This window comes from Paenibacillus pabuli (genome assembly GCF_039831995.1).
Taxonomy (GTDB): domain Bacteria; phylum Bacillota; class Bacilli; order Paenibacillales; family Paenibacillaceae; genus Paenibacillus; species Paenibacillus pabuli_C.
In genome coordinates, this window is the sequence record NZ_JBDOIO010000001.1 from 1 (window position 1) to 115,343 (window position 115,343).

148 protein-coding genes, 5 tRNA genes and 1 pseudogene are annotated in these 115,343 nt (G+C 37.9%); 153 read left to right on the plus strand and 1 reads right to left on the minus strand.

What is annotated here, in order from left to right:
• The 93 genes from ABGV42_RS00005 to mutM all read left to right on the plus strand — a co-directional run.
• A partial coding sequence (locus ABGV42_RS00005) for a hypothetical protein (protein WP_347379765.1) occupies positions 1-1,162 on the plus strand: 1,162 nt, incomplete at its 5' end.
• Between the two features lie 29 nt (positions 1,163-1,191).
• Positions 1,192-1,413: a hypothetical protein gene (locus tag ABGV42_RS00010; RefSeq protein ID WP_347379766.1), complete on the plus strand. Its 222-nt coding sequence runs from the start codon at positions 1,192-1,194 to the stop codon at positions 1,411-1,413.
• Between the two features lie 30 nt (positions 1,414-1,443).
• Positions 1,444-1,731, plus strand: a complete 288-nt coding sequence (locus ABGV42_RS00015; RefSeq protein ID WP_347379767.1) for a hypothetical protein — start codon at positions 1,444-1,446, stop codon at positions 1,729-1,731.
• A gap of 430 nt (positions 1,732-2,161) precedes the next feature.
• Positions 2,162-2,698 (plus strand): hypothetical protein, encoded by a 537-nt coding sequence (locus ABGV42_RS00020; RefSeq protein ID WP_347379768.1) that lies wholly within the window; start codon positions 2,162-2,164, stop codon positions 2,696-2,698.
• Positions 2,699-2,716: 18 nt separating this feature from the next.
• Positions 2,717-3,088, plus strand: coding sequence for a hypothetical protein (locus tag ABGV42_RS00025; RefSeq protein WP_347379769.1), 372 nt, complete (start codon positions 2,717-2,719; stop codon positions 3,086-3,088).
• 310 nt (positions 3,089-3,398) lie between these two features.
• Positions 3,399-3,737 carry a hypothetical protein gene (locus tag ABGV42_RS00030; protein ID WP_347379770.1) on the plus strand — a complete coding sequence of 113 codons (339 nt, stop codon included), beginning with the start codon at positions 3,399-3,401 and terminating at the stop codon, positions 3,735-3,737.
• A 285-nt stretch (positions 3,738-4,022) separates the two neighbouring features.
• Positions 4,023-4,484 carry a hypothetical protein gene (locus ABGV42_RS00035; RefSeq protein ID WP_347379771.1) on the plus strand — a complete coding sequence of 154 codons (462 nt, stop codon included), beginning with the start codon at positions 4,023-4,025 and terminating at the stop codon, positions 4,482-4,484.
• A 134-nt stretch (positions 4,485-4,618) separates the two neighbouring features.
• Entirely contained in the window at positions 4,619-5,929 is a 1,311-nt protein-coding gene (locus ABGV42_RS00040; RefSeq protein ID WP_347379772.1) for a hypothetical protein, read from the plus strand.
• Between the two features lie 528 nt (positions 5,930-6,457).
• Positions 6,458-7,000, plus strand: a complete 543-nt coding sequence (locus ABGV42_RS00045; protein WP_347379773.1) for a type IV toxin-antitoxin system AbiEi family antitoxin domain-containing protein — start codon at positions 6,458-6,460, stop codon at positions 6,998-7,000.
• An 11-nt stretch (positions 7,001-7,011) separates the two neighbouring features.
• On the plus strand, positions 7,012-7,932 hold the full coding sequence (locus ABGV42_RS00050; RefSeq protein WP_347379774.1) for a nucleotidyl transferase AbiEii/AbiGii toxin family protein: 921 nt from the start codon (positions 7,012-7,014) through the stop codon (positions 7,930-7,932).
• A gap of 32 nt (positions 7,933-7,964) precedes the next feature.
• Positions 7,965-8,372: a hypothetical protein gene (locus ABGV42_RS00055; RefSeq protein WP_347379775.1), complete on the plus strand. Its 408-nt coding sequence runs from the start codon at positions 7,965-7,967 to the stop codon at positions 8,370-8,372.
• Positions 8,373-8,538: 166 nt separating this feature from the next.
• On the plus strand, positions 8,539-9,783 hold the full coding sequence (locus tag ABGV42_RS00060; protein ID WP_347379776.1) for a DNA-methyltransferase: 1,245 nt from the start codon (positions 8,539-8,541) through the stop codon (positions 9,781-9,783).
• 128 nt (positions 9,784-9,911) lie between these two features.
• Positions 9,912-10,277 (plus strand): Asp23/Gls24 family envelope stress response protein, encoded by a 366-nt coding sequence (locus ABGV42_RS00065; protein WP_347379777.1) that lies wholly within the window; start codon positions 9,912-9,914, stop codon positions 10,275-10,277.
• A gap of 10 nt (positions 10,278-10,287) precedes the next feature.
• Complete coding sequence (locus tag ABGV42_RS00070; protein ID WP_347379778.1) at positions 10,288-10,752, plus strand: hypothetical protein; 465 nt, start codon at positions 10,288-10,290, stop codon at positions 10,750-10,752.
• Between the two features lies 1 nt (position 10,753).
• Positions 10,754-11,209: an Appr-1-p processing protein gene (locus tag ABGV42_RS00075; RefSeq protein WP_347379779.1), complete on the plus strand. Its 456-nt coding sequence runs from the start codon at positions 10,754-10,756 to the stop codon at positions 11,207-11,209.
• Between the two features lie 136 nt (positions 11,210-11,345).
• Positions 11,346-11,741: a hypothetical protein gene (locus ABGV42_RS00080; protein ID WP_347379780.1), complete on the plus strand. Its 396-nt coding sequence runs from the start codon at positions 11,346-11,348 to the stop codon at positions 11,739-11,741.
• A 15-nt stretch (positions 11,742-11,756) separates the two neighbouring features.
• Positions 11,757-11,978: a hypothetical protein gene (locus tag ABGV42_RS00085; RefSeq protein WP_347379781.1), complete on the plus strand. Its 222-nt coding sequence runs from the start codon at positions 11,757-11,759 to the stop codon at positions 11,976-11,978.
• A 27-nt stretch (positions 11,979-12,005) separates the two neighbouring features.
• Complete coding sequence (locus ABGV42_RS00090; RefSeq protein WP_347379782.1) at positions 12,006-12,638, plus strand: DNA-processing protein DprA; 633 nt, start codon at positions 12,006-12,008, stop codon at positions 12,636-12,638.
• Between the two features lie 462 nt (positions 12,639-13,100).
• The gene (locus tag ABGV42_RS00095) at positions 13,101-13,610 is read left to right on the plus strand and encodes a DUF4326 domain-containing protein (protein WP_347379783.1); all 510 of its coding nucleotides are present in this window, start codon (positions 13,101-13,103) and stop codon (positions 13,608-13,610) included.
• 159 nt (positions 13,611-13,769) lie between these two features.
• Complete coding sequence (locus ABGV42_RS00100) at positions 13,770-16,232, plus strand: S-layer homology domain-containing protein (protein WP_347379784.1); 2,463 nt, start codon at positions 13,770-13,772, stop codon at positions 16,230-16,232.
• A 197-nt stretch (positions 16,233-16,429) separates the two neighbouring features.
• Positions 16,430-23,212, plus strand: coding sequence for a hypothetical protein (locus ABGV42_RS00105; RefSeq protein ID WP_347379785.1), 6,783 nt, complete (start codon positions 16,430-16,432; stop codon positions 23,210-23,212).
• Positions 23,213-23,351: 139 nt separating this feature from the next.
• Positions 23,352-24,551: a hypothetical protein gene (locus ABGV42_RS00110; protein WP_347379786.1), complete on the plus strand. Its 1,200-nt coding sequence runs from the start codon at positions 23,352-23,354 to the stop codon at positions 24,549-24,551.
• On the plus strand, positions 24,552-25,559 hold the full coding sequence (locus ABGV42_RS00115) for a hypothetical protein (protein WP_347379787.1): 1,008 nt from the start codon (positions 24,552-24,554) through the stop codon (positions 25,557-25,559).
• Entirely contained in the window at positions 25,556-26,818 is a 1,263-nt protein-coding gene (locus tag ABGV42_RS00120; protein ID WP_347379788.1) for an S-layer homology domain-containing protein, read from the plus strand. Before ABGV42_RS00115 ends, ABGV42_RS00120 begins: the two co-directional genes overlap by 4 nt.
• Before the next feature lie 9 nt (positions 26,819-26,827).
• Positions 26,828-29,806 (plus strand): hypothetical protein, encoded by a 2,979-nt coding sequence (locus ABGV42_RS00125; RefSeq protein ID WP_347379789.1) that lies wholly within the window; start codon positions 26,828-26,830, stop codon positions 29,804-29,806.
• A 116-nt stretch (positions 29,807-29,922) separates the two neighbouring features.
• Positions 29,923-30,141, plus strand: coding sequence for a hypothetical protein (locus tag ABGV42_RS00130; RefSeq protein WP_347379790.1), 219 nt, complete (start codon positions 29,923-29,925; stop codon positions 30,139-30,141).
• A gap of 39 nt (positions 30,142-30,180) precedes the next feature.
• Positions 30,181-30,381 (plus strand): hypothetical protein, encoded by a 201-nt coding sequence (locus ABGV42_RS00135; protein WP_347379791.1) that lies wholly within the window; start codon positions 30,181-30,183, stop codon positions 30,379-30,381.
• A 245-nt stretch (positions 30,382-30,626) separates the two neighbouring features.
• Positions 30,627-31,532 (plus strand): hypothetical protein, encoded by a 906-nt coding sequence (locus ABGV42_RS00140; protein WP_347379792.1) that lies wholly within the window; start codon positions 30,627-30,629, stop codon positions 31,530-31,532.
• 55 nt (positions 31,533-31,587) lie between these two features.
• A complete protein-coding gene (locus tag ABGV42_RS00145) occupies positions 31,588-32,496 on the plus strand; it encodes a hypothetical protein (protein ID WP_347379793.1) in 909 nt (302 codons plus the stop codon).
• A 13-nt stretch (positions 32,497-32,509) separates the two neighbouring features.
• The gene (locus ABGV42_RS00150) at positions 32,510-32,773 is read left to right on the plus strand and encodes a hypothetical protein (protein ID WP_347379794.1); all 264 of its coding nucleotides are present in this window, start codon (positions 32,510-32,512) and stop codon (positions 32,771-32,773) included.
• A gap of 25 nt (positions 32,774-32,798) precedes the next feature.
• A complete protein-coding gene (locus ABGV42_RS00155; protein ID WP_347379795.1) occupies positions 32,799-33,533 on the plus strand; it encodes a hypothetical protein in 735 nt (244 codons plus the stop codon).
• Positions 33,534-33,544: 11 nt separating this feature from the next.
• On the plus strand, positions 33,545-35,194 hold the full coding sequence (locus tag ABGV42_RS00160) for an ATPase, T2SS/T4P/T4SS family (protein WP_347379796.1): 1,650 nt from the start codon (positions 33,545-33,547) through the stop codon (positions 35,192-35,194).
• On the plus strand, positions 35,194-36,156 hold the full coding sequence (locus tag ABGV42_RS00165) for a hypothetical protein (RefSeq protein WP_347379797.1): 963 nt from the start codon (positions 35,194-35,196) through the stop codon (positions 36,154-36,156). Before ABGV42_RS00160 ends, ABGV42_RS00165 begins: the two co-directional genes overlap by 1 nt.
• A gap of 33 nt (positions 36,157-36,189) precedes the next feature.
• Positions 36,190-37,248: a hypothetical protein gene (locus ABGV42_RS00170; protein ID WP_347379798.1), complete on the plus strand. Its 1,059-nt coding sequence runs from the start codon at positions 36,190-36,192 to the stop codon at positions 37,246-37,248.
• Between the two features lie 16 nt (positions 37,249-37,264).
• Entirely contained in the window at positions 37,265-37,687 is a 423-nt protein-coding gene (locus ABGV42_RS00175; protein ID WP_347379799.1) for a hypothetical protein, read from the plus strand.
• Between the two features lie 24 nt (positions 37,688-37,711).
• Positions 37,712-38,182, plus strand: coding sequence for a hypothetical protein (locus ABGV42_RS00180; RefSeq protein ID WP_347379800.1), 471 nt, complete (start codon positions 37,712-37,714; stop codon positions 38,180-38,182).
• Between the two features lie 81 nt (positions 38,183-38,263).
• Positions 38,264-39,046, plus strand: a complete 783-nt coding sequence (locus tag ABGV42_RS00185) for a hypothetical protein (protein ID WP_347379801.1) — start codon at positions 38,264-38,266, stop codon at positions 39,044-39,046.
• Between the two features lie 196 nt (positions 39,047-39,242).
• Positions 39,243-39,701 carry a hypothetical protein gene (locus ABGV42_RS00190; protein ID WP_347379802.1) on the plus strand — a complete coding sequence of 153 codons (459 nt, stop codon included), beginning with the start codon at positions 39,243-39,245 and terminating at the stop codon, positions 39,699-39,701.
• Positions 39,661-40,089 carry an RDD family protein gene (locus ABGV42_RS31830; protein ID WP_431523590.1) on the plus strand — a complete coding sequence of 143 codons (429 nt, stop codon included), beginning with the start codon at positions 39,661-39,663 and terminating at the stop codon, positions 40,087-40,089. Before ABGV42_RS00190 ends, ABGV42_RS31830 begins: the two co-directional genes overlap by 41 nt.
• A gap of 26 nt (positions 40,090-40,115) precedes the next feature.
• Positions 40,116-40,418 (plus strand): hypothetical protein, encoded by a 303-nt coding sequence (locus ABGV42_RS00195; RefSeq protein WP_347379803.1) that lies wholly within the window; start codon positions 40,116-40,118, stop codon positions 40,416-40,418.
• Positions 40,408-40,914, plus strand: coding sequence for a signal peptidase I (lepB, locus tag ABGV42_RS00200; RefSeq protein WP_347380170.1), 507 nt, complete (start codon positions 40,408-40,410; stop codon positions 40,912-40,914). Before ABGV42_RS00195 ends, lepB begins: the two co-directional genes overlap by 11 nt.
• 38 nt (positions 40,915-40,952) lie before the next feature.
• On the plus strand, positions 40,953-41,384 hold the full coding sequence (locus tag ABGV42_RS00205; protein WP_347379804.1) for a GNAT family N-acetyltransferase: 432 nt from the start codon (positions 40,953-40,955) through the stop codon (positions 41,382-41,384).
• 23 nt (positions 41,385-41,407) lie between these two features.
• Positions 41,408-41,725 carry a hypothetical protein gene (locus ABGV42_RS00210; protein ID WP_347379805.1) on the plus strand — a complete coding sequence of 106 codons (318 nt, stop codon included), beginning with the start codon at positions 41,408-41,410 and terminating at the stop codon, positions 41,723-41,725.
• Positions 41,726-41,789: 64 nt separating this feature from the next.
• Complete coding sequence (locus tag ABGV42_RS00215) at positions 41,790-42,398, plus strand: thymidine kinase (protein ID WP_347379806.1); 609 nt, start codon at positions 41,790-41,792, stop codon at positions 42,396-42,398.
• 435 nt (positions 42,399-42,833) lie between these two features.
• Positions 42,834-43,100, plus strand: a complete 267-nt coding sequence (locus tag ABGV42_RS00220; RefSeq protein ID WP_347379807.1) for a hypothetical protein — start codon at positions 42,834-42,836, stop codon at positions 43,098-43,100.
• 15 nt (positions 43,101-43,115) lie between these two features.
• Positions 43,116-43,415, plus strand: coding sequence for a hypothetical protein (locus ABGV42_RS00225; RefSeq protein ID WP_347379808.1), 300 nt, complete (start codon positions 43,116-43,118; stop codon positions 43,413-43,415).
• A gap of 104 nt (positions 43,416-43,519) precedes the next feature.
• The gene (locus ABGV42_RS00230) at positions 43,520-43,789 is read left to right on the plus strand and encodes a hypothetical protein (protein ID WP_347379809.1); all 270 of its coding nucleotides are present in this window, start codon (positions 43,520-43,522) and stop codon (positions 43,787-43,789) included.
• A gap of 111 nt (positions 43,790-43,900) precedes the next feature.
• Positions 43,901-44,506 (plus strand): hypothetical protein, encoded by a 606-nt coding sequence (locus ABGV42_RS00235; protein ID WP_347379810.1) that lies wholly within the window; start codon positions 43,901-43,903, stop codon positions 44,504-44,506.
• A gap of 4 nt (positions 44,507-44,510) precedes the next feature.
• Positions 44,511-44,822: a hypothetical protein gene (locus ABGV42_RS00240; RefSeq protein WP_347379811.1), complete on the plus strand. Its 312-nt coding sequence runs from the start codon at positions 44,511-44,513 to the stop codon at positions 44,820-44,822.
• Positions 44,823-44,946: 124 nt separating this feature from the next.
• Positions 44,947-48,150 carry a DNA polymerase gene (locus ABGV42_RS00245; RefSeq protein ID WP_347379812.1) on the plus strand — a complete coding sequence of 1,068 codons (3,204 nt, stop codon included), beginning with the start codon at positions 44,947-44,949 and terminating at the stop codon, positions 48,148-48,150.
• A 131-nt stretch (positions 48,151-48,281) separates the two neighbouring features.
• Entirely contained in the window at positions 48,282-48,686 is a 405-nt protein-coding gene (locus ABGV42_RS00250; protein ID WP_347379813.1) for a biofilm formation regulator BssR, read from the plus strand.
• A gap of 181 nt (positions 48,687-48,867) precedes the next feature.
• Positions 48,868-49,257 carry a hypothetical protein gene (locus tag ABGV42_RS00255; RefSeq protein WP_347379814.1) on the plus strand — a complete coding sequence of 130 codons (390 nt, stop codon included), beginning with the start codon at positions 48,868-48,870 and terminating at the stop codon, positions 49,255-49,257.
• A 50-nt stretch (positions 49,258-49,307) separates the two neighbouring features.
• Positions 49,308-49,529 carry a hypothetical protein gene (locus ABGV42_RS00260; protein WP_347379815.1) on the plus strand — a complete coding sequence of 74 codons (222 nt, stop codon included), beginning with the start codon at positions 49,308-49,310 and terminating at the stop codon, positions 49,527-49,529.
• A gap of 160 nt (positions 49,530-49,689) precedes the next feature.
• Entirely contained in the window at positions 49,690-50,547 is an 858-nt protein-coding gene (locus tag ABGV42_RS00265) for a copper amine oxidase N-terminal domain-containing protein (RefSeq protein WP_347379816.1), read from the plus strand.
• 100 nt (positions 50,548-50,647) lie between these two features.
• Complete coding sequence (locus tag ABGV42_RS00270; protein WP_347379817.1) at positions 50,648-51,619, plus strand: hypothetical protein; 972 nt, start codon at positions 50,648-50,650, stop codon at positions 51,617-51,619.
• Positions 51,620-51,638: 19 nt separating this feature from the next.
• Complete coding sequence (locus tag ABGV42_RS00275) at positions 51,639-51,995, plus strand: hypothetical protein (RefSeq protein ID WP_347379818.1); 357 nt, start codon at positions 51,639-51,641, stop codon at positions 51,993-51,995.
• A gap of 14 nt (positions 51,996-52,009) precedes the next feature.
• Positions 52,010-52,369 carry a hypothetical protein gene (locus tag ABGV42_RS00280; RefSeq protein ID WP_347379819.1) on the plus strand — a complete coding sequence of 120 codons (360 nt, stop codon included), beginning with the start codon at positions 52,010-52,012 and terminating at the stop codon, positions 52,367-52,369.
• Between the two features lie 21 nt (positions 52,370-52,390).
• On the plus strand, positions 52,391-52,987 hold the full coding sequence (locus ABGV42_RS00285) for a hypothetical protein (RefSeq protein WP_347379820.1): 597 nt from the start codon (positions 52,391-52,393) through the stop codon (positions 52,985-52,987).
• Positions 52,988-53,011: 24 nt separating this feature from the next.
• Positions 53,012-53,482 (plus strand): hypothetical protein, encoded by a 471-nt coding sequence (locus tag ABGV42_RS00290; RefSeq protein ID WP_347379821.1) that lies wholly within the window; start codon positions 53,012-53,014, stop codon positions 53,480-53,482.
• Between the two features lie 42 nt (positions 53,483-53,524).
• Complete coding sequence (locus tag ABGV42_RS00295; RefSeq protein WP_347379822.1) at positions 53,525-54,763, plus strand: AAA family ATPase; 1,239 nt, start codon at positions 53,525-53,527, stop codon at positions 54,761-54,763.
• Positions 54,764-54,779: 16 nt separating this feature from the next.
• Positions 54,780-55,448, plus strand: coding sequence for a hypothetical protein (locus tag ABGV42_RS00300; protein WP_347379823.1), 669 nt, complete (start codon positions 54,780-54,782; stop codon positions 55,446-55,448).
• A 19-nt stretch (positions 55,449-55,467) separates the two neighbouring features.
• Positions 55,468-56,193 carry a toprim domain-containing protein gene (locus ABGV42_RS00305; RefSeq protein ID WP_347379824.1) on the plus strand — a complete coding sequence of 242 codons (726 nt, stop codon included), beginning with the start codon at positions 55,468-55,470 and terminating at the stop codon, positions 56,191-56,193.
• Between the two features lie 94 nt (positions 56,194-56,287).
• Positions 56,288-56,851, plus strand: a complete 564-nt coding sequence (locus tag ABGV42_RS00310; protein ID WP_347379825.1) for a hypothetical protein — start codon at positions 56,288-56,290, stop codon at positions 56,849-56,851.
• Positions 56,852-57,386: 535 nt separating this feature from the next.
• Positions 57,387-57,926, plus strand: a complete 540-nt coding sequence (locus ABGV42_RS00315) for a hypothetical protein (protein ID WP_347379826.1) — start codon at positions 57,387-57,389, stop codon at positions 57,924-57,926.
• Positions 57,927-58,142 (plus strand): hypothetical protein, encoded by a 216-nt coding sequence (locus tag ABGV42_RS00320; protein ID WP_347379827.1) that lies wholly within the window; start codon positions 57,927-57,929, stop codon positions 58,140-58,142. It begins immediately after the preceding gene.
• A gap of 59 nt (positions 58,143-58,201) precedes the next feature.
• Complete coding sequence (locus ABGV42_RS00325; protein ID WP_347379828.1) at positions 58,202-58,684, plus strand: HNH endonuclease; 483 nt, start codon at positions 58,202-58,204, stop codon at positions 58,682-58,684.
• Between the two features lie 580 nt (positions 58,685-59,264).
• A complete protein-coding gene (locus ABGV42_RS00330; RefSeq protein ID WP_347379829.1) occupies positions 59,265-59,594 on the plus strand; it encodes a hypothetical protein in 330 nt (109 codons plus the stop codon).
• A 10-nt stretch (positions 59,595-59,604) separates the two neighbouring features.
• On the plus strand, positions 59,605-59,964 hold the full coding sequence (locus tag ABGV42_RS00335) for a hypothetical protein (protein ID WP_347379830.1): 360 nt from the start codon (positions 59,605-59,607) through the stop codon (positions 59,962-59,964).
• A 460-nt stretch (positions 59,965-60,424) separates the two neighbouring features.
• Positions 60,425-61,165, plus strand: a complete 741-nt coding sequence (locus ABGV42_RS00340; protein WP_347379831.1) for an ADP-ribose pyrophosphatase — start codon at positions 60,425-60,427, stop codon at positions 61,163-61,165.
• 18 nt (positions 61,166-61,183) lie between these two features.
• Positions 61,184-61,375: a hypothetical protein gene (locus ABGV42_RS00345; protein WP_347379832.1), complete on the plus strand. Its 192-nt coding sequence runs from the start codon at positions 61,184-61,186 to the stop codon at positions 61,373-61,375.
• Between the two features lie 11 nt (positions 61,376-61,386).
• Positions 61,387-62,088 carry a metallophosphoesterase gene (locus ABGV42_RS00350; RefSeq protein ID WP_347379833.1) on the plus strand — a complete coding sequence of 234 codons (702 nt, stop codon included), beginning with the start codon at positions 61,387-61,389 and terminating at the stop codon, positions 62,086-62,088.
• A 23-nt stretch (positions 62,089-62,111) separates the two neighbouring features.
• Positions 62,112-62,489: a hypothetical protein gene (locus ABGV42_RS00355; RefSeq protein WP_347379834.1), complete on the plus strand. Its 378-nt coding sequence runs from the start codon at positions 62,112-62,114 to the stop codon at positions 62,487-62,489.
• Positions 62,490-62,509: 20 nt separating this feature from the next.
• Entirely contained in the window at positions 62,510-62,950 is a 441-nt protein-coding gene (locus ABGV42_RS00360; protein ID WP_347379835.1) for a hypothetical protein, read from the plus strand.
• A gap of 79 nt (positions 62,951-63,029) precedes the next feature.
• On the plus strand, positions 63,030-63,494 hold the full coding sequence (locus ABGV42_RS00365) for a hypothetical protein (RefSeq protein WP_347379836.1): 465 nt from the start codon (positions 63,030-63,032) through the stop codon (positions 63,492-63,494).
• A gap of 177 nt (positions 63,495-63,671) precedes the next feature.
• Positions 63,672-64,256: a hypothetical protein gene (locus ABGV42_RS00370; RefSeq protein ID WP_347379837.1), complete on the plus strand. Its 585-nt coding sequence runs from the start codon at positions 63,672-63,674 to the stop codon at positions 64,254-64,256.
• Positions 64,257-64,279: 23 nt separating this feature from the next.
• A complete protein-coding gene (locus ABGV42_RS00375; protein ID WP_347379838.1) occupies positions 64,280-64,585 on the plus strand; it encodes a hypothetical protein in 306 nt (101 codons plus the stop codon).
• Positions 64,563-65,027 (plus strand): hypothetical protein, encoded by a 465-nt coding sequence (locus ABGV42_RS00380; protein WP_347379839.1) that lies wholly within the window; start codon positions 64,563-64,565, stop codon positions 65,025-65,027. Before ABGV42_RS00375 ends, ABGV42_RS00380 begins: the two co-directional genes overlap by 23 nt.
• A gap of 10 nt (positions 65,028-65,037) precedes the next feature.
• Positions 65,038-65,388, plus strand: a complete 351-nt coding sequence (locus tag ABGV42_RS00385) for a hypothetical protein (RefSeq protein ID WP_347379840.1) — start codon at positions 65,038-65,040, stop codon at positions 65,386-65,388.
• 2 nt (positions 65,389-65,390) lie between these two features.
• Positions 65,391-65,762 (plus strand): hypothetical protein, encoded by a 372-nt coding sequence (locus ABGV42_RS00390; protein WP_347379841.1) that lies wholly within the window; start codon positions 65,391-65,393, stop codon positions 65,760-65,762.
• Positions 65,763-65,810: 48 nt separating this feature from the next.
• Entirely contained in the window at positions 65,811-66,251 is a 441-nt protein-coding gene (locus tag ABGV42_RS00395) for a DUF7659 family protein (RefSeq protein ID WP_347379842.1), read from the plus strand.
• Between the two features lies 1 nt (position 66,252).
• The gene (locus ABGV42_RS00400; RefSeq protein ID WP_347379843.1) at positions 66,253-66,519 is read left to right on the plus strand and encodes a hypothetical protein; all 267 of its coding nucleotides are present in this window, start codon (positions 66,253-66,255) and stop codon (positions 66,517-66,519) included.
• Positions 66,520-66,532: 13 nt separating this feature from the next.
• Complete coding sequence (locus tag ABGV42_RS00405) at positions 66,533-66,922, plus strand: hypothetical protein (RefSeq protein ID WP_347379844.1); 390 nt, start codon at positions 66,533-66,535, stop codon at positions 66,920-66,922.
• A 19-nt stretch (positions 66,923-66,941) separates the two neighbouring features.
• Positions 66,942-67,133: a hypothetical protein gene (locus ABGV42_RS00410; RefSeq protein ID WP_347379845.1), complete on the plus strand. Its 192-nt coding sequence runs from the start codon at positions 66,942-66,944 to the stop codon at positions 67,131-67,133.
• A gap of 28 nt (positions 67,134-67,161) precedes the next feature.
• The gene (locus ABGV42_RS00415) at positions 67,162-67,503 is read left to right on the plus strand and encodes a hypothetical protein (protein ID WP_347379846.1); all 342 of its coding nucleotides are present in this window, start codon (positions 67,162-67,164) and stop codon (positions 67,501-67,503) included.
• Between the two features lie 12 nt (positions 67,504-67,515).
• The gene (locus ABGV42_RS00420; RefSeq protein WP_347379847.1) at positions 67,516-67,983 is read left to right on the plus strand and encodes a hypothetical protein; all 468 of its coding nucleotides are present in this window, start codon (positions 67,516-67,518) and stop codon (positions 67,981-67,983) included.
• Positions 67,980-68,165, plus strand: coding sequence for a hypothetical protein (locus ABGV42_RS00425; RefSeq protein ID WP_347379848.1), 186 nt, complete (start codon positions 67,980-67,982; stop codon positions 68,163-68,165). The genes ABGV42_RS00420 and ABGV42_RS00425 overlap by 4 nt, the downstream gene beginning before the upstream one ends.
• 501 nt (positions 68,166-68,666) lie before the next feature.
• Positions 68,667-68,978: a hypothetical protein gene (locus ABGV42_RS00430; RefSeq protein ID WP_347379849.1), complete on the plus strand. Its 312-nt coding sequence runs from the start codon at positions 68,667-68,669 to the stop codon at positions 68,976-68,978.
• The gene (locus ABGV42_RS00435) at positions 68,953-69,174 is read left to right on the plus strand and encodes a hypothetical protein (RefSeq protein ID WP_347379850.1); all 222 of its coding nucleotides are present in this window, start codon (positions 68,953-68,955) and stop codon (positions 69,172-69,174) included. The genes ABGV42_RS00430 and ABGV42_RS00435 overlap by 26 nt, the downstream gene beginning before the upstream one ends.
• A gap of 33 nt (positions 69,175-69,207) precedes the next feature.
• Complete coding sequence (locus ABGV42_RS00440; RefSeq protein ID WP_347379851.1) at positions 69,208-70,416, plus strand: hypothetical protein; 1,209 nt, start codon at positions 69,208-69,210, stop codon at positions 70,414-70,416.
• A gap of 1,021 nt (positions 70,417-71,437) precedes the next feature.
• A complete protein-coding gene (locus ABGV42_RS00445) occupies positions 71,438-71,950 on the plus strand; it encodes a hypothetical protein (RefSeq protein WP_347379852.1) in 513 nt (170 codons plus the stop codon).
• A gap of 70 nt (positions 71,951-72,020) precedes the next feature.
• A complete protein-coding gene (locus tag ABGV42_RS00450; protein ID WP_347379853.1) occupies positions 72,021-72,494 on the plus strand; it encodes a hypothetical protein in 474 nt (157 codons plus the stop codon).
• Between the two features lie 90 nt (positions 72,495-72,584).
• Positions 72,585-73,361 (plus strand): hypothetical protein, encoded by a 777-nt coding sequence (locus ABGV42_RS00455; RefSeq protein WP_347379854.1) that lies wholly within the window; start codon positions 72,585-72,587, stop codon positions 73,359-73,361.
• A gap of 326 nt (positions 73,362-73,687) precedes the next feature.
• On the plus strand, positions 73,688-74,578 hold the full coding sequence (mutM, locus tag ABGV42_RS00460) for a bifunctional DNA-formamidopyrimidine glycosylase/DNA-(apurinic or apyrimidinic site) lyase (protein ID WP_347379855.1): 891 nt from the start codon (positions 73,688-73,690) through the stop codon (positions 74,576-74,578).
• 394 nt (positions 74,579-74,972) lie between these two features.
• Here the strand turns inward: mutM and ABGV42_RS00465 are convergent, their stop codons facing one another.
• Complete coding sequence (locus ABGV42_RS00465; protein WP_347379856.1) at positions 74,973-75,194, minus strand: alpha/beta-type small acid-soluble spore protein; 222 nt, start codon at positions 75,192-75,194, stop codon at positions 74,973-74,975.
• Positions 75,195-75,618: 424 nt separating this feature from the next.
• Here ABGV42_RS00465 and ABGV42_RS00470 point away from each other — a divergent pair, with 424 nt between their 5' ends.
• From ABGV42_RS00470 to ABGV42_RS00760, 60 genes and pseudogenes are all read left to right on the plus strand, one after another.
• Positions 75,619-76,719, plus strand: coding sequence for a hypothetical protein (locus ABGV42_RS00470; RefSeq protein ID WP_347379857.1), 1,101 nt, complete (start codon positions 75,619-75,621; stop codon positions 76,717-76,719).
• 275 nt (positions 76,720-76,994) lie between these two features.
• Positions 76,995-78,179 (plus strand): hypothetical protein, encoded by a 1,185-nt coding sequence (locus ABGV42_RS00475; RefSeq protein ID WP_347379858.1) that lies wholly within the window; start codon positions 76,995-76,997, stop codon positions 78,177-78,179.
• A gap of 13 nt (positions 78,180-78,192) precedes the next feature.
• Positions 78,193-79,170, plus strand: coding sequence for a metallophosphoesterase (locus ABGV42_RS00480; protein WP_347379859.1), 978 nt, complete (start codon positions 78,193-78,195; stop codon positions 79,168-79,170).
• 69 nt (positions 79,171-79,239) lie between these two features.
• Positions 79,240-79,506 (plus strand): hypothetical protein, encoded by a 267-nt coding sequence (locus ABGV42_RS00485; protein ID WP_347379860.1) that lies wholly within the window; start codon positions 79,240-79,242, stop codon positions 79,504-79,506.
• A 61-nt stretch (positions 79,507-79,567) separates the two neighbouring features.
• The gene (locus tag ABGV42_RS00490) at positions 79,568-80,665 is read left to right on the plus strand and encodes a hypothetical protein (protein WP_347379861.1); all 1,098 of its coding nucleotides are present in this window, start codon (positions 79,568-79,570) and stop codon (positions 80,663-80,665) included.
• A gap of 1 nt (position 80,666) precedes the next feature.
• Complete coding sequence (locus ABGV42_RS00495; protein WP_347379862.1) at positions 80,667-81,380, plus strand: hypothetical protein; 714 nt, start codon at positions 80,667-80,669, stop codon at positions 81,378-81,380.
• 277 nt (positions 81,381-81,657) lie between these two features.
• Positions 81,658-82,314 (plus strand): hypothetical protein, encoded by a 657-nt coding sequence (locus ABGV42_RS00500; protein ID WP_347379863.1) that lies wholly within the window; start codon positions 81,658-81,660, stop codon positions 82,312-82,314.
• Between the two features lie 12 nt (positions 82,315-82,326).
• Positions 82,327-83,454, plus strand: coding sequence for a GGDEF domain-containing protein (locus tag ABGV42_RS00505; RefSeq protein WP_347379864.1), 1,128 nt, complete (start codon positions 82,327-82,329; stop codon positions 83,452-83,454).
• 58 nt (positions 83,455-83,512) lie between these two features.
• A complete protein-coding gene (locus ABGV42_RS00510) occupies positions 83,513-83,890 on the plus strand; it encodes a hypothetical protein (RefSeq protein WP_347379865.1) in 378 nt (125 codons plus the stop codon).
• A gap of 12 nt (positions 83,891-83,902) precedes the next feature.
• Complete coding sequence (locus tag ABGV42_RS00515; RefSeq protein WP_347379866.1) at positions 83,903-84,265, plus strand: hypothetical protein; 363 nt, start codon at positions 83,903-83,905, stop codon at positions 84,263-84,265.
• 196 nt (positions 84,266-84,461) lie between these two features.
• Entirely contained in the window at positions 84,462-85,079 is a 618-nt protein-coding gene (locus ABGV42_RS00520) for a hypothetical protein (protein ID WP_347379867.1), read from the plus strand.
• A gap of 23 nt (positions 85,080-85,102) precedes the next feature.
• On the plus strand, positions 85,103-85,402 hold the full coding sequence (locus tag ABGV42_RS00525; RefSeq protein WP_347379868.1) for a hypothetical protein: 300 nt from the start codon (positions 85,103-85,105) through the stop codon (positions 85,400-85,402).
• A gap of 119 nt (positions 85,403-85,521) precedes the next feature.
• Positions 85,522-85,971, plus strand: coding sequence for a hypothetical protein (locus ABGV42_RS00530; RefSeq protein WP_347379869.1), 450 nt, complete (start codon positions 85,522-85,524; stop codon positions 85,969-85,971).
• Between the two features lie 85 nt (positions 85,972-86,056).
• Complete coding sequence (locus tag ABGV42_RS00535) at positions 86,057-86,446, plus strand: NUDIX hydrolase (RefSeq protein ID WP_347379870.1); 390 nt, start codon at positions 86,057-86,059, stop codon at positions 86,444-86,446.
• 270 nt (positions 86,447-86,716) lie between these two features.
• The gene (locus ABGV42_RS00540; protein ID WP_347379871.1) at positions 86,717-87,037 is read left to right on the plus strand and encodes a hypothetical protein; all 321 of its coding nucleotides are present in this window, start codon (positions 86,717-86,719) and stop codon (positions 87,035-87,037) included.
• Positions 87,038-87,130: 93 nt separating this feature from the next.
• On the plus strand, positions 87,131-87,634 hold the full coding sequence (locus ABGV42_RS00545; protein WP_347379872.1) for a hypothetical protein: 504 nt from the start codon (positions 87,131-87,133) through the stop codon (positions 87,632-87,634).
• Positions 87,635-87,650: 16 nt separating this feature from the next.
• Positions 87,651-88,145 carry an NADAR family protein gene (locus ABGV42_RS00550; RefSeq protein WP_347379873.1) on the plus strand — a complete coding sequence of 165 codons (495 nt, stop codon included), beginning with the start codon at positions 87,651-87,653 and terminating at the stop codon, positions 88,143-88,145.
• 110 nt (positions 88,146-88,255) lie between these two features.
• Positions 88,256-88,573 carry a hypothetical protein gene (locus ABGV42_RS00555; protein ID WP_347379874.1) on the plus strand — a complete coding sequence of 106 codons (318 nt, stop codon included), beginning with the start codon at positions 88,256-88,258 and terminating at the stop codon, positions 88,571-88,573.
• A gap of 249 nt (positions 88,574-88,822) precedes the next feature.
• Positions 88,823-90,625 carry a methyl-accepting chemotaxis protein gene (locus tag ABGV42_RS00560; RefSeq protein ID WP_347379875.1) on the plus strand — a complete coding sequence of 601 codons (1,803 nt, stop codon included), beginning with the start codon at positions 88,823-88,825 and terminating at the stop codon, positions 90,623-90,625.
• Between the two features lie 383 nt (positions 90,626-91,008).
• A complete protein-coding gene (locus tag ABGV42_RS00565; RefSeq protein WP_347379876.1) occupies positions 91,009-91,797 on the plus strand; it encodes a nucleotidyltransferase family protein in 789 nt (262 codons plus the stop codon).
• 117 nt (positions 91,798-91,914) lie between these two features.
• Complete coding sequence (locus ABGV42_RS00570) at positions 91,915-92,778, plus strand: hypothetical protein (protein ID WP_347379877.1); 864 nt, start codon at positions 91,915-91,917, stop codon at positions 92,776-92,778.
• Positions 92,779-92,830: 52 nt separating this feature from the next.
• The gene (locus ABGV42_RS00575) at positions 92,831-93,682 is read left to right on the plus strand and encodes a hypothetical protein (RefSeq protein ID WP_347379878.1); all 852 of its coding nucleotides are present in this window, start codon (positions 92,831-92,833) and stop codon (positions 93,680-93,682) included.
• A gap of 43 nt (positions 93,683-93,725) precedes the next feature.
• Positions 93,726-94,031 carry a hypothetical protein gene (locus ABGV42_RS00580; RefSeq protein ID WP_347379879.1) on the plus strand — a complete coding sequence of 102 codons (306 nt, stop codon included), beginning with the start codon at positions 93,726-93,728 and terminating at the stop codon, positions 94,029-94,031.
• Between the two features lie 91 nt (positions 94,032-94,122).
• Positions 94,123-94,731 (plus strand): hypothetical protein, encoded by a 609-nt coding sequence (locus ABGV42_RS00585; protein ID WP_347379880.1) that lies wholly within the window; start codon positions 94,123-94,125, stop codon positions 94,729-94,731.
• A gap of 104 nt (positions 94,732-94,835) precedes the next feature.
• Positions 94,836-95,384, plus strand: a complete 549-nt coding sequence (locus tag ABGV42_RS31835; RefSeq protein ID WP_431523592.1) for a 5' nucleotidase, NT5C type — start codon at positions 94,836-94,838, stop codon at positions 95,382-95,384.
• A gap of 36 nt (positions 95,385-95,420) precedes the next feature.
• Positions 95,421-95,801: a hypothetical protein gene (locus ABGV42_RS00590; RefSeq protein WP_347379881.1), complete on the plus strand. Its 381-nt coding sequence runs from the start codon at positions 95,421-95,423 to the stop codon at positions 95,799-95,801.
• 335 nt (positions 95,802-96,136) lie between these two features.
• Positions 96,137-96,946, plus strand: a complete 810-nt coding sequence (locus ABGV42_RS00595) for an alpha/beta fold hydrolase (protein WP_347379882.1) — start codon at positions 96,137-96,139, stop codon at positions 96,944-96,946.
• Between the two features lie 115 nt (positions 96,947-97,061).
• Positions 97,062-97,424 carry a nucleotidyltransferase domain-containing protein gene (locus ABGV42_RS00600; protein ID WP_347379883.1) on the plus strand — a complete coding sequence of 121 codons (363 nt, stop codon included), beginning with the start codon at positions 97,062-97,064 and terminating at the stop codon, positions 97,422-97,424.
• 77 nt (positions 97,425-97,501) lie between these two features.
• The gene (locus ABGV42_RS00605; protein WP_347379884.1) at positions 97,502-97,975 is read left to right on the plus strand and encodes a hypothetical protein; all 474 of its coding nucleotides are present in this window, start codon (positions 97,502-97,504) and stop codon (positions 97,973-97,975) included.
• A gap of 24 nt (positions 97,976-97,999) precedes the next feature.
• Positions 98,000-98,073 (plus strand) — tRNA-Met (locus tag ABGV42_RS00610).
• Between the two features lie 374 nt (positions 98,074-98,447).
• Positions 98,448-98,672 (plus strand): hypothetical protein, encoded by a 225-nt coding sequence (locus ABGV42_RS00615; RefSeq protein ID WP_347379885.1) that lies wholly within the window; start codon positions 98,448-98,450, stop codon positions 98,670-98,672.
• Between the two features lie 11 nt (positions 98,673-98,683).
• On the plus strand, positions 98,684-98,887 hold the full coding sequence (locus ABGV42_RS00620; protein WP_347379886.1) for a hypothetical protein: 204 nt from the start codon (positions 98,684-98,686) through the stop codon (positions 98,885-98,887).
• Between the two features lie 115 nt (positions 98,888-99,002).
• Entirely contained in the window at positions 99,003-99,308 is a 306-nt protein-coding gene (locus tag ABGV42_RS00625; protein WP_347379887.1) for a hypothetical protein, read from the plus strand.
• Between the two features lie 58 nt (positions 99,309-99,366).
• Positions 99,367-99,513: a hypothetical protein gene (locus tag ABGV42_RS00630; RefSeq protein WP_347379888.1), complete on the plus strand. Its 147-nt coding sequence runs from the start codon at positions 99,367-99,369 to the stop codon at positions 99,511-99,513.
• Positions 99,514-99,540: 27 nt separating this feature from the next.
• Positions 99,541-100,602, plus strand: a complete 1,062-nt coding sequence (locus ABGV42_RS00635; RefSeq protein ID WP_347379889.1) for a phosphodiester glycosidase family protein — start codon at positions 99,541-99,543, stop codon at positions 100,600-100,602.
• 65 nt (positions 100,603-100,667) lie between these two features.
• Positions 100,668-101,123 carry a hypothetical protein gene (locus ABGV42_RS00640; protein WP_347379890.1) on the plus strand — a complete coding sequence of 152 codons (456 nt, stop codon included), beginning with the start codon at positions 100,668-100,670 and terminating at the stop codon, positions 101,121-101,123.
• A gap of 584 nt (positions 101,124-101,707) precedes the next feature.
• A pseudogene (locus ABGV42_RS00645) lies at positions 101,708-103,639 on the plus strand (adenosylcobalamin-dependent ribonucleoside-diphosphate reductase); the annotation flags it as partial.
• A gap of 327 nt (positions 103,640-103,966) precedes the next feature.
• Positions 103,967-104,557: a hypothetical protein gene (locus ABGV42_RS00650; protein WP_347379891.1), complete on the plus strand. Its 591-nt coding sequence runs from the start codon at positions 103,967-103,969 to the stop codon at positions 104,555-104,557.
• Between the two features lie 19 nt (positions 104,558-104,576).
• The gene (locus ABGV42_RS00655; RefSeq protein WP_347379892.1) at positions 104,577-105,161 is read left to right on the plus strand and encodes a hypothetical protein; all 585 of its coding nucleotides are present in this window, start codon (positions 104,577-104,579) and stop codon (positions 105,159-105,161) included.
• Between the two features lie 131 nt (positions 105,162-105,292).
• Positions 105,293-106,054, plus strand: a complete 762-nt coding sequence (locus ABGV42_RS00660) for a sigma-70 family RNA polymerase sigma factor (RefSeq protein ID WP_347379893.1) — start codon at positions 105,293-105,295, stop codon at positions 106,052-106,054.
• Positions 106,055-106,098: 44 nt separating this feature from the next.
• Positions 106,099-106,779 (plus strand): hypothetical protein, encoded by a 681-nt coding sequence (locus ABGV42_RS00665; protein WP_347379894.1) that lies wholly within the window; start codon positions 106,099-106,101, stop codon positions 106,777-106,779.
• Positions 106,780-106,889: 110 nt separating this feature from the next.
• Positions 106,890-107,105, plus strand: coding sequence for a hypothetical protein (locus tag ABGV42_RS00670; protein ID WP_347379895.1), 216 nt, complete (start codon positions 106,890-106,892; stop codon positions 107,103-107,105).
• A 544-nt stretch (positions 107,106-107,649) separates the two neighbouring features.
• A complete protein-coding gene (locus tag ABGV42_RS00675) occupies positions 107,650-107,940 on the plus strand; it encodes a hypothetical protein (protein WP_347379896.1) in 291 nt (96 codons plus the stop codon).
• Between the two features lie 62 nt (positions 107,941-108,002).
• A complete protein-coding gene (locus ABGV42_RS00680; RefSeq protein WP_347379897.1) occupies positions 108,003-108,212 on the plus strand; it encodes a hypothetical protein in 210 nt (69 codons plus the stop codon).
• A 41-nt stretch (positions 108,213-108,253) separates the two neighbouring features.
• Positions 108,254-108,466: a hypothetical protein gene (locus ABGV42_RS00685; RefSeq protein WP_347379898.1), complete on the plus strand. Its 213-nt coding sequence runs from the start codon at positions 108,254-108,256 to the stop codon at positions 108,464-108,466.
• 47 nt (positions 108,467-108,513) lie between these two features.
• The gene (locus ABGV42_RS00690) at positions 108,514-108,867 is read left to right on the plus strand and encodes a hypothetical protein (protein ID WP_347379899.1); all 354 of its coding nucleotides are present in this window, start codon (positions 108,514-108,516) and stop codon (positions 108,865-108,867) included.
• Between the two features lie 582 nt (positions 108,868-109,449).
• Positions 109,450-109,836 carry a hypothetical protein gene (locus ABGV42_RS00695; protein WP_347379900.1) on the plus strand — a complete coding sequence of 129 codons (387 nt, stop codon included), beginning with the start codon at positions 109,450-109,452 and terminating at the stop codon, positions 109,834-109,836.
• Positions 109,837-109,901: 65 nt separating this feature from the next.
• Positions 109,902-110,153, plus strand: coding sequence for a hypothetical protein (locus ABGV42_RS00700; protein ID WP_347379901.1), 252 nt, complete (start codon positions 109,902-109,904; stop codon positions 110,151-110,153).
• Positions 110,154-110,268: 115 nt separating this feature from the next.
• Complete coding sequence (locus ABGV42_RS00705) at positions 110,269-110,760, plus strand: hypothetical protein (protein WP_347379902.1); 492 nt, start codon at positions 110,269-110,271, stop codon at positions 110,758-110,760.
• Positions 110,761-111,133: 373 nt separating this feature from the next.
• Positions 111,134-111,484, plus strand: a complete 351-nt coding sequence (locus ABGV42_RS00710; RefSeq protein WP_347379903.1) for a hypothetical protein — start codon at positions 111,134-111,136, stop codon at positions 111,482-111,484.
• Between the two features lie 67 nt (positions 111,485-111,551).
• Positions 111,552-111,623 (plus strand) — tRNA-Glu (locus ABGV42_RS00715).
• A 3-nt stretch (positions 111,624-111,626) separates the two neighbouring features.
• Positions 111,627-111,698, plus strand: a tRNA-Glu gene (locus ABGV42_RS00720).
• A 7-nt stretch (positions 111,699-111,705) separates the two neighbouring features.
• Positions 111,706-111,778: transfer RNA gene (locus tag ABGV42_RS00725), tRNA-Glu, on the plus strand.
• 27 nt (positions 111,779-111,805) lie between these two features.
• Entirely contained in the window at positions 111,806-112,204 is a 399-nt protein-coding gene (locus ABGV42_RS00730) for a hypothetical protein (protein ID WP_347379904.1), read from the plus strand.
• A gap of 34 nt (positions 112,205-112,238) precedes the next feature.
• Positions 112,239-112,547 (plus strand): hypothetical protein, encoded by a 309-nt coding sequence (locus ABGV42_RS00735; protein ID WP_347379905.1) that lies wholly within the window; start codon positions 112,239-112,241, stop codon positions 112,545-112,547.
• A 96-nt stretch (positions 112,548-112,643) separates the two neighbouring features.
• Positions 112,644-112,716, plus strand: a tRNA-Pro gene (locus tag ABGV42_RS00740).
• Between the two features lie 153 nt (positions 112,717-112,869).
• A complete protein-coding gene (locus ABGV42_RS00745; RefSeq protein ID WP_347379906.1) occupies positions 112,870-113,307 on the plus strand; it encodes a hypothetical protein in 438 nt (145 codons plus the stop codon).
• Between the two features lie 77 nt (positions 113,308-113,384).
• Positions 113,385-114,281 (plus strand): hypothetical protein, encoded by an 897-nt coding sequence (locus ABGV42_RS00750; protein WP_347379907.1) that lies wholly within the window; start codon positions 113,385-113,387, stop codon positions 114,279-114,281.
• A 33-nt stretch (positions 114,282-114,314) separates the two neighbouring features.
• Positions 114,315-114,644 carry a hypothetical protein gene (locus ABGV42_RS00755; protein WP_347379908.1) on the plus strand — a complete coding sequence of 110 codons (330 nt, stop codon included), beginning with the start codon at positions 114,315-114,317 and terminating at the stop codon, positions 114,642-114,644.
• Between the two features lie 200 nt (positions 114,645-114,844).
• Positions 114,845-115,048, plus strand: a complete 204-nt coding sequence (locus tag ABGV42_RS00760) for a hypothetical protein (protein WP_347379909.1) — start codon at positions 114,845-114,847, stop codon at positions 115,046-115,048.
• The last annotated feature ends 295 nt before the right edge of the window (positions 115,049-115,343 follow it).

The following is a 115,343-nucleotide window of genomic DNA, read 5'->3' on the forward strand; positions in this document are numbered from 1 at the left end:
GAATTATACTAGTATATCCTCTTTTATCGACAGCTTACTGGCGGGAAAAATTGAAGGTGCTGATGTAATTTATGTCAGTGAGGATACTTTCGATGCTACTGACGATTTAGCGGAACAGTTCGAGAAGTTACAGGATGCTTTAAATCTATCTTCAACACAGTCTGAAATACTGTTACATTATACAACTGAAGATTTTGATAGTATGTTGGTATTTGCATCTGTAAGTTCTAAAAAACTACAGATGATCAAAGGTGCGGAATTAACTGTTGGTGATATTGCTAATAGTTTGGACGAGATTATTGAGAGACTCATGAAAGATCCAAAATCTGCAGCAACCTTAAATTCACGCCTTAAGGTCGTACCAAAAACTGTAGCGGTAGTTGGATTATATCCTGGATGCGGTTCGACTTTTGTGACACTGAACCTGGCTGCAGCTTTGGCGGCTAAGGATGTTGACGTGACCGTTGTTGAGGGTCTGGAAAATCAACCAATGATTTACGAATATTTACATGGAAGTTCTACATTACCTGATAAGTGGCTTTCATTACACGAGAGACTCACTACTGAAAGTATTCAGTCACCTGATGTAATTGAACGAGGCTTAATGGGAATTTATCCTCTGCCTCCAGAACCAGCGGAAGTAGAATTAACGGAGAAAATGATTCTCGGTACATTGTTAGTAAAAGGTCCGGGATTTACATTATACGATCTCAGTACGAATTGGGGAACTGCCGCATCTGAGATAGTGTTAGACTTTGTTGACGAGGTCTGGTTAGTAATTACACCTAACCCTGCAAAACTTGCTAATAATATTCCAGTCTTCAAGGAAAAATTCGAGAAGTACTATGAGAAGCTGCGAGTTATCGGTAACCGTTGGGATGAATACGCACAATCACGTTCACAGTTGACTCAGGTTGTGCAATTACTCCAGTATAACCCTCCAACGACAAAAACTAACTGGCAAGGAATGACTTTGAGTGGTATTCTCCCCGTATTTCCTGCGGATAAAGTAACACGTGCGGAGTGGGAAGGCAAAATCTACACTGAAGATAACTTTAAATATGCTTCAGACTATTTTGTAGACTTCTATAACTTATTATTGCCTAAGCGCGGAATGATTAGTAAAATTTCTGATTGGGCAGCTGGATTCCGCAGAAAATAAGAATTTACTAAATAACGAGGTGAACGGCTATGTTAACGCAAGTATGGGTAGATATTCAACATGATGAAGGTTATAGTGAAAATATGTTCATTGGCGAGGTCGATATGCGCCAAGACCTGACAAATATTGTGGATTTCGCATTGTTTAAAGCATCACAGATCATTGACTCACATGATCTGAAAGTGGCAAAATTGAAGTACTATAATAACGACCGATTAATTGAACTGGGGTCTCCTAACAATCATTATTAAATCATAATAACTAATGGTAGGGTGATAAATATGAATAATACAGTTAATATCGATCTGAATAATAGTAAGATTATCCAATTAGACTATGATGCAGCTCTTAAAATATTATCACATCATGTTTCTGGGTACACGCGTGAGGATTTCGTAGGTATGTATTTCTACGAATCGCATCCCTTTTATGAATTGATCGAAGGTATTTACAAAGCTGAACTTGGTCCTATACCGCTCAGTTTGTATGCAGAGCATGGTACGTTCCAAATTTCATATAGTCAGGAAGGGTACGATATTCACTACTTCCACTTCATACCTGTGATTTAAATAGAAAGGTGATTTAATGAATATATCTTTAATCTTTGCTGACGATCTCAAAGTTGGTGATTGGGACTTTCCAATAATGCACGTACTTGATACAATCATCCCTCGATTACTCGGTGGAACCAAAGATATATGTCTTCATTATCACTATAATGTTCGGAATAAAGTAATTACTTATACATCAGGTAGGTTCGAGTCCCTAAGCTATAACTGTTGGGGACCTGAACGGCCTAAATCCGAATGGTACGCCTGGACCGAGTGTCGAAATTCACATATAAATTTCTGGTTGCATGAAATGAGCGAACTGATAATTTACGTAGCCTCGGAGAAAAGTCCGAAACTACCTTATAATACAATGAAATCTAAACGATATGTAAGGTTTAATCCTCACAGTAACGCACTTAAACCTTACGAGTAAGTTGAGGTGTTACTTATGATAAAACTTGTTTCTGATACTCACTTCTCTCATGGACAGATTTTGGTATATGAACCGAGTCGTCAGTTTGAGAATTATGAAGCTATGGATGAGTATATGATTTCTCGATGGAACGAAGTAGTAAGTCCCGAAGATACACTGTATCACCTCGGGGATGTTTACATAGGGTCAAGTAAGCGGCGAGATTATGTATTGCCTCAGCTTAATGGTGATAAGCACTTATTGATCGGAAATCATGACAGGATTACAAAGACAGCTTGGGATAAACAGGGATTTACTGTCATTCCTGGTAGGTATTTTATGATCGATCCTGATATTCCGATTGTATATTCTCACTATCCTATCGAAAATGCTATTGAAGATGGTCAGCGTCTTTTGGATATGGGATATTTTAATGTACATGGACATGTTCATACTAATATTTCGCATCTGGATCAAAGTAATCATCTTTGTATTTCTGTTGAATTGACTGAAATGGGTCCTGTCGACTACGAGTGGGTTTTAGCAACTTATCGAGATCGAACTGGAAAATGATAATAAGGAGGAATAATTGTGGATTCTATGATCAGAGAATATCTGCCTGAGTTTTTAACTAAAGACCATTGGGTGACAAAACAGGGTGATATAATGTATCCATCGCAGTTTGAGGATGGTCATCTTGTAGCAACACTCAATTTTCTGGTTAAACGTGCAGACAACGTGAGACAAATCGCAGACTTCCAGGCCGAATTGCGATACGTACAGATGTTAACCCAGAACAATGCGGACGACGGAACAAGTAGCGCTGTCGAAATGGAAATCTATTCCGCATCATTACGTCCAATTGAACGCTGGCTTTATGACGTATCTCATACTTATCGACTTTTATATGATGAAGCTATCGGACGTAATTTAAATAGTACGTATGCAGGACCGTGGCTTTAAACGGAATGAAAATTGAATTGGCGGAGGAATTTAATTTTGAGGAATAGAACACTGATAGCAGACTTTTTCGTGGACGGAAATGCGTTGGCATTTCTAATTTGGCTATTTACATCAAAATGGACTCACCTTGTAATAGGTACATTCTTCTTTGCAGGTGGGTACTCTGATAAAGACCTAACGATAGCTTTAGCCTCGATAGGTCCCTATGCTATATTCCTATTTCTCCATTTTATGCCAAAGAAATGGCGTAGTAATTTGCAGGATTTTAGGGACGATGTAATATAATTCATCTATTTTGGGGGAACACGTAATGAGTATATGTCTCATCGTACAGAGTAAGGTCGCTTATAAAAAATTATCCGATTGTGGCTGGTCGCATCATGTCTACATCGTAGAGAAAACTAAACCTACAGCTAAAGATTTTAATAATATCGACGCTTTGGCAGAGAAATTCGATACTGTTGTACTTCTCCCGGACATGGATTTGCGTGGCCAGTTATTCGCAAGTAGGGTAGTTAATCGAAATAAGGCTATTATAGCACTAGCACTTAATGCTGACATGATTACAGACTCCGCTGGAGCACGACTTGAAAATCTTGACGATAACTATTTGCAAAATGTATTACAGGGAATAGAAACAATGTATTAGAAATTAAACCCACATAAATCGCTAACATTATTATGTTAAGGTTTATTGTGGGTTTATTTTTGCCGGGAGGTGTGATTAGATGGATGGAATAAGTTCGTTTTTGAGTTTAGTTATCCTCGGCGGAGTTTTACTGATAGTATTCGCATTCGGGTATACTCGAAGTGAAGAAAATAAGGGTAACCTTATGACTAAGATAATTAAGCCCACAATATATGTCGTAGGATTAAGCTTTATTCTTATGTTATTTACACTCTCACGTTAACTGTAAGGTCTAGGGGGATTAATGTGTTTATTTTGCTTTTTGTGCTGATTTTTCTTTTCGGACTAGCGAGATATTTAAAGCGCCGAATGGGTAAAAGACAGGGTAAATTTATGTATCATATGGCTGGAATTATCTTTGTCAGTATCTGCATCGGCTATTTAATTGGAGACACCTTTGGATTCACGGGAAATAATCAGAGTAGTGCTAACACAGCGCAAAATTCTACTCCACCTAAAATTAACTCATCATCTAATACTTCAGGTGCTTTTCCAGTATATTCAATTAACTATGTACGATCAAACAAAGGTATGTATGAGGTATCTTTAACCTACCGCTACGGTAGCGACTTGGAACCTTTTAAAGGTACAATTACAGCTGTGTCTATTAAAGGTTCGCGGAGTTATATCAGATTCCCTGGAGATAAGCCTTTAAATTACATAGATGAAAGTACGCCTGAAATTATTTTATATCTTGCAAGCAGTTAAAAATAAAACCGAGACTATAATGGTCTCGGTTTTATTTTTAACTACGTAGTAGCTATCTTTTTGTAGTCCTATAGGTATCATTATCATTAAGTAGTATATGAATATTGGTAGATAAAACTAATGGAGGGATTACAATGAGTGGTCAAAGATTTGCTGTCGAATTCTTCTCTAAGAACTTTGATAAATTTTTGTTACGTTATGAATCTGGTGACTACGACATAGTTCAACACTGGTTAGTTGATGGCAGATTACAGGAAGAGCGTCGCAATGATCCGTTCGCATTGCAATACTCTGATAGTGAGATTGTCCAACTACTATCCTCGGCATATTATAAAGGAATGATCGAACTTTTAGAAGCAAACTCTAAGATACAACAAGAACTGCTATCTGAAATACTTAGGATCGAAATTAAGTACGCTGGAAATAAGATAGAGACATTTGAAGAATTGCAACGTTTATCTGGTGATATGGTACGATCATATAAAGTTAAAGAGTTCGAGAAAAAATTAAAGAGTGCAGATTTTAGTTTAACTCAGCATCTGGAAGATAAAGAAGAAACAGAAATTCTTTACACATACAGCCGGAGACTTCGTGGAGGAATTGTAACCGACTTTAGGGGTGGCGTACAGATATCTCATATCGTAGCTAGGACTAAAGATTTTCGTCACGGTGACAAATTACGGTTTATTAACGAAACAACACATCGGGATGGTAAGACATATAATTTCGAAGTTGTTGAACGTGTTGATTTACCGCAAAAGGACCGTGTAGAACTAAGTATTTGTGAAGTCAAGTCTGATTCCTTAGGCAGTTACATAGACACTTACTACGATAAGGAACTTTGTCAGGATATGCCGATTATTATCGGAGACACCCAGCAAAAGATTTACCTTAACGATGATGATATTAAATTATACTCTATCGAAGATGGTATGTACATCGACGCAGCTTACTGGGAAGGTAAACCTAATAACGTTAAAATCGTTTGGAGACATACTAGCGAGACAAATGATGTAACTCCTAAGCTTCCTTCATTCTATAAGAAGGGTAAAGTTAAGGCTGAAGAGGACAATATACCTCTCAGCTCTATCGAATGTTCAATTCTGAAAGACAAAAAAATATGTGTGGTTGGCTTCGATCCTCGTGATGCAGTGTTGAATGACGCTATACGGCGTATTGGCGGTAAATATATCAGTATTTCTGGTGATGGCGAGCAGAAATCAACTGTGATGCGTAAAATTAAAGATGCTGATTGTATTGTAACTAACTATAGTTATTCCAATCATACTTTTATTAAGCAGATGAACGTTTACGCTAAGGAAGCCGGTGTTTCTATTAGAAATATTCCATCGTTCGGAATAACATCCATACTGAGGGCAGCAATAGCAGCATTGATGGGTACCCGAGTTGGACAAGAATTAGTTTTAGAAGACGTGAAGAACTAATCTATTATCCTCTTTCCTTCTATCACAGTAAATTTGGTGATGTGGGATTGAGGATTTCTTTTCGCTTAAGAGGTATCTTAAATCTTATCAATATTTTACAGCTACTTAAGAGATTAAAAATAATTTAGCTGGGGGTTTTATTATGACTACAGACCTTATGTTAGTCGAGGATCATCTTTCAAGTTTGTTGAACAAGAACATCGTTATTTCATTTCAGGGAACTAACGATGGGAAACAAATCCACAGCGGAGTTTTACATGAAAATTTAGACTCAATCTTACTCACGAAGTTTCATATCACTGAAAATATCCTGTATCTACAATCACAATCAATGGTAACATATCCTATCGATCTCAGCGAGATATCCTACGTTGAAATGTTGGATGGTGTTGTGCGATTGATGAGAACTGACTGGTGGTCATTTGATCTGTACCAAGTCTAGTTTAAAGCTCCTTAATATATCCTTTTAATTAAGTTAGTATAAGTAATATTAAGGAACTTAAAATACTTGTGCGGAGTTGAGAGTATATGACTAATAACTATTTCACCTATAATCAGTTGAAAGATCGAGGAATGTCTAAGATTGATATCGAACGTAGTGTTGCTGAAGGTGTGTATGAGTCGTTAGGTAAAGGTATCTATGTCGATTTAAAATTCGAACATGCTTGCTTCCTACCTGATGCAACATACCTATTCAAGGACGGAATTTACTGTTTAATCACTGCTCTCGATATTCACGGTATGACTCTGAGAATGCCAGCTTATTATGATGTTGCGTCTAGTCGTAATACTAGAGACTTTAGTAATAGCATCAATACTTATCACCTGCACAAGTTTACTGGTTTTGGGTATAAACTAGGTGTTGAAACGAAGATTTATGGTGGCGAACCTGTTTTCGTATATGATATTGAAAAAACAATTTGTGATGTAATTTTACATAAAGATATCATGAATCCTGAAGATATTCAGTATTGTATTGATGAATATCGCCGCGATCGCGATGATTTTACCAAACTTAAATCATACGCCCAAATTTTAGGCATCGCTGATGAGGTTGGTGCCTATTTATAGGAGGAACGCTAGTGGCAAGTAATAGTACGGAATCTATAAAGGCACGTTTAAGAAATTTATCTAAATCTATGAATATACCAATTACCTTTCTGATGAAAACTTACTTCATCGAGAGATTCTTGTCACGTATTTCTGAGTCTGAATATCGTGATTATTTCTTGATTAAGGGCGGAGTTTTCATGTACGCTAATTATGGTGCAACTGGACGGATGACTAAAGACATAGATTTTACGCTGAAAACCAACACCTATGATGTGGATAGCATGTTAAACATCATTACACATATTATGGCACATCCGACTGATGATTGTGTAACTTTTGATTTAGATACGATGGTAGTACGTAACACTCAGGAAGCTAAATCCGTCAGTGGATATGCAGTAAGCGTCACTGCCTATCTGGGAGGAAAAGGAGCTATCAGTGAAAGGTTAAGTTTTGATATTAGTTATGGGGATATAGTCTACCCTAATGATATTTATATCACATTTGACCCATTGCTTGGGATGGCACCTATCACGCTGTTGTGTTATTCCTACGAAACCGTCATCGCTGAGAAATTCGCTGCGGCTGTTGGATTCGAGGGTGATAACACAAGAGTCAAAGATTATTATGACATTTACAAACTATCTACCACTATGGACTTTGATGGTAATAATCTTTATAAGGCTATCTATATGACATTCGAGATACGTGAAATGCTCAATCAAGACTTTACACAGAAACAGATTAACTTCGAATTCTTGGATGATATGGTAAATAACCGACAACACAACTGGGAACGACTCATTTACGAGATTCCGAGTGCCTCTGAGTTAAAACTAAGTGATGCAACTGCTCAGTTCTCTAGATTTTTGTATCCATTGTGGTTTGCATTTATTCATAATCAGTATTTTGATTATCAGTGGAACCACCAAACTCAGGTTTGGGAGTAGAAATTAAATCCATCTAAGTTAGGAGTAATTCTATGAGAGCAGTTGACTTATATAGCATGGAACCTGAATTGGTAACTTTCGAATTAGGTGAACTCCGTGGGCATCGATACGATCACTTACCTGACGTTCATGGCGACCTTTGGGGAATGGCTAATAAACGGGTAATTATCCGACACTTACGTAATGTTATCTTTGATGATCGAAGAATTTGGTCTCTTAAAACAATTTGGTTCAATCACCTACCTGTTATGATTGTGCAGAATGGTGGGCGTGAAGGTGATGATCACCATGCAAGATACATTACAAGTATTGAAAGGTACACAGAAATGGTGAGATATATTAATTCACTTATTCCTATTCAAGTTATGGATTACGAAATAATTGATGCGACTGTAAATGATGACAATCTGACTAATTTTTACGGGGGATCTTATCTCTAACATATTTTAAATCAAACTACAATAGACCTCGCGAAAGCGGGGTTTTGTACATAAGCAGTAAACATCATTTCATACTATAGTTATTTCAATTATTGAGTACTTAAGTTGTCTATTTAATTAGATAGTATAAGAGTTAATAAACGTTAGGCATTGGAGGAAAGACTTAATGGATATTCGGAATAAAATATTTATCGGAGATAATACAAAGGTTTCGGCTCAATTGCCTAAAAAATCGGTGAATGCAATTGTAACTTCACCTCCTTATTACAATTTACGTGATTATGGTGTGGATGGGCAGTTAGGTAGTGAGGACACACCTCGTGCATTCGTAGAAAATCTTGTTCGACTGTTTGGTGTAGGTCACTTGCATGATGTGCTCCGTGATGACGGAACTTTATGGGTCAACTTGGGTGACAGTTATAATAATGGGGCAACTGTTCCTGCAGACCCACAAGGAATGCACGGAGTTATTAAACCTGGTGACCTTATCGGGACACCTTTGATGTTTGCATATGCAATGCGAGATGCCGGTTGGTATTTACGATCAACTATTATTTGGGAAAAACCTCAAGGTAAGCCTGAATCAGTTTACGATAGACCTACTAATAATTTTGAATACTTCTTCATGTTCAGTAAAGTAGGTACTGGAGAATATTACTACGATTACGAAGCAATCGCTGAACCTTATATTGATGATGCAAAAGAAATGGCACGTCGATCAAACTCAGGCCTAGCTAAGGCACTTGGATCTCAGCTCAATTTGGAAGATTTACGGAGAAAGAATCGTCGTGCAGTATGGCGTGACTTGTATCCAGAAATTGAAGAAGCATACCAAAAATATCCACCTGAACTTGTACGTGAAGTCGTCCTTACATTTTCTGCAATGCTCGGATTGGAAATACCGGATGATCCGAATTTCTTGAGTATTCCTTGTGCTGATATCTGGAAGATTCGTCCACAAATGCAGACTGATGGTCACCCTGCACCATATCCTCCAGAACTTGTTCGACGTTGTATCTTAGCAGGTTGTCCAGAAGGTGGGGTAGTACTTGACCCATTCTTCGGTAGTGGTACTACTGGATATCAAGCAACTGGATTGAAACGGTACTTTACAGGATTAGAACTTAACCGTCATTTCGCTGTAGATATTGCATTCAAAAAAGTTGGTGGTGAAATTATCACAGACTTTGCAGATGAAGAATTGACTATTGCGCATGACTCTAAAGTAGAAGAAATTATTCTATCTAGACGACGTAAAATTGTTGAGGAACCTGTTGAGAAAGCTGTGAAAGAGCCTAAAGAGAAAGTTCCGAAAGAACCTAAGGAGCCGAAAGTTAAAGCTCCTAAGCCTCCTAAGGTAGTCAAACCTAAGGTAACTGTTGAGGATAAACTTGCCGCACTTGAGTTATAATAATCAATACAAAGAAACTGGCGAATATTTAATCGCTAGTTTCTTTTTATATAACCTGACTTTATCTTAAATAGTAGTATAAAGAGAAATAAATTATGATAATGGTGGTTGATTGGAGGTTTTAATCTATGAATGGGCAATTAGGACAAATCACAGTTAATGATACTGTCTTCAAATCTATGGCCGCTCGCGCTACTTTGAGTGTCGAAGGAATCACTGAATTTGGAAGTACATTCTCTGAGAAAGTCGTAAACCTTGTTACACGTAAAGGTAACAGTGGCATTAATATTGAAGTAGGAACGGAAGAAATCGCAGTAGATATGAAGCTAGTATTGGAATATGGAAGAAATATCCCTGAGACTGCCGCTAAGGTACAGAAAGCTGTACGGGATGAATTACAGGAATGGACTGGCTACCGTGTAGTCGAAGTGAATGTACTATTTGTTGATTTGAATATTAAAACCGAGTCTAGAGAACTCGCACGAGCACGGTAGGTGATTCGGGTTGAAATTTAGAAAATACTTCAGCGGAAGTCACATCCCGATACTCTTTGCTGTAGGTGTCATAATGACAATACCTGCCGAATTGTATAAAAGCTTCAATTTAAGTATGACAAACTACCTAATATTACATGTACTCAGTTTATTGGGTAATTGCTTTTCATTCTATGCGGGACTCGATTGGATTAACAACTTCAGAAATGCAAAAGGTTTAGCTAACCCAATTGTTAGAGGTGCAGGTCCTGGGCAAGTAAACGGACAACAGTCATCATACCCACCTCCACCTAATATCAATCAAACAGGTAATATTTCTGCGCCGATGCAGACTCCGCTTATAAGACCTCCGATGACATCTCCTCCTGTACCACCTCCAATGACACCTCCTCGTGCAGTACCGACAATACTTGATGATACTGCTGAAAGTAACGCCCCTTATATTCCAAACCCTGTGCAAAGGGAACAAGCATAATATGATAACAATAAAGCATGAAAATATACTTAATGCAACTGAAAATATAATTGCGCATCAGGTAAATTGTTTGGGTAAAATGGGATCAGGTATAGCTCTTGAAATTCGAAAGGCATATCAAATCGTATTTTACACGTATACCGCACTCTGTAGGAATGAAGCTTATTCGGATAAATTACTGGGGCATTGTCAAATAGTCAATATCGGTGAGGATAAATGGGTTGCAAACTTATTTGGGCAGTATGACATTTCGCGAAGTGCTAAGATGACCAATGAGCGTGCTTTAGTGACAGCTTTGATTTATCTGAGAGATAAAGCTGCTGTGCACGGTTATACTATCGCACTACCCTATGGTATAGGTTGTGGCAACGGTGGCGGAGATTGGGAATACATTTACGAACTTATTGGGAAAGTCTTTGAGAACTACCAAGTCACGTTATACAAGTACGATTGTTAACGTACATTCTTTTAATTATCAAGAAAAAAGCCATTTTATTAGATAGTATAGGTGGTTATCTATATTATTGATGGATATAGATCCCGCTAGGACTACGGTCTTGGCGGTTTTTTAATTAGTTAATTGGAGGTGCCATATGGCAGATAGATATTATATTGGAATTTTTACAACGGACAACGGAATGCGCTTCGGGATGGATACGCAGGAGGAAGTATTCGGTAGAATTTACATTGACGGATTAACTAAAGATGATGCAGAAATTCAACTTAAGCGGGTTTCTGAAGAGGTTGGGCTTCCTATTTTTGATAAAGATACGGACATTTATGTTAGTAACGACGCACCATTGGACTATGTCGGTATCTGCAAAACAGACAAAGGTTTCCGTGTCGGAATCTCGGAAGATAAGGAAGATTTCGTTCACGTGATTGATGGTCCGCTCAATTTCATGGACGCATATAATATTGTAATCATGGTCAGTGAACAGCGCAAAATACCAATATATAACACTGAAAACTGGTTAACAGGATCATAAGATCGGAGGTTCATTTTGCACAATAGAATAAAAGAATATTTACGTAACTTTGAGACTCCATGTTATTCTATTTGTATTCATTTAATTAAAAATGAGCCAAAAGCTGTAATGGCTGCTGAGAAAACACTTATCGATTTCTATAAGTACTTACTCGATAATTTTACAGATGAGGATAATCATAGCAAAGTACTCAAACAAATGGCTATTAAACATTCCTTACCTTTGATTAATAGCTAACGATAATAAACTGACTGGGGGTATTCGATGTATTATAGGGGAGTTGCAAGTGTATTCGATGACTTGGATAAATTTGTCCTCATTGTTGGCTCCAGAAAGGCAAAGCCTGAGGAACTTGGTGCTGCATACGCTTTAGCAAGGAAAATGGTTGAGCGAGGTATGATCGTAGTATCCGGACTTGCTGATGGTGTCGATACTTACGCACATCGAGGGGCTTTAGACGCTGGCGGAATGACTGTGGGTATTCTCGCAAATACTCCTGAAAAGGCTACTTATCCAAAATCCAATATCGATCTAGCTGAGCGTATTGTAGATCATGGTGCATTATTGTACCCCTTCATTACACCTCAGGATGAGACCGTAAGTTGGGGATTAAATCACTTTCAGCGACGTCTAGTTGAGAGGGACTGTTTACAGGCTATTTTATGTAAGAAGATTTTTGTAGTCTCAGACTCAGCTACAATTACCGGAGGGACTAGGTACGCTGTGAACTACGGTAAGAATGCTAAACATGACGTGTACCGTTTCGACACTAATTTCAAATCCCATGCTAATCCGCCAGCAGCAAATAGCGGTATTAATTGGGAAACTGAAATAAATTTGTTTGATCGTGATTTTCAACCATGGACTGGACCTGTTGCACGCGGACAGCTACTTTAATTAATCTTTGGCAATCAGTGGAGAAGTTAAATTAAATTGGAGGTTTTTCAATGTCTGTGTCCGCACCTTTACATGACATCGACACTGATATCTTAGCCAGATCAGAATTTACACTGTTCTCTACTGATTGTTTCCTAGATATAGGTTATATGTACGACATTCAGGGAACATTATCTTTCGTACGGTTAGGGTATCATCTCGGTGATGGTGAGATCGAGCCTGAATTTTTTATTGCACTACCATTCAATGAATATAATCACGATATGATAATTAATCTATATCGATCAATATATTTACATTTCACTACAATCTCCAGCACTCAGATGCCGGAGTTTTTCTCTACATTGGGTAGAATTGCGAATAAAAATGGTGGCAATTGGTTTAATGGTATCATTTCTAATTCTCTATATAGTGAGATTAATAAACTAACGGATTATACTATAGCTGTCTAGGAGGATTGTAGTGACTACTAAACTTGTAAATAAGCACAAGAATGACAGTTACGACATGTCTATTGGTCGGGGATCGAAATGGGGTAATGATTTTACGCACTTACCTGTTGAAAATACTTCGGCCACATATCAAGTTGAGACACTTGAACAGGCATTAAAAGAGTATAGTTACAGTTTATTGATGAATCCAGAACTTCTAGATCAGATTCCTGAGTTAATTGGAAAAGTATTAGGATGTACCTGTCTGCCTAACCTATGCCATGGTGAAGTTTTGGTGAATCTGGCTAACGCTTTCGAGAAATATAAAGCCGATCCTGTTAAATTTCGAACTAATTTTCAGGACGTAACAGAAATTTACAGGATGGCATCAAGTCAGAGAAATCGAGCTTTTTTATCTCGGCAGCAGTTGGGACTGTTATCGAGCTATTGGATTGAGTTGACTTCTAAGGAGAAGCAAGAACTTACAGAAATTGATATGGTTCTTGCAAGGAATATCGAAGAATTCTGTAAAAGCAATTAACTTACTCTTTCTCTTACGAAATTGTAACGAAAAGATTAAAATAAGGTATCTCGTTCGATTATCTCAGGATTAAATCATTTAAATAGACATTCCTGACTAAATATCACTACATTAGTAGTTTGACATAGATTGAACATACAACTAATCTGGAGGTACTTAATGAAACGCATAACTTCTTTAGCCCTTGCCTTGGGACTATTATTCTCCGCATTACCAATCTCCTCTGCATCTGCAAATTCCTCAAATTTCTCCGATATCAATGGCTCCTGGGCAGAGTCAGTTATCAACAAATGGAACAAACAGGGTTATATCAAAGGGTATGCCAACGGTACATTCAAGCCGACCAAGTCAATCACACGGGCTGAATTCGTTTCCTGGTTCAATCAATTCCATGGACTAACTCAATCAGGTACTGCACAATTTGCCGATGTTAATCCAAATGACTGGTATTACCAAGCGGTCTCAATTGCTGTGAATGCAGGCTATGTCGGAGGTTATACTGATGGTAAATTTCATCCCAATTCTCCCATCACACGTCAAGAAGTAGCTGCAATTTTGACACGGTATTTGAACTTAAATTCTGATTCGACTCAAACTTCACAGTATACGGATAAGGCTAAAATTGCTGATTGGGCACAAGGTTCTGTCGAAGCGGTAATTGCGAGTAAAATTATGGCAGGCTATAAGGATAAAACTTTTAAGCCGACTTTTAATTTAACGCGATCCGAAGCGTTGAAGGTTCTGGATTTATCATTGGTATTTAAGGTGGATGGTAATGTGCCAGGTGGTACGACTAATGGAACGAACACTGGTTCCGGAACTACTGGCAATAACCAATCATCTACTGCAACTAATAAAACTGGACTTCTGATCGACAAGGATGGCACTTATGGGCCGAAGAATGGCTATGACGTTATTAATGGCGATGTGATTATCACGGCCAGTAATGTCACTTTAAATAATACGAAAATTAACGGAAATTTGATTATTACGAACAGTAATCCTAATGCCGTGATCAATTTAAATAATGTGATTGTGTATGGTGAGGTTCGCGTCCAAAGCCCTGGTAAGATTAATGCTACCCGAAGTGATTTAAGTAAAACTACGTTAACGGGTGGAATCACTCTTAACATTTTGGATGGAACTAAAGTAAATTCAATTTACATTAACGGTTCAGCTAGTCTCAATGCCCCTTCGAAGCTGTATAGTGAGGTTGGTTTGATTTTCATTACCTCGGCTGTTAATGGGCAAACCGTGAATCTGAGTGGCTATTTTGGACGGATTGAGGTTTCTGGAACTTCAAATAATATCAACTTTCTTTCAGGTAATATCCGAGCACTGACAATTGTATCCGGAGCAGTTAACAATACGTTTAACTTAGCGTCAGGCACTATTGTTGATAATTTAACGGTGAATGCAGCGGCTAAGTTTATTGGTAAGGGACAGATCAAGTATGGACTGGTGACTGTAGCAAATGTCACATTTGAAGTCGAGCCGATCAAGTATGAAAATACTTACCTTGGAATCCCGAAAACTGGTTCCAGTGGGACAGTGAATCAAGTTCCGGCAGATGATACGACAGTCAATTCTAGTTATCTAGTTTCCAAAGTGACGGAAGCTTGGGATTTATATAAAGTTTCGGTTGAAGGTGCGGCTGTTGGCCAATATCCAACTGGATCGAAGTCGACTTTATTGGTAGCGATTAATAGGGGTCAGAACTTACTCCTAACTCGGTCACGGACTCAGGCACAGGTTAATAACGAAATTACGGCATTGACTAGTGCAATGAGTACATTCCGGAGTAAATTGAATCAAACTTCGAATTTGGCAACTTTACAGGCAAAGGTTAATGAAGCTAAGCAACTTCATTCATACGCTCTCGAAGGTACGGAATTTGGCAATTATGAACCCGGAGCGAAGATCAAATTACAGCAGGCAATTGATGTTGCATCTAGTTTCATTGTCACAGATATTATTCGGACTCAAGCTGAAATTCAGGCTCAGGTTACGACATTAACTACGGCTATGACTGAGTTTGAGAGTAAGAAAGTTGGTAAGGGTGATATCGCGACATTGACAGCGTTGGTGGCAGAATCACGCACACTTTATGATAATGCACTTGAAGGCATTTACACTGGACATTATACACCGGGTAGTAAATCAACTTTCTTGGTAAGTTTGTATAAGGCTGAGGGTGTACTTGCTAATTCAGCGACACGGAGTCAAAGTGATATCGACTCTGCTATTGCAACATTGACGCGGGCTAAGGCTGAGTTTGAAAATAGTCGTGTAGTCTACTCTGATATTAATGTCGTCAATACTGAAATTTACAAATATCAGCCCGATGTAAGTATTGCTTCAACTCCTGCAGGCACGGATGTCACGGGACAGATTTTACAGTTGAAACCGGGTTTGGTGGTTGATGACTCAGCAACGGTTAAAGTCTTACGAGTTAATCACCAAGATGGATATGCATCCGCTAAGTATCTGAAAGTAGTCGGTGATCAAGTTGTGGTTGCAGAGACTAACAATAGTGGACTACCAGTGAAGGAAACCGTTACCTTCCGGGTGTATAAGAATTTGACGGAAAAGACATTCACAGTGACAGTAACTTTAAATTAAGATAATTAATAAATCCCTCTATATGAGGGATTTTTTAATGGAATACTATTCTTCCAATGATCAACTTCATTTAGTGTGGAAGTTTGAGGTTATAATATCGGTTAAGATATACCTATTTAGTCGGTAATTAACCTGAACTTACTGACGGCTATCTGACGAAATAGTCGTGTAAAACTGAATAGATTGGGGGTTAAAGAATGGGTAGGAAATCTCTTGTAAAGAGAACGTTGGCGATTTCACTATCTGCGGTTCTGTTATCGTCGAGCCTCGGAATGAACTTAGTGTCTGCAGATACATCAGTCTCGGCATCAGCTACTGATGTGCAGATCTCACTAACGCCAACACCTAATGTCGATGTTGTACTCACTGTCGGTGAGAATAACTGGGATGTTGCTAATTTTAGCGACGATCTCAAATCACGACTCAAGGCAAAAGGAGTAAATACGGATAAGTTGAATATAACTTCTGTCGAACAGAAGGAAGTTTCGGCAAAAGATAGTTTTGCTTGGCAACGATATTCGCATAACTTCTCCGATACTGCTTATGCTGGAGCAACATCAGATACTGGTTATACTACTGACCACATTGTATCAAATGGTAAGAAACTAACATTTTATGGTTACGACACCTATGGTTACCGTGACTTTATGTTGATGCCGGATTCAACATCAGGTAAGAAAACATTTACATTTGACTTGAATGAAGCTGGTATTCAATATCACTCGATGCAGGGTGGTGGATTCCTTTTCAACGTCAAGTCTGAAGGTGGTCTAATTTCCGGATATGTACTCCTCTATGAAGAGTCCGGAATTCGGTTATACCAGATTGCTAATGCAAGTATCACAAGTTTAAGGGACATGGATACTAGTAGCATTGGTAACATTCCGGGAGTAACACAGATCACAACTTTTGCTAAACCTTTCGGTACTAATCACTCCGTTAAGATTGAAGTAACACCACAAAGTTTGGATATGTGGGATAACGGAACGCAAATTGTCAAAAGTTATGCACTGCCTCAAATTTTCGGTAATAGCTTCGGTCCAATCGCTTCGTATGTGCCCCACGCATGTACAATCCTCTCTTACTTTACCTTCGAAAATCTACAAATGCAAATGGTCAGTGCTAAACAATTCAAGGAAGTAATTCGTCAACCTTCCTGGCGTACTGATGCAGAGCACTTTGTAGTCAATTTGGAAAATAAAGTAGTAGCTGATTTTGACAATGCTGAAGCATCGGGTGAAATTTTAACACGTTTGACAAATGCTGAAATTGATTATGTAGCTCTGGGATCAACAACTAACCAAGCGCAGGCACAAGCATTTATCCAACGTAACAATAATGACGGTACATTCATTAATAATAGTAACTATGCTTCAGCTATGGACCAATTGGCAGAGTATATTTACTCAAAAATCAAGGTAGATCCTGTTTCCGGAACGGATACTAAGTATGTTCTGGTAGGTGAGCCGATTGATATTAATGTAAGTCCTTCCTCTCTCGCTACTAACTCACAGACTACTGAATATCCGCAAGGACGTTGGCGTATTGATCACGACTATAACTATTTTGAGAATAGTTTAGGTCAGGCATCTTGGGCAGGTCAGTGGCAGAAGAATTTACAGATGGTCTTTGATAAACCTGGTAAGTATGATATTGCTTTCGGTGATATGCATCCTTCACCTCAATATATCATTGCACATCGGCGACCAATTGCGGCATTCGATTTAAAAGTTACAGCAGGTACCTCAGCTTATACGGTAACCACTACTGATAAGTCATATGACCCCGATAGCCAGTCAGCTGCTGACAAAGGGATTGCTCAAGTTGAGTGGTCTTGGAAAGAAGCGACTGCTGTCAACTGGACACAAGGTAAAATTCCATCCAGTTTACCTTTAGGTAAAGCTTATGTAATTCAGCTGCGTGTCTTGGATAAACAGGGGGCTTGGAGTAAATATGAATCGCGTTACATTACAACATCAAATACCGATGCTAAGCCCGTGGCAAGTTTCGACTTACCTTCGCAAGCAACTAAATATGATATTGTAAAAATTGCGGATAATTCATACGATCCAGGTGGTAAAGGAATCACAGAAACAGCTTGGCGCATTGAAAAAGATGGCACTGCAGTATATAGTGGGGCTACTCCAATCAACAGTTTCAAAACTTACGGTGAGGGTAAATATACCGTATATCTGAAGGTTAAGAACGGTTCCGGTACTTGGTCTGATGAATATAGTTCATCGATCACAATCACTGATGACTTAGTAAAACCTGAAGCAAGTTTTGAATTAACACGTCAAGACTGGACGAATAAAAATATCGGATTTACAGTTAACTTCACTGATGCTGGAGGTAGTGGTTTTGCATCTCAGCGTTATGCAGTAACACAAAGTCCTAACTTCCCAACTACAGGCTTCTCGGCTTGGAGTACTAATTCCTCACAGTATATTCAAATTACTACTGATGGTATTTGGTATGTCCATGTAGAAGCTAAAGACGGTGCTGGAAATGTGTTGCAGAAGACAATGGGTGATTATCGACTTGATAAAACTCCGCCTGCTAAACCAGTTTTCGTGCCTAGTACTACGACTAAAACAAATAAAGATTACGATATGGCAATCACATTCTCGGAAGATTCTGTGACTAAGCAATATCGACTTGATGGTGGTGACTGGCTTGATTATACTTCCCCATTCCTAATCACTAAGAATGGTTTAGTTGAAGCTCGTGCTACGGACTTGGCAGGTAATACGACTGCAATCGAAACAATGAATATTACAAACATCAAGAAGACACCTCCAGCGGCGGCAACATTCAGTGCGGCTGTCGATCCTGTTAACGGTAATGTTATTGTCGGTGTAAAATATCCAGAAGATGTAGTAACTCGTGAATACCGTATTGGTTTGGACTGGGTTGAATACACAGCTCCTGTGGTAATGACAGATAACGGAATTGTTTACACTCGATCAGTCGATGCTTATGGTAACTACTCTCCAGAAGCAGCGTATGTGGTTGATAGTATTGACCGTACTCCTCCTGATGATCCAGTAGTAACCGCAAGTAAAACAGAACTCACAAATACTGACTTGGAAATTTCAATTGGGTATGCTGATGATTCTGTACTGAATGAGTACCGCATCGGTGATGGTGATTGGAGAATTTATAGTGGTACGATTAAAGTTACAGAGAACGTGGTAATTTCGGCACGCGCTCGTGACAAAGCGGGCAATGTAACTCCAATCATTAAGTATGAAGTTACGAATATCAAGAAAACTATTCCTGAACCGCCAACACTTTCAGCTGATGTAACTACAATCACTTCTGGTGATGTTGAAGTTACTGTCAATTTTCCTGTGGATGCGGTGAAGAAACAGTATCAAATTGCTGGTGAGACTGAATGGATTGATTATACTGGTCCAATCATGTTGACAGCTAATGCAACAGTTGTGGCACGGGCGATTGACGGGGCAGGTAATATCGGTACTAGTTCAAGCCTTCCGGTATTTAATATCAAGAAGACTGGACCAGCTGATGCAACGTTTAGTGCGGACAACGGTTCCTTAACTTCTCCAATGAACCGCGATATTGTACTTGTGGCTAATTTCCCTGATGATGCAGTTGTTAAGGAATATCAAATGGGAGATAGTAATAGTCCTTGGTTACCTTATACTGGACCAATCACAGTGACTGAAAATACGACCGTATCTGTACGTTCTAAGGACGCAGCAGGTAATCCGTCTAAGGTGAATACGGTAGTAATTTCTAACATCGATAAGGTTGCTCCTGACAAAGCTACATTTACTCCGGATAAAACGGAATTAACTAGCCAAGCTTATGGGGTAACAATTAACTATCCTTCCGACTCAGCTCTGAGTGAATACAAACTGAGTACAACTGGAAGCTCGTGGAGTTTGTACAGAAATCCGATCAATGTTAACGACAACGTGACAATTTATGCACGTTCACGTGACTTGGCAGGAAATATTTCTGAGGTTGCTACTTATGACGTGACAAACTTTGTGAAGAATACGCAAACTACAGCTCCAGTACTGACCCCAAGTATTACAGTACCAACTGGACAAACTGTTTATGTTGATGTGAAATTCCCGACTGGGGCGACAATTAAAGAGTACCGTGTTGATGGTGGTGCTTGGCAGGAATATACTGGTGCGATTGAGGTCTTGACTAATGCACTGATTGAAGCACGTTCTACTGATGCGGTGGGTAACGTTTCACCGATTGGACGGGTTATCGTTAGTAATATTAGTAAAACGCCTCCAGCTAACGCTACATTTGCGGCAAGTAAAACAACTCCAACTAACCAGGATGTAATCGTCACTATTGGATATCCAACTAACGCAGTAGTGAAAGAGTACAAAGTTAATGATGGCGAATGGAGACCATATACAGCGGGTGTAAATTTCACTGAAAATGGAACAATTTACGCAAGATCGACTGACGCTCTGGGTAACGTTTCCGATGTATCAACATACAGCGTGACAAATATCACAAAAACAACTTTGCTTCCTCCTATTTTAGTGGCGGATAATACTAACGCAACTAATGGAAATGTCAAAGTCGTGGTAACTTATCCTACCGGGACAGTAACTAAGGAATACCGGATTGATAATGGTCCATGGATGACTTATACCGGTCCAATTACACTGACAACAAATGGTGTAGTACAGGCTCGGGCTACTGATGCTGCCGGTAACGTTTCAGTTGCAGGTTCGTTGACTGTGGATAATATCAGTAAGTCTACTCCTAAGGAACCGATTATCATGCCAACTCTGGACACAACTCCAACAGCTGGTCCAATTTACGTACCAATTACTTTCCCAAGTAATGCTGTGGTTAAACAATGTCGTATTAACGGTGGGGCTTGGTTTGATTATACGGGTCCAATCGAAATGACTGATAATGGTACAATTACTTGCCGCTATCAGGACGCTTCTGGTAACTGGTCAGCAGATTACTCGCTAGCTATTAATCACATTGTTAAAACAACTCCAAGTGCACCTTATCTTTACGCTAACAATGCGGTAGTTATGACGAATAAAAGTGTCTTCGTTACTATAACATATCCAAGTGGTACAAAAGTTTCTGAGTACCGTATTGATGGTGGGGCTTGGCAAAACTACATCAAGCCAATTGAAATGAAAACAAATGGCAAAGTCGAGGCACGCGCTACAAACTATGCCAATGTTTATTCTCCAATTTCTGACTTGACAGTGAGTAATATTTTGAAAACTGGTCCTGATAAAGCTATCATCACCGCTGATATTACAGAACCAACAAGCGGTAAGGTTAATATCACTATTACCTACCCTGATAATGTGGCATTGAAAGAATACCATATCGGTGAAACTGGTGGCATGTGGATTACGTATCATGGACAGTTCCCTGTATCTAACAATCTTACAGTTTATGCACGTTCACGTGATGATATCGGAAACTATTCCGAGGTTGCTAGTTATGTGGTAAATAACATTCAAGCACCTACTGTAAACGGTCCTATGATTAACGCCGATAAAACACTAGCCACAAATACTGATGTAACAATTTCAATCAATTACAGCAGTGCTTCAACTAAACGTGAATACCGACTTAATGGTGGAACATGGCAGTCTTATACCTCTCCATTTGCGATGACAGCAAATGGTACTGTTGAAGCGCGTGAAGTAACTGGCTCAGGTCAAGAATCTGGGATTAGTATTTACTCAGTCACTAACATCGATAAGACTCCGCCTGCAGATGCTACCTTCGTAGCTGATAAAACTATTGTATCCGATAAAGTTGCAATTACTATCAACTACCCTGCTGACGCAACTGTTAAGCAGTATCGAATTGGTGAAAACGGAGACTACTTGACTTATGCACAACCGATTAGCGTAACAGCAAATACAAAAATTTACGCTAAATCTCGGGATGCTGTAGGTAACTGGTCAAACGTTACTTCTTATGAGGTGACTAATATCAGTAATGATGTTCCAACTTCACCTACATTCTTCTTGACTCCTGGTACAGCAACTGATGGACCAGTCACAGTAACAATCACATACCCAGCAGGTGTAACATGGAAACAATATCGTATTGATGGTGGGGCTTGGCAGAATTATTATAATCCTGTTGTAGTCAAAACTAATGGTACTGTTATTGAAGCGCGGGGTATGGACAGTAAGGGTACTATGTCTAATGTCTCGAAAGTTGAAGTGACGAATATCACATCATCGCAATCTTCGGCACCGACCTTTAGTGCTGACACTGTTGCAATCACTGGTGGTAACGTGAATGTCACGATCAACTACCCGAGTAACGCATTTACAAAACAGTACAAAATTGGTGAGACTGGTGTATGGCAGAATTACTATGGTACTGTAGTAATGACGGACAACGGTAAGTTGTATGCACGTTACTTAGACACAACTGGATCTTATTCCACAGAGTCTGTGTATACGGTAACTAATATCGATAAGGTACCGCCAAATATGCCTGGCATTTCAGCTAACACTTATGCTCCAACTACAGGAAATGTTGTAGTTTCTATTATTTATCCTTCTGACTCCGTAGCTAACGAATATATGTTAGGTACAGGTATCTGGGTTAAATACTCCGGTCCTTTGGTAGTATCGGAAAATGTATTGGTGAGTGCACGTGCTACTGATGCGGTAGGTAATGTTTCTCAGGTAGCTATTCTGAATGTCACTAACATTGGTTCAGCTAATGTTGGAACACCAGCAGGAAGTTCAATGTTCGTACCTGACATCATCGCACCAACAACAGGTGTAGTCAGATTTACAATCAACTATCCGAGTGATGCTTTGTTGAAACAATATCGTATTGGTGAGAATGGTGTCTGGCAGACATATTATTACTCTGCAGTGGTGGATAGTAACACAACTATTTACGCTAGGTCGATGAATAAAACCGGACTCTGGTCTGAGATTACTTCTTATGAAGTAACAAATATTATTAAATAAGGTAAAGGGCTATGGCTTCGGCTGTAGCCTTTTATTTTTGCTTAAAACTCCCGAATCAAGTACATCTCATTTCTATATCTGTTAATAGGCTACTGAATTAAAGTAAGAACTTATGGATAAATTAGGGTGGTGATAGACTTTGAGGTTTAATCGAATAGGTACTTCTGCTTTAGTGTTGACTTTAATTTTAAGTGGGCAGACCTTTGCAGAAGGTACGGTTCCAAATTCAGTTATTAGTAAGGGTGTTTCAGGGAGTGTGAGTATCTCTGATTTAAATAAAAGTAATCCTTATTATGCTGAAGTATCACAGTTAATTGCTTCGGGTTTTTGGTCAAAATCTTCATCTGGGACTATATCACCAGACAAACCTGTCGAACGTATCAAAGCAGCAAAGGATATACTCAAGTTGCTTAGTGTCAAACCTGTAACTAACGATTTATTCTCTGGGCTTAGTGGTACTGATTCAGCAATCGTAGGAGGACTACTCAGTGCAGGATTAATTTTACCTGCTGAGTATGCGACAGGTTTCCAGCCACAAGGCTATATCAGTCGTTATGAGGTGATTAACTGGGCAGCTAAAGCACTTGAAATCTACAATCCAGCGTGGGCTGCGGAGAAGGCAGATTTTGATCACAATCTCATGCAGCAACGTGATGGTAATTTGATTCCGAGTAAGGATTTCTACCAATATTCACAGGATCCAAATTACAGTTACCTCTATTTAGCGGTGAAAGCTGAATTGGTCGCTGAGACTGATATTCGTGGTCAGGACTCGATCACGACTGCTGAATTAGCTCATATCCTTGTGCAATTGGATAAACAAATTCGAAATACTGAAGTTGGTATTAGTGCTAACTCGTTAGTCAATGAAGAAGAAACATTCCCCGAAAGTTATCTTCGCGAATTTACCTCTGGACTTGCGCCACTCACTCAAGGTGAACTCTACAATGAAGTTCAACTCTTAGCTGAATCAACTGTCACTGTCGCCAAGGATAAAACTCAGAAATTAGCCGAAGCTAACGCAGATGTCATGGCTAAGTATCAGAATAAGGAGCAGTACTTACGGACTAGTTATGAGCGGGTTAAATTAGCGGTTGAGGACAAATTTTCAGCTGATGGTATCCCAGTACGTGTAATGGGATCACATCGAGGATTTTACTATCAAGATAAAGAACTACATAATCTAGTATCTGTTTGGTTTAAGGATGCTGATGATGGAGTTTGGTACTCGCAGGAGCATGATGTAATTGTACCTTTATCTAAGTATTCTGGTACTGCCACAGATATCACAGAAATCACAGCCGTTGGTGAACGTACAACGCTAGCGGGGGTGAATTAGTTGAAACTGCGCAATAAAAAGTGGCTAGCTACTGGAGTAATTGGTGCGCTGTTACTTGGAATTGGTGCACATGCTATCATCGCACCGACTAAGTTGATTGCAGAAGCATGTATTGGAACACAGAGTAAGTTACTCTCTTATTCCGAAGATGTCAATCACCAAGGAACAATCACCTTTAAGGTTCCGAATTCCTTAAGAACTGGTGAGAATAAGTTAATTGGTCTCCGCTTGACATATGATGGGCGTCAGGCTTTATATAAAATTCCTGAGGATCAGCTAAAAGCTACAATTAGTATTCCAGTCGTCAAAGAGTATGACCTTGATACTGTCGGAACACGGACTGAGTGGAATAAAACAGTTCTGGATAATATTCTATGGGAAACTGGTAGTGATACTAAGGAACGAGAAGCAACAATCCGATCATTCTCCGTTGGTGGAAATCTCGTAGTTGATGCTATTATCGGCAAGAAAGATACGGCAATCAACAACTTCGCTTATGCTAATGATCCGGCAATGATCAAATATCTGGATTATAGCTCTGTTGCCGACTCGCCAGCTAAGTTGGCGAAACTTGCACCTAACGTAGAAGCTGATGTCTTTGATCAAAATGTCTGTGTAGCACCTCAAACAATTTGGGGTAAACTGACTGAGCGCTATTATCAGGTTGACTTCGATAATAAAGTAATGAACCCTATTAATGATGTGAAATCTAATTTACTAGAGAGTCACACACCTATCCCTTTGTATTTAAACGAGCCTATTTCAGAATATTTGAGACCTGCAGAGGTCGTAAACAGTATGTTAATAGGTTGGGATAAGAGAAATGATGTTGATATAGGTTCAGAATTTGAAGTATCTGGAGAACCTCAGCAGTCCGAACCTGTCATGAATATTGAGGATGGTACTAATTTAAGTTATCTGATGAACTATTACTACGTTATCGATAAAGATAAAGTACAACCATCAGATGAAAATAATCAATCACAAAATTCGGAGGGTTCAAAATGAAAAAATTCGGAATGGCAATGACTGCTGCACTCTTAGCTACCAATATCGTACTCGCTTCCTTTGCTTCAGCTGAAGCAGATACAACTCAAACTAAATTGTTTAATGGTTCTGGATTTGGGACTACGTCTCAAACGGCAGCTTCAACTGGAACTAAGTTCAAGGATATCAAAGGTCATTGGGCAGAAGCTTCTATCAATAATGCTGTAAAAGCCGGTTATGTAAGTGGATATGCAGATGGAACATTCAAGCCGAAGCAAGAAGTATCCCGTGCAGAATTTACAAAAATGTTGGTTATGGCTCTGGGATTGGAAACAAACGGCTCAGGTACTACTTGGTATCAGCCATCTGTAGATGCTGCTACTCGAGCAGGAATTTACGCTAATGATTTCAAAGGTGATTGGAACAAAAAGATGCCACGTAAGGAAATGACATTGTTGGCGGTACGAGCAGGAATTACCGGATACAAAAAAGATTACGATATTAACCGTAACTTGTATGAAGGTGCTAAAGCTGGTTTGATCCAAGGTACAGCTCCTGGCGTAATTGCTCCTGACGGTACAACAACACGAGCACAGGCAATTGTCGTAATCGAACGTGTACTTTCAGTAAAGAGTGGTAAAACTCTTGCATCTGATAAATATGCTACCGCAGAAGCAGAAATTCTTTGGCATAAAACAAATATTTACACAATGTTGCCGAGATACTTCAGTTCTCCGCAATACGGAGATTTCGATGATTCTGTAATGTCCTATTCTATTAAAAACGGTAAAGCTGTTTGTTCGATTGAGAAATTCGTAGTTATTGATTTGGATAATCCTAAGGATCCAAATATGAAATATATCAAGAACAACGATCTGGCTTGGTTGAATAATAAGTACCACAAACTGAAAGACACTAAAAACGGTTATGCTGTTCTAGCTATCACTGATCTTAACATTAAGGAAAGCCTCAATAACAGTAGCTTGGATGTATGTAGTATTTCCCTCTATAACAAAGACTGGTATGAGACTCCACAAACATCAGGCAACGCAATTACACGAAGCCATGGTGTAGGTATGTGGAACAGTAAATTCGAGCAAATGTACTTCTCGTTCGACGCAACTAAACCGGGAAAATACAAGTGGATTTCAGGTTATGTTCTACCTAAAGGAAATTTTACATCTAAGAACGAGTTTAAACTTCACTTTGATCAGGGTGGATCAAACAGTGATAGTGTACCTCTACTGACTTCTGTACTTAATACAAAATACAACCAGTAGGTGATAAGTTTGAGAAACAGAATAAAAACTCTTCTATTGGCGACCCTCTTGGGGGTCGTCATTCTTCCATTTTTCGATACATCTACTGTTTCAGCTGCTATACCTGCGGGTTACGAGAAAATAAGTGACGTAGTTAGGTATGGTAGCGTAGGTGTAAGCGATCCTGATGGAACTGATTATATACCACTTAAAAAACTTGCATATGCTACTGTAACTGTCCCTAAAAAGAACAATGTTGCGGCTACAAGTGTTGTCATTCTAGATAATGATGGTAAAACTATAAAGACACTTACTAAAGTAACCGATACGAGTTGGCAAGTGGGTGATATCACAGGCACTAAGGTAGAACTAAAAGGTGCGGACAAATCAGGTGAAAAGCAGTACTTCGCTTGGTTCAGAGTACCTTCAGGTAAGTTCTGGGCACACGATTATGATGGAAAACGTTATTATGTAAAGTCTAATAACGATGCATTTCCTCCTGCTAGTGGGGATTGGACTTATTCTGCGGCAGGTGTAGATCCCAACGGTATAACAAGTTGGAATTCAACCCCTTCCGGCGGTTCCAATAAAGTCTACGTCGGTAGGAGTTTAACTATAAAGGACCCGCTGACTGAACCCTTGGTATCTACATCGATTCCTGGTAAGCAGTTTAAATTAACTCAGGTTGAGTCTGTTGAAGTTGATAAAGACAGCCTTAAGTATAATCGATGCGAACCTAGTTGTATGCAAACTGCAAAAGTGGATCAGTCCGCTACGAAGAATGTCAGAGTTGACGATTCCAACAAGGCTAGCATCCCAGTTACATTTGAGTGGATGGGTACATTTGATGGTAACCCACCTTATGAGATTAAAGCTGATGATAATAACGGTCGCGTGGTATGGTGGTATAACTCTTGGTTCATCGATATTAAAGCAACTACCTACAGCTATCCTAAAATGGCAGTCTACGCTAAGTATGACGGAACACCACCTGTACAACCTGACCCAGGTGGTTCTGGTGGCGGAGGTACCGTTGTATTTGATCCAAATGATACTAAAGATAAAGAAGGATCAATTGTCAGAGGATGGGCACGTAGAGATTTTACAGTTAATGCTAGTGTAGAAAACTATCAGAAAGCTGAGCAAACTACACCTGTATCGTGGACGAAAGAGGTACCGTGTACTCCCGGTCCAACTGGATGTACTCCTAATCCTCCGGAAACGGGAACTGCATCATACTATTGTTGGAGAGATAAAGAGGATACTATCCAAATAACAGGATCATTTACCGGATCAAATAGTGTCCAAATAAATCGTGAAGGTTTCCAGCATAAATTGTATGGTAAAGTAGATTGGCAACCGTACCAATGGCGATGGGATTCAGCTCCACCTTCTGGGGCAACATATTCAATGCCAACCTGTTCATTGAATCCGGCTCCAATAACAGGCGAATCTGAATTTTACAATCTCGATAAGACTAGTCCTGTGCATACTATCGGTAAGACGAGTCAAGGATGGACTAACCAGCCTATTGTATTCGATCTAAATTATTCAGATAACTTATCTGGATTCTGGGGATCGGGTTGGGATTTGAAAAATATCAGTTACTACAGCCCGTTGGGTGAGGATTCTTATACTCTACCTGATGCTGAGACGACTCCGTTGAATTACAGTAAGACATTCACGATAAATCAGCAAGGTGTTTACACCTTAACAACTAAGTTAGGTGATTATGCAGGATGGCCAGAGGTACAACCTGGCGGACCTCAGACACGATTCTTCAGTGATTACAGATATGATGCAATACCACCTTATGATACAAGGTATATGACAGGTACTGGTGGGGTTAACAAGAACGGTACTTTCGATTATATTGCGGATTATAATAATACGGTGAGAATTTCCGTTGGTGATGAATTATCTGGTGTAGTCAAAACTGAATTCTCATGGTCTAAGCGACCTGATCGAAGCGAACCTTCTGTCAATGACTGGGGTGGCGGATGGAATGATATTCCGTTAACAAACCCTGATTATGCGACAGGACCTAATCAGTTCTCTGAATACGTGGATGTAAACATAAATAGTAAAACTGTATATAACCAGAATCAAGCTACTAGCTTCGACGACCTCAAAGAAGGCGCTTGGTACTTGCATATTCGTCAAACAGATCGTGCTGGTAACGTAACACATTCAGTTTCACCTCAAATTTGGATAAACAAACTGAAAAACTTGCGTATTAATAATATCGCAGATTTTACATGGAAAAATTACTTCAAAAATCCAGATGAAACTGATTCAAATTTAAAAATCAATGGTATCCCGACTAACCTCTTCCCAATGTATTACAATAAAGAGTCTAAGAATATCTCTTTAGGTTACGGATTGGAGTACAAACTGGATTCTGTCGGATTCAATGATCCTGGTGATCATATTGATTTAGAGATTAAATATCATGCACTCGATAAAAATAATAACTATCTCCAAGATGTTGATATCTGGGTTGAAAATGATGATGGAGTCTACATTAAACTGGAAGACAGTAAGTATGCATTAACTGCCGACCAATTCACATACACCCCAACTCAGAAAATACCTTACGAAACAATTATCACACATAACCAACGGTTATTGCCGATGTATATGCGTGAAATGCGACCTCAAGATTATAGTACTTATAATAACCGTACATTCCTTCCTCCGACAACTAAGTTCGTGAAAAAAGGAAGTCCTCTTGATTTGGTGAATAAGAAAGATATACAAGATTATAAAATCTTGGTAACTTATCATATCACTGGATACAGTGCCGGACATCCCACTTTCAACTATACTTTCATGGAAGATAAGTGGGCTATTGATAAGAACTGGGGACAGGATACTCCTAACTCTTATGGATATAGTAGACCTTCCAATCTCAATATGATTGGACAGGGAGTGAATAAAGGTGAAGTATTCCTTTATGACTTGCAGAAAACTCTCCTAGATGACATGAAATGGTTCCGCACTTGGTAAGAACAAAACCCTATGACTTATGTCGTAGGGTTTTTCTTTTATTCAGACTAAATTTACACGTTAAAATTAACAATGTAGGCAAAATAAATATGATAAATTTGGAGGTTTTGAGCATCATGATCGAGGTTAATCGCGGTGATAGAATCAAAATTCAGGCTCAAGGTATCACAGTAATAGGTGATGTTTACAGTGCAAATTTTTACGCTTATGATGGTGGATGGTATATCGAAGTTGAGAATGCCAATGTACCTGGAGGTTATAGCTACTGGAAACAGGGTCAAGACGGTGGTAAAATTCTGGAGATTAATGGAGTACCTATCGAACAACTTAGCTAGTTCAACTCATATAAACTCAAATAAAAGGAGAAATGTCTTGTGTCTAACGTAAATGAAGGTGATTGGGTAGTAACAACTGAGGATTTCTCTGGCGAGTGGTCAGGTAGAACTCAGAACATACCTAAAGGTACTGTGGGCAGATTTACTAAGGACTTCGGCGATGGTTATGTTGCAGTCTCCTTTGGAATGACATTAGGTTTCCATAAAATGAGTAAAGCTATCTTGGCACCTAGGGATTAGCTAAAGCTATACAAAAAAATATAGACGAAGGCGTTTAACAGGTACTTTGTTAAGCGCCTTATTTTTGCGAGTAGATTAAAGGTATAGAGTTTTAAAAGAAAGGAAGGTACTTTGAGTGTCAGAGTGTGAGATTTTTAGTTCATCGCAAATATTAATCAGTGTAAGTCTATGTACTAATCTTCGAAATCAAGCTGATGATTGAGAATACTTCCTGAGTACACAATAACGACTTAGGCGGTGGAAGTGTGGCAAACGCAGCTTATCTCCTCGGTTTCATTCTTTTCTTCAATTGGATTTTCGTCCCCTTTGCAGAAGTCAAGGCCCACGACTATGAGGTACACAAAACCCAGCATGTAATTCAGACGTCTACTAAAGCCCTAATCTCCGCAAGACAGGTTCAAGACAACGATTATTTCAATCTCTCTGAAGGTTATATGTTAGAATCCGATGACGTAGTTAATATCGATCTCGATGTATTGCGTGATGAATTTATTCAATCAATCTACCGTAACACCGGTTCTATTAAAGAGCAGAATCGCTTCTTAAATAATATTCCAATGTTGGCACTTACATATGGTGACCGTTTTTACCTAGGAATTAATCGGGGCTACGTTCCAACTGGTGGGACATCTAGTAATATAGACGACTACTCAGTTACTTACGATTGGTTACCACCGATGTACTATACTGTTATTGATGATAGCGGACGACTCATGTACCTGAATTTACGTGATGAAACTAGCTATTATTATCAGGCTGTATCTACAGTTAATGAGAATAAGATTGTAGTCGATAATAGTACTGTTTCTATTGGTGGGAAGAAACTAACCAAAGATTTACGCGATAAACTTGTAATCGAGAAGATTAATGCTCACGTACATCGAATGACACGTGACCCTTATGAAAAGAACTATGGTTTTGAAATTCAGATTCGGCCAGCAGGAATGGAAAATGCCGATATCTCTGGCTATACTCCTAAGCAACGGTCTGACTATTACAGTAAGCTGATACAAATGAGTAACTTTAATATTCTCGAAGGGATAACTTTCTTTGTTATCTATTCGACTGATGAACCTAAGTATATCCGAGATCGAGATTATCAGTATCGGAATTACAACGCATCAGGATTTACATTGTACAAACGTTTTTAATTGAATCTAGCTACAATAAAATTTATATACCAGGTTTATTATTGGAGGTCGAAGAATGAAGATCAAGCGTTTTGGGGTAACCTCGATGAGTTGGGTTAGTAAGAATATGCCAATCGTCATTAACTGTGCTGTAGGTCTAGTAGTTTTAACAACTACATCGTTGATTTACACTTATGCAGTTATCCCTCATAATGAAAAGAAAGTCCGTGAAGCTACTATTCAAGAATTGGATATTAACTCACAACAACGTATTCCGGTACTTCAACTTAAAGCTGGTATGCAGTTGAATAAATACGTGCAAATTACACGTGAAGATTTGGCTAACTACTTCGAAGTTGTTCAAGTGCCGGCACAATTTGCGGTAACTAATCCGGTAAGTGATACTAACTCTGTAGTTGGTAAAATTACTACACGTAATTTCCAAGAACATGACCAAGTTTCACTGGCTGATTTTGTTGCTAAGGATGACTGGTTCGGCCAATATGACCGTTTGAAAGAGTTTGATATTTATAACTCTGTCGCTGGTACTGTTGCTTCTGGTAATATCGTTGACGTAGTAGTTGACTATGGTGACGGTAGTTATGATGTAGTCATGGCTAAGAAGAAAATTAACAGTATTAAATTCCGTGGTGCTGTTGGGGCTGACGGAACAATCGGACTTGATAACAACGTAACTGCTTCATCTTCCATGGTATTCGAAGTTGATGAGACTGAGTATGGAAACATGAAAGAAGCAATGAAGAAGGGTAAATTGGAAGTACGTATTTACTTGGATGAAACTCAAAAAGCTTCGCCAATCACTTTCAAAAATCCTAATCTCCGTCATACAACTCCGGCTGATGATTCTATGGTAGAGCCTAGCTCTGACAAGGACGCTACAGCTAAAACTGACGAAACTACTGATTCGGCAGAAACTGATACTACATCACCAGCAAGTGGATACCAAATTAATACTGGCAATTAAGGGAGGAAATCACGTGAAACTTACCCAATATGTACCTGATGATAACATGACGGCTGAGGAAGCTGAGTATCATCGTCAACAAGCACTTGAAATTGAGCAAGCTGAGAAGGCAATTCAAATTTTACATGACTTCCATGCTATTCATCCTGAAATTGATGACATGACACTTGCCGGTTGGTTGGGTAAGCGTGATACCGCTGATTTAGCTACACTTAAACGCTACGTTGATTACGTATCTACTTATATCCAGTATGAGTTGGATGGACGCAAAAATTAAGGTTAAAGCAGGAGGAATTACTTAAATGATTATTGCATTTACATCACCTCGTAAGGGTACGGGACAAACAGTAACAGCTACGCTTGCAACATTGCAACTCACATTGAAGCGTAGTCTTAATATCAACTTGGTTGATATCAACTCTGTACGAGATATTGAGTATTACCTTAATGATACTCCTCTTGCTCGAAGCCTGGATGAGTTCAGTTTGTTGGTTTCGACAAAGGCACTTGATGAAGATACGTTTAAACGTAAAGTAATCAAAGAAGTTGTACCGGGATTGTTTATGACAAGTGCACCGGAACAATTTGTAATCACTAAGGATATCGCAGAGGAATTTACAAATTATTCGGGACGATTGTTCGATCATACAATTTTGGACTGTGTGAGTGGTGCACAGCGTAACTCCACTCCTTTCTATGAACATGCGGATAAAATTGTTATGGTGGTAACACAAAATAGACGACTCCTGACTTATGTTGAGGAACTGCAGGAATATTACAAGAACTACAAAGATAAGCTGATTGTTGTCATTAACAAGTATTCTGATAATATCCACGGTTACGGGATTGCCGATATCAAGAAAGAACTGAAGGACCTGGGATTGGATGTCCCTGTTTTAACTCTCCCTGACACACCTAAGGTAATCGAAGAATCTAATGATAATAATCTCAAGTCTTTCATCACGAAATCAGGACCTAAGAATTATATTGACGCTTTGGATGTAGTTCTTGATACGCTCCTTACCGAAGTCGAATAGGAGGAGTCACAATGAAGGATAAATTTCTTTTCACGAAACTGATGAACGAGGTTTACGACTCATTTACTGATATCGACGTCGTTAGACGAATGTACGGTATTAAACGTGAAGATGCTGACGCTGAGATTATCGAATATCAGGATGCACGCGGACGTACGATTCTCGGTGACAAAGATGCACGTAAGTATCTGATTAGTAACTACGCTAAACTCCTCCGTCATCTTGGCTATCACAAGCAGGAGAACATGTCAAAACTTATTGATTTTGATGATATCTATAATAACCAAGATCATGTCGTATTTGAAATGTTACTCAGTATTATGGATTTCGGTGATATTCTTGAGAAATATGATCCAGAAGATCAGATTGATTCTGAGTATATGCGATCCATTGTACGTGATGAACAGGAAAAAATTGAAGACTATTTCTCATATGCGTCTAACCGACTCTTCCTATTATCTCAATTGCTTTATGCGTCCGAGTATGGGCAAAGTGTGATCGACAGTTTAGCGCACCACAATATTAATGAAGTAGCATTCTTGGACAAGGATTATATTTACGTAACATTTAAGGGACGTAAAATTTGGTTGTCATTCTTAAGCTTCGATAGTTTGTCAGTTTTGACAAATATCATGAAAAAGACAACTGGTAATGCAACTAATACTTTCAGCGAAAGTAATCCGAGTGCAGTTGCTGCTAAACTTAACTCCAGCCGTATTACCGCTGCAGGTTACGATATGGTGCCAGATTCCAACGCTGCTTATTACAATGAACGGATACTCTCATTGAAACCAATTAGGTTGGAGCAATTACGTGATGAGTATAATACTATTGATTCTGATATGTTCGAATTCCTGGAACTCAATATGTCAGGTAAAGGTACTCACGTTGTAACTGGTGGTGACATGGGTGTTGGTAAAACATCATTGCTGATCGCTTTACTCGAGCGAATCCCGAATAAGTGGGGTATCGGTATTATCGATACACAGAATGAGATTCAGGCTAAGCTTAAATTCCCGTGGAAAAATATCATCACGGTAGTTGAGAGTATGAAACGTTCGCTGGCACAGTGTTTTGAGGTTCTCCTTAAGCAAGCGCGTGATATCTTGTATGTAGGTGAAATAACAAAACCTGGCGAGATTGCAGCACTAATCGATGCGGCACTTCGTTTGAACTCTGGATTCGGGGCAACACTTCACGCACAGAGTGAGCATGAAGTTATTCCGGCAATCCGGAACTTGATGTTACGTACTGATATGTATCATGAATCAAGTACGGCAGAAGTAGATATTTCTCGGGCATTGGATTTAATTATTCATTTAGTGCGACTGGAAAGTGGCCAGATAATTGTAGAGAGTATAAGTGAGGTAGTTACAGTTAACGAGGATGTTTATGTTCCTGATCTGAAACTTGGTGATAATTATTCACTGGAAGAGAAGCAACATATGGTACTCGATCTGCAACAAGTTCGCTTAGCACGTCAACTTTATTCAAAACCTTATCGAATTGTTCCGCTCTTTAGGTACGATCACGATACAGAAAAGTGGAATAAGTTGAATCGTCCCTCTGATAACTATTTGAGAAAGATGCGAGTTAACCTTAGTTCTGAGAAAATGGGCAGGCTGAAGGAGTTGTTCGCTGAACTGGACGGTGAAGGATAATGTTGTATTTTATCATTTCACTGCTAGTGCTCACTTTAATAGTGATTGGAATTCTGGTTTGGGACAAGAGAATTACAAGGAAAAACCGAGTAATTAAGCGTGGCGCAAGTTCACCTCTTAAAGAACTACTCAACTTTGTCGATAGATACCCCTGGTTAACAGCTATCGTAAGAAAAACAGCGGTTAGCTTGAATAAAGTTAACGGGTTATCTTTAGAAAATAACACTATTATCGCAGTGTTCATGACGATTGGGTATGCGCTTGTTATGTACATCACTTTCCTCGTGTACTTCTACAATGTTGACCTCTGGTATATGGCAGTTCTTTACATTCTTATGACATATGCCGTCTTCTGGATTTTCCTCCGAATGGCCTACACCGGTATGGAAATGTACTTCAGCACAAAATTACCTCTAGCTTTTAAGCTTATCTCCTCTAGGTACGCTGGTAGTGGTAGAATCCTCGAATCGATGGAGAAAACTCAACCCGATGTTCACCCAGCTGTGCGGAAAGTCCTCAAGAGAATTACAGAAATCCTCTCTATTAACGAAAATGTTAAAATGGATATCGAATTTCGACGTTTGGAAAATACCTTTAATAACGAATATGTTACAATTTTCGCGATGCTAGTACGGAAAGCGTACTATAAAGGTGAGGTTGGGGTTATCAAAGACCAGCTTCGACTCCTCTCTGATGATGTTATGAATGACGTCGAAAATCGTCAAGACGTTATGCAGGCAGGACGCGGATTCGTTTACTTAGGTATTGTAACTTTCCCTCTAGCTCTTTGGGGTATTGAGGCGTTCAGTTATAAGATGCTCGAAGGATATCTGACGTACTTTTACGAATCGCCTGAAGGTTCGATTATGAAGGTTCTAACACTTTTGGCGGCGATGGTTATGGTCATTGTACTCCATTATATGGAATCTATTGAACCTACTGATGAGGAAAGTGCGAAGTAATATTAGTTTAATGGAAGCTGAGGAAGTGATAACATGTTTCTAATACTGACAGCTGTCGTCACTTCTCTTGTTCTTCTGTTTATAGGTGGTTATCACCTATCAAAGAAGAAGAGATTTACGGCAAAGGTAAAAGATACACTCTCATATCGGGGCGGTATCCTAAGGTTCACTACGTTTAGTTTAATTACAATTCTTATCGCACAGGTTATAATCTTTGCACTTGTATTCATCTTCCTTATCTCCGTAAAGGCGACAAGTATTAATTACTACACTCAGAAGATTGAAACAAGTTTTGAGTATCGGACCGACTTACAATACATGAAGCAAGTACCCGAAGAAAGAGTCGATACTGCATTCAGACAGGAAATGATGATTTACGAGCAAGCTCTGGCAACTTGGACTAAGGACGACATCTACAATATTTCGCAAGATGATATCAGTTTCATGATTGAATCTTATGTTAAAGACTTGAAAATGGAACCCGTCCTGCCTGCTGATACTTTAGCAAACAAGGTTTACAATCGACTTTTCGACTATTATTACTATCGTGAGTACGATTATACTTACTACCTAATGTTATCATTGATGTTGTCATTCACTCCTTATCTGTACTTAGTGCTTTATAACATGCAGGTACTTAATCGAGATCGAAGAAATGTTAACTTTCTCAAAAAGTTGATTGTCGTTAACGGAAGTATCAAACCAGTAGATTACAGTACAATTATCGAAGATTTGATTACTAATGCGACACCTAACATTCAACATCGACTGAAAAAGATTCGCGATGCCTTATCAAATAACACGAAAAATACCGGTGCTGCTTTTAAGGATGCTATCACAGATTCTACATCATTGTCAGAGCGATTGTTCTTCGAGAATTTGGAAGTTGCTTATAACGACTTTGATCTGGCTATCGATATTTTCCGTGATGAGATAATTATTGAAAATCAACGTTCAAAACGTAAGTACCGCAAGAAAGCTGAAAGTATGAACTCTCTAGGTACAATGATTTTCTTGGTAGTTATGACAATTTGCTGCCTTTACTTGATTATCCCATGGAGCAAATTGATGAACTTTGGAAGTCTGTTCTAGGAGGTGCTAATACAAGATGGATAATCCTATTTACGAGGTTGTTTCCTCAACTTTAGCTTTCCTCCTACTCCTATTCATGTTTACGCTTATCGATAGTTCAGCAAATACTGCTTCGCTAATGGTAAACCGTACTGACGGACTGGAGAAAGTTAAATATGATACTACGATTGATAATGTAACTACCCCTGGGGCTTCGGTTAAGGGGATGGACATTGTAGGGGCAATCAGATATTACATGGGTACTCCTAACGTAGTAATGGAAGTAAAAGGTTTCGGTAATACTATCAACTACGGTAGCTGTTCCGGATGTTCAAACCGAGTTTACAGTATCGCTGACTTCCCTGGGGCTGGAAGCGATCTTGCATTCTATAAAGCAAGCTTTAGCGTGACTGTTCAAAATAATGGCAGCGGGCAAAAGTTTACTTATACAAAATTATAACAATCTACTAGGAGGAATTACGCAATGCCTAAGGTACTAGCAAACATCATCATTATCATTCTGGTGTTTATCTTGATCGCACTTGGTATTTACCCGCTCTTCTCTGGAGGTAAAGATACAGGTCAGAAAGCAATTGCAGAACAAGGTAAAATCGACCGCATGATCGAAGACTCTTCAACTGTTTCCGGTTCCACTGTTAAGCAATACATGAAAATCGCTGGTCAAGGCAATATCCTGGTAGGACCTGTTGCTAATATGTCTACAGTAAGCGTATCTGATGGTGCAGGCGCAGTTGACTTCGTAGCTGACGGATCTTTCGTAACTGGTGAAACTTATGTTATCGTTAACTACTGGAAAATCGGTAACACAATGTATGAGCAAGCAGTATCTCCAAACAGCTTCAAAGACAACGCTATCTTCAGCGTAACTAAGCAGTACGATGTAAACGGTAAACTTAACCGTCTGAAATTCACACAAGTTGATATGGGTAAATAATTTACCACGTAAGGCAGAGAGGGTGCTGTATTTACAGCGCCCTTTTTAATTACAAACTTCTAATGGAATGGTGATAAGTATATGGTTGGTAAAATCGCAATCTTTATTGTAAGTACAGTTTTCTTCCTAGTTTTCGGAATATTCACTTATACTTACTTCGGTAATGTTAGTATCCAAAGTCGGGCAGAAAATTTGGTATATAATGCTGCGGATTCTGCCAGTACTACAGGACAATTAAGTAGCAACCTTTATACTTATCTCTCCGATAACTTGAATAACCTTTCTCGAGGTAGTGAAGATAACCGGTATTTCATTCAACTTAAATTGGAAAAGTATATCCGTCCTGGAGTCTATGATATATTTTACGAGAGTAGCGAGGACATAGCGCGTTTGAACTGTACGACTAGTTCAAATCCTAACTCATACTGCCGTAAAGGTTCTATAATTGATCGGCCACTTGATGTAGGCGACAGATTATCAATATTTGTTCAAGACCGAACTCCGACAGCTTGGGGACAGCTTGCAAGTATGCCACTAATTAATCGTGGTGATGGTCGAATTCGGACTATCTCTACTTCTACATCGACTATTATTGTGAAACGAATTGGTAATGCATCGCGTGGATATGACGTAATTGCTGATATTAACTCACAGCAGTATAATACTATTAACCGGATTCAAGTAATCACAAAGCTCAATAAAACTGGCAAGAACTATACAACTCCGGCTAATCCTCCTTATACCTTACCTTATAACATTTCAAATGTTACTGATGTCAATTTTATCAACCCGTTGGGCGAATTCCTGATGGATGAGGATATTGTTAATGGTGTTAAAATTCGTCGATATACTCAGCGATATTAGGGGATAGCCTATGAAAAAGCTAAGTATATGGGTGTTTATCGGTTCGGCCGCAGTGTTGAGTATTATTTCAGTGGTAGTAATATTAGTATATTTTAGTTTAGAAAAGATAGTTAATTAACCTTAGGGTCTCACCCTAAGGTTTCCATTTTATTATGGTATATGAAGTAGTAAATAAAAATGTACTGGAGGATTCAGGTTGAAAACTCGGATTGAACTGGAAAAACAATCGAAAGTTTTGGATCGCACCTTTGTAGGGGCATCTGTTATCACAATTATTGTGGCAGGTACCCAGTTAGTCGGAAATATTTTGGCAGGACTAGTAGAAAAGGGTAGATGGGTTGCGAGTTGGGAAAAGTTAAGTCCTACCCTACAGAATTATATGAGTAATGTACATGATAACTATTTAACCTACATCTCATTCACGCTGGCAATTTACCTGTTGATGTATCTTTTCTATTTTAATGGCAAAGCTTCAATTAAAAAGAAAATTGAGGATGCGGGAACAGTGACCGAAATTACTTTTGTCACTCCTGATCAATCTCAAAAACTTAATTACGAATTACAGCAAAGATATGAGCAACTCGAATCTGCAGAAGCAAAGGAAGATACGGAGAATGTCAACATTGACCGCGAAACCTCAGGAGACAGTAAGTAACACACGAGCAGGAGTTTACTTGAGAGTTATTGCATACCTTTTGGATTCTGCAATCGCTATTCCTTTATGTGTCTTATTCATGAAACTTCTGGGAAATGATTCATATACTCCATTCTTTAATGAAATTATAATTTTACTGTATTTTTCACTATGCAACTCTATTTTCGGTGCAACTCCTGGAAAGTTGATCTTAAAACTGCGTGTGCTAAACTTAAACGGAGAAAAGCTCAATATATTCAGATCTATTTCCCGCGAGTTGTTTAAAGTTGTACTGGCTTACATACTATTTATTAACTTCGCGTGGTTAATTTTCAGTAGAAAGAGACTAACTCTGCATGATATTTTTGCTAAAACTCAGGTTATAAATACACGTAAAGTGGTATCTTAACGATAAATTTAAAGGAGTGATTTACCGTGGCAAAATACCAACTTGTTTACGAATTATTTATTCCGACCGATAACATCACTGAAACTCTTAGTTCCTTACGAGAATATTTTGGTAATGAACTAATTGGTTTAACAACTCATGGATCAGGAATTGATTTCGAATATTATTCTGAAAATCCCGAGACGACTGTAGAGGTTTTTGTTGTTAAACTTTTAACTGAAGCCGAATCTAAGCCGCACGCTTGCAACATAGTTGATAACTATATTGAAGGTATGCGAGACTATGATATACTGAAGGTTCAGTTTAATTCTTGTGATTATGTCGAATAAAAGAAAATATACTAAAATTTATGGAGTAGCGGCATTGCTGCTACTTTTCTGTTTGCCTTTCTTCACTGTATCCATTTACGGTATTGACGGAGTTTCGATGGAAACTACGATATATGACGGAGACTATGTCTTAGTCAATAAATTAAAGTACGTTAGAAACGATTTACGTTATACAAATATCATCGCCATAAAGCTAGAGAATGGTGAAAAAATAGTCAAGCGTGTAGTAGGTATGCCTGGAGATACCTTAAAAATGGAGAACGGTGTCCTTTATCGAAACGGAAATGTGGTCAATGAAGCTTATATCGAACACTATACTGATGAACAAAAGTCACTATTAAATTTTAATGAGTATCATATAACCTCAGGGTACTATTTCGTTATGGGTGATAATCGACTTAATAGTGTGGATAGCAGAAATGTCTCTATTGGTCTTATACCAAAAGAAGACATTATTGGAAGAGTCATCACTCAATATACACTTAACCCTAATTGATCATATTAATTAGGGTATGTGATGGAGGAGGTATTATATTGATACGGAATCTTCAGTATTATGATCTACATGAGATTGAAAGACAATTTAGAATTTTGGATAAGATCGATATTAGTGGTATAGAATACCATGCAGATCGGGATATCCTGAGTCTATTCCTAGGTGTGGATTTTAACGGTGAGGATAAAAAATTCATTGGGTTATTCAGTGATAATAACGAATTCCTTGCACTACTCGGATACATAGACACCGGACAACATATACTCATCAACAGTATCTACACGAATATCCTACATCGATTTAAAGGTCATGCCTCAGAACTTGTGAGGTACTTACTTGAAGTGTACAGTTCGAGACTTTACGTTGCATTCCCTTATACCGTGGAAGCGGCTAAATTCTTCAGTAAGCTCGGATTTACTGAAAACCCTGAAATAGATCCAATAGAAAAACCATATTCATTAGCGACTTAAATTTACAACAGGAGTGGTATTACATGCAAGAAATTATGAAATCTTTCAATAACCGGTTGGATATCAGTACACCTTTTAATCGCAAACTAGCTGAAATTAGAGATGCGGCTGTGGCTAGTGAGTCCCACGAAACAGAGACGGCTACATATACTGTATTTTGGACTAATACTAATAGCGTGCACCCTTATCATGTACATCAACGTACGGCAGAACACGCCTATGATGATCACATGTTTATGAGGGATGGACTATATGCATTCACATCACACGCTGAGGTTGTTTCATATTTCAACGAGTTAAATTTTACAACAGACATCGAAACAGTACCTACTGCAAACTAGGACAATTTTATAACTTTAACATTAAATAGTAGTATAGAAGAATAACTTCTAGGAGTGTTGAAGTTTGGAAAGTTTAACATTTTATTTTGCATCAATGGATTCTGGTAAGTCTATGGAAGCGATCAGACGAATTCATAGTTTCGAGAATCAAAATAAACGATGTCTGGCTTTAACATCTCAACTTGATAATCGTTATGGTATCGGTGTAATTGCATCACGTGCAGGAATCAGTAAGACTGCGCTGTGCATTTCTACAGATACTAACATTTATGAATTGGTTTTGGACGATATAAGAAGTAACCCTGAAAAGTTGTATAAGGTATTTATTGATGAGTGTCAATTCTTAACTAAAGATCAGGTTATTCAACTAGCCCAAGTTGTTGATGAGTTGAATATTCCGATTTCATGTTACGGTCTTAAGAATACCTTTATGAATACTCTTTTTGAAGGATCTGCTGCACTGTTAGTTTATGCTGACGAGATTAAGGAAATCGAAGGTAATACATGTACTGTCGATAACTGTGATCGGCATGCAACAATGGTGGTACGTCTTATTGACGGAGTTCCTACTTATGATGGGGATGTAATACAGATCGGTGGAAATAAAGACTATGCTTCAGTTTGCCGAAAGCATTATTCTAATTATCCGGTAAAGGAGGAAATCTGTATATAATGACTCAGGTGAACAGTCTGGATTTTACTGGGATGTAGTCTAAACATATTACTTGGAGGTGAGCAGAATGAAGGGTCGTTATATTACTATCGGGGTACTCGTAGTTTTAATTGCTGCTATGTTGGTTATTAATATCTACAGATAAGCATGGTAATTAAGTAGGAGAGGATAGTGAAAACTGTCCTCTCCTATTGAGTTTTAAGGAGAATAATTATGATCGATAAATATATTGAAAGTAAGCTGAGTGAAGCTCTGACATTAGGAATCTACCCTATAATTATCGACATAACTACCTATACTCACGAGTTATCCGCTCAATCTTCTGATCGTATATGCAATAGCTACATGAACCAGGGTTGGGGTAATGTTTACCTTGACGTAAACCCTCGCCAATTACGCATTGTATTTGAGCGCTAAATATGGAGGTTCATTTTTATGGGTATGCAATTCTTTAAAATTCTTGGATGGATTGCTGAGTCTATTGGAAAAACATGTACTGTCATTTCAACTACCGCTGAAGGTAGTCTTGAAGGTACAGGTCAACTCACGGATTATGGTTTCGAAGATGGAGTTGCCTATGCCTATTTCGGTTCCAATATGCTAACAATCGAAATGAAAGATATACAAGAATTTTACTGTGATCAGACTCAACTACGGATAGTCAGTATTGAACAGTCAGTTTTAACAATTACACACAATTAACTGGAGGAATTAATCATGTCACTTATTATTGCTGTATCTGATTTTGTTGATGCTTACGTAAACGATGAAAAAACTGGTAACAACGGTTCGACTAAGCCGCTTTATAACGGAAGCGACTATTTTGTAACTTGCTGGACGAATAAGAACCATGGTCAAGGTACCGAATTCTGTGAATATCAAGTAGTACGCCATGAGGGTGGAAATCAATTCCGTGCAGTACATCCTAATCATGTACCACAAGAATTACAACCTTATCTGCGTGATAAAGTTACAACTTACCTTAACTTCTACCGCTTGCCATCTATCGACATTTAATAATAACTTATCGAAGACTCCTACATAGTCAGATTAATATAACAACTATAGTTCTAACACTATCTCTATCGGTTAGGACTTCGATAATATTGGAGGATTAACCGATGTATTATGGTGTATACGTTGTAAATGACGATGAAATGTATTTGATGAATAGCAATGAAGTTATGGCTTTTTTAAGCGAAAAATCACCATTATTCTTGACCTACTCTATATACTCGGATGGAGAAAATATCGTAGTTTCTGAGCCTTCTGCTGGTCCTAATGGTAGCTTCGGCTCAGTTCCACTTGCTGAGTTTTTCTGTGGCTTCGAAGAAGATGGTATTATAATTCGACCTATCATTCTCTCAGAATGGTTTAGAGGGCGAATATAAAGTATATGCTGATGACCCTTCGGGGTCATTTTTATTTATTCCTATTACAGCAAAAATGAATCTATTAAATTAAGAATTAGTAGAAAATAAGATATAGAAAGGCTGTTGAGTATGAATGAAATGTACATCGAATGGAATGAGCAGCTGAAAACGGGATTATTTATGATCGAAACAGTTAATAACGGCGCTACTCGCAGGGCCGTTGTAACTAAGAATCCCGATTTTATTCCATATAATTCACGGGCACGAGGTTCAATTGATCAACGTAAGAAACTTCAAATTTGCCAGGAGCATAATGGTAAAACTCTGATGGGAGTTTACGACGTCTGGCGGAATGAAGTACATTATATTTACGCGGAAGTTACTAACTATCAAGAAGTACATGATGACCAAATTGGGTATTATAGTGGTTTCCACGATGCTGAGTTCTCTATTATCGGCTTGGTATACTTGGACGGTGTGATCCAAAGGATGACTTATGCTACTCGTAATCCTCAGCTACTTGCAATGATAGCTCAAGTAGATGCGGAATACTATTCAGCTGTTTTCTCTGCTGATCCTCATGCATTTTACGATTTGTTAAATAATGATCTTCTTCGTAGTGATGAAATCGTAAGTGCAATTTATATCACCTCGCTCTATGCAGAATATCTTAAAGTCCCTCGTCCTATGATTACTGAGTTCCAGTCATCTATGGTGGGAACTACTTGGAGGTAATCAAATGTCAAAAGAAATTTACAGACAGTATGACGCTTTTAAAAGTGGTTTACAGGCTAATGTATTGCAGGTACTTTTCGAAAAGTCTGATAAATCGACACGTGAAATGTTATGTACACTTAATAGCCGGTTAATCACCGAGTACGGATGTCCTCTTCCGAAGGAATCAGATCATGACATCTACACCGGTAACTTGCGTGTATTTGATTTACAAAAACTTGAATCACGTATGATACCTCTGCGTCGAGTTAAAACGTATGTGTGGCTGCCTTTGGATACTCGTATTCCCGATGCTATCTTGAATTTGACAATTTAATATAGGGTAGGTAGCTAAGATAAAATAAAAATCTCACCAAAAATCTAACAAATTAGACTAAAAATCTCACAAACTAGCCCAAAAATATTATACTAAACCATTCGCCTAGGAGGGCTAAATCCGCATGAAGATAGTTGTTGGTACTCAGGAAGGCTACTTCCAGATAAAGGACAGACGTTATCAGTACAAACGTATTGGTAACACCCAGCGAGAGCATCACATGCTCTATGACGAGTCAGATATACTTGTCTGCTCAGTGTACATTCAGTACAAAGGTATGATCGGCGCCATGAAGAAAGGCGGATATACCGAAGAATTTTACGGAGATTATCAACTATTTACAGCATTCAATGACTACTTGACGACTTATCGAAGTCAGAAAGCTGAAAAGGAAGATCGACCTGTTACTGAAGTCTGGGAATCGATGTTCTGTGACAGGTATAACCGTCAAAGTGAAGGTTTCGTGCATACCTATTTGGATAGCCAAAGTGGTATGGTTGAGGAACACCTTGTAATTAATGACGGTGAAGTTGAAATTAAGTATGAAACTACTAATGCGAAGTCTAAATCTCCCAAGAAATTGGAAGATATTAATTATAAAGCAATTAACACGACAACTGACGATGAACACTTGGTACGTAAAATTACTCCGCTTGAAATTATCATGCGGAAACGTGATCTTAGCTGGCAAGATAATAAAGATTATCGGGTAATTACCTCAGACGAAGAATTCTTAACCTGGGTCAAAGAGGAACTTGATCCTTGTAATGGGATCATCGGGTTCGATACGGAGACCGAAGGTTTGCAAATTAACCGTTTCTCCGGATTACATGCTAAGAGTCATGATGTAGTTGGACTGGTATTTTCAACTGCCGATAATACTTCAGTTTACTTACCGCTTAAACACAAACGGTTCCCTAACCTCACGATTAACTTGGTACAACGTGAGTTGAGACCCTACATGTGTCGTAAACATAATGATACGAGTAAGTTAAAGCAGTATGTAACTCATAACGGATCATTTGATGGTAAAGTAATGATGATCTGGAACTATACTGTAAACATCGTACACGACACACTGATTATCAGTTTCATGTTGAATCCTAAATTGGGACGTAACAAAGGTTTGAAACACTTAACTGATAAATATCTCGGAATTGAAATGATCGAACTCGATGATTTCTTTGGTACAGGACGAGGAAAAGGTATCATTCGATTTGACTTACTGCCTCTCGAATCTGTACGAAGATACGCTTGCCCGGATGCTGATAACACTCGGATGTTGATGTTCATGCTCCTGGAAGAACTTAAGAGTCAGCAACTTCTAATTTACGGTCAGGAAATTCGACTGATGAGTAAAGTTGCTGAAATGGAGTTCAACGGATTCCGGGTTAATATGGATAAGGTACGGAGCGAGAAAGAAAAAGCCAAAGCACGTGCCGATGAAATCGAAACTGAAATTTACAATCAAGCTGGCGGTAAATTTGATATTAGGTCAAATAAGCAGTTGGCGGATGTCTTGTTCAACAAATTAGGGTATGAACCTCTACGATATTCTGAGAAAACTCACGAACCTGCGGTAGATGAAGCGACCCTCAAATTCCTGATGAAGCAGGATAACGATAATGAGAAAGATCCTAAGAAACTACCTGGATTGATCTTGGGTCACCGTAAGGCGCTGAACTTGATTTCTAAGTTCTTCGATAAAATCATTGAGGATGAGATTAACAGCTTCATCTTCCCTAAATATAACCAAGCAGGTACGGATACTGGTCGATTCTCTTCCAGTAACCCTAACATTCAGCAGACATCTCGTGGTATCCGAGAAATCTTTGTTCCTGAGGATGATTATTATTTCATCATTGTCGATTACTCTCAAGTAGAGTATCGGATTCTCGCCGGAATGGCTCAAGAGTACGACTTGATTGAGCAGATGCAAGATCCTGAAGCTGACGTTCACTCATTGACCGCATCAATCATGTTTAATGTTCCTGTAGAGTTCGTTGATAGTGCGATGCGTAAAAAGGGTAAAGAGATTAACTTCGGATCAGTTTACGGAATGGGTGTACAATCTCTGGCTATTCGGGTATTTGGTGCAGCTACTCCAGAAACACTGCGTCAAGCAAAGGAACTATACGAAACCTACTTCCAACGGTTGCCTAATATTACACGATTCTTTAACAATGTCATTGAACGGGCACGTTTGGATAACTTTGTTGGTACTTACTTCAACCGTTTGCGCCCACTTGAAAGTATCAACTCACTTGATAGTGGTGAACGTTCATTTGACGAACGTCGTTGCAAAAATACACCTATTCAAGGTACAGCTGCTGACGTTATCAAAATCGCACATAACCGACTTGATGACCGCTTGAAACGTGAAGGAATGGATGCACGTGTTGTTGGTTCTGTACATGACGAGTTGATTTGTATGGTTCACAAAACTATCAACCCATGGCAATTCATTCGTATTGCACGGGAAGAAATGGAACTTAAAATTGACAAGTTCCCGCCATTGTTTATCGGTATCAACGTTGCAACAACTTGGGCTGATGGTAAAAATGATGGTCTCGAGATTCCGGTACAGGTTTCCGATAAGTATATTGAGGAAGTTAAACAAGGTATGCATACTGTGCCTTATGAGAATCCTAAAGCTGAATGTCAACGTATCATCCAATCTTACCAAAGCGGAAGAATCAAAGGTTGGTCAAGTGAACGCGGCTTGAGAACCCGTGATGAAATGATGGCTGATAACCAAATCAAAGGTGTAGTTGATAAGTACTTCTATGGTGTAACAGATGTACTTGATGCAATCATTAATGATGCCGAAGTTTACGTAGAGTTGACTGAGGAAATGGTTTACAGATCTGAGAAGGATGATGACGCACGTGCTAGTCAAGCATTTGACGAAGGTCGATTTGCTGATGGATTGGTTGATCTTGAAGATGGCGACACTGGCGAACAACCTGGCGTTACCGGTATTGCTAGTATCTCCATTAATGAGGCATCTACTAGAATCACAGATGATTACTCTGTAGCTGTTATCGGCGGAAGTGTCTTCTTGAAACTCAATTCTCCAACTGCTGATTTGATTGCTGAAATCAAAGAGTACTTGAAACCGCGTACTGTTGAGGTTGGTGCTAACGTCTTTATAATGACTGGTGGTAAGCTTATCCCTACCCCTTATAAACTGTATCATGTGAACCGGGTAGAGTTGCTTGACATTATTGAAAAACACGAGATCATGTATTTACGGAAAATGCGTGGTAATGTGCATAAGCCATTCCATCTTCCAAATAACAACAAGCCTGAACGGGCACAATATTAATTAGATCAAATGTGCGTGTGATAATTTACACGCACATTTCTAATTTGTGCGTCCTAAATATGTCGTTATAAATATATAACTATGAAAGTTAGGAAAAATAAAAATATATTAATTGAATGTGAGGGAATAATATGGGAGATTTTAACCCTAGTGAGTGGATTCGTATTGCAACTGCATCAGATCGGACGGTACAGATTACTCAGTTCAATCCGTTTAAGCCATCAATGGAATTGGAAATTTACATTCCACGGAAGACTCATCCTCGTTTACGAAAACTAGTACAGCATGTATTATCATCTCAGGTAACGGTTAACACTGAATTCCAGATCCATGTTCGAGGTCATATGGATGCATCTGAGTATGAAAATAACCGTAACAATATGTTGGAAATTGCTCAACAACTACATGATGCTTGCATGCAGTTGGACTTGACTCCTGAGGATGATGAGTTGTTGGAGGAAATGCGTGAGGAAATTGCCGAAACATTTGGCATTTCATGGCGACAAAATGGTGGACAATTTACTTTGAAGATTTAAAAATATGTAAAAATTTGTAGAAACATGGGTTTAGGTGTATGGCTTAACCTTATAATTCGTGGATTGTAGTGGCAAGTCAGCTTAAAAATACTTTGTTCGATAATAATGCTGCCCCTTACAGCAAAAATGAGTCATAAAGAATTATAATGGATGAAAAATAAGGGAAAGAAGGTAATAAAAAATGGCAGCATTGGCCTCGGAAACAAGCATGCGTCACTTAGAACTTTATGAACAGATCAATAGTCGGAACCATATTAAAGGAACAAACCTTGAAACTAAACTTAAATTTCCAGCCTTGGAGATAGTGTTTGAACAATCACCAACAAACCCTATGATTTTTGCAACATTAAAAAATAATTTAGGTTTAGGTCAAGGTGATCATACCCTTTATGTACGACGTAAGTCCGGATTGATTGAACTCGGAAAAGTTGCATTTAGTATGAGGACTATACACGCTATTACTAGAATTGCCAAAAACTTTAACCCCGAAATTTATGCTATCACTGAGGAACGTGGACGTTACCTCTTAACAGACGATGATTTGGTTGAAACAATCGAATTGGGTCTATGAAAAATTGGAAATATAGCTATATAGCTAGTCCTTAGAAAGGTCGAGATATTATGAAACCAGCAAAATACCAACTTCGCTTCTCTATCTATGGAAGTACACCTAAGACACTTGCCGAAGGTACTTATAAAGAAGTTTTAGCTAAAGTACCGCGTCTAGTGAGCCAGCTTCAAAGTTCACTATACGCTAGTCTCTGGATTGAAGTAAATGGTAAAATTGTTCACGAATGTAGTATTGACTACTTTGGTACCCATTTCTCTAAATATGTTTCATAATTTTACATCAAATTTGTAGTAAAACGAAAAGTTAATGTAAATTATTGATTCAGGCCTGCGAAAGCAGGCCTTTATTTGTCTATATAATTAACAGGGGAAGTTCGAGTTTGGGTAAATTTGACTTTAACTTTTAAATCGGTACTAGGACAGGAGGACTACAATGAAAAAGAAAGTTTTGATTCCATTAATTACTGCTTTCGGTTTAACATGTATGACAGCGGGGGTGATGGCCGCACCTTCTATTGAGAAAATTACTGCATATCTCAATAAAGAAATTAACATCAATATTGACGGTAGAATCTATGTTCCTAAGGACCAGAATAATGAGATCATCGATCCTATCATCTATAACAACAGTACTTATTTACCTTTACGAAGTGTAGCTGAAGCACTTAATATTCAGGTTGACTGGGACGGCGCAACTCAGACTGTAGATTTGTGGACTGAAGCAGGCAGTGCGTCTCGTCCAACTGAGGATACTACTAGTTCTGGTGGATCGAATACCACTACACCGGCTGTAACATTGAATGATGATTCCAATGCTGTGATTAAAGATGGTATGAGTTCTTATACTTTCGACAAAGCTTTTGCAACTGTTCACGCATTAGCGCTGAAAAATAACGAACTTAATGATACTACCAAGCTGAAGCGTTTTGTATTCCAAGCGTCTAAAGAGTATTGGAACCAATCTCCAACTAAATTCGGATTGGCACACAAAACTCTGTATAACACTGATGCATTGGATCAGGTAATGTTGCATCACGCACTCTATGAAAAAGAATCATTTAACGGGCTACTGAGCCTCGATGTGGAATTAAAAGATGATTTCAGCAACTTCGGGTACAACGTTTACACTGTAACGGGTACAGCTGTTAAATCTATCGATGGTGGTCAAAACTTCTATAAAGTAAGAGTTAAGGGTGAACTTGAACTAGGTATCGCTAAAAACGGTGATGTTCGAGTGAATAAAATCGATATTATCGAAGATAAATCTGAAGTAGTTGGCGACGTGTACTAAGTCTATAAACAATCGTAAAAATTAAATAGGTGAAGTTAAAAGTGGGAGTGAAAACTTCCACTTTATTAATTTGACCGATAAATGTATCGGAGGAATCCTTTTGAGTAATCAAAACGATAACAAAGTCAAATTCACTGTGCTAAATCTTAGCAAATACTACTCTGAGCATGACTTTTCCGTTCCAACCTTTCTGAAATCAATCATTGAGAATTTAATTGAGCGTAGTGACGAGAATCAGAATGTTGCTTGTGAAATTAAATTTCATGACGACGGTTTTATCGAAATATCTGATAACGCAGCTATCGATAGTAGATTCGCTGAAAAGGAAGGTAATGGTTATGTTCCAGCAGAGTACTTAACGAACGTTTTAGACTTAACATACGCTGCTGAGGTTACTATCAGTAAAGGAACTAAATCTTATAAATTTGAAGGAAACTATAATCGGGATCAGGTTGAGCGCACAGTAATTAGTACTGATGCAGGTTCTGAGGGGGTTTCTGTAGTATTCAAGTTTATTCCTGAAATCGCTGAAGGTATGAGGTATGTCAATTATGACAAAATTTCAGAATATTTACGGACTTGTTCTATATTCAACCGGAATATTAATTTTACATTGTCCTTCCGCAGGGACACACTTAAATATCAGCTGGGATTTTTCGATATCTCACCTGAAATCACTATTATTAACCGATCTGCGAGTGAGGTCATTGAAATTGGATTTGACGGACCAAGCGACGACAGATATAAAATTTACTTTTCACTCCGAGATATTCATAAGGAAAAATTGGAACGTATCGGTTTTAACCGTGTATCTGTCAGTAAGCCAGAACTACTTGACAAGTTTTACAGTACAATCACCTCGGTGTTCATTGACAAAATTGAAGATTCTTCTTTGTTCATAGATAAATCTTTAGTTGAACGTAATATTAATGTGATAATGGATTATAGAGGTGACATCAACGAGAAAGAGTTGCAGGAACGTCTAGGAGATATTTTACAGTTAAAATTAGATGATATTTCTGACACTCCTGACTTCGCGGATCTCGTAGATCATTTAATGGATCGACACTAAATAAATGGAGGTATTTTATATGGAGGGAAAACTTTTAGCAACTCATGATAGCCGAATTCTTGGGGATATTAACGACTTCAGTGTGGAAAGCGAATTTTGTAACTACCTTAGTCGGTTTCATGATATATCATTTGCATTGACACTTTATGAATACTACGACACTTCAATTTTCGTATTCCTTATCGAGGGTAAACTGTATCTTTGTGATATTGCTGAGGAAGGTTATAACGAGAATCAATCATACTTCATCGGTAAAATGTACGAATTTGAATCGGTTGATGGCATTATGGAGTACTTGGATAAAACTGGTCACTACGAAGACGATGAATACGCTGAAATCAGAGAAAGTTTTAACACTTTCAATTTTGCTAGGTAAATGGAGGATTAATAATGACAATAAAACCTATCGCAGTTCATAATGGTAAGACAAACGGTGAAATCGGTGAACATAATCCGATAAGTGTATTTAACCGATTACTTGGACAGCTTGATCAAGTATCAAATGAATTATGTCTGTATGAGTACATTGGCGATTCTATTAATGTATATTACGACCAAAGATTCTACCTTTCTATTATTCAAGAAAAAGGCCACAATACTGGAATTGCGTATTTTGTAGGCTGGATGTATGACTTCGAAACAGCTGCTGAGTTGGTCGGATTTTTGATAACTGAAGGCTATTTCAAGACAGAATACATGTCAAATATTCAGGATCAAATTTACAACTTCAATTTTGTAAAATATCAATAATAATTAAAGGGAGTGTACAAAATGGCTGTGAATGTTGAAAAACAGGCTAAAGACGCATACTTATATGGTCTACGTAAAAATTCAATACTTAACTGGACTGAAGAACTACGTAAAATAGTTCAGTATAAGGACATATTAAAAGAAGTATCCTTCTTTTCAACATTAGCCCTGCAGAACGGTATCGTTAAAATAGAACCTTCCGGTAGATACATTGGTCACAAGTATGCTCCTCTTGTAAAATCAGGATTTACTTTCACTGAGATTGCAGTGCTACTGAAATCTGAGATCGCATTCTTTGAGAATGAATACGGTGAAGTGAATTTAGCTACACATGAAATTGATAAGTTAAACGAAGTTGCATATAAGTACAATAGAATATTAACGTCTAATTTAGATATGAATGACGAAGTGAAATTAAATAGACTAAGTCAAACAGCGTCTGTCCTTTTCTTTACACTGGCTAATAGTGTGACACTTAAGGCACAGTCTAACGGTTCGTGTACTTTAACTTTTGCTAACGATAACAATAAAACCAACGAATATAATACTATCTTTTCCGAAGAGGAAATTCTGCTGCTCGAGAAAGTCAACGATTCGATCAAACAAAGAGTTTGGTAACAATCATACTACAGGAGGTACATCATGCATATTTGGTATACATCTAACACTCTATTTAATACGTCTACTGAACGGGATGAAGTTACCTTACGTCTGTGGAACAATCTCATCAATCCTGATGATAATGTCATAGTTCTCGGAAATTTTATTCGAGGTGAACTTGACGACATTGTTAAATTTTGCAATCAACTTAAGGGTAAAATTCATGTCGTTATTGGTAAAAAGGAGCGTAAATTTAAAGCGAAATTGCTGAAAGCACAGAGTTTGTGTGATAGCATCGTGCGCGTGGAAACGAATTCGCTTAACTACCCTCACTTCGAAGCGACCGTTAACTATAAGAAGACTGAGCGCTATACATTATTCGGTGAGTTCCGCGACCATGAATTACCTCCCAATATGAACTGTGTTGACTGGGATCTTAACTCGGGACCTGTAGATGGATTTCATGCTTTACATCACGCTAAAATTTACAATCAGCTTAGAAGTCTACACTGACGCAATATCAGTACGTTGTATAACTAAAGAGGGGGAATTATTTTGAGTGCTATTATTGACAACACTGGGGATGACCTCCTTCGCGTAACTAATACCGAAACTTATATAAACTCTAAAATTGTAGATTTTATTAACTCTCGGGAAAATACATCGAGTTACACTATTAACAATATGGACCGCATACTTACCGAGTTTATCACCAGTGATATTGAAGCTGATGATGAATCTTTGGACTTCATTACGAACATCTATACTTATTATTCTCGATTTGATGTATCTTTCGATACTGATATTGATAATTCCGTTAAGGTACGTAAATACAACCGGTTGTACAAGTATGAGGGATTTAATATTTATGTATGTCTTGTACTATATCTACAGGAACATCCGAGTAATATGAATATTATTTTCGCTGAATCGGAAGCCGAGTTGCGCAGATTTTACGATCACCTGAAAGACAAACATTCTAATATGTTGCGGAATAAAATTGCTATTGCTACTGATGTAAATTATGATATCAATATCACTTATGAGGATCGTAATACTCGTGATATTTCCGAAATGGTATTGGATGATGTCTGGGTTAATTCTATCAAACGAAGTATAGATCATTTCTTTGATGACGGCAAAGATTTCTTTAATGAAAATAATATTCCTTATCGACGAGGAATTCTTTTATACGGACCACCTGGAAACGGTAAATCTTCTCTTATACAGGCAGTTGCTTCTGAGGTAAACGCACCAGTAATTTACTGGATGGTTAGTGGCAATACACGGAGTGATAATATTCAGATTTTATTTGACTTTATCGATAAAATTTCTCCTGCACTGTTGGTAATCGAAGATCTCGATGCATTGCCAGATCACTGCCGATCAGTATTTTTGAACACTTTGGATGGGGTCGGAAGACGCGAAGGAATTTTCATTATCGGAACTACAAATTACCCTGAGCGTGTGGACTCTGCACTTGTTAACAGGGCTGGTCGCTTTGATCGGACATACTATTTCGGGGTTCCTGATGATGCAAAGCGTGCCCAATTCTTTGAACTTAGTAAACTTGATAAGTTCTTGAATGAACGTCAAATTGAGGATGTTGTTAAACTTACTTCCGGGTTCTCTTTTGCACAGCTGAATGAAGTTTATACCTCAATCGCGTTCGCATCTTACTTTAAAGACAATGATAATGCATATGAGAATATTATCCGTGAAATGAAAGCCTCAAATAAAAAAGGTGAAACTCAGGTATGGTACAAAGAAGAAAAACGTATCGGATTATTATAGACCGGGAGGTATTTAGTTGAACATTGCTTCCATAATCTTTGCTTGTTTAACCGGAGCACTTTTTATCTGGTATCTCGTGATTATATGGAGTTCTTATGAGAAGGCGAAGAAATTCCTTAAATTCCCTCTAATTGCATTGGCTGCTACTATAATAGTTTTTAGTATAGGTAAAATGGTTGGCAATGACGAAGAGGTACAGCCTGCTCCAAATGAAATCATCATTGAGGAAGAGGTTAACAAATTTACGTTAGCAGGCAGAAATTTTGATGAAATCAAGCAGGTAATTGCCGAAACTGTATCGGTCGGCGAATTTGTAGCTAGCGATGAACTTGTTAGTGCCCCGATAACATCATTAGTACCTGATATTCAATTACTTGAATCTTCGTCATTTAACATCGATATGAAAAATATCTTTGTTGGCCAGGGAAGTGGCTTTATCTTTTTGACTTTTGCCGACCAGAATCAAAATAACTTGCAGCTTGTGGATGATATCTTAAATTTGATTGAACCGGAATTCAAAGATAATGCGCATTCACACTTGGTATCTGTCTTGACAGGTAAAAAAGAACTCTCCGGAATTTTGGCAGGCTCAGTATATGTAACTCCTGATCTAGAGACACCGGATAAATCACAACCTTTCAGTGTAATATTAAGTGATAAGCCTTTCCTAGGGGCAAACTATTGAGACGTTTGGAGGTATTGAAATGATCGATTTCTCTTATATTGCATACATCCAGCAGATTGCCAACCAGATAATAGCAAGAGGACAATCATTAACCGATTTTAGTGACTTATCTGAACGTCGACTATTCTCTGAAGAGTTCTTGATGAAACAAGGAATATTTTACTGTAGCGAGGACGAATATGAGTATATCGGCGGATATGATAATTTAACGATGTCTACTGTTCGTTTCGGTGGTGCAGTAATAAACTGTTGGATTTACCCGCTCAAGATGCATAATGTCATCGTTGGATGGTGTGCATGGAATCCCGAAGACGGTGAATATACGAATTTATTCTTCCAAGGTGTTATTAAGAGTCAGGTAATCTTTGGATTAACTCCAGATATTTACGAAGGCGGGACCGCTATTCTTGTTGAGGGTATCACCGATAAGTACCGTATCGACTATTGCGATCTTAAAGGTGGTTGCGGTTTGATGGGTAACAAAATCACAGACTATAACCGCATGTTACTCAAACGTGTCAAACGTAAAATCTTTATCCCTGACCGTGACAGTACGGGAATGGACGCTATGAAGATTTGGGATCGCATGGTAGACGGTGAAAAGTACTGGATTTTACTCGACGGTGAGGTTAAGGATATTGACCAACGACTTAAAGAGAGACCTGAATTGGTCCCTCAATTCGTTGCACTGATAAAGGAAATTGAAGATGGTGCATATATGTCAGGTACTAAGATCATATTTTAAATTAAAAGACGCCATATGGTGTCTTTTTTCTTATTATTTAATAATATTGTCGTCCAACTTGCTGAATGAATAGGAATGGAGAAAGGATGTTAGTATGGGAAATTTAGTTTATCATGGTAGTCGTATTTATTTTAACGAATTTGTTATTGATCCTGGCCTTTCAGCTTACTCAGATCCGGCACGACTGGATGAAGGATACGGTATTTATATGACTGAGGACTTTAAAGTCGCTTCAGATTACGGGCAGTATTTATATACAATAAATTTAGAGAATTCTTTCATTACTGATTTTACCTCTAAAGTTGTTGTACGAGATACGATATTAAAATTAGAGCAGATGTTGGGTATCAACTTTAAACTCTACTTTAATATAAATGAAGTTATTGACTATATGATGGATGGCAGACTTAATGTAGTAAACTTAGACGATGACATTTACAATTATTTAGATGCATCTTATAAGTTTTATCAGCATCATGGGGAATATCTCGAATCTTTTGAGGACAATTTCCGCTATCACATGAAAACTTGTTATCACAGTCTTGTTGGTAATGTTTTCAAATATAAGATACCTACTTTTAAAGAACCGCTCTACATTTGTTTCCGGAATCCTGAAACACTGATAATTGAGAATATTAGCTACACTGGCGAAGAATAAATAATACACGATAATGATAAAATACTAATCATCTAGTTATCTCTTTCATCGCTAGTATAGAGGATAGATTGATGATCTTCTTGCGAAAGTAAACTAAAAAACTAAAATATAATCTAAGGGGCTGAATGTATATGTTGGGTGCGAAAGTAATTGACGAACTGGTTGAGGTAAAGAAAATCACGCGGGACAGTAACATCGCTTATATGTTGAAAGCGAATCATAAGGCTCTTAGCAAATATCCGCGTGGGGTAAAAGTACGTATGTGTCCGAAATGTAACTGCGCTCTTGTTCATGGATCTATTTCATACAATGCAGGTATCCATGTGGATTCGTGCTATTAAGTAGAGAACAAAGGATATGCAAGAAAACGAAGAATTAAATGTTAAATACTGTCCCTATTGTGGGGATGACCTGGATGCAGGGACATGTACTCTAGGTATCGAAGAATATTACAGAGAATTCGGTACATGTCCTCACCAGGATAACAAGTTGCATATAGATGAATTTTAGATTTACTTTACCGGAGGGCAACTACATGAATGATGTACTTTTCTGGGCAAATAGGACATTAGAGTCTGATGCAAAGAAATTAATGTTTACAGGCGATGCTAACGCTGTGACAGTATTACCCTTTTTATATGAAATTGTTAAAAGAGACCGGAGAATCTTAGCTATTGGTGAGGACATTTATAACTTAACTTACTCCATTTGGGACATGAGCATCGCACTCAAGAGCGGATATACTTACGAGTCAATTAACGCAAAAATAACTAAGGATCAGGAATATATAGATAATAACGATCTTTTGGATATTGTTGAAGAATACGATTATCTGCTAATTCAATCTGATGCATTAACTCCGCAACTTGCCGAATTTGTTAGTTCATATGCTGGAGATGTTGTCATAATATTATTGCAGCACTTTAATCAGGGATACTTTTTACCTGATTACTACGTATATTCTACATACTCTGGCGGAGGAAAAATAATTAACTGTAATATAAATGATATATTAAGCTTCAACCTTATTCATGAGAATAATCTCTTAGCTTATGCAGATTTGGAGGACAACTAGATGTTAGTACATTCAGTCGCAACTGGAATTTACAGAGTTGCAGGTGAAGAACAGTGGCATAATTGTCTTATCTTCAATGACGGTGGTAAAATTCTGGACATCAAAACTGTCCAGTTCCTTCGTAGCGATTTACAGATTGATTGGGAACCGGCTAAAATCGATGGTAACATTACAATCAGTCTTACGGACAATAGTGTAACACTTACAAATTCCTGATACATATACCACAAAGCCTAACTCAGGTTTTGTGGTATATCTCATTTAAAGGTGATTATATGCGAAAATTAAAATTAGAATTAGAATTGGTACCTGCTACATCATTCAACATGAATTTACGGAATAATTTTTCGAGTGAAGATTGGGATATCATTCGGAGATTAGTATACAAACGTGCAGGGCATCGATGTGAAATTTGCGACACAACTGGAAGAATGTCTGCACATGAAATTTGGGATTATGTTGAAAGTGACTCCGGGAATTTTGTAACACTTGCTGGACTTATTTGCCTTTGTGACGACTGCCATATGTGTAAGCACTGGGGATACGCGCAAATGCAGGCTGACGTTGGAAAACTCGACATGGTGTCATTGGAAAAGCATTTTATGAAGGTCAATAGTTGTCGTAAGACTACGTTAGAAAAGCATAAAGCTATATCATTTGCAGAATGGAATCGACGTTCCTCTTTGGAGTGGCAATTAAATATTGATTATCTCGGAAGTTTTTTGGACGAGGAATTAGATAAGAGAGGAATCAGCTAATATGAGAAAAATCTATTTTGAAGGTCATTATAACAACTTACATCAGTTTGCACTCTACATTCAGGAAAAATGCCCTGGAGCGAAGGTAGAAATTGCAACAAACGGGGAACATGTACTCTTGGTAAGGTGTAGAAACTACGAAGAAGCTCTGTATGTGTATCAAGAATCCCATAGGTTCAATGTAGAATAACTGTATTTACGAATGTCTCTGTAAACAGTCTATTGAAGTAATAGAGGTAAAACTAATTTAAAGGAATGGAGCGAGAATTTTATGGTCAATTCTACAGTTATCGACATATCTGAATATCAGTTTAACACTGTCCAGGATTGGTGGTTCTCCTACAGTCCTGTATTGTTCAGCTCTATAGCACAAGCAAATTTACACCAGAATTTCCTTGAGATTCATCACGGCGCATGTGAATTGAATAGCAACAATCTCATTTTCGTAGGTGAATTTGCTAGTTTCATGACGAATGTTATGCAGGACTTTGGGTACACTGTGCAAGTAACCGATCATACTGGACCATGGAAGATGGTTATCTCTTGGGAATAACTAGTCTATTTAGGAGGTTAGGTACAATTGAAAAAAGAACCTTTTGTATACAGTTATAATAAACCTTGCCTCGATTGGTATCAGACTGTTAATGTAACAATCAATGACGGAGATTACCTATACTTCAGGATTGAACGTAGATATGGACCTTCTTGGTGGCTTATCGGTATGTCCCCTGAGGAAAAACCCAAATTTAGATGGGCAGATACTGATTTAGGCGAAATTCACGAGGGTGATTTACTTCGATTTATCGAATGGGCAAAGATAGGAAACGGTAGTCAGATTATTGAATTTAAATCTATAAGTGGTGATTTTGATATCCTCGGTGAGTTATTACGTCTCACTGATCGTACTTAAGGAGATAAATATGACATCATTTTTAATTTGGTTTAAACGTGCATGGAATATTACCGCGTATAATATCTTTCCTGAAAATGAAATTGCATTTTTCAGGAAAGTATATACGCAGTTCTCTTCAAATTTTAAGCAGGTTATTATTCTTGAAACTGAAGTTAAGGCTACAGTTAACGATATCGAAAATACACCTAGCGGTTTAGAACGACTTGACAAAGTTATAGTCCTTTCAGAATTACATACACAACTTAGAAAAGCACAGCAATTGAAGGAAGAAGCTTATAACATTTTACAGAGTCTGGATCCTAGATTGTATTACTACAATAGGTTTAAATTGGACGTTTTTAACGATAGTGCTTATCAGGAGGTGTAATAAATTAGGCAGCAAGAGATACAGCAGGCATCTCATGAACTTTACTACGATTACACAAGATGTCGTAGAGAGAATCACTCCGGTTGGGGTAAAGGTATGGGGCACATGGAGTATTTTCTTAATCATCACGAGGTTTTAATAGAGGAACCGGTGCTTAGGTATTTCTTAAGTTCATACTACGGGGATATCACAGTAAACGAAATGATTACCCATTACTATAACAACGTTCAGAAATAAATTGAGCAGTGATGATAGGGGCACTCACGGGTGTCTCTTTTATTTTGGCAAAAAATGGATCGAAACTTGAAAAAATCGACTTAATATGTTATAATAATATTATTAAAATACAGTATTAAAACAAACAAGATGTCACTGAGAGGTGGCAATTTATTTTAGGGGTCTATAATGTCACATTAACATTATTGATACATAGGTATTAAATCTTAAGGAGGTTGGGAAGTTGGGTAAGGACAAGATAGCTGATGACTTCAGGACTCCCGACGGAGTATCGGCAGATGTAGTTGCATTTACCATGGTACCTCATGAAAATGTATCTGTTAGAAGAAATTTACCTGATTATGAACTAAAGGTATTCCTTGTCAGATCAGATAAAGGTATGTGGAAATTACCTGGTCAGGTAATCGATCGTTATGTATCACTTGATGATATGGCGACCGATATCGTAAAGGAACTAACACTAACAACTGACCCTTATATTGAGTACGTTGGGCAGTGTAGCGATTATACAGATGACTCAGGTGCATGGATTATTCACCACTCATTCTTATCTGTTATACCTTATCACCAATTGGATGATTTCAGACGCCAGGATGATCCAAAATCAGTTGACCTGTTCAGTATTGAGCAGTTAGATAAACTGGATATATTTCCAAATCACCGAAAGATTATCGATAGTGTGTATGAGTATCTTCAAAGAATTATACTTATAACGGATATAGCAAAATACTTCCTAACAGACACTTTCACTATCGCTGAACTGGTGAGGAATTTACAGGTAGTTGCACCGAATTTTAAGCCTGATAATGTACACCAAAAATTTCTGAAAACTAGCAAACGTGGTGGAATACTTGAAGGTGTAATAGACGCTGAGGGAGTTCATCTTAAGTCGGACAAGTATTCTCAACGATCTGCATTGTTGTTTAGATTTTCTGGTCAGACTCCGGAACTATCAATATATTAAATACGCGGAGGTGTTAAAATGAACAATCACAAATTTATTGTGATTTACGGCGAGCATGATCCTTTTATCAGATATTGTCATGACGATGATGAGGTACGTAACGCGATCAATGAGATTTTTGCGCAATATGGGGTTGTTATGCTTGGTGATCTTGAAATCATTGAGATTGCATCAAGGAAAAAAATGGATGACTTCTTCAGTAACCTTTAAGGAGAATAAATATGGGAAGAGTATACGTCACGGGAGACTGTCACGGGGAAATCGATATTCACAAACTGAATACTAAGAATTTCCCACAACAAAAAGAATTAACACGTGAGGACTTTCTCATTATCGTAGGTGACTTTGGTTTTCCCTGGAAGGAAGACGACAGTGAAGATCGCTTTTGGTTGAAGTGGATAAACGAGAAGAATTTTACCACTCTTTTCATTGAAGGTAACCATGATAACATTGATCTAATTCGTACATATCCAGAAAACGAATGGAATTGCGGTAAAGTACGAAGAATCCGTGATAACGTTCTATATCTGGAGAGAAATCAAGTATTCACAATTTGTGACAGAACTTTCTATACGCTTGGTGGTGCTGAATCTACCGATAAAGGACGGCGTATTGAGAACGTGAATTGGTGGGCAGATGAAGTCCCTAGTGAAGCTGAACTTGTTGAAAGCTTGCATGTACTGGCAGATATTAATTGGAAAGTTGATTATATGTTGACTCATACCTGTTCCAGAACTGTTCTTAACATTCTCGGTGAGGAAGTAGTTAAATCGCGGATTAAGGGTGAAGTCTTAAATGATCATTTTGAGTATGTCAGATCGAAATTGAATTACGAACATTGGTATTTCGGTCATTTTCATAAAGATATCAGAGTAACGGATAAAGATACACTATTATTCAATAAGGTTGTACGTGTAATATAAAATTACGCAAAGGAGGGAATTACATGCAAAAATCACAAGTATACGTTGCATACTCTAGTGAGTTCAGTAAAAGTAGTGTAGCAACGCTTGTAAGTTTACTCGGCAGTCACGAAGGACTCGGACAATACAATTTCTTCGGATATGACAATAGTGAAATATCATCCTATGATAGGATTAGTTTATCACCTTTTGTGGTAGCTGAGGTCTCACATGTGAGCATGGGCGTGGGAATTGAACTAGGCTGGGCAGATGCGATAGGTAAAAGAATATTCGCATTCTACAGGTCGGATGTAGATATTCCACAGTCCGTAACTCATTTGAGAAATGTTAAGTTGATACCTTACTCAGATGTGGCAGAAATACCTAAACTATTATCCCAATCGGTATATACTGTTAAGTAAAATAAGGGAGGTTCTTCGAATTGAACGACGGTGTCAGGTTCCTCAAGGTTTACAACAGTAATAGCGGTAAACGGCATGTAATTGATGTTTGGAATACAGAACGCCATGAAACACTTTGCGGATTGCTGTATTGGAATTATCAGTTTCAGACACCCTTTTATAACTTCGAAGAACCTACTGAACTTCTGGATATAGCTGAAGTCGATTGTAGTAATTGCGGGTACATTATTTCAAGGAACGCTGACCAGTTCATTTACGAAAGTCCTGAGACTAGGGCATTATTTGAGACAATTCCAGAGGATTTTGTATTTGATTTCAAAACTCCTCTTCATGATAGAATTACACTTCAAATACAGTATCCCGAATTGATGAATGCTTTGTACTGGGTAGCATTGCCAAGAGAGAATAAGATTTTTGTTATGCCATATCATGGCAAGAATTACATGATTGATGTTAATTGACAATTTTCACTATCCTAAAATAATCCTTTTCATTAATTGGGGTAGAGAGAAAAATAATATATAATTGGAGGAATCGTAAATGGCAGCAGTTGATAAGGTATCAGTGATTGAGGAAATGATCATTTCCGCTGTAAATAACGGGGAGAACGTTCTTGTCGTGGATGAGTCCGATACTGAGGTATTCGAAAATCCTGAATCCTTGGAACTGATCAGCAAGAAACTAGAATTCGCAGGCATCGAATTTACTTATGCCAACGGTGAACTCCATCTTGATGCTCACGATGAAGAAGGCGATGAAGACTTCGACGAGGATGAAGACGAAGAGTACGATTCAGACGAAGATTCAGATGATGAAGACTCTGACGATGAAGAATCCGATGACGAAGAGTATGATGAGGACGATTCCGATGAAGATTCAGATGATGACGATTTTGACGAAGACAACCCTGGCGATGATGAGGATGAAGACTCTGACGAGGATGAATCCGATGAGGACGATTCGGATGAAGAATCTGACGAAGACGACTATAATAGCCAAATTTAATATAGCATAAATTTAACTACCCCTTAGGATTGAATAACTTTAATTCTAAGGGGTTAAATTCTTTCTCAAAATATTCTCAATATTAGATCGTAAGTATTAACTTTAGGTAGCTCAATAAAGCTTATAAATAAGTATATAATAGAAGAAAATATATTTACATATACGGAGGTTATATCAATGCAATCTAATTTTGAAAATCATATCGCATATATCGGAGAAGGTAAACCTAGATTTTCTGGTCGTTACGACAAATTCGGAGAATGGCTGTACGTAGGCGACCGTGTTGTTTATACCGATCATAATCCTAATCAACACGGTATATCTAATGGTCTTGGAATTTTGTACGCAACTATAGTACGAGAATCAATAGATGAATTGGATGCGCGCGGAAATGTCACAGGTAGAAAATCTTATGCATTTCGTCTGCAACGGGATGACTTGTGTGAGGTAGGTTTAAATACTGTCGCTTCCCATGATCTAACTTTGATTAGGTACTCAGCTGATAGAGAAAAAGCATATTTTGACAGTATATATCAGGTACTTAATGTGGTTAATCCTGGAGATTGCATAGAAGTACAGTATCATAATCGATTCAATGGACAGTCAGCATCCAGTACCTATATTTACGAAACATACGCTACGGTGGATGGTGTTATTATTCTCAACTTACTGACCGAACACACTGATGAAGTAGTTTTCCATATCAGTGGTGAAACGTTAAAAAGTTCTAACTATTCTGTCAAAAGTATCAAACTCGTTTAATAACAATCATAGGAGGACTTAACATGACTCAAGTATTTGACAATGTTGTAAATGAAATGCTTGTATCGCTGGAAAATTTGAATCAGGGTGATAAGGTTGCTTATGAGATATATAATAGAGAACTGGATAAATTCCATATATTTACTGGTGTTCTGAACAATTACCATCACAACCATGAATATGAATGTATTGTTGTAATACTCACAAAAGATGACGGAACACAATGGGAGTACACTGTGACTGAGAATCCAAACTACTATTCTCCATTTATTCTGACTCAGATTTGCAAACTCGGGGGTGAGTTGATTGGGAGCCGAACAGCAGAATAATGAAATCGAAGAATTCCTGATGGTATACATGGGAATTCGGTTAGATAGTAAAGGTAGAAAGACATACTATTGGTTACCTGTAGATAGTGCTGACGAGTACAACGATGCTAAAGGTTACGATAGTTCTGTCGTAATGGCAGCAGTCGGCGGAGTGTACAAGTTTTACAGTCCGAAGGGTGAGACTAATAAAATTTATGTTGAGGGAGTTAACGCACCTCAATATTCACAGCGGTATCATGATACTGATAGAATTAAACGTTGGGCAATTGCTGATGAAGAAGCCAAGCAACGTTTGAATGTTAAATCGGTTAATAGAAAGTCAGCTAAGGTTGAACCTCTCGATGACATTTTAAGTACGATTCGAGATGTGTCAAGAAGTTTAACCGCTGCTGAACGTCGAGCATTCCACTCAAAAATATCGGAAGCTATTTTTGATAGATAGGGGAATTATTATGAATTTAACTGAAATAAAATCTCTACCTGCTGGAATTGATATCGATTTTTACGTGCATAATGCTGTATACAACGAGCATACGGAGTTCGAAGATTTCCTACTTCATCATGAGTCGGGAATCTTCAATTATAGCACGAACACTGAATACATTAACATCGCCTTACGTGATATACACGAAATCGATCCTTCCAGTGAGGATAGGATCAAGAAGACAGCTGCACAGTACTTTAGTGAGTTAGATACTGAACATCATAATATCGGAATAGCTGATAAACAATCATTGCACTTAGCTAGAATTATTCTTATTGCACAATATATTAATAACAACGAAAATAATGAGGGGGAATAATAGTGACAGCACCTACACAATTATATATGCCTGATATACTGAAATTGCAGGCAGATTTTAAAACCGACTATTACGTGGCATGGCACTTATTTAGTGATCTTATAAATGATGAAAATAGTAAACAATCATTTATTCACGCATACTCAACCGGACTGTTCCGATTTTCAACTAATACCAAAGACTGCAATTCTATGTTAGAAGCATTCTTCATGGACGGCAGATTCAGACGCGAAGCATATAGTCAAGCTATGTATGACTATTTGGATCTCAGCGATATTAGGGATATCGAGACTGTAGCAACTACTGTGGCACAGCTAACAAATTTGGATCAATGTAAATTGGTGTTGATGGTAATGAATGGACTATATGTATAAAGTCCAATTACATCAAGAATAGCAGCTGAGTGAAAAGGAGAAATTAACATGACAAACTCTTATGTCGAGATGAAACGTGAAATCAGCGAAGAAATCAACAATTTTCCTTCGTTTTATGCCTTCGATACCGAACAATTTGAGGAAGGTTTAGTGCAGCTAGGGCTGAAGCGGACTGACGAAGATAAAGTCAAGTCAATTGGGATGGGTGGTTTTGTTCGTAAAGAAGATCACGGAGCCTATTATGAAATGCATATCAATATTGCTAGACGTAAAAAGATGGCAATTGACGCAGATACTACTGGCGAAGGGTTCATTTATGAAATGTTTTACTATGAATTGGCAAACCATGAATACGGTTATACTCAGGATGTAAGTCACACTTTGGATGCGTTGAATTTTACATTTGAGGAAATCGAAGCTGATCCGCGATTGAAGCATGGACTTGAATTGGCAAAAGCTGCTGTAAATTCCGCTGAAAGGTTCTATTGATATGAGTGCATCTTATGAGGAAGCTAAAGCACATCGTCAGATGCTAGAAGATTGGAATAAGGAACAATCCGCTAAATTGAAGGAATTTGAACAGTACGGTTTATCCCCAATTGGTGGAATTCCTGATCATGTCCGTGCGATGCCCGAGTGGAAAGAAGCTAAACGTAATTACGATGCATCTTTCCGGGAACTGAGAAACTATAATTCATGGTTTGTCAAAACTTATAAAAAGGAATATGCCGCGGATAGAAAACGGAGATTCGGATAGGAGTGATCGGACATTGAGTAACTCAGCTGGATTTAGGAAAGCAAACGAGTTATCTTACGTAGAGATTCTTAATCTAGAGGCAGGTATATTTACTGATTATATGGTAGCGCTTGCTATACTACCTCAGATTATGTATGACAACATCGCTAACGAGGATTTCATTCTAATGTACAATAGTGGAACCTATCGATATTCCGAAAATATCAGACAATCTAGTCACTTGTTGAAGGAACTCTTTGAAGTTCGTGATGGCGCACGTAGAGAATTCATGCGAGTTGTACAACGTTATCTTAATCTGGATAACAGTATTTCTGACTCCGATCTAAATAGCACAATTAAACAGCTAACCGCATTGGATCACTGTAAATTGCTTTTGATGTGGTATCGTGGAATTTATAAATAATTGAAATGAGGTAATCATCTTGTCAGGACTTAAACTTGATATTTACAGAACAACTTATGGAGTTTCGCAAACACCTTGCATTATGTTCGATTATAATGACGGTGGCGAAACTCCAATTATTGAAATTGAATATGGTAATATACCTGTAGGTGTACTTGAAATGATCAAGAATGCAAGTGACCGTGGATATAATATCAATTATGTATTATAAAATCCGATGAAAAGTTGAGGTGTTATCGGTGGCAGAGTTGTACCAAGTCCTTGTATCGGATAGTCCTCTAGTTATTAGTGTTCCATTGCAAGATGATCCAGAGTTTTCTGAGGTTGCTATAATTATTGATAAATATGCTGGATTATTGACTAATGTGGAAATAAAATTTACGCGAGTACATGCGTATAGCTTTACCTTTTATTTTAGGTTAAGTGCACTATACTTATTAGAGAACTTGGTACACGAGGAAGTTATCTCGCTGAACTTGGGTGAACTACTTGTTGAAGCAAGGAAATTATACTCAGCTTATACTGCGGGTGAAATTTCTGTTACCGATGCAATTAACAATAACATCATGATTATAACGTAAGGACTGGTAATTATGGGACGAGTTGAACTTGAATACGCAATGAAAGACTGGTTGAATGATGTTTTACGCATATGGGACATTGTTGTAATAGATACTGATGATATCGATTTAGGTAGTTATCAGTATGATGAAGAGATTCACTATATTTCAATGAACCTGCTCAATATAATTCACTTAGCTGATAAATATTCGACAACACCCTTGGGATTAGCACATGCTGTAATGTCGCATGAATTGGGACATTATGTTCATTATAAATATTATAATGGTATAGATATGGGACGGACTGAGGAACGTGCCACTGATGAAATGGTAAAAACTAAACACCAATTAAATCTCGAAATACGTGCATATAATCATGGTAAGGAATTCATCTCAGATGTGTATTCACACGTTTACGAAGAACTTAATATTCAAAATATAAACTATTACCGGAGAAAATTGGGAATGACTGAAATTTTAAAGGAGTGTCATACATGAAAAAACTATTATTACGTTCAGTTGGAGACGACTTCTGGGGACGAATGGTCTTCCAGAGTGTTGAAAACGGTGCTTTTTATAAGCGTTATCCCCGCGATACAGCCTATTACACTGCTGAGAGTTTTGAGGGTGAACCTGAGTATCCGTTAAGACCTGAAATTGTTATCGAAATTGTCGAATAAATACCTCCATATATCGTTTTAATTAAGTAATGATGATGTATAAGTTAATTAAAACGATAAATTGGGGGTAATTGTTTGAAGAGATTAATCGCATCAAAAAAGTTACACACTAATTGTAGGTGGTGCGACAAAAATATTCTCAAAGGTGAGATTTATTATCGTCACCGAGTATTCAACAAGTATGACGATGAAATTGTAGCTTATTCTTATAACGAATGTGCTAAATGCCGTTATGAGATCGATGAACGGATTAAGCGCCGAGTTGGATTAAAGGATCGTTGTCATCATCCGAAAGAGATGCAACGTACTGAATATGACTATATACCTGGTGAATGTGTCATGGAACCTCAATATGATATATGCTTGGTCTGCAATCTCAAGTATTGATGTCACTTACATATGTAAAAAATTATTAAAAATGGGTTGAATTAGCTTTGACGTTGTGATTAGGCTAACGATATGTACTAAAAATATGGTAAAATATAAGAGGAGGAAAATAGGATGACCTATTTTTATCGAAACACTCTGGTAACAGTTAGAAAGAACCACATATGCGAAGGATGTCTCCGTCAAATTGAAAAGGGTGAAAAAGCTCATTCAATCGCAGGTAATACTACCGATTTTTACAGTTACTACTTTTGTTTAGAGTGTGAAGAATTTGCCGATAAGCATCCGGGATATTGTTTTGACGATCAAGATGGATCATTTACTCCGGGCGATGTATTGAGTGGCCGACGTGAATATGAGAGACATCAGCAAGAGGAAGCTGCAAGGAGGGAAACTGAACTTGAAGCTAATACTTCCGGATCATAACGCTGACGAATATCGGAGCCGAGAAGGTCTCCATGTAGTTATAGACAAAAGTCATGACAGAAATATTGGATATTATGCAGTTGTGCACAATAAGTATGGGTATCAGGTCTCAGATACACAGTACGCATACCGCAAACGTGAGTTAACCAATCTAACTGTAGACGATTTTACAATCTCGGATGCTGACGGCGAATAAACCAAAATGAATATCATTTAAGGGGTGTTTCTATTGCCGGAAATTTCTGATGAAGAACTTATCAAAATGGTACGCGAAAATAAGATAAGTAGCGCTAAAGGTAGAAAACAAATCTATGAAGCACGAGCTGTCAATACAGGTCGTGCTTCTTCTGCGAGTAAAAGTAAATCTAAAGGTAAAGGTGTCCTCTCCAAACTATTTGGACGAGGTAAAACGACTAAGAAGAAAGCTAAACCTAAGGCTAAGCCGAAATCTAAGTCGAATGAAATTGGATTCTTGGAAACCTTATTTGGAGCACCACCTCCACAGAAGAAACGGACTGTGAAAAAGCGTAAGCCTGTTGAGACTGATAATGATGTGGAATATGAAACTGAGAGAAAGACTTCAACTAGGGCAAAAAGTAGTACGACACGTACGAAGGCAACTAAGAGTACCTCAACTACTACTAAGAAAGCTACAACTAAAAACACAACAAAAGCTGCAACTAAAAACACAACAAAAGCTGCAACTAAAAGTGTGGCTAAAGCTAAACCCGCTACACGTAAACCTGCTACTAGTACGCGAACTACGACTAAAAGTACAACTACTAAGCCAGCTAAGGGTAAACCTGTTAAAAAGTCATCCGCTAATACTATAGACACGGATAACTTACAGACTAACACTCGTGAGCGGGAAAGATTACAGAAGTTATTTAATAGTAAGATCGACCAGGAAACTACGGGAGAAATTTATGGTAAACCCCATTCAAAAATATTATTAGTACCTCGGAGTGAGGTAACTAAACTTGATATTACGAACGCACTAACTTTCTTTAAAAATTGGGAGAAGTTTCCCGCTGAAGCACGGCAGGAATTACGTATTCAGTTTCCTAATCATGACGAATTAGCTTTCCCTTCATGGGCATGTACTGAGGTTCGTAAGTATATGAGCAAACTGGTACGAAAATGCAAACACATCCTCTATTTTATTCATCCAGACCAGTTAGTTGATATTGTTTCATCTGTAATTGTAATCCAATCATTCTCTACAGGCGAACATATGGATGGAATCGACTATACAAAAAAGAAAACTGGATTTATGGCTAGGGTTGACGACATTAACAGGATAATTTCATCAGATCAACTTGAGGATTTACTTGGCGCTGTAGGAGACTTTGGATTAACTGTCAAGGACCAGAAAGGTGCCAAAAAAGTTAATGATGAGTTGTTGAGGTTATTCTTCGGCGATGATGTCAAGTACTAGGGAGGTTTAAATCTGAGACTATTAGCGGACGCTCGATTATCATATCAATATGAAGCCGAGAATTATAATCTACCTACTTTCGAGGATGCGATACTTTACGCCAAGAATGGGACAGCGAATAAAGGTACGAAAGCTGCTTTAATATATGCTTTTAATAGTGCATTTTGTAATTATTTCGTGGAGACTATAAGTAGTATATATCCAGGAGAGTCGATTCCTGTTATCTACGACGGTCAATCTGAAATCATTTCTTATAACTACGATAAGTGTTTTGCAAGTAATTATCAAATGTCCTATTTCGATACGAGCGGAAATGAAATCAGCCACTCTTACATCTTATACTTACCTTTTAAATCTATCCTAGATCCTGAAGAATTAGCCAGTTTCTGTGAAGATAAGCGATTTAAATTGGTGGAATACATCGACTACTTCTATAAGTACAAAATTCATCGTATTTGAATAAAGAGAGGAGGAAATCATCTGGAATATCAAACTTTTATCGACAGACTGAATGTAAACTATGACCAATTTTACGTAGACAACGAAATGACATATACAACTGAAGGTTTATTTCAGGACTTATATAACTATATAAATAAGTATATGGATGAGGTAACCCTGTCTGAGTTCGAGGATATACTAGGTGTCGCCTTGGGCACAGTTATTATGGACATTTACTGGGAATCTCTGGGCACACACATAGTAAACTATGGTGATAGTAGAGTCGCGTTCAATATGAGTACCTTCGGTAATGAGGAACAGTCTATTCTATGGAATTCAGACTTGTCTAACTATTCCACATATTTAAAAGCTAAGGTTGGCTACGAAGGATTAAATCCTGAGTTCGAGTATGTTTATTCTGTCAATTTTATCATATATCAACTTTTGAACGAGGATTACGTTCACGAATTTATTGCAGACCATCTTAAACGAATACGGGATAGTGTGGATGAATTTAAGACACTTAATCAGAAACAGACTGTTTTCATATAAATTTTATATAATAATGGAGGAAACAATCATGACTTACGAAAACTTTATTAATCACGCAGATAGCAACTATCTTTATAATCTCGAACGAGGTGGTATGGACTTCAGTTTGAATCCACCTACAACAATTGCAGGGGCATTTCAAACTTTATCGACAACTGGAGATTCACCCTGGGAAGCTGTTATCCGACGCAGTGCAGAAGCTGGATTGCAGCGGGCTTTGAGCGGGATGCACGACTCATTTTTAACAGCGCATGTACAGAATAACAGTATGATCGAGTTCGATCACTCTATCATCAACTCTGAAATTATCCCTACAGGTTCTGATGCTGTTTATCGTTTCCATGGAACACTTGGTGTACGACTTGCTTGGCAGTATAGTTTCCTGTATGAGTTCTCAGGTGAACTCGCTATTAGTGACCTGTTTGATGTTAATAATGTCAATCAGTTTATTTCAACACAATATCAGGCATTTAGATCAAACCTTTCCTATATTGCTGATACACAACCTCAAGTAGCACAGGCACTTTTCGCTTCCGTTTAACAAAAATTAACCCTATCTTATTTGCGGATAGGGTTAATATATTTTAACAATATAAAGAGGTGACATATTTATGGGATTGGATACTACGCTCCACTTAGTCCAGATAACTCCGAGTGAAGTAATATTTTCTCAAGATTTACAGGGAAATTACGCACTGCCACACAGATTTAGGGGTTCTTTTAGCTATTGGTCGCCTTACACAGATGAAGATGATGCAAATATGTGGGGATGGTCGATGGTATATTTTGATGATGGGAAAATTCCCGAGATACAACAGGTATTTGAGTTGATAGCTCAAGAGGGACCTAAAAATAAGTTACACTGGAATATAGTTGAACGTATCGGAAAGCAGTTTAGTAAAGACAATATGTATGATTTCAGTTGGGCATTCGTCACGCTTGACGAGTTCAAAAATCGTGCTGAGCGTTATGAATTGGGATTCGTTCCGTTCTGGGAAAATATCGAAGAATATATTAAAGAGCATGAAAAGTCGGACAGTACTTGGTTGATATTGGTCCGACAAGATCAGCCTAATATGAGGTGAATATATTATTTATCTATAATATATCGTTAGCATTAAAGTGTTGGTGAAAATAAGGTGTAATTATTCTGGAATAATTTAGGGAGGTATACCATGAGGTGTAACTATCAGATAAGTATGGACGACATCTCGGAATATAACGACACCCAGAGAAATATTAAACTCTTAAACGAGTTATTATCTGCGAGATTAGAGATAATTTCGGGTATCATCTACGGTAATTACGAGGACAAAGTAAATATTTTCGTCGTCGTGTATAATCATACAAGTTCTGCGTTAATTGAGGAATGTACACGAGAAATTAGAGAAACTGTACCTGAAATTGAGGTTGTGATTTCACGACTTATTGATTGTCATGATCCATCAATAGTATCACCACGGCTTATTTATGGTTTGGTAAATCATGGTGTTGAGATTAGCGATTTTGGATCGGACTACTTTCTGATTCAATCTCCTGATGCTTATGATGTTGTAAAGTACAATAACGATACGATTAAACAGGTCAGATTAGAAATAGCCCAGTTGATGCAAAATCAGGGGACGGGAATACAGCAAATTTACAGCAAATTGCGCTATATTTTAGGTACCGCATTATCCTCGTTAATGATTATGCGTGATCTTAATGAGACACGTACCTCGAGAGATAATTTTTGGCATGAATTATTCAGTTCTGAACAGGTATCAGCTGCAAGTAATACACACTTTCACTATCTAAATAGCATCAATTACGAAGGAACAGAATTTAATAGCAAGCTCTACTTGACAGAAGATATTCAAAAAACTGAACTAGCTATACGTGAGATTTATGATATTCTAAATATCCACACTAATGAATCTTACGGCATATCGTTCAGTATCGATGGGCAATAGTTTTAAGTTTATTACACTCTCTATAGCTACTAGTTCAGTCTCATTATTTCTGTCATTATTAATATCTAGACTTGCAGGATTACCTACATATACTTCAGTCAAGGTAACTTTGACTTTTTCAGTTATTATGTTCCTGACTGTAGTATTGGGATATGTTCAACATAAATTAGATTTTAAGGTCTTCCCTAAGTGGTTGATACGATATTCAGTATTATTTACCGCAGGAGTCTTAATTCCTGGAACTTTCCTTGCACTTACTGCTGCATTGTTCCTGGGTATCTTCTTTTTGTTAGAATATATCAATTAATTATATTTGGAGGTACATCATGCCAGAATTACCAGAGGTTGAATCAGTAGTCCGCAGCTTGAGACCAAACATTGAAGGTAAGATTATTGAAGAGGTTGACGTAGTACTCCACGATCTCACTCCGCAAGGTGGAGTCTATTTTAAGGAAATGATCGAAGGTAGTATGATCACTGGTATCGATCGCCGAGGAAAGTACATTATCATTGACTTGCTTGATGGTGATAACAATGAACTTAAATTGATTTGTCACTTGCGAATGACTGGCAAATTAATTTACAAAGAAGGTGGAACTGCTGAGTTGGGTTCCAATCTTAGATATGCATTTATTCATATTAAACTTGATACTGGTTGGCTATTCTTCTGTGAAGTGCGAAAATTCGGATACATGGAAGTATTTACTGCTGAGGAAATGGAAACATCTACATCTATTTCCAAACTCGGACCTGAGCCTTTCTCTGAAGATTTTGATGAATTCGTCAAACGTTTCCGGACGAAGAAAAAATACAGCGGTTCATTTATTAAAAGTAGTCTCCTCGATCAGGAACTGATTGCAGGTATTGGAAATATTTACGCAGATGAAACTTTGCATGCTTCTGGAATCCATCCTTCGACTTATGGATACATGATTACCGATGAGGATTTGCGAAATATTTGGAATAATACGCGGAAGATTATGGAACGTAGTATTGCGGCAGGCGGAACTTCAATTTCCGATTACGAGGATGGTAACGGTAATCGTGGAACATTCGCAGAACAGCTTAAAGTTTACGGTAGGACTGAGTGTGGTACTTGCGGTAACGAGTTACAAGCATTCAATCTTAAGGGTCGTATGACTAGAAGTTGTTTAAATTGTCAACCAGTAAGAAAGGATCAGCAAATTGAAAAACCACAAGGAGAAGTTACAGTTTAATACTGAAACTTACGATTTCGAACTATCCCATTATGCAGTAGACTGCTTCACACGCTACGATGAGTTAACTGCTGAATCATTTGCAGAAGTCTATGGTAATCTCGAAGATTATCTTTTCGTTGCAAGTCTCTCGTACATGGATGTACAAGAATTAACATCACGGTATACATGTAATATTTACCTCGATGGAAATACGGACGAGTTTAAAGTATATTACCGAGTTGAGAGATTGTACGCTGAACTTGGAATTTACGAACCTGAACTTGAGCAACAAGTAAGTTCATATCTTATTTTCGAGCGTAGATTTGATATGATTAGTGTGATGTTGGATGTACTTCGTGGAAATCACGTTTTATAGCACAGAAAAGCCGTCTGATTATAGACGGCTTTTTTATTAGCGAGTACGGCCTGCCAGTTGTTGTTCAGCTATTTCTACGAGACGTTTTGTGATATAGCCTCCGATGGATCCGTTTTCGTAGGATGTCATGTTACCTTGGTAACCATCTGCTGGAAGTTGAATTCCCAGTTCTTGTGCTACCTCGAATTTCAGTTGCTCGATTGCGTTTCTAGCTTGAGGAACTACCAAGTTATTGCTTGATGATCTGTTTTGTGCCATGTTGTTTTCCTCCTTTATTAGATTAAAGTTAGTATTTACTTGAGCGAATATGATTATGTGATGCAATTTATGGAAAAATACAAAATTTACGTTAAACAATGTACCTCATAGGTAGTCGCATACAATTCTAAAGTAACCTACATGTATCCTAATTATTTGATCATTAACAAAGATAAGTTATAATTAAAAAGAATTAACTAAAATGATGGTATCGAAGTGAAAAAGAACTTTGGCATAAAAATATGACTGATTCTATGAAATATTAAAAGAACTGGGGTCTATACTTTGTCTATTTAAATAGGTGGTGTAAGGAAAATTAAATAAGAATGTTTGAGGATAATAAACATGATTATGAGATTTTCTTTATAACTACAATATCCACAATTTCTACACTATTCCACAATTACCTAGGAGGAAACTAATCATGGCAGTAATGAAATCGAGAGAATCAAGAAATCTCACAGGGTCCAAGTTGACAATTCCGTATTTTAATCCACAAGCAGGTAAAGAGTACCGTATCCTGTTCACACCTTTCGAGGATGACAGAACAAATGCTATTGTACTGGCTGAACGTGTTCACTCTGTACAAACAAGTAAAGATCGCGGTGAATCTGTACGTTGCTTGAACGGATACAAAAAGACTATGGACGAAGAAAGTGATATCCTTGAACTCGATCCATCTACAGGTAATCCAAAAAATGACGGTTCTTGCCCTTACTGCAAATACTGGGAAGATCTGAGCCGTAACTTGTTCGGTCCTGAGTACGAGAAATGGAAAGAAGAAAATCCACAGGCTACTGATGAAGAGTGCATGATCAAATGGTCTGAGTTCTCTAAACTTTCCCCGGTAGCAAAAGCTAAAATTACTCGTTACTATCCTGCAGGCGTTATCGAACTTGATGCTCGTGGTGGTGCAGCTTCCACAACTCCAGAAGGCAAACCGAAATATGATATTCAACTGGTTCGTATCACTGATAACCAATTCGAGAAAAAGTTGGACAGCGCGGCTGACGGTTACCGTAAAGTAGAGGTACAGTCTGGTGCCGAAGAAACTGACGGTCTTGCGTCACGTGAATTCAGCTTCAAATATCCAAATACCAAGGACCGTATGAAAATGGCTCTTGATATGACAATTAACACAGCTCAATATCCGATTCTTGCTGACGTGCAAGATGACATTTTCTCTAACGTATGGGGAATCGATCTTGAGAAAGTCGATGGTGAAATTTCATCCTTCGTACCACGTTCCATTGACAGTGCGCTCTTGTCTCTGCAACCGCACATGACACGTATGAAAGAATTGTTTGTACGCTTCGGTGTTGATCCTTCTGCGATTCAACTGGGTAATGTACCAAGTATCTCCAGTGAAGAAGTAGACAAGCTGATCGGCGTAACTAGTTCCGGTACTGAAAGCAACACTGCTTCCGAAACTAAAGGCCAGGAAGATCCATTCGCTAAAACTGAAGGTGAAGGCGTACAGCACTCCGATAAAATCTCCGCTGAAGAAATCGCTGATATCATCTAATCAGCATCCCCTCTATATAAAACCGTTTGAGTCGCCAGGCTCAGACGGTTTTTTAATTGGAAAATTCTGAATTTACATGAAAATATCTATACCTTATCGGTCTCTACTTTATCTCTTAGTAGTCAAAAACATTAAAGAGAGATAACAAAGAGGAAGGGATGAGGAAGACATAAGTGTAAATTTCACTATACATCTTAGTTGATAACTATCTTGAGACTTTATTTATATAGTCTAAAAATATCCTATTATTCATTATAGGTGTAAGGAGAAATGATATGTTCCGATATTTAATTATCAGAAACTTCCAATCTATCAAGGAACTTATACTACGTGACCTTGATTATGGAGCAATTGCCCTCAAAGGTGAGAACGAAATTGGTAAAGGTTCATTCAGAAAGTCTATTGAAGCACTATTTACTGATATAGCCGCTGTGCATATGAAATATAATTTGCGTCATGGAGCATCGTCTATTTACATCGAAGCTGGTTTGATGACAGGTAATGTTGTAAAACGTTCCTTCGGTGCTGAGAAATATTCGTATATGTTTGACGAAAATGGTACATTGATTGCGGATGACATGGTAAAAATCCGTGAACACTTTAATCTATATTACGATGAACAAAGTAAGCAATTACTTAATATTCGTCGACCTGAAGATCCTCTTATTGGTGTATACACTTCACCGATGCAGAACTTTAAAATTATTCAGCAAGCTTTGGGAACTCAAGTGTTGACTCAAGATGTGGCACGGGCTAAGGCTGATATGTTAGAACTTGAAAAGTCTGTAAAAGATAAATCATCTCAAATTTTGGAGTTGCGTAACGATTTACGTAATATTCCAGATATCACTATTGACACTTCGGAAGCTGAACGAGAGTTCGAAGCAGAAATGGACATTCTGGATAAGATGGAGCAGGCTATCGAGTTGCTGACCGACCTCGAAAATGCTGATGTCCCTGACGTACCGGAAATTGATATTTACGATTGGGAACAGGAATTGCAGATAATCGAGAAAATGGAACAAGTTTTACAGATGGAAACTGAACTCCAACCTCTTGATCAGACTGCGACACGCTTAACATCATATCTCCAAGGTATGGATGTAGTAATTGGTGAACTCGAGCAGGAAATTCAAATTCTCGAAACTATCGAACAATTACAAGGTCAAGTTGCATCTTTGGAACGCTTAGAGGAATCCAATTCCGAACTTACTGCAACTGTTAAAGAACTCTCAGAAATTGTTCAGGAAGCTGAATTGTTGTTGGAGATTGATCAACATATCTGTACATTCCAGGACATCCGGAAAATTTCCGCTAAATATAAAGAACTTCACGCTGAACATGCCGCTATTGGTGAGCGACGTGAAACTTTGATGAAAACTAATAAATTCTGTCCGGTTGTGGCGGAAACTAACAGTTGCCCGTTCAGTGTTGATGTTTCCCAACTTGTTCGGATTTAATAGGAGGTAAGCAATGAGTAGAATAGCTGTTATTCCTGACTTGGAATTATACGACCGCGAGATTGGTCATACACGTGGATACTCTGATGAATCACTCAAAAACTTGGATGATATTATCGACAAGATTATTGAGAATAACTTTGATATGGCGTTATTTGCCGGAGACTTGGTTTACAACCCTTTCAGGTCTGAAACTTACCGAGCACAGGTATATCGTCGGTTTATGAGATTGAATAACTATCTTTCGTCAAAAATGCCCGATGGGGTTAAAATTGTACGACTTGATGGTGAGACTGAAGTGGTAAATAACACTATTTTCGCTGTGCAAGGCAACCACGATAAATCACCCAATAAGGAAACTTTCTTTAAGTTCCTTTTGGATACCGGTATGATCTATACCCCGATCGAAATGTACGATGATAAATGGAGCATCAATTTACTCCACTACCAAAAGGATGCTAAAGCCGCAATTGAACAATCATATGCACGCGGACGTGACTCGAGTAAGTATAATATTGATGCAATGCATCTCGAATTGGACGGTGCAGGTATCATCAATGCCTTCGGTGAATTGACATCCTACGGATGGAATTTGTTGAAAGCCGATCTCACTATCGCAGCTCATTTACACAACGCTAACGAGTTGGTTGAGCATGAACGTAGTGATGGAACTAAGTTTAGGCTCTCCGTACCTGGTAGTATCGGACGGACTAAACTGAACATGTCTACTCAACGCGACTTCGCTCAGTTTGTTACGGTTAACTTGTTGACACGTGAAGAAAAACACGAAGCTATTGAGTTGAAAAATTGGCAGGAGTTCTTTGATCTTGGATCATCGATCAGAACACAGCGTCTCGAGAAATCATTGGGATCCTATTCCAAGGATTTGGAAATTCATCACTTCAAGTCTTTCGACCCGAAGGAAATGTTGAATTCTATGGGATTGCCGCAGGATGTACTGGAAACAGCTTTGTCCTATATTAGCCAGTAATATCTCACTACTATCTCTAATTGGTCAATTTAATTAAATAATATGAGGAAATGGAAAGGAGATTTACCAATGTCTAATATTCGCGATGAATATCAAGAAGTCTCTGCACTGTACAAAAAGGCTGAAACTCAGCTGAACGACGTTATGGCTGAGATTCGGGTAAAACGTCCAATGGTAGATAAAATTAAGGCTGAACTCGCGGCTAAAGGGGTTCACTTTGATAAACTGGAGGACTTGCAAGCTATCTTCAACTTGCGTTCAGGAGAGTTTACACGGAAGGTGCAGAATGCACGATCGCAACTGAGTAAATTTACAAATAACCCTCCGGGTATCTAAGTAATTATACTTATCTATTAACTTATACTATAATATACGATTTAAGGAGCGATTTATCTCAATGCCGATACTTACAGTTAAACGTGATGAACTTAAAAAAGGTATGCAAAAAACTTCTAAAATTGCCGGATCATCCTCCAACTTGGATAACATGCGGGCATACTACTTTGTAGTCAAAGACGGTACAATGACCCTGGCTTCCTCTGACTTAAAACTGACCTTGTTCGCTAAAGTAGCAGCTGTTGTAGAAGAAGATCTTCCTGTATTTGCAGTAGACTCTAAACGTCTCGACGAACTGGTAAAACTGTCAGAAGATGAAATCTCATTTGAGCCGGTTGGTGGCGAAGTTAAGATTCAAACTGGTAGTTATAAGACTTCTTGGGCAATGAAGAGTACGGAAATGTTTGAACATGACGTTTCCGAAGGCGAATGGACTGAGGAATGGAATGCGAGTGAGTTCCGTTTTGCCATTGATTCCTTACTTTCAGTGTCCGATAAAACTCATGTTATCAATGACAGTGACAACAATATTTACTTTGATAAATTGCGTGGTTTCTGCTTCGACGGGGCGAACTTGGCTATTGTTCCTTTCCAAACTAAAGAACAGTTTGTAATCAGCAATAGTATCGGTAAGCAGTTGCGACTCCTTGCTGAGAGCGGCAAGATGAAAGTTAAGCGTATTAACGGTGATTCCATTGTCGTTATCGAAACTGAAACTGACTTATTTTCCTTCCGTGATCCAATTTATGAGCAAGGTTATGATATTGATAACATCATCTCAAACTTGGAAGAACAGGCTGTCCTGGCAATGACGAAAGAACCGCTATTGCGTTCACTTAAACGTATGGCATTGACTGGTGAGGACGATTTGGAAGCTGAATTGGTTATCGATTCCCCAAGTTCTGCATTGCTTTCACTTAAGACTTACGTCAAAGGTGAGCAATCTGTAGATGAATTGAAAATCAGTCGGGCTAAGGCTACAGCGCTTAATAAAATCAGTTTCGGTTGTAACCTGAATGACTTTATTATGTTGGCTAGCTCCGTACCTTCCGATATTGTCCGTGTACACTTCTTTAATTCTCGACAAGCTGGTACCTTGCTGAGCGTACAAGATGAAAGTAAACGCTTTGTAGGCTACTTATCCTACGAGGAAGCTTAATATGGGATTTCGCGAAGAGTACAAAGAATTCCAACGGGACCTTGACAAAATCAAGGCCCGTCGGGAAGTCTATGACGAGAGCCGGGCTACCACTACTTTACGTATAGCTAAGCTTGATGAGTTGATTGAAGTTGAAAGTGCCGAATTAAACGTACTTCGCGAGTCACACAAGGCTTTGCAAAAAGTCCTTGGAGCGATTAACGACAATGGTCGCGAAGGTATGGAAGACACTATCAATAAGGCTCTTAAAGTCGCTGTACCTAAACGCAATTACCAAGTAAGTATTACAGATTATGAGCACGCTAGAAATGGTTGGTGTACGGATATCTCGTTCGTTTCAAGTCAAATGGGTAAGGACTTGGATCCACGACATCAATCAGGTGAAGCAGCTAAGCAAACTCTATCTGTATCATTAATTTTCTCTTATATTGCATTTGCTGGACGTACTCATTTCATCTTCTTCGATGAGTCATTCGGTGGAGTTTACGGTAACAATACCAGAAACATTGGTAAGGTTATTCAGACTCTTGCCTCGATTAACAAATTCCAAGTCTTCTTAATTAACCAAGATCCTAGCATGTTTGATGTTCCTGGAATGCGGATTATCGAATTGGACTTGGCTGATACTGACGAAGGTTTGAAAGTAGTTAATGACTATATTGTCGAAAATGAAACTGGAGATATCGAAGAAATTGAAGCGGTAGGAATTATCTAACGCTCGAATATCTCAAATCTCAACTTAATCTCAAGTGTGAAAGTTTTGGGATAAAAGTGAGATTTACCTTAAAATTCAGGGATTTTGGGAAGACGAAGAGTAGTCTCATTTTTATCTCAAATTGAGTCTTGCGTTGCTCGGATACATCTAGGAGTAACGCAAGATTATTACTTTTATGGTCAATTTAAGAAATATACCGACTATAATGTAATTAAGCGTGAAACTCGTTCTCTAAGGAACGATTATTGCTTTCATTCACTGGGGGTTGATTATTTATATGGAACAGGCATCGATAAAATCCCTTGTGCGACTCGTAATGGGTGCGCAGGATTTTGAAGAATTTTCACTACATCTACGCACACGGGGTGCTTCTGAGGAAGGAATACAGCCTTTGTGGGAACATTATATGTTTCTACTCAAGTCTTCATTTCTTAGTCCTTGGGTAAGCGATTGTTTGATGCAACTGGCAAAGTTAGATGAGACTGCACGTAAGTACGAGTTCACTACTTCTAAAGTAAGAACTGATGTCTATCGAACTAGTCAGGCATATTCAAACTATTTTCCTTTTGATATTTTTGAACTGGCTTTCACTGGTGGAATCACCGAAGACGTACTGACAGATAACAAAAAAATCATGGATCGTCTCTGGAAAAAATACAAACCTGTCGTGGAGTCTGCTAAATTAGCAGATGTTTTTGCTGTTGATATCATGGAATTTATTGATAGACCAGAAAAGCACACTATTTCAGACGAAGAATTCGATGAGTTGCGTGCAGTATTAAGTCGACTCAGTAAAGAACACTTGCGAACACTTTTGGAGTTAACTGATTCCCAAAGTCTCCGTTATGGATTATACCTATTGACTGGTACTTCACTGGACGAAGTTGATGGTAAGAGATCATCGCTATTGAAGGACGCTGTTGGACTTAATTAGGAGGTTAGCTTGATGGAGTCGATTTCTTGGCAGATTTACTTTATGCTAGCATCATGTTTCAACCTTATCATTGTATTTTACATGTTATTGAGACTTTATGCGACTCGGTCGAATAAATCTTATATTCAATTCTCTGGATATGTGTTATTCAACTTCCTCATGTACTGTGGAATGTTTTATGTCATTAATAGCATGGAAAATACTCCTTCATTATCTGAAGGTTATGTATCACTTATATTTTCATCATGGTCATTAATTTCATTTGTGTTAATGAATGCCGGAATTTACCGACTGTATAAGGCATTTACTTTTGAAGCACAGATGACTACATACTTAGCAATCGCCTTTGTAGTTATCTTTTCCTTAATATCCTTAATGTTTAGTCCGCGCGTCTATGCTTCAATTTTCATCTTTTTTGATATTGTGGCGTTGGTACTCTCGATGTTATTGGTCCGACGTTTCGTGGAGCAGAAAGTTAAATTTACATTTAGCTTAATCGGAATCTGGTCCTTGACAATTCTTTTCAGCCTTGATACACTATTCCAGATTGATCAGATCATCACGACATCGATTTATGGATTAACATTTATTGGATATAGTATTTTCTTTATTATCATTTTTGAGCGATCTATTGAGTTGATGCAGCTTGTATACCATTCATCTATCACTGATGGCTTAACCGGACTATATAACCGGAAATATTTTTACAGCTTCTTGGAACGTGAAATTAAAATTAACAGCAATGTTGGAGCAATCTTCACGGATATTGATAATTTTAAGAAGCTCAATGATACGCAAGGTCACCAAAAAGGTGATGAAGCCCTTCGACATGTAGCTAAGATTGCCAAGGAAGTATCTGACGGAATCGGTATAGCTGGTCGTTATGGTGGTGAGGAAATTGTCCTAATTATCCTTGGTGGCAATATTAAAGAACTGGCTGAACTTTTACGGGCGCGGATTGAAAAAGAAGCTGGGGTCACGGTAAGCGTCGGATATCATACATATGCACCTGGAACTTCCCCTGGGGACTTCCTTAAACAGTCCGATATCGCTATGTATCATTCGAAACAAAATGGTAAAAACCGGGTCACCGGATATAAGGAGTTATCTCCGGAGCAACTTGCTCTCATGGCTAAATAACCAGTCTGATTTCAGACTGGTTAATTATTTTATATGGGTAAATTTGAGGAGGTATAGTATGTACGTTCCAAAACAAATTCTTATCGAGCAATCTGGAAAAATCCCTTATGGCACTTATGGTAATGTAGAGGAATTTCAGGCTGTTAAAAATTACCGCGCTGAGAACTTCAAACTAAGTGGTGAAGATACAACACTGGCTTATCGGAGCCGAACCACGAATATTGAATGTTTTGAGTACGAGGATAGGTACTACGCATTCGTATATAGTTCCTCAGGATTTACTTACCATCACTACGCAATCATGGTCGGACTAGCTGAGCAGTTGTATGAGTTTCTGACTCGTGATTGTTCGGAATATGGAATAGATGTTGATGAGGTAGCAAGTGATTTCCGAGAATTGGGTCTACATGATCCTGATTGGAATGGAATCTTATAAAGGAGGAACAAAATGTATCATACATTTCAGGTAGTACGAAATTGTGAGGATTACGACGGAAATATGATTCCTAACGAACTTTACAGTGTACAGGAACATCCAATCAACAAGGATTTGTTTTATGTGAATTTTGGTGGACAGGATGAAGCATTATATCCACGTAGTGAGTTCGATTTTCTCATTACTACTGAATTAATTTATCGGCAATATTTTGGGGATATTCAGCTACCTATCATTAGCAAGAACTATAATGGTCAGAGTTTTACTTTTATTAATCCAGATAGTCAGCAGCAACTAGCTTACATGGCCGACGTTACTGTGATTCCATTGGAAGAAGCTTACCGGATTAATTGTGGAACTGTAATTAAACTTTAATTGAGTCCTTAATGTGTCGTAAACAGTTAATAGATGATGAAATACTTGAGTTATGATATAAACTCGAGTTAATAGGAAGACTAAAAATGTGTAAGGGGTGGTAATCATACCATTTTAACACTCAATAAATCATCTAGTTTCGGCACAGTTATCACACTTCAGGACTCAGCATAATATAACTAGGGGGAAATAATAAATGTACGAGAATGAAAATGTTTTATATTTGTCGGAATATACTGATTTGGTGGACAAGTCGTTCATGAATATGGAAGCGTTGAACCTGTTCTATAGCTGTCAGCGCGGTTCCGAGGTTGACTTCAGTAATGTGAATATTGACCATTATCAGGTTATTCCTTTGGCTGAATTGTTGGAATCATTCGACTTGAATCCTATCAATCTAACATACCCTAACGATATTTTACTGTTGACTGCGTTGCATTTGGTACGTGAGCCGAAAATCAGCTATGACGAATTTATTGATGCATTCCATGTTCGTTTCCCAGTAGGGACTGTATGTATCAAGGATACATTGTTCTGTATTGACAATCCGCGTGTCGGAAAAACTACAAACGTATTGGTAATTGAGGAAATTCGCCCATTGAGTGTGCGGGTTCGTCGTTATCATGCTAGTGCGTTTGATCCGGATGTTTACTACGGCCGTGGAGGTCCGAATGCTACTTCAAATTACATTATCGAGAATTTGGATATGAATAGTCTTTATCATAAAAATCCATTTCTCCGTCATGCTATTAATCAGCAAGAAGTTGATGCACTCGATTACTTCTTCCCTGAAGGTAGCATTATCATCCAATAACTCAATCACGGGGAGGTTACAGTATGAAAGATCGTATTTTAGTACTGCAGGACTTCTTCGAGAGAAATACCGGAAGGCCTTTGATGATATACCAGGGCGATTATTCTAGTGGTTATTCTATGTATGCCGGTGATGAAACTGTACAGATGACCACTATCCGTAATAACGAACTCCGAGTTAAGGTAAAAGAATCAGAAGATATCAATATCTTTGAGGAAAAGCTTATCTCCAACTTGGAGGTCAATGACGAGCGTGTACGTGTCACTTTTTACGGTTACGAAAGTCGCTATGTTGAATATCATTCACGGGCAATGTATAAATAAAATTAAAAGACCGTCAGTATATCTGGCGGTCTTTTTACATATCAACTTAGGTGCTAAACTATTATATTGAAAGTGATAAAATAAGTTAGGTTATCCTTAGTAAACGGAGGTATTTTAATATGGACTTAGACAAGGAAGACCTGATCCAGAAGTATAGAGGGCGCTTAAAATCGAGTATGAAGTTCGTAATTTTAGTATTATCTATAGTTATTTTTAGTATCATTGCTGTTAATATCCATTTCTTTTATTTACTCTGGTCAAACACTTCGGACAGCGACTACTTGAAGATTAGAAACGGGTTAACAATGATTTACGGAATTTCCTTTGTATTACCTTTCATAATACTGCCTTTCAAGAAAATTAACAAGTATGTAAGGTACGCACTATTTTTACCAGCACTTTTTGAATTTTCAATTATCGCAAATATTTATCTTGTATCTCAGGGCGACGCAGTTGAGAACCTGATCACTTACTCACTTATTGCAATTATCTTGATAGTAATTATATTTGCAGCTTACAACGCATACAAATTAAGTGAACTCGCTGAGGTTCCAGTTAAAAATAATTAACGGAAATGATACTCTTTTTAGATCCATACACATTCTCGAACAGTATTAAAAGAGAGAAAAAGAAAATAAAATAGAGGTTCTAATTATGGATAATGTTCATGTTTCAGTTGGTGCTATCATTCACGACAATAAAATATTACTTGTAAAAACTCGAAGTTCCAGCGGATATTGGACGCTACCTGGAGGTAAAGTTGAGCCAGGTGAGACACTATTCGAAGCAGTCATCCGGGAAATTTATGAAGAAACTGGACTTGTTGTTGAATCTTACGCGCATCTGAGTTGTCGTACACGTAAACTCCATTACAAGACCTACTTTGTAAACTATTTCCTTTGTTCTCCTGTATGCGATGTATCACAATTGAGAGACATTAACGACGAAGTGTTCAGTATTTCATGGTTCCCGTTGGAAGATATCAATTCAATTGAGTTCTCTTCTCTGGAAGATTATAATATCTTGTCAAGTATTTGTGCTTAATATAGACGGTTGGTCTTTCCGTAGCTTAGGCTAAAAGACCTTTAATATGTACCTCCTGGTGGGTAATGTTGAGTTTGATTCTCAACGGGTAAGCTCTTGATTCTTCATTTGTTGGCACAAGTCAAGTGGTTGTGGGCTAACTGCTTGATAGTCTATTATAGACTCTCCTTTCTGTAAGGGAAGATAGCCTACCCTGCGGATTTAATCCCCATCCGTGCCACTTACGGCGAAGGGGATTTTTATTATGTCTATATTAAAAGGAGAATTGTTATGAACGATGTAGAAATTAGGCAACGTATAAAGGAACTAAATTTACAGCAAGAGAAAGCATTTACAGAGACAGAGAACTACGATGAATTTATGCGAAAGTCAGAGCAGATAACTAAAGAGTTCCGGCTAATTCGCAGTAAATGTATACATAAAATAGATTTTGACAATAGGAAAACGGGAGATTTAGCCAGCTGTAATGTATGTGATGAATTCTTCTGGGTATGTTTACAGTCACCTACATATACATGTCAGTATGACATTAAAACTGATCCTCACCGCGATGAGTGTATTTACTGTCATCAACCTTTGGAACGAAAGTAAAAATTAAGTAATGGTTAACTCCTTTAATCATCCTTTATATTAATAGATATGTAAAGATAAGGAATATAAGATTACTGAAGGGTGTTGAGTTATATGATCGATCCTCAACAATTAACTAAAGCAGAAAGCGAACGCCTACAAGAGGTTTACGAAAAAGGGGAACTAGACTTTATCGGGGATATTGACGTTTTCCTATTACGTTTAGGGGCGTTTAATTCTAAGAATTCCGGAAATCTTCGTTTATTTGGTATAATCAGTGTGATGCCTGCGCTCCCAACTGGCGTATTCTTTAATTCTGATGGTACTATCAGAAAACGTTGGTATGACGGATCATTATCTGACGCTGTACGTTTTAAGGATGTCCTTTGGCAAAAAGGGCAGATGTACACTTATATCGAACTGCACGAGAGATTTGAAGCTAAGTTGTTAGACTTCAGATTCGATGTCGATGGTGAAGGCTACGCTGAATTTAAGTTCGAAATAACTGCCCAATATGACAGCAAAGGGTTCGATATCGGGCAGATACTTAATGTAACATGCGATCACGATTACTACGGTACAGGTTATTGTCCTTGGCAGGCATTTAATAAATACTAATTTAGAGGTGACTAAAATGGAAAAGTATACTTTCTTCTGGGGAAAACAGGATGTATTTTCACAGTGGCACCCGGCAGTGTTTGTGCACGAAGGTGAAGAATTTACCTGCGCGGAACAGGCAATGATGTACCGAAAAGCTATATTGTTCGGTGATACCGCTGTAGCACAGGAACTTTTGACAGTATCACATCCTAGCGCACACAAACAGCTTGGACGTAAAGTTCGGAACTTTGATGACAAAGTTTGGAATAAACATCGCGAACAGATTGTATATGATATCAACCTTGATAAATTTACACAAAATCCTAAAATGTTGGCCGCATTAATGCAAACTAAGGGTACCAAATTGGCTGAAGCATCTCCTTACGATAAAATCTGGGGTATTGGATTCAAGTCAAGTGACCCTCGTGCTAAGGACTCCGCTAAATGGACAGGATTGAATTTACTGGGAAAAGCGCTAACTCGGCTTCGTGATAATCTTGAAAATTCAGCTAGCGCAGAAGCTAATTAACCGTGCGCAAATGTATCCCTTACATTTTGATGTATGGGAAGAATTTGCAGCAAGCTATAGATAAGATAGACATCCGACAGGGTGTCTATTTTAAATTTCAGGAGGTTTCTATGGAAAAGTACTGGAGCACTCGTGAAGGTGAAAGTATCCTTATCAGTAGTATGACAGACCAACATTTAATTAATTCATATCTAATGATGATCCGCAGAGCACCAGAGATCAAAGCTGAAGATATCCTTGCATGTTATGGTGCAGCTGCAAGTGGCGATATGGCATCATATTACGGTGATCAAGATGCAGAAAACATCCGGAGAACAGATGATATTACATATTTACGAAACAATCTTCATCCATTCAATGATATTGAGGATGCTTTGATATTACGCGGTATTGATATAGAACAGCTGATTAAAGGTAATCATTCGTGATTACCTTTTGTTGTGTCTTTTGAAAATCGTAATAATTATTAGGGAGTGAATATAGGATATTTCTGGCAGAAGATTAGTCAGAATCATTCAATTTGAGTTCCTTAATGGCTTGACTTTCTAGTTTAGAGTGCGAATTTCGTTCTCTAAGCTTAAGAGTCGAGGGGGAATTAGTATGGTTAACGTCAATTTAAAGGGTAACACTCGGGGAATCATTGATACTATGCTCCTCGAACTGGGGGTAAAATCTATATGAAAAGATTAACCTCAAGTTTAAGCCGAAGTTTAACGGCTAGAATTGTATCATTTGTGCTGGCTTTTGTTGTACTGACAGTATCAGCGGCTACATGGCTAACTTATACCACGCTGAAGGACGTAGAGTTGAGTAAACTTCGTGATATCCATAAATCTATGGCACTCAGTGTTAACTTGTATGCTAAAGAGATTAAGGCTATTATCGATGATGTCGAAGCTAAGGATCTTTATGGTAAACCTGATAGTCCGGAGTTTAAGGAGTATATGGCTAACGATCCGAACTATATCAAGGTTTACACTTTACTTAGTGAATTAGGTAAGCAGGAGTACATAGGTAGACCTTACTTGCTATACCCTGATGTGGTTGAGTCTAATGGAAAGCCTGCAACTATCTTTGTAGCTACTGGAAATCAACTAGCTGAATATGAAATGACTGGACAATCAGCATTTGAGTTACCTCAGATCTTTGTTGACTTGATGAACGACGTACAGAAAAACGGTAAGGATTATTTGGGAGAAACTCCTGATTATGACGACGGCGATGGTATCTGGATGTCAACTATGACTCAAGTCCTGGATGAAGATGGTAACTATATCGCAGATTTCAGTATTGACTTTAGCTACGAGTTCATTCATGATGAACTACGGGGTATTCTGTGGAAATCATTAGGACTCGGTGCAATTCTCGCATTAATTGAAGGGATTTTACTTGTACTCTTGGTACGTAAAATTTTGGCACCTCTCCAAGGTATCAAGGAGTTGACTCAGCGCGCAGCAGTTGGGGATTTAACTGTTGAATTACCTGAGGATCGTAACGATGAATTCGGTGAACTCTCTAAAAACTTCAATGAAATGTCACGAGGAATGCGGACACTTATCAGTGAAATTCATAGTAACAGTGCTAAAGTACTTGATGTATCTAGCAAGGTTAAGCTTGAAACATTGGTATTGGTCCGTGCATCTGATGAAAATCAGGAGAACATGCAAAATATTACTGATGGTGCTGTAGAACAAAAAGTCAGTCTTACCGAAGCTAACCGTTCTACTCAAGAAATGGCTAGTGCTATTCAGAAAATCGCAGAAAGCAGTTCACATCTTGCTGATAACAGTAGCTATGTTGCTAGTGAAACTGATATTATTCAGAGTCATATGAATAGTAGTCGCGAAGCTATCAATAAAGTTCACTCTTCTATTCAAGACAGCCATGATGGATTGCAGCAAGTTATTGAAAATACCAAAGATATTGTTAATATCGTGGATCGAATTAAGGAAATTGCGGAGCAAACAAACTTGTTATCATTAAATGCAAGTATTGAAGCTGCACGCGCCGGTGAACATGGTCGAGGTTTCGCAGTAGTTGCTGGAGAAATACGGAAACTTGCTGAGCATTCCAAAACTGCGTCTAACGATATCGTAGACATCTTGCAACGTGTAAGTGGATCAGTTGACATTTTACAGGCAGCTGCGGCTCAAAGTAATACAGACCTTGGTGAAAGTGTTACAACAATTGAGCAGGCAACTGAATCTGTCAATAACATCATTAGTCAAATTCGTGAGGTTAATAGTCAGGTCCAGGAAGTATCTGCTGCAACTGAAGAATTGTCAGCCGGGTCTGAACAAATTGCAGGAACTGTACAGCAATTACACGGTATCTCAAATAAAGCCGAGGAATCATCTGTTAAGGCTTATACCAATTCTCAGGCTCAATCAAACACTGTAAAACAACTATCAGTATTGGCTGAACAACTTCAAAAGGAAACTGAACTCGTAGTTGAAGAAATCAACAAATTCAAAGTGTAATACCTAGCCCAGGGACTAAGGTCTCTGGGTATTTATATGACGTCAAATTGGACTAACTATTGCATTTACTATCAAAATATGTTATAATAAGGAAAGTAATAAATCTTAGATAAAGGTAATAAGTGTGTCCAAGTTTGTTCTCAATTTAATCGATTGCGACAACTTCCACAGCACATTTGATTAATCTTTAGCTCGGATGGATTACCACTTTCGTGCTTATGTTAAGCTGCGAAATTCTCCCATTTATAGAGGACCAACGTTGTGTGCGTTGGTTCTTTTTCTTTGTACAGTTAAATAATACGCAGTCCATAATACATCGTAATAAATAATGGATATGAAGTAGATGGTATAAAAAATAGATTATAATATGGGAGAGTTGTCTGATGGAAGAATTGAGATACGAATCGGAAGAGGAAATGGTACAATCTACATTTGAGAAAAGTCAATATAAAAAGGATATGGACTTCATCTCTATTTTGAAGGTTTTACCTGATTTAGTACCTAGTGCAGAATTTAATCAGTTTATTGAAGAAATTCTCTCCGTCGTTACAGAGAATGATTTCAAATTTCCAGAACTAACTGCGCGCATTTCTAATAGTCCTAAACTGTCAAAAAGATACCCAGTTTACTATAAACGTTTCTCTTTTAACGTTGAAAACCTATTGAAAATTAAAGAATCTTTACACTCCGACTATGAGAATTATCAGGATAACATCAAAAAAGTACGTAAAATCTTGTTGATTTTGGCGCTTAACCGATACTTCACTGAGAATTTTGCTGAATATGTGCGAGATAAGATTTGTGAAACAAGTTGGTACCAATCTAACTTAGTGCAGGCTGACGTTTTCGAGATTCTGAATGAAGTAAGCAGAGATTTCCAATTCTCCTTAGGGCTATTCGGAAGTTTTGCTCGGGGTGATAATGATATGACAAGCGATGTAGACATTGTTATTTTCGCAAAAAATAAAAATAAAGAGAAATACTTTGAAACTCTGCTTAGAGCATTGAAAGCCGTATTACATAGCAGACTCGGCAGACCTGTTCAGCTTGTTCTACAGAGTCGTGCTAACAACAAAATTTTAAGTGTAATTTACGAGGATATGATTGTCTTTGGGCCTCCTCACCATATGGAAATTAAAACCAAAGATTTCTTCTTCGGTTATAATAAATAAACTCTATCCCTCAGATTAAATCTGGGGGATTTTTAATATATCTATAATTAATCCATTTTAATAAGTAGTATGTAGTAATGGATGGAAATATAAAAATAAATAATATGAGGTGTCCTTATGTATAATGTAGTCATTAATCTGGATTCTGAGGAAGCAGCTAATTTCGTTAAAGAGCATATCGAGAAAAGTTTACCTTTACTTAAAGGGGTAGTATCGATATACAAGCAACCTGAAGTCACATCTTTAGATAAAGTTATCGAATCCGTAAAAAATGGTAACTATTCCGGAAAAATTTCAGTAGTAGCAAAAGATAACATCGAAATCACTGAACATTCTGAATATAAAGTTAAGGTGCAAGGGTATCACGAAGAACTCGATAAACTATTTTATATCAAAGATAAAAGTACGCGTACATTCAGAGAGCGATTGAGAATTATTTCTAAGGACATCGTGAATCACCTGATGGATATGAGTATGCATTTTACAGATGGACTGACAACTTACATAACAAACTCTCTCGATTTTAACTCAGAACTCTCACAGGAAAACGGAGTTGAAATGTACCATGAGGTCATTTCAATTGTTAATTCCTTTGAGAATTTCTGCGATAAGTATTACTTAGAATCGTCTAAAATTTCACGTATCAACAATGTTTTGGAGTACTTGAAGTCGGATATGGAACATTATTCTAGACTTAATGCTTCTGAGATTGATGAAAGTCTCTACGTAGGTGGTCCCGAATATACAGGTAAACACTACTCTTTAATATACAAGCATCTTAAGAGTCAGGTACCTTTGCTTATCGACGAGTTAGAGAATTTCGGGCCAATTAAAGACAAAGAATTAGTTTACGACATGAAATTCTTACGTAATACATTTTCTAATAGCTTCGAGGGCGACTACCTTAAGTTTCACGGTCAACTAGATAGCCTTATCAACTTTGCTGAAAAATTGGTGTCTGAATACAATCGTAATAAATAGGTTGCAAGTATAAATACTTAATAAAAACTGAATATATAAGGGAGAATTGCACATGGAATCAAAGGAAACGGTTGGATTTGATTCATTAATTTCTGGGCATGACAGACTTGAGGAAAGAAGGAAACTCAAGAAAGAGAAGGAATTAAAAGGGCTACACCTAATGCTCAGACTACGGCAAATTTCTGAGTTTATGTCTGACGACGAGGTTCTGGATACTTGTGATAAAGTCTCTGAATTTATCGATGGTGCTTTTTTCTTCACTCGTGAGAATTATTCCCACGTGACAGACTCAAGAGGAATACGTAACCTTGATGAAACAGCGCGTAGAATTAATAATCTCAAAAATAGAGTAGATATCTATAAAAATATGAGGATATCTGCCGATAGTGTAGATGATAAACTGATTACACTTTCGAGAGAAGTTCTCAGATGTATCGGAACTATTGTAACATATAGATATGACGTATACAGCGACATGTTCATCGAAAAAGTCACTGAGTGTATTCGTAAATGTAATTGGTATACCGAAGAACTCGACCAACTCGAAGTAGTGAAGGCTGTATATACTGTTTCAAAAGCTGGAAACTTTAGTATGGTTTTGATTAATTCTGACGATTACCATAAAAATAGCGAAGTATCACTTGTTGTTTTTGGCAAAGATAAGGGTCACTATGAACTTAAAATCAAGCCTTTTATTCGGGAATACCAAAAAACATTATACCGCACTATTGGACGACCTGTAAAAATAATACCATCAGGATACATCGGTAAGGTTGTAGATAAAGACAGTGCGTTTATCACATTCACACGGCAAATTTACATGTTCAATGGGTCACCAAAAGAGTGCAGCATTGATTCATACAAAAATTACAAGGAATTTGTACTTAAGTCGCTGTATAGATAGTATTTTTAATAAATATTAAAATAAATATCGCTGGAGGACAAATATGAACTACGGATATAAAAAAGACAAGCACTGGGAAGACTTCTGGTCAACTGTTGAAAGATCTAATCGATCGAAAAGTAATGAAATAACACCTGAACATTTCGATTTTAGTACGATTGTTTCCGTGGTAACGGGTGATGGTACCGAGTACATTCGGGGTTATTGGGGCATGAACTGGGATGGGATTCAGACAGAATCTATTTACATGACTCCTCTTTTAGACGATGGACCTACTATAGAGGTAAAAATATCCGATATTGTTGAGATTAAGCATGCTCATGTGCAGAAATTCGTAAGTAAAAAATAAACTATAGTCAAACAAACATTTTAGGGCTACTGAATCCTCGGTAGCCCTATTTTAGTATGATATAGAATCAAAATACATTGGAGGAATAATTATGGAACTACGATTACTTGTTTATGAGATTGAGGAAAACGGTAAGATCCAATATAATTGGCGACCATATATGACGGAAAATGGTGTCGAAAATCCCACTAAAGTACTAGACAATATTTTAGGTGATAACACTAAGGTAAGAACTGTTTTTGATACAAAAGCATATACGACTATGACTGACTCCATATATACAACTGATCCTGATTTTGATGTAGATGATGATGGGGACGGTGCAACCTATGGGACTGTTCTCCTATATGTAACTCCTTTTCATGACGTGAGTGCATATGGTATGTATTATAACGAAGGTAAATTTACGAATTATGTTGATTTTGATCCTGCTAGTCTATCTGATTATATCGTTGATGATAGTTTCTTAACTTTCATTAAGACTAATCACGCTGGTTTCGATGCTGTAGGTGAGGTGGCAGTGGAATCTACAATTGCCTATTTCGTTAAAGATACTATCGACGAAACTTATGAAGCACTGAAAGAGGACTTTTCCACTATCACTAATTATTTGAATTTATTTCCTGAGGAACACAGAGAAAACTACAGATACCTCTTGGCTATCGCAGCTAAACTTGGATTCCTTCGGGATTTGAGATAGTATAAAAATAAATAATCTATTACTTGTAACATTTAGCCTATCTTATAACTACTGCCGATGTAATATTAAATTAAAATTACAGTATAGGGGGTTTTATTCTGAGAATATTTTTTGACGCGGATGACGTACTTGTTGAAGCTACATTACCTGCCATTGCACGTTATAACGAAGAATACAATGAAAATTTAACTATGTCAGATATACGGGATTTTAACATGGTTGATTGTGTGCGTCCAGGAACAAGTATTGAAAAATATTATAACGAACCGGGATTTTACAGAACGTTCTTACCTCGACCTGGAATGCAGGAGTGTATTAGTAAACTATTCCATGAGGGTCATGAAATATTTATCGCAACCTCCTCTCCTATAACCGGAATACTTGACAAGATTGAATGCTATGAGGAACATTTCCCAGAATTCTCCTGGAGTCTCGGTAATATAATACCTATCACTAGTAAACACGTTTTATATGGTGATTTGATTGTCGATGACAAAATGGACAATATTTTAGAATCATCTTGTAGGCATAAGTTCCTTATGGATGCTCCTTGGAATCAAGACTTCACTTATGATGGAGTACTATATACTCGAGTTTACGGTGCAAATGACGTATACAATGGAATTCAATCTTTAATTTTAAGTGTAACTTAACCTTACACCCAAATATAAATTTACGGAGGTTCCTAGATGTCAGCTATAAATTATACTTACCCAGATGTTATGGACTATTCTCTCGATAACACTGCCAATTATAACTACACTTTCAATTACATGGCAATTGCGAAATTTATCTCTGAAGTACGAATGATAACTAACCCTTATGAGTATGCTATGTGTTCTTTTAAATTGTTCAGGCTGTTGAAAGACTGTGCGGGTCACGACAGAATTTACGAAACTAATGCTGAATATATAGGTAAGCTTGAAACACAATACGTTAATATTAATAACTACCTCAGTGGGTTGGAACAGATGGATACTGAGTATAAGCATCGTAGTGAATCAATTATCATGGAACTGGATGCATTTTTACGTCAAATATACAATATTAATCCCTTAGTATTGGGATAATAAAATAAATTTATCTATTATAAGTCTTTTTAAATAAGTGTTAGTGGATAGCAGTGGTATAGATTATTTAAGTGATTCTAGACACTCATTTAATTAGTTTATACATGGTGCTAGGGTTCGAATCCCGATATCCACTACAGGGGTTAAACGGTTCGGAGTTTGATACTCTGGTGGTTCGATTCCACCTACGGATAAGCGGTCTTAGCAGATCGTAGTGCGGGTTCAAATCCCGTAACCCCTATTACAACTTGTCTGTAGCTCATATGATGAGTAAAATCCATGATTTTAAGGGTCATAACCTCTACAGGTATCTAATATTGTTGGGAGGAAAGTGAATGACGGTACAGGTAACGAAAGAAGTAGTACATCTTGGCATCGGTAATTATCCAGCGGATTATAAGTTGAATTATACCGGTGATCTTGCACTTGCAACTACAGCATACATTATTGTACATGGTGCTATGGGTAATTCTGAAACAACAAATGGATTAGCGCAGCAATTGGCGCAGAACTATGAAAATCAGCCTGTTTTTCAGCTGGACCTGGTGAATCACGGCACATCATCATCGGAAATTTACGAAAGTGATATCGACAGTTACGCAGGATATGTGACTGAATTTGTTACAACATTGCGTGATCAGCGGGTCATTGGGGATGATGTAGTTTTGATCGGTCACTCAATGGGCGGTTCTGTAGTATCTACAGCAGTACTGAATGGATTGAATGTATCACGATTGGTACTTGTAAGTACACGTCCTGACTTTACTGATTTCGGTGCATTTTTGGGTACGCCTGTTGAACAGGTTCCAGTATTATTTGAGCAGCTTATGACGGCTGAGTTTTCTACTGGATTGACTGAAGAACAGTCTCAGTACTTTATTTCTCAAATTCCAGCTATGTCTGTGCAGCCGCTTGCGGGTAAATATGACATTTTCGCGCTTTCCAACTTCAATATCCGTGATAAATTGCATCAAATCAATGTACCTCTTACGTTGATTACCGGCGATTCCGATACAACTGTTCCTCTGGAATCTGCCTTGGAGTATTCGCGCGGAGTCTCCGGATTTGCCGAAGAGTTCATTATTGAAGGTGGAACTCACACAGCGGTGATCAAAAACAGCGAACTCGTAGCATCATATATTTAATTAAATTTACGCTTATCGGGTTCAATTTACCTGATAAGCGTTTTTCAATTTAAGATAGAGTACATACGGTTTGGTTGCGGAAGGAATAAGAATAAATGATTAAGGAGGTAGTTAGATGCAAGCTATCCGTTTAAATGATTTAACTAATTTGAGGTATAATGACGATTATACTATTCGATCAATAGTTGAGAGACTTTCGCAATATTCTGTGATTCACAATGTAATACTGTTTGGATCACGTGCACGAGGAACACATCGAGACGATTCAGATACGGATGTAATGATTATTACTGAGACAGATATTCCTTTTGATGAAGAATTATGGTCATTTTTTGAGGCTATCAACGAAAGAAACGGCACGGACGTAAGGATTTCACCTATAAGTGTTGCCGAGTGGAATAATCCAACTTATGAAGAATCTATTGAAATTAGACAGAACATTTACAATGAAGGTATCATTATTGCGGATTACATTTAAACTCACGTGGAGAAATCAAGTGAGTAGTTATAACTAATACGGAAGAACCAATATTAAAAGTGAGGTGGACAGATTTGATGGATAGAGATCAAGAAGGGTATTATGATAATCTGGTAGCGTCGTTAGGATTTAGTGATGTGGAACAGTACAACTATGATTTGATTAAAAATGGTTTAGCTTATGACGAAGATATTCAGCGATCAGATAGACCTTGGGATAAAGTATGGGGACCGAAATTTTTCGAACTTAACCCTACAGGAATAACTTTCGAGGACGCCCCGCTTAGCACTTTCATAGTTGTTATATCGCCAATTTTAGGGTCAGTATACTCTGGTGTTTTTGGCACTAAAATTGGTAGAGGATCAATCTTCATCAAACTATCCGAAGAACTCATTTATTTAGTTGACGGTTGGTACTGGGGATCTGATTATTTTGGGCCAACACGCACAAGTGGGCAGCGTGGGTATTTTAATGTATATTCGCATAGACTTAAAAGATCACTTCAAGACGGAAAAGATGTTAAAATGCTGGCAGACATCATTAACCCTTAGCATATTTGCTGAGGGTCATACTACGGGTCCATAGCTCAGTTGGTTAGAGCGTCGAGCTCATAACTCGGTGGTCGGGGGTTCGAGTCCCTCTGGACCCATTAAAATAATTATCTACTACATTAATTCTCAGTAATATCTTTTACTAGTCATTAATAGTATATATCAGAGAAGAAATCAGATATAGGTACAACTTACCCAACTAATTATTTCAAAAAGCTATCTAAATTTGATTATACCTCTAGACAAAATAATTGGGGGTTTAACTATGGTTATAACAGGACACTACGTACGGGCTTCATATTACTCTTATGTAGGCAGTATGATCAATATTGTATTTCATGACGGAAGTTCCGTATACGCTTTGGTAACTGAAATCACTTTTAGTGAGATATGTACGAACATGGGTAATTTCAGCTTTAATGACATCAGTCACATTGATTTGTAATTCATACGTTGGAGAGGGTTTGATGTCATGGAGATATTAATTAAGTTACTGGCAGTAGTATTTGTCATTGCCTTAGTGGGATTTAATTATATTCGAGCGATGGATGATATTGCATACATTAGTCCCTCACCTAAGTATTCAGAAGAGCGTAGCCTTAAAAATATCAAGTATTTGAAAATTACTTATACATCTATCTTCATCGTTTTTGTATTATCTTTAGTAAGCTATCTTATTTTAGATATACTCATGTAGGAGGTATTAACGTGAGCAAGGTATATACAGTTATGACAGCTACTGCACGTGAGAGTGATATTTATAATAGATATCGCGCCGGGGAACAGTTCAAAGTTTACGATGATAACGGTACACTATTCATCGAAGCAAGACTCTCGGGTAAAATTGCAATAGCTAGTCGTGACAACTTTGGTACAATCCAATATTTTGGAACTGATTTTGATATAGATTAGTAAAGACCTCCATTATAGGGGGTCTTTTTATTTGTACATTTTTAATCATCGAGCGGAATTCTAGCGTGTTCAGTATAGGTTAAGGTAATTAATGTTGTATCTAGGAGGTGAACGTATGAATTATATTGATTTTAAGATGCTACTGATAGATTTGCATGAATACCATAATAGAGGTGTTCTATACACAATCACTCTATATGACGGATGCGGATTTAATGGTCATACTCGATGTTCGATTAATGAATATTATTTAATCACTGAAAATATTGGGTATATCTCGTTCATGACTCCTGTTGATACTGCATACTCGTTTAACATCCGATTAGATGAAACCGAAGGTATCACGGTGAGTGGAACCGTTGAAAAGTTAATTATCAAATACTCTGATGGAAGCATTTGCTCTATCGTCGCTGAAGTATAATCAACATTGTAATGGAGTTGTTGAAATGAGGAGAATTGACGAAGTTAGAAGTAAAAAGATGCGGAATGTTAAAATGGTCGAAGTAATCGATAAAAAGCGAATTAAAGTTATCTTTAACAACAATCAGGAGATCGTACTTAAAGCTGAACCTGAAGATTTCGGGTATGACTCTGCTATCTATATAGAAGAAGACAACATTCAATAACAATCAAAATTTACAGGCAGGTATGATATGAAAAAACGTAAAAAACTATGGATCACTACTGGGATTTTGGCAGTGGTCGTAACATTGGGAATGTATTTTACATACCCACTTCGTGTAACACTAGCAGGTACTTTACTTACAACTCAACACCCTCAGTACGCTTGGGTAACCTTAATTGGTCAGGATAAAATTAATGAACTCAGAAATAAGTCGTTAAAACCGATAGTTGTTAATACATTGATCATGGCACCTATCCGGAAACCTTTAACTGAAGAAATGATTACATCAGCTATCCCAGTTCCTGAAGTTAAAGAGGATCTGAAGACTCATTATGTCGAATTCGAGCGTAACTTCTCACCTACCCATTATTTCAAAGGACGCTTAGTCACAGTAAACGATGCAACTAAGGTGAGACTGGTTCCGGCTACGATACATGATAAAGGTACAAAACGTGAACGTGGCGAATGGCTTGAGGAAATCGTAAAAACTAATAATGCGATTGTGGCATTGAATGCTAGCGGATTCAGTGATCCTGGCGGAAAGAGTTGGGCATCACACCCAATGGGATTAGTTATCATTGATGGAGAAGTAATTCAGGATTATGATGTAAACGCCAACTCAACTGCACTAGGTATCACATATGACGGACGATTGATCACGGGTAAATTTACATCAGAGGAACTGCTTAATTTCGGTGTACGTGACGCTGTTAGTTTTAAGCCACAGTTGATTGTGGATGGTAAATCGCTATTTCCTGATGAAAGTTCTGAGTGGGGTTATCAACCACGTAGTGCTGTCGGTCAAACTGAAGATGGATCAATTGTCTTAATTCAGATTGACGGGCGTAAAGCAGAGTCAATCGGGGCATCGATGAAAGACATGGCGGACATTTTACTGGAGTACGGAGTAGTTAATGCTATGGCAATGGATGGTGGTACCTCCGCCTTCTTAAGTTATAATGGTGAAACTAAAACTGTATCTCCGGTCAGTGATAAACGCGGCAGATTTTTACCTAACGCTTGGGTCGTAGTACCTGACGAAGATGAGAAAGTGGACATGGCTTACGCTGATAAAGTAGATATTAAGTGATGGTTGAGGTATGAGATTAGTACTCGTTTAATCACTTCATATAACTTTTAATTGGAGGAATCTGAATGTCTGATTATGCATTGATGCAGTGCAGTTCTTGTAAACGCGTAGGTACGGTAAGTAAATTCAACTTACAGTTCAGTAAGGAATGTCAAGCTTGTTTTAAACGTGACCTAATCTACGTAACTGAAAATTCAACTGAGATCGACTTCTCCTATAACCATGATTTAAGTGTTGATAACTCTGATAATCCTTTTGATGCATTTGTTAATGTATACAGGGTAACACGACATTATGGTGGACCTGAAGAAGGTGGTTGGTGGTACAATAACTACCGCTGTGTCGAAACTGTTAAGTCGAACTTATTTTTAGCTAAAACTGTATTAGAGCAACTAGAAGAAAAGTACAGTGAGCATGCACACGGTGATATTTATTCTGTAAACGGTGGACAGGAATTTGTTGTTGCAGTCGAAGTTTTGGAAGCTCAAGGCGAAGATACGTCCCGACCATACTACGAATAATCGAGGTAGGTGACTATTTTGACAGGTGCAGCTACACTAATACTTTATTCTATTATATCCATAATTACCACGACTATAATCTCAATTTACATGTGTATTTACACCTGTTTCCGTAGTGTGGCGATAGCAACTAAGACTGATGAGAAAGCCAGTTTGGCTAAACATCTTAAGGATAACTCGCAGCACTTAGTATTCACGTTAGCCTTCGGAGTGATTCAGGTCACTGGTATACTGTTCAGTTCAAATATTTATTTTACATTGGTCTTAGCTACACTGGCAGTACTTCCGATATTGTTCATCATAAAAGGTCTTAATATCATTGATAAAATACGTGTAGGATTCCAGGAGATATTTACATTTCAAGGTAGAATTCCGCTATATATGTATATTTTAATTTTTAACTACTATATCATCAATATCTTGAATATCTCTACCTTATAGAACCCCTTATGGGTTCTTTTTTATGCGGCGGGATAGATAAATTGTTGGCAGAATTTAACTTTCACTGTTAACAATATTTGGACGGTGGCATTAAGGTTGGATGAGGTAGTTCCTCACATAATATGTAAAGAAGGTGCTTTGATTTGGGAGAATCGCAGCTAGTAAAATTAGAGGGTTTAAGTGAGAAAATTTTCCTTGACCGCTATGCGTTGAAAGACGCTGATGTAAATAATGTAAAAGTCGGAGATACTATTTTAGTTCTGGTAAAGGACGATCCTCAGTATCCAACTAAGGAAGTCGGTCTTGTGACTGAGCGTTCCGGTGTTAATTTGAAGGTTGAATTACGTAGCGGTGAGACGATTGATACTGTAACTGATAAAATTACTCTGACTGTTGAAAATTCGCCTTCTGAGATGTGGGATCGATTGGCAGGAGCAATGGCATCCGTCGAGAAGACTCCGGAATTACAGGAAGAATGGCGAGGTAAATTCCGGAATTTGTTGGACGATTGGAAATTGGTACCTGGTGGACGGATTGCCGCAGGTGCTGATGCGAATGACGAACTAACATTATTTAACTGTTATGTTATTCCAAGTCCTAAAGATTCACGTGGCGGTATTATGCAAACATTGTCCGAAATGACTGAGATTATGTCACGTGGTGGCGGAGTTGGTATTAATATTTCATCACTACGACCGCATAGATCTATTGTACGTGGAGTAAACGGATCATCTAGTGGTTCTGTCTCCTGGGGCGGATTATTCAGCTACACGACTGGATTGATTGAACAGGGTGGTTCACGTCGTGGGGCATTGATGTTGATGATTCATGACTGGCACCCTGATGTTGAACAGTTCATCACAGTCAAGCAACAATCTGGGCTAATCACTAATGCTAACCTTTCGGTATGTGTCTCCAACGACTTCATGAAAGCTGTCAAAGAAGACTTGGATTGGGAACTGGTATTCCCTGATACCTCCGTTGAAAATTATGATGAGTTGTGGGATGGGGACTTGGCCAAATGGAAAGCAGCAGGAAGGAGCGTAATCCATTATCGGACAGTTAAGGCACGCTACCTGTGGAATCAAATTATCGAATCGGCTTGGAAATCAGCTGAACCTGGCGTAGTCTTCATGGAATATTACAATGAAATGAGTAACTCTTGGTACTTTAATCCAATTATTTGTACTAACCCATGTGGCGAGCAAGGTTTGCCAGCTTGGGGAGTATGTAACTTATCCGCGTTGAACCTATCTAAATTTTACGATGAGACACGTGAGGATGTCGACTGGGATTCTCTTTCCGAGTCTGTACGTTATGCGGTACGTTTCTTGGATAACGTAATTACTAAAACACCTTACCATTTCGAAGAGAATCGGATTAATCAGACTTCTGAGCGACGTGTAGGTTTGGGAACAATGGGATTGGCAGAACTTTTGATCAAATTGAAAGTCCGTTACGGTTCGCCGGAATCCTTAGATTTCTTGGATAAGTTGTATGGATTCATTGCTGCTGAAGCTTATCTTGAATCATCGGCACTTGCGGCAGAAAAAGGATCATTTGACCAATTTGATGCAGATAAGTTGTTGCAAAGTGGCTTCCTCAAGAATATGGTAGCAACCTATCCTGAGGTTGGTGAAGCTATCCGAGCGCAAGGTTTACGTAATGTTACAGTATTGACTCAGGCTCCGACTGGATCAACTGGTACAATGGTCGGAACATCTACCGGTATCGAACCCTACTTTGCATTTAAGTATTTCCGTCAAAGTCGATTAGGCTATGACATGCAGTATGTACCAATTGCACAGGATTGGTTGGACGCGCATACTGGCGAAGAATTACCTGAATATTTCGTGACCGCGATGCAACTTTCTGCAAAAGATCATGTGCGTACTCAAGCAGCTATTCAACGTTGGGTTGATAGTTCTATTTCAAAAACTGCCAATGCACCTAAGGATTTTACAGTCGAGGAGACTCGTGAACTCTATGAATTGGCTTTCGACCTCGGTTGTAAAGGTGTAACAATCTATCGTGACGGTTGCCGTGATGTACAAGTACTTTCGACAGAAGATAAATCCTAAGTTTACTAAGAGACCTACGGGTCTCTTTTTTATTGTCTATAAATAATCGTAATAAATAGGTAGTATGGAGAATAAATGGAAGCGAATAATAACAGTGATTGGGGGATGATTTCGTGTGCGATATCTGCGCTAGTGGGGATACTCCGGTACGTTACAAATATGTAAACGTAGCTCAGGTGACTAACAACAGAGCACATCGTAAAAAGAGATTACATAAAAAGTGGGGCAAGCGCTACGGGTATAACACAAAGATGGTTCTCGCAAAAATTAAAGTTGAATCTTGATAGTTGCCACATAAAATTATAAAGGGGTTACAACAATATGAGTAATCAATTACCTTACTTCCGAGCAGTTCCGGGTACAACACGTGAATTAATTTTACCTGATACAGGTAAAGGATTTATCTATAAAAAGTATACATTGCACTCGGTTGTACGACCTGATAAAGATTATAGAGTTACCGAAGAGTGTACAGGTTACGGTTGTGTTCTATGTAAGACAGCTTATGACGATTACGACAATCTTGTCAAAGAGTTGGACGAATGGAAATTAGAGGCCGGACCTGGTGTTGGAGAGACCGAAATGGAGAACGAATATCATGTACGTGCCAATAAACTTCCTGTATCTCGACCACGTATACAGTACCAGGTATTAGCTGTAGATGCAAAGATAAAGACTCCACTAATTTGGAAGCTAACAGAAACTGCATTTGAGGATAAATTTTACCCTGCATTTATTAAAGCACTCCGTGGAAGTCAAAGGTGGGCAACTTTGAGTGTTCGAATCCCTCATGGAAATATGCCATTTGTCGTAAAAGACATGATTGTTATGAAAGCACCTTTTAATTGTGATTTAACTGAAGAAGAACAAAATACTATTCTAAAAAAGATTTCAGATCACGTATTTCACTAAGTTGAAGGGGCTAAACGACATGACAGAAATAGAAATGTTCCTTAATAGGAAGTTAGCTATCCAATGTGAAACTGAAGATGAGGCCATCGAATTGTTTAGATGGCTTGTACATAAAGGTATTATTTGGCGGACAGGTGATCCATTAACCGAGACAAACTGGGATTATCAGTACAAGGAAAAGACTGCATACTCGTTAATCACAGGTGGACTCTCATTTTACGACGCTGAGATATTGAAGCAAGAGATAGAGGTTGTCAGATATGTGGACATTCCTAAGGATCAGCTATTTATTGAGATTGAATCCCTTGAGGATACTATATCATTTGATACGCTTTCGGCTAAGTATGCAATACACTGTCGCACAAAGAATGAGAGTGTTGAACTCTTCAAATTCCTGGGACAGCTTGATGTCAGGCAATCTGCAAGTTGTAGAAGATGTGACGAAGATGACACTCTATGGGATCACTTCTTCCGTGAGAACACCGTGTATGTTGTGGCCAATAAAAGTAAACTCTACTGTATGGAACTGAGTTTGGCTCAAAGATTCGGGTACAAAATAATAGATGTGAGCGACTTCTCAATGGAACATCCAATTAAGTCCTAAATTGTATCAATAAAAGACCCTCATTGAACGTATTGTTCTGTGAGGGTCTTTTTAAATCATAAAATAATCGCTATGATTAAGTTAAGAAGATTGAAAAAGGAATGAAAATATGATATGATAGAAGGTGTTGTATGATTAGCGTGGCAGAAAGACCTACTAAAGATCGGATAACAACTGAAGATGAACTTGATTTAATTTACAAAGTAAAATCCGGTGATGACGACGCATTTAATAAGCTGGTTAAGGCTCATATCGGATCTATAACTAAAGTCTGCAAAAGTGTAAGAACTTTACACGGTACAGACTACAACGATAAAATGCAGATTGCACTTTTAACATTTTACGAAACTATTATCAATTTCGATCCGGATTCTGGTAACCGTTTGATGGCTTATTCTTATAGTAACATTAAATTCAAGTTGTTGAATTATAATCGGGACACTGCAAGGTTAGTAAGACTTAGCCGACCACAGATAAATGCACTAAATAAGTTTGGGGTAGCTTATGAAGAAGCGTGTAAGCAATTTAATCGTGACGTTTCTTTTCAGGAAGTTTCTGATATCACTGGGATTGATTACAACGACTACATAACAGCCTCAAGTTTAAATAGTCCGGACCATTTAGACAGGGTTATGGCTAGCAGTGAACGAGAAACTGCTACACTTGCGGACATGATCCCTGGAGTTTACGACGAGTATGCTGATTTCGATCTCTATGATGCTATCGCGAGTTTGAAACCGCTCGAGAAACAGGTTATAGTTCTTACTTATTTTGAGAATAAGACTCAGAGAGAAATTGCGGAGATAACGGGATACAGTCAAATGCATATCTGCCGAGTAAAGAATAAAACTCTACTCCTTCTTAAGACTCGTCTCGAAGGTAAAGGGTTTTAAGGGAGTATTCACTATACATAAATCTGATTTAAGGAGAATGCCACTTGGAGAATAATGAAACTGGTAACGAGTTATCTGACTTAGACAAGACTGGGACTGAAAGTGAAGAATCATCTACGTCTGATGAAAACAGTGACACAGATAAAAGCTCTAAGATGGAAAGAATTTACGCAGCATTTGACGAAGGTATTGATATTAAAGACATCGCTGAAGAATTTGGACTACGTGTCTCGACTTTACGGACATACAAGACAAATTGGAAGAACAAGCGTGAGCCTAAGCAGCTTAATCACTTAGGAATACCTAAAATCATACCTGTCAAACGTGACAAGGGCAAGTCTGGTATAGTGGAAACTATAGATACCGGTGAACCTAAGAAAGAACCTGTAATTAACGAAGTAAAAGAGCCAGTTGCAGGTGTAAGTGAAACACCTCCGGTAGTTGAGGACAAACCTGTAACGGAAAAACGTACAGAATTTCCTAAGCATCGGGATTTAAGTAAAAATACGATTATGTTGGTCGATATTTACTTAAACTGTGGAACTATCCTTAAAGAATGTGCTATATTCGATGATAAGAAGAACGAACCACTTTCCAGGTTTGATGATGTTATTGAAAAATTCAACTCTAAGCCATATATAACATATATCAAATATCGTAATCGAAACTTGATTGGTGAACTACCTCTGAGTGCTGTGGAAAGATATAATATCATTAAAGCTTAAATTCAAAATAGTTCCTCCTATGGAGGGACTTTTTTATTTCTTTAATACATCTACTGAAGTATAACAGGTAGGATAAAACAGATATAGTTGAGCAATTACGGAGGTTCGTAATGTTATATGCAGGTGTATTCGAATTTTTAAAGACGGCAAGTAATCCTAATACGATGACCAATTTTGTTAGAAGCCTTGACGGTAAAAGTGCTAGTGTATTTTTTGATCTTGTCGCGATGTCGGACAGCGTCAATGCCGAAAGATGGATTGACATTTATAATCAGGAAGCTATCAAAGGTAGTTTAAATGCCTCTATACAGAATCCTTTAAATTAATATGGTAGTTAAGGTAAATTTAGTGAAAGTGGGGAATGTACATATGCGTAGGAATGTATGTGTAGGTGATACTCATTTATCTCAGCGTTTCGAAACTTTTGGGTACCGAAAGGATAAACTACCTGAGTATATTGGGAACTTTCGCAAAAATTTTCCTGAGTTTCGTGATAGATTAGTCGAAATTTATACTGAACTTGATCAACGTGAAGTGTATTATTTTAATAGATTTTACAGTAACAGTTTTCATATCTATCTCGTTCAGGATACCGTTGTCGAGTGTGCGGATATTTTCAGGAAGATCATTCCTGAGTTAGGGTTAAATCCCTCATATATGCAGATTCTCAGCGAAGGAACCGGGAAGGACTTTGTACCTTCACATAATCAAAGATGGACATATGAGACACGTCCTATCGTCGAAGCTATGATGCATACCAAGGCTATACTTCGAACTCTCCTTGGAATTGATATCGATAAAATTAAAGATCCTCAGCTAATTCATCTGTTGTATCCTCTATACCCTATTAGCTGATTAGGAGGAAATTAAATGAGACTTACGTACGAAGAACTACGCGAAGATGATCCTTATACGGGACGAGAAGAATATCGTGCAGGATACCTACGTCTAGTATGTAAAGACGAGCAGGAGTTTTACAGTGCCTGGGATAAGATTAAATCTATCGAAGGTGTTATATGGAGTGGGTGTCCTGATGAAAGTACTGGCGAGTATAGCGATATTATTGTCGAGGTTAAAAGAACACCAGCTATGACAATTGCAGATGTCAAAGAATGGATTAAATATTATCGGGAACAGGTTAAAATTGCATTTAATTCATAAAGACCTCGCTGAAACGGCGTGGTCTTTAGTAGTTTACATGTAATATGGGAGGTAGTCATTTAATGAGAGATTACATTTGTTTTGATGAAAATCATCAGTATATACGACCAGGCGATAGGGTTCAGTTCATCGACTCCTATGGAAACTATGTATATGGAACTGCTACTGGCGACTCTGAAGATGAAGATACACTTATTGTTAGGCTTGACAATGGAAAAACTATCGAGTTCGAGATTGATGAAGACGGTTTCTGCTTTCAAGTCACGAAATAGACGCACTTTGATATACAACAATAAAAATTAGGAGGTTAATTATGAATATTGGATCCGAAAGTTCTGGTATCGCTATTAATGGTCATGTGGGCACATGGTACGTTATTGATCGTTCCAATTATAGAGGTGTAAAGGTATTCCTGCTTGAGAGCGAAGTTTATGGCGAAGACGCGGCACACATTATCGTCACTGCTGACGGGCAGATAGTTGCTGAAGACGTATATAACGGATTCTTGGATCTCGAATACGAATAAGAAAAATCCATACATTTAATATCTATTATACACGGAGGGTAAACCTTATGCATATTGATGTGATTCGTGATTCAATGATAACTGCTGTAGAGGATATATCAATCTCTGAGCATTTCGACAAAATTGTATTACTTGACATCGTTGAAAACATAGTTGATTACTTCAGAAAAGGTGAACATCTACCTCAGTTTTTTGAGTTTTGGGGCGATAGTTGGAGTGCACCTGGTGTTGCACTCACATACGAGCCTGACAGTGTGGCATTGGATATAGCACACCATTACGCGTATACTAAAGGTGTTGGTCACGGGTACACTGAGGTTTTAACTATGCAACCTGTTGATCTCGAAAGATTTCTTGAAAACTTTCACGAGTTCATCCAGGTACACGTGATATTGCTGTAGCAACTTGGTTTGATTTATTGTACCATCTGTGGTATAATAAGGAAGTAAAATTATAGCTAAAAGGAGTAACGGATATGTCTACATATATTAATATTAACGCTATCACAACTGAACGTCCCGAATTTAACGCTCCGGAATCCCTTCCGACTGAGCGTTTTTCTCGTGAACTTAAGTTGAATACGTTTAATATTAATCATAAACGAATGACATGACGTATTTCCTTGGATTATATAGGAACTAACGACCGTCCCTCGTAATGAGGGGCGGTTTTTTATTTGCAAATTTCGATTATAGGTGGTGATCGGTATGGAACCGGGTCCTGAGATCAAAATAAAAAGTATTTTACGAAAAAACTGCGAATATCGCGGTCTTCTTAAGTGATGTCATAAACTGTCGCAAAATAAATAAAAAGTCGAAAATAGTTGTTGACTTAAAGGTGTAAGGATGATAAGATATAAGTGTAAGGAAGATGATACCAAATAAGGAAAGAAATACAATATCTTATAAGGATCCTCTTAGTTGTCAGTTTAACGTCCGATGGATTAAGGTTGAGCATTATAAACAATTCATTGGAGGTATATAATGAGTGAGACTGGATATAAACAACCTTACCTGATATTCATCGAAGAGACGCCTGTTTACGTGCATGAGAAAGCAGGACTCCGTAGATGGTTCAGTGATAATCATTTAGAGTACAACGGTGAGAATCTTTTAAGATATCGATATGAGAATATTCCGGCTAGTGATAGCGAAATACAATTGGTATCTACCGGGCTATTTAAGCTAACTTTGAAAGACATGACACATTCTGCTGTTATCAGTTCTTCACGTTTAGGTCATGAGGATTTAATATTCTTTTCTGCTTTCAATGGTCAGTATCCCTTCTATAGTGATTCTTATCATGTTAGCGGCAGTTTAAATGACGAAATATTTTCAGCTGCAGTTTGCTTAGTCAATATTGTACTTTGATCCAATTATCCCTCTATAGTTGTCATTTTTAATTCTTTTGGATTAAAAATAAAGGAGGGAAATATATGAATGTCACGTTTCAAATCAACAACTATCCTAATCTCGTGTTTGATATCATTTTTAAAGAGGTACCTGTACCTGATCAGGATACGTGCATCAGAATTAATGAGAGACTCCATGACTATAATTGGAATCTGATCGGAACTTTCGATGTAGTTTATTTCGGAGACATTGATTTTGAAATTTATCATATTGATGGTAACAATGTGTATATGAATGCTGTAAGTTCCGAAGTTCATATGTACGACCAGATTTAGCGATACTAAGATGGACTTTCTATTATATGTTTTAATTTATCCAATTTCTATCTAGCAAACTAGGTAGGGACAGGATATAACTGAATAAATTAATGATATAATAGGAGGTTCATTTATGGAAGTACGCGACGAATTTATCGAAGAATTTGGACAAAAAGTATTTGAAGATATATTTTACAATATTTACGGAGACCAATCTGACGATTACATAACAATCTTCTCTCGTCGTTATTCTGATCGGATTAACTCTAGTGGTCATGGTGTATTTCAGTGGCAAGGCAAAGAGGTATCGTTTACTTACCAAGATGGTGATTGGAACGGATCAGAAATCACTGATTATTCTTATGGGGAACTTGTAATTCCTCAGCCGACTAAGACAATTACAATTTTTGTTTTGGATGAACAGCGTGTACTTAATGAGGGTCACAATCTTGAATTCATGCGGGATAAGTTTGAGAATTTACGTGAAGAAATTGGAAAGAAAGAACGTGAATACTCCTATGATAGGTATCATCAGCCTGGACAGTATATTGAGCAGCATTATAGAAACTGGCTGTATGAAAATTATTTAACTACCACTACTAAAACTATTGAAGTCGATTATTAAGTGAGGTGAATATCATGGAAAATGGAAATCTGGTAACACTACGTAAGATTGAAAACTACTTTTACATCTGTAAGTATAAAAAGTACAATTGGGTGTTATCTGAAAATGAGGACTTTTATTGTCTTATTCGTAAGGAGAGCACGTTAACACGGAGTACTTTTAATAGGGAAACTGGAAAATACGATTTCCAATTCTCCGCTGAAGGTTTCGAAGTAATGTCTATACTGGATATCGAGCATATAGTATATGACGGAGATATTCCTTGCATAACACAGGAAAGTTTGCTTAAAGGTATACTAATCGTCGATGGAGAGGTATTACCTGAGAAAGCTATTAATTTTATACTTCATTTTTAATATGGGGGATGCATAAATTGGATATCAATTATTTAATACCTATAGACCATATTGCGGAAGCATACGGAATTTACACTGAAACTCCCGTTAAGTGGTTACTTTCAGATGACAGAGATTTCTATATTCTTGTGCCTTTCGATAATAAATATAGCAAAATACTGTTCGATTATGGGATCGACGATTTTATTCTCGAATTAACCGAAGGAATCGACGAAATTTACTCAGTGCTTTGGTTCGATCAGTTAATCTGCTATAAAGACATCGTTGGAATAACATCTGACAACATTAAAAAAGGTATATTTATGGTAAACAGTCAAGAAACACCGGTAGCTTTGATTAGATCAATTTTAACAAATCAGTTTACTTAAACTTGAAGGTGGTGGCCCTTATGGAGGGTATTGAGGAGAAATACAACTATACATTAATTTCATACACGGCCCCATCGACAATGGGTTAAGTCGCCAACCTTTCAAGTTGGAGTAGAGAGTTCGAGTCTCTCTGGGGTCATATCAGGTAGTAGACAAGCGGTTAAGTCCTACGACTTTCAATCGTATATCGCGGGTTCGAATCCCGTCTACCTGATAAACCTCAGGGGTTGGTCAAGTTGGTTAAGACATCAGCCTTTCAAGCTGAAAACGCGGGTTCGAGTCCCGTACTCCTGATTAAAATAACAGTATGAGGTGTTACTTATGGATACTCCGTATTCTGCTGCAGAATATATGGTTTATATGGAACAAGCTATAGCTAAATATAAATCCACAAAAAGAGAATATGAAGCGATTGATTTGGTGTACATTATCGATAATTATCATACTCCGTTGCATACGCATGACCAGTTCTCACTTATCGTTACTTGCTTCGAACATGCATCTGCATCCTCGCTCGATGTATTATTTAACCGAGGCGTGGTAGGTATATCTGAAAACGAAGGGCATCGTCAAGAAGAATACGAATACCTTATTGAGAGAATTAATTCATTCTACGATAAGTATTCAAGATCGCCTAAGGCGCCTTCACTTATCGCCATGCATGAAGGAGTTTCAGATGTACATCAAATTATTAATGAACAGTTCGGAATTAATGTATAAGAGATTGTGACTCATTGCAGAACGGAGGTAGAATATGAGCAGTTACTCTCCAGAATTTAATCATGTTGTTGATGCAATTAATGATAAAATTGCAAGGTATATTTATGCGGCATCTTACTGGTGGGCTATTCACCCTAATTTAATGGATACAGCTAGACAATACCAGGAGCGATTGTCTGAAGCTAGATTATACCTAGACGAAGCGAGATTAATGATATCATTATTGCCTCAGGGTGATGTTAAGGATTACGGTGTGACACATTCTATGGAAGAATTACGACGTGAAATATTGGTTCATTTGGACCGAGTTGGATCACTTATGTCTGACCATCAGAAAAGATAAATATATAAGTTATTGGAGAGTACCTGGGAAAGTCACTTTGATGAAAGTCTGCATAACATCGATTACTCTCCAGTAACTAAATAATTTTAATAATGCAGGGGTATAGCTCAGATGGTAGAGCGCGTGCTTTGGGAGCATGAGGTCGCAGGTTCAAATCCTGTTACTCCTATAATATTAAACCCTATTCTATTGGAGATGCTCCAATTAGAGTGGGGTTTTTTAGTCTTTAATTATTCGTAAACATTATAATACAGTGATTTAATGGTATTAGGATAATTGGACAGTCTTTAAATATGACAAAAAGCTGAAGGAGACTTAATTAATGAGACTTAAATATTTACAAGCACTCTCAAATATTTCGGATCATCTCGATAACATACTAAATGAATTTACAAATGATAGCACGTATGGTGCCAAGTTACTTCGGCACTGGGATATCGGACCAGATAATTTAGATGATATCAAAGAAGAAAAGGAAGCAATAAGATACCTGATCGGATGTCAGCATGGTGTTGTGCATCATGAAAACGCCACAAAACCTTCAGTAGAAGTGTTTAATCGACTATTTACACGAGAGTTACACTATCTTGGTAAAGTATACTCCTGCACTAAGTATAATTATCGGCATCATAACTCGGATCTTATTCAGAAGAGATACCTTGCATGCAATCATTATTTACACCAGGTATCTTTACCTGAGTGGTATGCTAAGCTGCCTGATGAAATTCTATCTCTAGATAATATGTACCCTAGTAGATAGGGTAACTATTCCTGGGGAAAACAGCTATCAATATAATTAAGTTAGGGTAGAAAATTAAATTTGGGAGTTGACTTGTATTGCATAAAATTATTGATAGATTCAATATTTATCCTGGTGGTAGTAATACTTCTATGAATAAGGATAATGAAATTTACTATACAGCTAAAATTGGTCAGGAACCGCCACCGGACTGGGATGTTCACCATTACCTCGGTGGATCAGTCTCTAGTTTTATGACGCAGGAATTGGACATTACTTCTGAGGTAGTTATCTTCGATAATCAGTGTATACGCGTAACACCTGTGGCACCTATTGAATTCTCTGAAATCATCGAGGGAACATCGAATAGTATCATTGGGCATCTATATTCACGTGGTATGGCTGAACATCTCATTGATAATATACTCGTGGATCTTAAATTCAACTATGGATATCATTCGAATAAGTATGAAGACTGCGTTTTACTAACGTCATCTGGAAGTTCGCTACGTCTCGAATATAACGACTATACTAAATTCGATATGACTAAAATTGTTGATCATCCTGGATTTATTACACAGTATTTCGAACAGAATTACGGTGGAACTCAGACTTTGCAACACATCCTCGGAACAACTTCATTGAAGTTGGATCAGGATATGACAGATCCACTGCGCACTGTAATAACTCTCAATGATTTCAGCGAATCTATCAGACTTAACTCGAATAAAGTTGAGTTTAGGTTGAATAATTTGGATTGGTTAGCGGATGTCGAGTCTATCTTTGAAATGCTGGGTGTTGCAGCAGATTATAGTAAGCGTCCTTATAAGGAAGAGTTGGATCTATTGTTTGTAGGAAGGTTTGTTATTGATACTATATCTAACGTCGCCGCTCATAACTATAGAGATTATTCTCGTGTGCACGTAGTTAAATTTGAGGGAATCGACTTTCCTTTCGTTGTTCCCCAAGGATACACCGAAGGTTTAGACATCTAGTATTTCAACTGAAAATTAACAAGGAGGATTACAATGTTCGATACTTATGCAAAAATGTTCCAGGATAATGGACCCTTCACAGCAGGAGAAATTGTTTGGGTTAGTCAGATGTTCCCTGATAATAACAGTATTCTCGTACGCAAGATTTACCATCCACATGTCTCATTGGAAATTCCTATGGACTACGCAATGCCGAATGAAGGTTACCGTGTACTGGAGAGTGAGTGGTTTGGGCTACCTGTTGGAACCGGTGTGCTTGAATTTTTGGAGAACGTCAATAACGAGGAAGTTGTAGTTGCTTATAAATTTAACGGGATACCTGTCGCTTATTTTGACGGGGATAACTGGGTAAATTATGACTAATAATACCGTTATTGTGGAAATCAACGTAGACTTAGGTATGGGATTAGTTTACACACGGACTCCTGTTGCAATTGTTCCTTATCATGGTAATGTCCAAGCTGTACTTGACGCATTTTATGCCAATCGGAATACAAATCAATATGACAGCGATTACCCTCGGTATGAGACTTTTGAGGTTCCTGTTATTCAGGGGGCAAATAATGGACGACTCGTTTATTAAAGAACAGTTAGCGAGAATTTTACTGGAAAATCCTGAGATTATGCAAGATGCTATTGCTCGGATGCTATCTCAAGGTGAGATAGAGATTGACATATTTAAGTACACTAGTTACGACTCTGATGTCATTAAACTCGATATCAGCGTAGGTAATCAGCAGGTATTTACTAAGCAATATGCAATATGAAAATAAGCCCCTCGGGGTTTATTTTTATGTAAAAGTCTATATAATAAAAATGGGTGCATTTACCTAATTATTTTTAACTAAAATTAGCAATTTTATTAAAAAACCGGTTCTATAAGAGTCTACTTCATTATAGAAAAGTGAAAGGATAGGATATCCTTTGAGAATGCAATTTTAAGAAAGTTGCATTGTAAATAGAACTATCATAAGATAGTCTATTTAATTAAATGAGTATAAGGAAAGGGGATGTTTAACGTGAAATGAGCGAGGGGTATCACAAAAAACTAAATAAATAAAA

What these genes read in the sequence shown, in the direction of transcription:
- ABGV42_RS00690 (WP_347379899.1), top strand. Translation starts at nt 108,514, where the DNA reads ATGCATATTGATGTGATTCGTGATTCAATGATAACTGCTGTAGAGGAT.
- ABGV42_RS00475 (WP_347379858.1), top strand. Translation starts at nt 76,995, where the DNA reads ATGTTCCGATATTTAATTATCAGAAACTTCCAATCTATCAAGGAACTT.
- ABGV42_RS00100 (WP_347379784.1), top strand. Translation starts at nt 13,770, where the DNA reads ATGAAACGCATAACTTCTTTAGCCCTTGCCTTGGGACTATTATTCTCC.
- ABGV42_RS00520 (WP_347379867.1), top strand. Translation starts at nt 84,462, where the DNA reads ATGTACGAGAATGAAAATGTTTTATATTTGTCGGAATATACTGATTTG.
- ABGV42_RS00670 (WP_347379895.1), top strand. Translation starts at nt 106,890, where the DNA reads ATGTTATATGCAGGTGTATTCGAATTTTTAAAGACGGCAAGTAATCCT.
- ABGV42_RS00165 (WP_347379797.1), top strand. Translation starts at nt 35,194, where the DNA reads ATGTTGTATTTTATCATTTCACTGCTAGTGCTCACTTTAATAGTGATT.
- ABGV42_RS00185 (WP_347379801.1), top strand. Translation starts at nt 38,264, where the DNA reads ATGGTTGGTAAAATCGCAATCTTTATTGTAAGTACAGTTTTCTTCCTA.
- ABGV42_RS00675 (WP_347379896.1), top strand. Translation starts at nt 107,650, where the DNA reads ATGAGACTTACGTACGAAGAACTACGCGAAGATGATCCTTATACGGGA.
- ABGV42_RS00145 (WP_347379793.1), top strand. Translation starts at nt 31,588, where the DNA reads ATGAAGATCAAGCGTTTTGGGGTAACCTCGATGAGTTGGGTTAGTAAG.
- ABGV42_RS00465 (WP_347379856.1), bottom strand. Translation starts at nt 75,194, where the DNA reads ATGGCACAAAACAGATCATCAAGCAATAACTTGGTAGTTCCTCAAGCT.
- ABGV42_RS00265 (WP_347379816.1), top strand. Translation starts at nt 49,690, where the DNA reads ATGAAAAAGAAAGTTTTGATTCCATTAATTACTGCTTTCGGTTTAACA.
- ABGV42_RS00425 (WP_347379848.1), top strand. Translation starts at nt 67,980, where the DNA reads ATGAAAAAACTATTATTACGTTCAGTTGGAGACGACTTCTGGGGACGA.
- ABGV42_RS00245 (WP_347379812.1), top strand. Translation starts at nt 44,947, where the DNA reads ATGAAGATAGTTGTTGGTACTCAGGAAGGCTACTTCCAGATAAAGGAC.
- ABGV42_RS00320 (WP_347379827.1), top strand. Translation starts at nt 57,927, where the DNA reads ATGTTAGTACATTCAGTCGCAACTGGAATTTACAGAGTTGCAGGTGAA.
- ABGV42_RS00255 (WP_347379814.1), top strand. Translation starts at nt 48,868, where the DNA reads ATGGCAGCATTGGCCTCGGAAACAAGCATGCGTCACTTAGAACTTTAT.
- ABGV42_RS00345 (WP_347379832.1), top strand. Translation starts at nt 61,184, where the DNA reads ATGAACAATCACAAATTTATTGTGATTTACGGCGAGCATGATCCTTTT.
- mutM (WP_347379855.1), top strand. Translation starts at nt 73,688, where the DNA reads ATGCCAGAATTACCAGAGGTTGAATCAGTAGTCCGCAGCTTGAGACCA.
- ABGV42_RS00470 (WP_347379857.1), top strand. Translation starts at nt 75,619, where the DNA reads ATGGCAGTAATGAAATCGAGAGAATCAAGAAATCTCACAGGGTCCAAG.
- ABGV42_RS00560 (WP_347379875.1), top strand. Translation starts at nt 88,823, where the DNA reads ATGAAAAGATTAACCTCAAGTTTAAGCCGAAGTTTAACGGCTAGAATT.
- lepB (WP_347380170.1), top strand. Translation starts at nt 40,408, where the DNA reads ATGTCGAATAAAAGAAAATATACTAAAATTTATGGAGTAGCGGCATTG.
- ABGV42_RS00250 (WP_347379813.1), top strand. Translation starts at nt 48,282, where the DNA reads ATGGGAGATTTTAACCCTAGTGAGTGGATTCGTATTGCAACTGCATCA.
- ABGV42_RS00375 (WP_347379838.1), top strand. Translation starts at nt 64,280, where the DNA reads ATGACTCAAGTATTTGACAATGTTGTAAATGAAATGCTTGTATCGCTG.
- ABGV42_RS00590 (WP_347379881.1), top strand. Translation starts at nt 95,421, where the DNA reads ATGTCAGCTATAAATTATACTTACCCAGATGTTATGGACTATTCTCTC.
- ABGV42_RS00350 (WP_347379833.1), top strand. Translation starts at nt 61,387, where the DNA reads ATGGGAAGAGTATACGTCACGGGAGACTGTCACGGGGAAATCGATATT.
- ABGV42_RS00030 (WP_347379770.1), top strand. Translation starts at nt 3,399, where the DNA reads ATGAGTATATGTCTCATCGTACAGAGTAAGGTCGCTTATAAAAAATTA.
- ABGV42_RS00445 (WP_347379852.1), top strand. Translation starts at nt 71,438, where the DNA reads ATGACTTACGAAAACTTTATTAATCACGCAGATAGCAACTATCTTTAT.
- ABGV42_RS00060 (WP_347379776.1), top strand. Translation starts at nt 8,539, where the DNA reads ATGGATATTCGGAATAAAATATTTATCGGAGATAATACAAAGGTTTCG.
- ABGV42_RS00760 (WP_347379909.1), top strand. Translation starts at nt 114,845, where the DNA reads ATGGACGACTCGTTTATTAAAGAACAGTTAGCGAGAATTTTACTGGAA.
- ABGV42_RS00545 (WP_347379872.1), top strand. Translation starts at nt 87,131, where the DNA reads ATGATCGATCCTCAACAATTAACTAAAGCAGAAAGCGAACGCCTACAA.
- ABGV42_RS00490 (WP_347379861.1), top strand. Translation starts at nt 79,568, where the DNA reads ATGCCGATACTTACAGTTAAACGTGATGAACTTAAAAAAGGTATGCAA.
- ABGV42_RS00220 (WP_347379807.1), top strand. Translation starts at nt 42,834, where the DNA reads ATGGGTATGCAATTCTTTAAAATTCTTGGATGGATTGCTGAGTCTATT.
- ABGV42_RS00325 (WP_347379828.1), top strand. Translation starts at nt 58,202, where the DNA reads ATGCGAAAATTAAAATTAGAATTAGAATTGGTACCTGCTACATCATTC.
- ABGV42_RS00730 (WP_347379904.1), top strand. Translation starts at nt 111,806, where the DNA reads ATGGATACTCCGTATTCTGCTGCAGAATATATGGTTTATATGGAACAA.
- ABGV42_RS00305 (WP_347379824.1), top strand. Translation starts at nt 55,468, where the DNA reads ATGATCGATTTCTCTTATATTGCATACATCCAGCAGATTGCCAACCAG.
- ABGV42_RS00225 (WP_347379808.1), top strand. Translation starts at nt 43,116, where the DNA reads ATGTCACTTATTATTGCTGTATCTGATTTTGTTGATGCTTACGTAAAC.
- ABGV42_RS00015 (WP_347379767.1), top strand. Translation starts at nt 1,444, where the DNA reads ATGAATAATACAGTTAATATCGATCTGAATAATAGTAAGATTATCCAA.
- ABGV42_RS00660 (WP_347379893.1), top strand. Translation starts at nt 105,293, where the DNA reads ATGATTAGCGTGGCAGAAAGACCTACTAAAGATCGGATAACAACTGAA.
- ABGV42_RS00555 (WP_347379874.1), top strand. Translation starts at nt 88,256, where the DNA reads ATGGAAAAGTACTGGAGCACTCGTGAAGGTGAAAGTATCCTTATCAGT.
- ABGV42_RS00635 (WP_347379889.1), top strand. Translation starts at nt 99,541, where the DNA reads ATGAAAAAACGTAAAAAACTATGGATCACTACTGGGATTTTGGCAGTG.
- ABGV42_RS00455 (WP_347379854.1), top strand. Translation starts at nt 72,585, where the DNA reads ATGAGGTGTAACTATCAGATAAGTATGGACGACATCTCGGAATATAAC.
- ABGV42_RS00075 (WP_347379779.1), top strand. Translation starts at nt 10,754, where the DNA reads ATGATAACAATAAAGCATGAAAATATACTTAATGCAACTGAAAATATA.
- ABGV42_RS00065 (WP_347379777.1), top strand. Translation starts at nt 9,912, where the DNA reads ATGAATGGGCAATTAGGACAAATCACAGTTAATGATACTGTCTTCAAA.
- ABGV42_RS00160 (WP_347379796.1), top strand. Translation starts at nt 33,545, where the DNA reads ATGAAGGATAAATTTCTTTTCACGAAACTGATGAACGAGGTTTACGAC.
- ABGV42_RS00230 (WP_347379809.1), top strand. Translation starts at nt 43,520, where the DNA reads ATGTATTATGGTGTATACGTTGTAAATGACGATGAAATGTATTTGATG.
- ABGV42_RS00090 (WP_347379782.1), top strand. Translation starts at nt 12,006, where the DNA reads ATGTATTATAGGGGAGTTGCAAGTGTATTCGATGACTTGGATAAATTT.
- ABGV42_RS00290 (WP_347379821.1), top strand. Translation starts at nt 53,012, where the DNA reads ATGCATATTTGGTATACATCTAACACTCTATTTAATACGTCTACTGAA.
- ABGV42_RS00550 (WP_347379873.1), top strand. Translation starts at nt 87,651, where the DNA reads ATGGAAAAGTATACTTTCTTCTGGGGAAAACAGGATGTATTTTCACAG.
- ABGV42_RS00685 (WP_347379898.1), top strand. Translation starts at nt 108,254, where the DNA reads ATGAATATTGGATCCGAAAGTTCTGGTATCGCTATTAATGGTCATGTG.
- ABGV42_RS00630 (WP_347379888.1), top strand. Translation starts at nt 99,367, where the DNA reads ATGCGGAATGTTAAAATGGTCGAAGTAATCGATAAAAAGCGAATTAAA.
- ABGV42_RS00260 (WP_347379815.1), top strand. Translation starts at nt 49,308, where the DNA reads ATGAAACCAGCAAAATACCAACTTCGCTTCTCTATCTATGGAAGTACA.
- ABGV42_RS00315 (WP_347379826.1), top strand. Translation starts at nt 57,387, where the DNA reads ATGAATGATGTACTTTTCTGGGCAAATAGGACATTAGAGTCTGATGCA.
- ABGV42_RS00695 (WP_347379900.1), top strand. Translation starts at nt 109,450, where the DNA reads ATGAGTGAGACTGGATATAAACAACCTTACCTGATATTCATCGAAGAG.
- ABGV42_RS00105 (WP_347379785.1), top strand. Translation starts at nt 16,430, where the DNA reads ATGGGTAGGAAATCTCTTGTAAAGAGAACGTTGGCGATTTCACTATCT.
- ABGV42_RS00530 (WP_347379869.1), top strand. Translation starts at nt 85,522, where the DNA reads ATGGACTTAGACAAGGAAGACCTGATCCAGAAGTATAGAGGGCGCTTA.
- ABGV42_RS00495 (WP_347379862.1), top strand. Translation starts at nt 80,667, where the DNA reads ATGGGATTTCGCGAAGAGTACAAAGAATTCCAACGGGACCTTGACAAA.
- ABGV42_RS00485 (WP_347379860.1), top strand. Translation starts at nt 79,240, where the DNA reads ATGTCTAATATTCGCGATGAATATCAAGAAGTCTCTGCACTGTACAAA.
- ABGV42_RS00240 (WP_347379811.1), top strand. Translation starts at nt 44,511, where the DNA reads ATGTCAAAAGAAATTTACAGACAGTATGACGCTTTTAAAAGTGGTTTA.
- ABGV42_RS00365 (WP_347379836.1), top strand. Translation starts at nt 63,030, where the DNA reads ATGGCAGCAGTTGATAAGGTATCAGTGATTGAGGAAATGATCATTTCC.
- ABGV42_RS00505 (WP_347379864.1), top strand. Translation starts at nt 82,327, where the DNA reads ATGGAGTCGATTTCTTGGCAGATTTACTTTATGCTAGCATCATGTTTC.
- ABGV42_RS00525 (WP_347379868.1), top strand. Translation starts at nt 85,103, where the DNA reads ATGAAAGATCGTATTTTAGTACTGCAGGACTTCTTCGAGAGAAATACC.
- ABGV42_RS00395 (WP_347379842.1), top strand. Translation starts at nt 65,811, where the DNA reads ATGACAAACTCTTATGTCGAGATGAAACGTGAAATCAGCGAAGAAATC.
- ABGV42_RS00370 (WP_347379837.1), top strand. Translation starts at nt 63,672, where the DNA reads ATGCAATCTAATTTTGAAAATCATATCGCATATATCGGAGAAGGTAAA.
- ABGV42_RS00450 (WP_347379853.1), top strand. Translation starts at nt 72,021, where the DNA reads ATGGGATTGGATACTACGCTCCACTTAGTCCAGATAACTCCGAGTGAA.
- ABGV42_RS00565 (WP_347379876.1), top strand. Translation starts at nt 91,009, where the DNA reads ATGGAAGAATTGAGATACGAATCGGAAGAGGAAATGGTACAATCTACA.
- ABGV42_RS00580 (WP_347379879.1), top strand. Translation starts at nt 93,726, where the DNA reads ATGAACTACGGATATAAAAAAGACAAGCACTGGGAAGACTTCTGGTCA.
- ABGV42_RS00280 (WP_347379819.1), top strand. Translation starts at nt 52,010, where the DNA reads ATGACAATAAAACCTATCGCAGTTCATAATGGTAAGACAAACGGTGAA.
- ABGV42_RS00510 (WP_347379865.1), top strand. Translation starts at nt 83,513, where the DNA reads ATGTACGTTCCAAAACAAATTCTTATCGAGCAATCTGGAAAAATCCCT.
- ABGV42_RS00745 (WP_347379906.1), top strand. Translation starts at nt 112,870, where the DNA reads ATGAGACTTAAATATTTACAAGCACTCTCAAATATTTCGGATCATCTC.
- ABGV42_RS00420 (WP_347379847.1), top strand. Translation starts at nt 67,516, where the DNA reads ATGGGACGAGTTGAACTTGAATACGCAATGAAAGACTGGTTGAATGAT.
- ABGV42_RS00210 (WP_347379805.1), top strand. Translation starts at nt 41,408, where the DNA reads ATGCAAGAAATTATGAAATCTTTCAATAACCGGTTGGATATCAGTACA.
- ABGV42_RS00080 (WP_347379780.1), top strand. Translation starts at nt 11,346, where the DNA reads ATGGCAGATAGATATTATATTGGAATTTTTACAACGGACAACGGAATG.
- ABGV42_RS00045 (WP_347379773.1), top strand. Translation starts at nt 6,458, where the DNA reads ATGACTAATAACTATTTCACCTATAATCAGTTGAAAGATCGAGGAATG.
- ABGV42_RS00735 (WP_347379905.1), top strand. Translation starts at nt 112,239, where the DNA reads ATGAGCAGTTACTCTCCAGAATTTAATCATGTTGTTGATGCAATTAAT.
- ABGV42_RS00430 (WP_347379849.1), top strand. Translation starts at nt 68,667, where the DNA reads ATGACCTATTTTTATCGAAACACTCTGGTAACAGTTAGAAAGAACCAC.
- ABGV42_RS00355 (WP_347379834.1), top strand. Translation starts at nt 62,112, where the DNA reads ATGCAAAAATCACAAGTATACGTTGCATACTCTAGTGAGTTCAGTAAA.
- ABGV42_RS00275 (WP_347379818.1), top strand. Translation starts at nt 51,639, where the DNA reads ATGGAGGGAAAACTTTTAGCAACTCATGATAGCCGAATTCTTGGGGAT.
- ABGV42_RS00600 (WP_347379883.1), top strand. Translation starts at nt 97,062, where the DNA reads ATGCAAGCTATCCGTTTAAATGATTTAACTAATTTGAGGTATAATGAC.
- ABGV42_RS00180 (WP_347379800.1), top strand. Translation starts at nt 37,712, where the DNA reads ATGCCTAAGGTACTAGCAAACATCATCATTATCATTCTGGTGTTTATC.
- ABGV42_RS00655 (WP_347379892.1), top strand. Translation starts at nt 104,577, where the DNA reads ATGACAGAAATAGAAATGTTCCTTAATAGGAAGTTAGCTATCCAATGT.
- ABGV42_RS00385 (WP_347379840.1), top strand. Translation starts at nt 65,038, where the DNA reads ATGAATTTAACTGAAATAAAATCTCTACCTGCTGGAATTGATATCGAT.
- ABGV42_RS00055 (WP_347379775.1), top strand. Translation starts at nt 7,965, where the DNA reads ATGAGAGCAGTTGACTTATATAGCATGGAACCTGAATTGGTAACTTTC.
- ABGV42_RS00175 (WP_347379799.1), top strand. Translation starts at nt 37,265, where the DNA reads ATGGATAATCCTATTTACGAGGTTGTTTCCTCAACTTTAGCTTTCCTC.
- ABGV42_RS00310 (WP_347379825.1), top strand. Translation starts at nt 56,288, where the DNA reads ATGGGAAATTTAGTTTATCATGGTAGTCGTATTTATTTTAACGAATTT.
- ABGV42_RS00625 (WP_347379887.1), top strand. Translation starts at nt 99,003, where the DNA reads ATGAATTATATTGATTTTAAGATGCTACTGATAGATTTGCATGAATAC.
- ABGV42_RS00335 (WP_347379830.1), top strand. Translation starts at nt 59,605, where the DNA reads ATGACATCATTTTTAATTTGGTTTAAACGTGCATGGAATATTACCGCG.
- ABGV42_RS00170 (WP_347379798.1), top strand. Translation starts at nt 36,190, where the DNA reads ATGTTTCTAATACTGACAGCTGTCGTCACTTCTCTTGTTCTTCTGTTT.
- ABGV42_RS00535 (WP_347379870.1), top strand. Translation starts at nt 86,057, where the DNA reads ATGGATAATGTTCATGTTTCAGTTGGTGCTATCATTCACGACAATAAA.
- ABGV42_RS00235 (WP_347379810.1), top strand. Translation starts at nt 43,901, where the DNA reads ATGAATGAAATGTACATCGAATGGAATGAGCAGCTGAAAACGGGATTA.
- ABGV42_RS00575 (WP_347379878.1), top strand. Translation starts at nt 92,831, where the DNA reads ATGGAATCAAAGGAAACGGTTGGATTTGATTCATTAATTTCTGGGCAT.
- ABGV42_RS00040 (WP_347379772.1), top strand. Translation starts at nt 4,619, where the DNA reads ATGAGTGGTCAAAGATTTGCTGTCGAATTCTTCTCTAAGAACTTTGAT.
- ABGV42_RS00130 (WP_347379790.1), top strand. Translation starts at nt 29,923, where the DNA reads ATGATCGAGGTTAATCGCGGTGATAGAATCAAAATTCAGGCTCAAGGT.
- ABGV42_RS00010 (WP_347379766.1), top strand. Translation starts at nt 1,192, where the DNA reads ATGTTAACGCAAGTATGGGTAGATATTCAACATGATGAAGGTTATAGT.
- ABGV42_RS00155 (WP_347379795.1), top strand. Translation starts at nt 32,799, where the DNA reads ATGATTATTGCATTTACATCACCTCGTAAGGGTACGGGACAAACAGTA.
- ABGV42_RS31830 (WP_431523590.1), top strand. Translation starts at nt 39,661, where the DNA reads ATGTCAACATTGACCGCGAAACCTCAGGAGACAGTAAGTAACACACGA.
- ABGV42_RS00595 (WP_347379882.1), top strand. Translation starts at nt 96,137, where the DNA reads ATGACGGTACAGGTAACGAAAGAAGTAGTACATCTTGGCATCGGTAAT.
- ABGV42_RS00515 (WP_347379866.1), top strand. Translation starts at nt 83,903, where the DNA reads ATGTATCATACATTTCAGGTAGTACGAAATTGTGAGGATTACGACGGA.
- ABGV42_RS00020 (WP_347379768.1), top strand. Translation starts at nt 2,162, where the DNA reads ATGATAAAACTTGTTTCTGATACTCACTTCTCTCATGGACAGATTTTG.
- ABGV42_RS00700 (WP_347379901.1), top strand. Translation starts at nt 109,902, where the DNA reads ATGAATGTCACGTTTCAAATCAACAACTATCCTAATCTCGTGTTTGAT.
- ABGV42_RS00540 (WP_347379871.1), top strand. Translation starts at nt 86,717, where the DNA reads ATGAACGATGTAGAAATTAGGCAACGTATAAAGGAACTAAATTTACAG.
- ABGV42_RS00680 (WP_347379897.1), top strand. Translation starts at nt 108,003, where the DNA reads ATGAGAGATTACATTTGTTTTGATGAAAATCATCAGTATATACGACCA.
- ABGV42_RS00570 (WP_347379877.1), top strand. Translation starts at nt 91,915, where the DNA reads ATGTATAATGTAGTCATTAATCTGGATTCTGAGGAAGCAGCTAATTTC.
- ABGV42_RS00480 (WP_347379859.1), top strand. Translation starts at nt 78,193, where the DNA reads ATGAGTAGAATAGCTGTTATTCCTGACTTGGAATTATACGACCGCGAG.
- ABGV42_RS00705 (WP_347379902.1), top strand. Translation starts at nt 110,269, where the DNA reads ATGGAAGTACGCGACGAATTTATCGAAGAATTTGGACAAAAAGTATTT.
- ABGV42_RS00500 (WP_347379863.1), top strand. Translation starts at nt 81,658, where the DNA reads ATGGAACAGGCATCGATAAAATCCCTTGTGCGACTCGTAATGGGTGCG.
- ABGV42_RS00605 (WP_347379884.1), top strand. Translation starts at nt 97,502, where the DNA reads ATGGATAGAGATCAAGAAGGGTATTATGATAATCTGGTAGCGTCGTTA.
- ABGV42_RS00615 (WP_347379885.1), top strand. Translation starts at nt 98,448, where the DNA reads ATGGAGATATTAATTAAGTTACTGGCAGTAGTATTTGTCATTGCCTTA.
- ABGV42_RS00755 (WP_347379908.1), top strand. Translation starts at nt 114,315, where the DNA reads ATGTTCGATACTTATGCAAAAATGTTCCAGGATAATGGACCCTTCACA.
- ABGV42_RS00585 (WP_347379880.1), top strand. Translation starts at nt 94,123, where the DNA reads ATGGAACTACGATTACTTGTTTATGAGATTGAGGAAAACGGTAAGATC.
- ABGV42_RS00650 (WP_347379891.1), top strand. Translation starts at nt 103,967, where the DNA reads ATGAGTAATCAATTACCTTACTTCCGAGCAGTTCCGGGTACAACACGT.
- ABGV42_RS00285 (WP_347379820.1), top strand. Translation starts at nt 52,391, where the DNA reads ATGGCTGTGAATGTTGAAAAACAGGCTAAAGACGCATACTTATATGGT.
- ABGV42_RS00400 (WP_347379843.1), top strand. Translation starts at nt 66,253, where the DNA reads ATGAGTGCATCTTATGAGGAAGCTAAAGCACATCGTCAGATGCTAGAA.
- ABGV42_RS00640 (WP_347379890.1), top strand. Translation starts at nt 100,668, where the DNA reads ATGTCTGATTATGCATTGATGCAGTGCAGTTCTTGTAAACGCGTAGGT.
- ABGV42_RS00120 (WP_347379788.1), top strand. Translation starts at nt 25,556, where the DNA reads ATGAAAAAATTCGGAATGGCAATGACTGCTGCACTCTTAGCTACCAAT.